Origin of the sequence: Pseudomonas sp., assembly GCF_035497915.1 — a bacterium.
Taxonomy (GTDB): domain Bacteria; phylum Pseudomonadota; class Gammaproteobacteria; order Pseudomonadales; family Pseudomonadaceae; genus Serpens.
The window spans coordinates 1-111095 of record NZ_DATJCS010000036.1 but is presented as its reverse complement, the minus strand read 5'-3'; the positions used below and the strand labels follow the sequence as shown (position 1 = coordinate 111095).

The 111095-nt window shown below is 67.4% G+C and carries 105 protein-coding genes and 1 pseudogene (1 of these 106 running past the window's edge); 56 read left to right on the top strand and 50 right to left on the bottom strand.

Features of this window, described 5'->3' with window-relative positions; genetic code table 11:
• Together VL129_RS10765 and VL129_RS10760 are read left to right on the top strand one after the other, a co-directional pair.
• A protein-coding gene (locus tag VL129_RS10765) for a putative bifunctional diguanylate cyclase/phosphodiesterase (protein ID WP_325412815.1) crosses the window boundary here: on the top strand, nt 1-2578 show its 3' portion. 308 nt of this gene lie to the left of the window's left edge; 2578 of the gene's 2886 nt are visible here — the last part of the coding sequence; its start codon lies beyond the left edge, outside the window; its stop codon occupies nt 2576-2578.
• An 82-nt stretch (nt 2579-2660) separates the two neighbouring features.
• Complete coding sequence (locus VL129_RS10760; RefSeq protein ID WP_325412814.1) at nt 2661-3308, top strand: hypothetical protein; 648 nt, start codon at nt 2661-2663, stop codon at nt 3306-3308.
• A 56-nt stretch (nt 3309-3364) separates the two neighbouring features.
• On the opposite strand, the gene VL129_RS10755 is transcribed toward VL129_RS10760, so the two are convergent.
• The 4 genes from VL129_RS10755 to VL129_RS10740 form a co-directional block, all read right to left on the bottom strand.
• Nucleotides 3365-6148, bottom strand: a complete 2784-nt coding sequence (locus VL129_RS10755) for a class I adenylate cyclase (RefSeq protein ID WP_325412813.1) — start codon at nt 6146-6148, stop codon at nt 3365-3367.
• A 62-nt stretch (nt 6149-6210) separates the two neighbouring features.
• Nucleotides 6211-6453 carry a TIGR02647 family protein gene (locus VL129_RS10750; protein ID WP_325412812.1) on the bottom strand — a complete coding sequence of 81 codons (243 nt, stop codon included), beginning with the start codon at nt 6451-6453 and terminating at the stop codon, nt 6211-6213.
• A 26-nt stretch (nt 6454-6479) separates the two neighbouring features.
• Nucleotides 6480-6761, bottom strand: coding sequence for a hypothetical protein (locus VL129_RS10745; RefSeq protein WP_325412811.1), 282 nt, complete (start codon nt 6759-6761; stop codon nt 6480-6482).
• A gap of 65 nt (nt 6762-6826) precedes the next feature.
• Nucleotides 6827-7390 carry a DUF6436 domain-containing protein gene (locus tag VL129_RS10740; protein ID WP_325412810.1) on the bottom strand — a complete coding sequence of 188 codons (564 nt, stop codon included), beginning with the start codon at nt 7388-7390 and terminating at the stop codon, nt 6827-6829.
• A gap of 86 nt (nt 7391-7476) precedes the next feature.
• Here VL129_RS10740 and bipL point away from each other — a divergent pair, with 86 nt between their 5' ends.
• Nucleotides 7477-8412, top strand: coding sequence for a phospholipase BipL (gene bipL / locus VL129_RS10735; protein WP_325412809.1), 936 nt, complete (start codon nt 7477-7479; stop codon nt 8410-8412).
• A gap of 6 nt (nt 8413-8418) precedes the next feature.
• Here the strand turns inward: bipL and VL129_RS10730 are convergent, their stop codons facing one another.
• On the bottom strand, nt 8419-9147 hold the full coding sequence (locus VL129_RS10730) for a hypothetical protein (RefSeq protein WP_325412808.1): 729 nt from the start codon (nt 9145-9147) through the stop codon (nt 8419-8421).
• A gap of 104 nt (nt 9148-9251) precedes the next feature.
• Between VL129_RS10730 and VL129_RS10725 the strand changes: the two genes are divergently transcribed.
• On the top strand, nt 9252-9872 hold the full coding sequence (locus VL129_RS10725; protein WP_325412907.1) for a 2OG-Fe(II) oxygenase: 621 nt from the start codon (nt 9252-9254) through the stop codon (nt 9870-9872).
• 4 nt (nt 9873-9876) lie between these two features.
• On the top strand, nt 9877-10368 hold the full coding sequence (locus VL129_RS10720) for a 2-thiouracil desulfurase family protein (protein WP_325412807.1): 492 nt from the start codon (nt 9877-9879) through the stop codon (nt 10366-10368).
• 235 nt (nt 10369-10603) lie between these two features.
• Here the strand turns inward: VL129_RS10720 and serA are convergent, their stop codons facing one another.
• Entirely contained in the window at nt 10604-11833 is a 1230-nt protein-coding gene (gene serA / locus VL129_RS10715) for a phosphoglycerate dehydrogenase (protein ID WP_325412806.1), read from the bottom strand.
• Between the two features lie 201 nt (nt 11834-12034).
• Between serA and VL129_RS10710 the strand changes: the two genes are divergently transcribed.
• From VL129_RS10710 to rarD, 5 genes are read left to right on the top strand one after another with little or no spacing between them, the layout of a single operon-like run.
• On the top strand, nt 12035-13426 hold the full coding sequence (locus tag VL129_RS10710) for an FAD-binding oxidoreductase (protein ID WP_325412805.1): 1392 nt from the start codon (nt 12035-12037) through the stop codon (nt 13424-13426).
• A 34-nt stretch (nt 13427-13460) separates the two neighbouring features.
• A complete protein-coding gene (locus VL129_RS10705; RefSeq protein WP_325412804.1) occupies nt 13461-14126 on the top strand; it encodes a fumarylacetoacetate hydrolase family protein in 666 nt (221 codons plus the stop codon).
• Between the two features lie 7 nt (nt 14127-14133).
• On the top strand, nt 14134-14340 hold the full coding sequence (locus VL129_RS10700; RefSeq protein WP_325412803.1) for a hypothetical protein: 207 nt from the start codon (nt 14134-14136) through the stop codon (nt 14338-14340).
• Between the two features lie 37 nt (nt 14341-14377).
• A complete protein-coding gene (locus VL129_RS10695) occupies nt 14378-14668 on the top strand; it encodes an I78 family peptidase inhibitor (protein WP_325412802.1) in 291 nt (96 codons plus the stop codon).
• Between the two features lie 41 nt (nt 14669-14709).
• Complete coding sequence (gene rarD / locus VL129_RS10690) at nt 14710-15594, top strand: EamA family transporter RarD (RefSeq protein ID WP_325412801.1); 885 nt, start codon at nt 14710-14712, stop codon at nt 15592-15594.
• A 16-nt stretch (nt 15595-15610) separates the two neighbouring features.
• On the opposite strand, the gene VL129_RS10685 is transcribed toward rarD, so the two are convergent.
• Entirely contained in the window at nt 15611-16144 is a 534-nt protein-coding gene (locus VL129_RS10685) for a glycine cleavage system transcriptional repressor (RefSeq protein WP_325412800.1), read from the bottom strand.
• Nucleotides 16145-16312: 168 nt separating this feature from the next.
• Between VL129_RS10685 and VL129_RS10680 the strand changes: the two genes are divergently transcribed.
• From VL129_RS10680 to VL129_RS10670, 3 genes are all read left to right on the top strand, one after another.
• Complete coding sequence (locus VL129_RS10680) at nt 16313-18490, top strand: malate synthase G (RefSeq protein WP_325412799.1); 2178 nt, start codon at nt 16313-16315, stop codon at nt 18488-18490.
• A gap of 187 nt (nt 18491-18677) precedes the next feature.
• A complete protein-coding gene (locus VL129_RS10675) occupies nt 18678-20609 on the top strand; it encodes a putative nucleotidyltransferase substrate binding domain-containing protein (RefSeq protein WP_325412798.1) in 1932 nt (643 codons plus the stop codon).
• Nucleotides 20606-21319, top strand: a complete 714-nt coding sequence (locus tag VL129_RS10670; RefSeq protein WP_325412797.1) for a 3'-5' exonuclease — start codon at nt 20606-20608, stop codon at nt 21317-21319. The genes VL129_RS10675 and VL129_RS10670 overlap by 4 nt, the downstream gene beginning before the upstream one ends.
• 109 nt (nt 21320-21428) lie before the next feature.
• Here VL129_RS10670 and rpoH read toward each other — a convergent pair whose 3' ends face one another.
• From rpoH to ftsY, 4 genes are all read right to left on the bottom strand, one after another.
• On the bottom strand, nt 21429-22283 hold the full coding sequence (rpoH, locus tag VL129_RS10665; RefSeq protein WP_325412796.1) for an RNA polymerase sigma factor RpoH: 855 nt from the start codon (nt 22281-22283) through the stop codon (nt 21429-21431).
• A gap of 116 nt (nt 22284-22399) precedes the next feature.
• Nucleotides 22400-23422 carry a permease-like cell division protein FtsX gene (gene ftsX, locus VL129_RS10660; RefSeq protein WP_325412795.1) on the bottom strand — a complete coding sequence of 341 codons (1023 nt, stop codon included), beginning with the start codon at nt 23420-23422 and terminating at the stop codon, nt 22400-22402.
• Nucleotides 23419-24087, bottom strand: a complete 669-nt coding sequence (gene ftsE / locus VL129_RS10655) for a cell division ATP-binding protein FtsE (protein ID WP_325412794.1) — start codon at nt 24085-24087, stop codon at nt 23419-23421. Before ftsE ends, ftsX begins: the two co-directional genes overlap by 4 nt.
• Nucleotides 24084-25292: a signal recognition particle-docking protein FtsY gene (gene ftsY, locus VL129_RS10650; protein ID WP_325412793.1), complete on the bottom strand. Its 1209-nt coding sequence runs from the start codon at nt 25290-25292 to the stop codon at nt 24084-24086. Before ftsY ends, ftsE begins: the two co-directional genes overlap by 4 nt.
• Nucleotides 25293-25426: 134 nt before the next feature.
• Between ftsY and VL129_RS10645 the strand changes: the two genes are divergently transcribed.
• The 7 genes from VL129_RS10645 (at nt 25427) to VL129_RS10615 (ending at nt 34875) form a co-directional block, all read left to right on the top strand.
• Nucleotides 25427-26779: a M16 family metallopeptidase gene (locus VL129_RS10645; RefSeq protein ID WP_325412792.1), complete on the top strand. Its 1353-nt coding sequence runs from the start codon at nt 25427-25429 to the stop codon at nt 26777-26779.
• Nucleotides 26776-28206 (top strand): M16 family metallopeptidase, encoded by a 1431-nt coding sequence (locus VL129_RS10640; protein ID WP_325412791.1) that lies wholly within the window; start codon nt 26776-26778, stop codon nt 28204-28206. The genes VL129_RS10645 and VL129_RS10640 overlap by 4 nt, the downstream gene beginning before the upstream one ends.
• The gene (gene rsmD / locus VL129_RS10635; protein ID WP_325412790.1) at nt 28206-28802 is read left to right on the top strand and encodes a 16S rRNA (guanine(966)-N(2))-methyltransferase RsmD; all 597 of its coding nucleotides are present in this window, start codon (nt 28206-28208) and stop codon (nt 28800-28802) included. The genes VL129_RS10640 and rsmD overlap by 1 nt, the downstream gene beginning before the upstream one ends.
• A gap of 243 nt (nt 28803-29045) precedes the next feature.
• A complete protein-coding gene (gene tssI / locus VL129_RS10630) occupies nt 29046-31100 on the top strand; it encodes a type VI secretion system tip protein TssI/VgrG (protein WP_325412789.1) in 2055 nt (684 codons plus the stop codon).
• Nucleotides 31097-31933 carry a DUF4123 domain-containing protein gene (locus VL129_RS10625; RefSeq protein ID WP_325412788.1) on the top strand — a complete coding sequence of 279 codons (837 nt, stop codon included), beginning with the start codon at nt 31097-31099 and terminating at the stop codon, nt 31931-31933. The genes tssI and VL129_RS10625 overlap by 4 nt, the downstream gene beginning before the upstream one ends.
• On the top strand, nt 31930-32676 hold the full coding sequence (locus VL129_RS10620) for a hypothetical protein (protein WP_325412787.1): 747 nt from the start codon (nt 31930-31932) through the stop codon (nt 32674-32676). The genes VL129_RS10625 and VL129_RS10620 overlap by 4 nt, the downstream gene beginning before the upstream one ends.
• Before the next feature lie 6 nt (nt 32677-32682).
• Nucleotides 32683-34875 (top strand): lipase family protein, encoded by a 2193-nt coding sequence (locus VL129_RS10615; RefSeq protein WP_325412786.1) that lies wholly within the window; start codon nt 32683-32685, stop codon nt 34873-34875.
• Between the two features lie 13 nt (nt 34876-34888).
• Here the strand turns inward: VL129_RS10615 and VL129_RS10610 are convergent, their stop codons facing one another.
• On the bottom strand, nt 34889-35293 hold the full coding sequence (locus VL129_RS10610; RefSeq protein WP_325412785.1) for a ribonucleotide reductase subunit alpha: 405 nt from the start codon (nt 35291-35293) through the stop codon (nt 34889-34891).
• 187 nt (nt 35294-35480) lie between these two features.
• Here VL129_RS10610 and VL129_RS10605 point away from each other — a divergent pair, with 187 nt between their 5' ends.
• Nucleotides 35481-36515: a hydrolase gene (locus VL129_RS10605; RefSeq protein ID WP_325412784.1), complete on the top strand. Its 1035-nt coding sequence runs from the start codon at nt 35481-35483 to the stop codon at nt 36513-36515.
• A gap of 7 nt (nt 36516-36522) precedes the next feature.
• On the opposite strand, the gene VL129_RS10600 is transcribed toward VL129_RS10605, so the two are convergent.
• The gene (locus VL129_RS10600; RefSeq protein WP_325412783.1) at nt 36523-37164 is read right to left on the bottom strand and encodes a TetR/AcrR family transcriptional regulator; all 642 of its coding nucleotides are present in this window, start codon (nt 37162-37164) and stop codon (nt 36523-36525) included.
• Nucleotides 37165-37373: 209 nt separating this feature from the next.
• Between VL129_RS10600 and VL129_RS10595 the strand changes: the two genes are divergently transcribed.
• The 6 genes from VL129_RS10595 (at nt 37374) to VL129_RS10570 (ending at nt 43239) form a co-directional block, all read left to right on the top strand.
• Nucleotides 37374-38804, top strand: coding sequence for a coniferyl aldehyde dehydrogenase (locus VL129_RS10595; protein WP_325412782.1), 1431 nt, complete (start codon nt 37374-37376; stop codon nt 38802-38804).
• Between the two features lie 13 nt (nt 38805-38817).
• Nucleotides 38818-39357 (top strand): twin-arginine translocation pathway signal protein, encoded by a 540-nt coding sequence (locus VL129_RS10590; RefSeq protein ID WP_325412781.1) that lies wholly within the window; start codon nt 38818-38820, stop codon nt 39355-39357.
• A 25-nt stretch (nt 39358-39382) separates the two neighbouring features.
• Nucleotides 39383-40975, top strand: coding sequence for a GMC family oxidoreductase (locus VL129_RS10585; protein ID WP_325412780.1), 1593 nt, complete (start codon nt 39383-39385; stop codon nt 40973-40975).
• Between the two features lie 230 nt (nt 40976-41205).
• Nucleotides 41206-41691 carry a pantetheine-phosphate adenylyltransferase gene (gene coaD / locus VL129_RS10580; protein WP_325412779.1) on the top strand — a complete coding sequence of 162 codons (486 nt, stop codon included), beginning with the start codon at nt 41206-41208 and terminating at the stop codon, nt 41689-41691.
• 71 nt (nt 41692-41762) lie between these two features.
• Nucleotides 41763-42014: a YfhL family 4Fe-4S dicluster ferredoxin gene (locus VL129_RS10575; RefSeq protein ID WP_003286306.1), complete on the top strand. Its 252-nt coding sequence runs from the start codon at nt 41763-41765 to the stop codon at nt 42012-42014.
• A 118-nt stretch (nt 42015-42132) separates the two neighbouring features.
• The gene (locus tag VL129_RS10570; RefSeq protein WP_325412778.1) at nt 42133-43239 is read left to right on the top strand and encodes an NAD(P)/FAD-dependent oxidoreductase; all 1107 of its coding nucleotides are present in this window, start codon (nt 42133-42135) and stop codon (nt 43237-43239) included.
• Between the two features lie 54 nt (nt 43240-43293).
• Here the strand turns inward: VL129_RS10570 and ilvD are convergent, their stop codons facing one another.
• On the bottom strand, nt 43294-45132 hold the full coding sequence (gene ilvD / locus VL129_RS10565) for a dihydroxy-acid dehydratase (RefSeq protein WP_325412777.1): 1839 nt from the start codon (nt 45130-45132) through the stop codon (nt 43294-43296).
• A gap of 275 nt (nt 45133-45407) precedes the next feature.
• A complete protein-coding gene (locus VL129_RS10560) occupies nt 45408-46604 on the bottom strand; it encodes a class I SAM-dependent rRNA methyltransferase (RefSeq protein WP_325412776.1) in 1197 nt (398 codons plus the stop codon).
• Nucleotides 46605-46760: 156 nt separating this feature from the next.
• Here VL129_RS10560 and VL129_RS10555 point away from each other — a divergent pair, with 156 nt between their 5' ends.
• From VL129_RS10555 to VL129_RS10525, 7 genes are all read left to right on the top strand, one after another.
• A complete protein-coding gene (locus tag VL129_RS10555; protein ID WP_325412775.1) occupies nt 46761-47639 on the top strand; it encodes an HDOD domain-containing protein in 879 nt (292 codons plus the stop codon).
• Nucleotides 47640-47686: 47 nt separating this feature from the next.
• Nucleotides 47687-48499: a bifunctional DNA-formamidopyrimidine glycosylase/DNA-(apurinic or apyrimidinic site) lyase gene (gene mutM, locus VL129_RS10550; RefSeq protein WP_325412774.1), complete on the top strand. Its 813-nt coding sequence runs from the start codon at nt 47687-47689 to the stop codon at nt 48497-48499.
• A gap of 47 nt (nt 48500-48546) precedes the next feature.
• Complete coding sequence (locus VL129_RS10545; RefSeq protein ID WP_325412773.1) at nt 48547-49125, top strand: lysophospholipid acyltransferase family protein; 579 nt, start codon at nt 48547-48549, stop codon at nt 49123-49125.
• A gap of 71 nt (nt 49126-49196) precedes the next feature.
• Nucleotides 49197-49520: a multidrug transporter gene (locus VL129_RS10540; RefSeq protein WP_325412772.1), complete on the top strand. Its 324-nt coding sequence runs from the start codon at nt 49197-49199 to the stop codon at nt 49518-49520.
• A 179-nt stretch (nt 49521-49699) separates the two neighbouring features.
• The gene (locus tag VL129_RS10535; RefSeq protein WP_325412906.1) at nt 49700-51508 is read left to right on the top strand and encodes a Na/Pi cotransporter family protein; all 1809 of its coding nucleotides are present in this window, start codon (nt 49700-49702) and stop codon (nt 51506-51508) included.
• Nucleotides 51509-51611: 103 nt separating this feature from the next.
• Entirely contained in the window at nt 51612-53015 is a 1404-nt protein-coding gene (locus VL129_RS10530; RefSeq protein WP_325412771.1) for a transaminase, read from the top strand.
• A gap of 101 nt (nt 53016-53116) precedes the next feature.
• Nucleotides 53117-53614: an acyl-CoA thioesterase gene (locus tag VL129_RS10525; protein WP_325412770.1), complete on the top strand. Its 498-nt coding sequence runs from the start codon at nt 53117-53119 to the stop codon at nt 53612-53614.
• Between the two features lie 3 nt (nt 53615-53617).
• Here VL129_RS10525 and VL129_RS10520 read toward each other — a convergent pair whose 3' ends face one another.
• The 4 genes from VL129_RS10520 to VL129_RS10505 all read right to left on the bottom strand — a co-directional run bounded on the left by VL129_RS10520 (nt 53618) and on the right by VL129_RS10505 (nt 57491).
• A complete protein-coding gene (locus tag VL129_RS10520; RefSeq protein ID WP_325412769.1) occupies nt 53618-55210 on the bottom strand; it encodes a GGDEF domain-containing protein in 1593 nt (530 codons plus the stop codon).
• A gap of 4 nt (nt 55211-55214) precedes the next feature.
• A complete protein-coding gene (locus VL129_RS10515; protein WP_325412768.1) occupies nt 55215-56069 on the bottom strand; it encodes an endonuclease/exonuclease/phosphatase family protein in 855 nt (284 codons plus the stop codon).
• A 27-nt stretch (nt 56070-56096) separates the two neighbouring features.
• Nucleotides 56097-56726 (bottom strand): thiol:disulfide interchange protein DsbA/DsbL, encoded by a 630-nt coding sequence (locus VL129_RS10510; protein WP_325412767.1) that lies wholly within the window; start codon nt 56724-56726, stop codon nt 56097-56099.
• A 132-nt stretch (nt 56727-56858) separates the two neighbouring features.
• Nucleotides 56859-57491 (bottom strand): c-type cytochrome, encoded by a 633-nt coding sequence (locus VL129_RS10505; RefSeq protein ID WP_325412766.1) that lies wholly within the window; start codon nt 57489-57491, stop codon nt 56859-56861.
• Nucleotides 57492-57695: 204 nt separating this feature from the next.
• Between VL129_RS10505 and yihA the strand changes: the two genes are divergently transcribed.
• Nucleotides 57696-58334, top strand: a complete 639-nt coding sequence (gene yihA / locus VL129_RS10500; RefSeq protein WP_325412765.1) for a ribosome biogenesis GTP-binding protein YihA/YsxC — start codon at nt 57696-57698, stop codon at nt 58332-58334.
• 252 nt (nt 58335-58586) lie between these two features.
• Here the strand turns inward: yihA and polA are convergent, their stop codons facing one another.
• Entirely contained in the window at nt 58587-61349 is a 2763-nt protein-coding gene (gene polA, locus VL129_RS10495) for a DNA polymerase I (protein ID WP_325412764.1), read from the bottom strand.
• A 78-nt stretch (nt 61350-61427) separates the two neighbouring features.
• Here polA and VL129_RS10490 point away from each other — a divergent pair, with 78 nt between their 5' ends.
• From VL129_RS10490 to VL129_RS10480, 3 genes are read left to right on the top strand one after another with little or no spacing between them, the layout of a single operon-like run.
• Nucleotides 61428-61706 (top strand): DUF2782 domain-containing protein, encoded by a 279-nt coding sequence (locus VL129_RS10490; RefSeq protein ID WP_325412763.1) that lies wholly within the window; start codon nt 61428-61430, stop codon nt 61704-61706.
• A gap of 6 nt (nt 61707-61712) precedes the next feature.
• On the top strand, nt 61713-62663 hold the full coding sequence (locus tag VL129_RS10485; protein WP_325412762.1) for a homoserine kinase: 951 nt from the start codon (nt 61713-61715) through the stop codon (nt 62661-62663).
• Between the two features lie 41 nt (nt 62664-62704).
• Entirely contained in the window at nt 62705-63646 is a 942-nt protein-coding gene (locus VL129_RS10480; protein ID WP_325412761.1) for a ZIP family metal transporter, read from the top strand.
• A gap of 155 nt (nt 63647-63801) precedes the next feature.
• Here the strand turns inward: VL129_RS10480 and VL129_RS10475 are convergent, their stop codons facing one another.
• The 3 genes from VL129_RS10475 to VL129_RS10465 form a co-directional block, all read right to left on the bottom strand.
• Complete coding sequence (locus VL129_RS10475) at nt 63802-64527, bottom strand: TSCPD domain-containing protein (RefSeq protein ID WP_325412760.1); 726 nt, start codon at nt 64525-64527, stop codon at nt 63802-63804.
• A gap of 58 nt (nt 64528-64585) precedes the next feature.
• Nucleotides 64586-66748: an adenosylcobalamin-dependent ribonucleoside-diphosphate reductase gene (locus VL129_RS10470; RefSeq protein ID WP_414705187.1), complete on the bottom strand. Its 2163-nt coding sequence runs from the start codon at nt 66746-66748 to the stop codon at nt 64586-64588.
• 387 nt (nt 66749-67135) lie between these two features.
• A complete protein-coding gene (locus VL129_RS10465) occupies nt 67136-68098 on the bottom strand; it encodes a zinc ABC transporter substrate-binding protein (protein WP_325412905.1) in 963 nt (320 codons plus the stop codon).
• Nucleotides 68099-68163: 65 nt separating this feature from the next.
• Here VL129_RS10465 and zur point away from each other — a divergent pair, with 65 nt between their 5' ends.
• The 4 genes from zur to VL129_RS10445 all read left to right on the top strand — a co-directional run bounded on the left by zur (nt 68164) and on the right by VL129_RS10445 (nt 70875).
• Nucleotides 68164-68661 carry a zinc uptake transcriptional repressor Zur gene (zur, locus tag VL129_RS10460; protein WP_325412758.1) on the top strand — a complete coding sequence of 166 codons (498 nt, stop codon included), beginning with the start codon at nt 68164-68166 and terminating at the stop codon, nt 68659-68661.
• The gene (gene znuC, locus VL129_RS10455) at nt 68658-69431 is read left to right on the top strand and encodes a zinc ABC transporter ATP-binding protein ZnuC (RefSeq protein WP_325412757.1); all 774 of its coding nucleotides are present in this window, start codon (nt 68658-68660) and stop codon (nt 69429-69431) included. The genes zur and znuC overlap by 4 nt, the downstream gene beginning before the upstream one ends.
• Nucleotides 69424-70206, top strand: coding sequence for a zinc ABC transporter permease subunit ZnuB (gene znuB, locus VL129_RS10450; RefSeq protein WP_325412756.1), 783 nt, complete (start codon nt 69424-69426; stop codon nt 70204-70206). The genes znuC and znuB overlap by 8 nt, the downstream gene beginning before the upstream one ends.
• Nucleotides 70207-70275: 69 nt before the next feature.
• Nucleotides 70276-70875, top strand: a complete 600-nt coding sequence (locus VL129_RS10445; protein ID WP_325412755.1) for a hypothetical protein — start codon at nt 70276-70278, stop codon at nt 70873-70875.
• A gap of 115 nt (nt 70876-70990) precedes the next feature.
• Here the strand turns inward: VL129_RS10445 and katE are convergent, their stop codons facing one another.
• A complete protein-coding gene (gene katE, locus VL129_RS10440) occupies nt 70991-73156 on the bottom strand; it encodes a catalase HPII (RefSeq protein ID WP_325412904.1) in 2166 nt (721 codons plus the stop codon).
• 144 nt (nt 73157-73300) lie between these two features.
• On the opposite strand from katE, the gene VL129_RS10435 reads away from it, so the two are divergent.
• Genes VL129_RS10435 through VL129_RS10425 form a run of 3 tightly spaced genes read left to right on the top strand, consistent with a single transcriptional unit; the run spans nt 73301 to nt 75805 of the window.
• Nucleotides 73301-74308, top strand: coding sequence for a methionine ABC transporter ATP-binding protein (locus VL129_RS10435; protein WP_325412754.1), 1008 nt, complete (start codon nt 73301-73303; stop codon nt 74306-74308).
• Nucleotides 74308-74976: a methionine ABC transporter permease gene (locus VL129_RS10430; protein WP_325412753.1), complete on the top strand. Its 669-nt coding sequence runs from the start codon at nt 74308-74310 to the stop codon at nt 74974-74976. Before VL129_RS10435 ends, VL129_RS10430 begins: the two co-directional genes overlap by 1 nt.
• Before the next feature lie 55 nt (nt 74977-75031).
• On the top strand, nt 75032-75805 hold the full coding sequence (locus tag VL129_RS10425) for a MetQ/NlpA family ABC transporter substrate-binding protein (protein WP_325412752.1): 774 nt from the start codon (nt 75032-75034) through the stop codon (nt 75803-75805).
• Between the two features lie 262 nt (nt 75806-76067).
• Here VL129_RS10425 and VL129_RS10420 read toward each other — a convergent pair whose 3' ends face one another.
• The 4 genes from VL129_RS10420 to coxB (VL129_RS10405) are packed head-to-tail and all read right to left on the bottom strand — an operon-like array spanning nt 76068 to nt 80648.
• Nucleotides 76068-76853 (bottom strand): cytochrome c oxidase assembly protein, encoded by a 786-nt coding sequence (locus VL129_RS10420; RefSeq protein ID WP_325412903.1) that lies wholly within the window; start codon nt 76851-76853, stop codon nt 76068-76070.
• An 11-nt stretch (nt 76854-76864) separates the two neighbouring features.
• The gene (locus tag VL129_RS10415) at nt 76865-77203 is read right to left on the bottom strand and encodes a hypothetical protein (protein ID WP_325412751.1); all 339 of its coding nucleotides are present in this window, start codon (nt 77201-77203) and stop codon (nt 76865-76867) included.
• On the bottom strand, nt 77200-79719 hold the full coding sequence (ctaD, locus tag VL129_RS10410; protein WP_325412750.1) for a cytochrome c oxidase subunit I: 2520 nt from the start codon (nt 79717-79719) through the stop codon (nt 77200-77202). The genes VL129_RS10415 and ctaD (VL129_RS10410) overlap by 4 nt, the downstream gene beginning before the upstream one ends.
• A complete protein-coding gene (gene coxB, locus VL129_RS10405) occupies nt 79716-80648 on the bottom strand; it encodes a cytochrome c oxidase subunit II (RefSeq protein WP_325412902.1) in 933 nt (310 codons plus the stop codon). The genes ctaD (VL129_RS10410) and coxB (VL129_RS10405) overlap by 4 nt, the downstream gene beginning before the upstream one ends.
• Before the next feature lie 60 nt (nt 80649-80708).
• Between coxB (VL129_RS10405) and VL129_RS10400 the strand changes: the two genes are divergently transcribed.
• On the top strand, nt 80709-81173 hold the full coding sequence (locus tag VL129_RS10400) for a DUF2231 domain-containing protein (RefSeq protein WP_325412749.1): 465 nt from the start codon (nt 80709-80711) through the stop codon (nt 81171-81173).
• Between the two features lie 2 nt (nt 81174-81175).
• On the opposite strand, the gene VL129_RS10395 is transcribed toward VL129_RS10400, so the two are convergent.
• The 6 genes from VL129_RS10395 to VL129_RS10370 all read right to left on the bottom strand — a co-directional run bounded on the left by VL129_RS10395 (nt 81176) and on the right by VL129_RS10370 (nt 85581).
• Nucleotides 81176-81601, bottom strand: a complete 426-nt coding sequence (locus VL129_RS10395) for a CopD family protein (protein ID WP_325412748.1) — start codon at nt 81599-81601, stop codon at nt 81176-81178.
• 132 nt (nt 81602-81733) lie between these two features.
• On the bottom strand, nt 81734-82369 hold the full coding sequence (locus tag VL129_RS10390; RefSeq protein WP_325412747.1) for an SCO family protein: 636 nt from the start codon (nt 82367-82369) through the stop codon (nt 81734-81736).
• Nucleotides 82366-83268 carry a heme o synthase gene (gene cyoE, locus VL129_RS10385; RefSeq protein ID WP_325412746.1) on the bottom strand — a complete coding sequence of 301 codons (903 nt, stop codon included), beginning with the start codon at nt 83266-83268 and terminating at the stop codon, nt 82366-82368. The genes VL129_RS10390 and cyoE overlap by 4 nt, the downstream gene beginning before the upstream one ends.
• Nucleotides 83265-84311 (bottom strand): COX15/CtaA family protein, encoded by a 1047-nt coding sequence (locus tag VL129_RS10380; protein ID WP_325412745.1) that lies wholly within the window; start codon nt 84309-84311, stop codon nt 83265-83267. The genes cyoE and VL129_RS10380 overlap by 4 nt, the downstream gene beginning before the upstream one ends.
• A gap of 18 nt (nt 84312-84329) precedes the next feature.
• Complete coding sequence (locus VL129_RS10375; RefSeq protein ID WP_325412744.1) at nt 84330-84905, bottom strand: hypothetical protein; 576 nt, start codon at nt 84903-84905, stop codon at nt 84330-84332.
• The gene (locus tag VL129_RS10370; protein ID WP_325412743.1) at nt 84883-85581 is read right to left on the bottom strand and encodes an SURF1 family protein; all 699 of its coding nucleotides are present in this window, start codon (nt 85579-85581) and stop codon (nt 84883-84885) included. The genes VL129_RS10375 and VL129_RS10370 overlap by 23 nt, the downstream gene beginning before the upstream one ends.
• A gap of 71 nt (nt 85582-85652) precedes the next feature.
• Here VL129_RS10370 and VL129_RS10365 point away from each other — a divergent pair, with 71 nt between their 5' ends.
• On the top strand, nt 85653-85847 hold the full coding sequence (locus tag VL129_RS10365) for a twin transmembrane helix small protein (protein ID WP_325412742.1): 195 nt from the start codon (nt 85653-85655) through the stop codon (nt 85845-85847).
• Here the strand turns inward: VL129_RS10365 and VL129_RS10360 are convergent.
• The 5 genes from VL129_RS10360 to VL129_RS10340 form a co-directional block, all read right to left on the bottom strand.
• A complete protein-coding gene (locus VL129_RS10360) occupies nt 85835-86728 on the bottom strand; it encodes a cytochrome c oxidase subunit 3 (RefSeq protein ID WP_325412741.1) in 894 nt (297 codons plus the stop codon). The two genes, VL129_RS10365 and VL129_RS10360, sit on opposite strands and share 13 nt — an antisense overlap.
• Complete coding sequence (locus tag VL129_RS10355; protein WP_325412740.1) at nt 86728-87255, bottom strand: cytochrome c oxidase assembly protein; 528 nt, start codon at nt 87253-87255, stop codon at nt 86728-86730. The genes VL129_RS10360 and VL129_RS10355 overlap by 1 nt, the downstream gene beginning before the upstream one ends.
• Nucleotides 87252-88844: a cytochrome c oxidase subunit I gene (gene ctaD, locus VL129_RS10350; protein ID WP_325412901.1), complete on the bottom strand. Its 1593-nt coding sequence runs from the start codon at nt 88842-88844 to the stop codon at nt 87252-87254. The genes VL129_RS10355 and ctaD (VL129_RS10350) overlap by 4 nt, the downstream gene beginning before the upstream one ends.
• A gap of 13 nt (nt 88845-88857) precedes the next feature.
• Nucleotides 88858-89982: a cytochrome c oxidase subunit II gene (coxB, locus tag VL129_RS10345; protein WP_325412739.1), complete on the bottom strand. Its 1125-nt coding sequence runs from the start codon at nt 89980-89982 to the stop codon at nt 88858-88860.
• A 201-nt stretch (nt 89983-90183) separates the two neighbouring features.
• Nucleotides 90184-90909, bottom strand: coding sequence for a carbonic anhydrase (locus tag VL129_RS10340; RefSeq protein WP_325412738.1), 726 nt, complete (start codon nt 90907-90909; stop codon nt 90184-90186).
• Nucleotides 90910-91092: 183 nt separating this feature from the next.
• Here VL129_RS10340 and VL129_RS10335 point away from each other — a divergent pair, with 183 nt between their 5' ends.
• The gene (locus VL129_RS10335; protein WP_325412737.1) at nt 91093-91728 is read left to right on the top strand and encodes a hypothetical protein; all 636 of its coding nucleotides are present in this window, start codon (nt 91093-91095) and stop codon (nt 91726-91728) included.
• On the opposite strand, the gene VL129_RS10330 is transcribed toward VL129_RS10335, so the two are convergent.
• Both VL129_RS10330 and VL129_RS10325 read right to left on the bottom strand, forming a co-directional pair.
• Complete coding sequence (locus tag VL129_RS10330) at nt 91729-92787, bottom strand: PA0069 family radical SAM protein (protein WP_325412736.1); 1059 nt, start codon at nt 92785-92787, stop codon at nt 91729-91731.
• Between the two features lie 139 nt (nt 92788-92926).
• Nucleotides 92927-93922, bottom strand: a complete 996-nt coding sequence (locus VL129_RS10325; protein WP_325412735.1) for a bile acid:sodium symporter family protein — start codon at nt 93920-93922, stop codon at nt 92927-92929.
• A gap of 82 nt (nt 93923-94004) precedes the next feature.
• On the opposite strand from VL129_RS10325, the gene VL129_RS10320 reads away from it, so the two are divergent.
• On the top strand, nt 94005-94796 hold the full coding sequence (locus tag VL129_RS10320) for an AraC family transcriptional regulator (protein WP_325412734.1): 792 nt from the start codon (nt 94005-94007) through the stop codon (nt 94794-94796).
• A gap of 13 nt (nt 94797-94809) precedes the next feature.
• Here the strand turns inward: VL129_RS10320 and VL129_RS10315 are convergent, their stop codons facing one another.
• A complete protein-coding gene (locus VL129_RS10315) occupies nt 94810-95076 on the bottom strand; it encodes a YheV family putative zinc ribbon protein (RefSeq protein WP_325412733.1) in 267 nt (88 codons plus the stop codon).
• Nucleotides 95073-97118: an oligopeptidase A gene (gene prlC / locus VL129_RS10310; protein WP_325412732.1), complete on the bottom strand. Its 2046-nt coding sequence runs from the start codon at nt 97116-97118 to the stop codon at nt 95073-95075. Before prlC ends, VL129_RS10315 begins: the two co-directional genes overlap by 4 nt.
• A 105-nt stretch (nt 97119-97223) precedes the next feature.
• Between prlC and VL129_RS10305 the strand changes: the two genes are divergently transcribed.
• Together VL129_RS10305 and VL129_RS10300 are read left to right on the top strand one after the other, a co-directional pair.
• Nucleotides 97224-97766, top strand: coding sequence for a gamma carbonic anhydrase family protein (locus tag VL129_RS10305; RefSeq protein ID WP_325412731.1), 543 nt, complete (start codon nt 97224-97226; stop codon nt 97764-97766).
• Nucleotides 97766-98425: an HAD family hydrolase gene (locus VL129_RS10300; RefSeq protein ID WP_325412730.1), complete on the top strand. Its 660-nt coding sequence runs from the start codon at nt 97766-97768 to the stop codon at nt 98423-98425. The genes VL129_RS10305 and VL129_RS10300 overlap by 1 nt, the downstream gene beginning before the upstream one ends.
• A gap of 81 nt (nt 98426-98506) precedes the next feature.
• On the opposite strand, the gene VL129_RS10295 is transcribed toward VL129_RS10300, so the two are convergent.
• A complete protein-coding gene (locus VL129_RS10295) occupies nt 98507-99520 on the bottom strand; it encodes an aminopeptidase (protein WP_325412729.1) in 1014 nt (337 codons plus the stop codon).
• A gap of 109 nt (nt 99521-99629) precedes the next feature.
• On the opposite strand from VL129_RS10295, the gene VL129_RS10290 reads away from it, so the two are divergent.
• The 3 genes from VL129_RS10290 to VL129_RS10280 are packed head-to-tail and all read left to right on the top strand — an operon-like array spanning nt 99630 to nt 101457.
• Nucleotides 99630-100040 carry a PA0061/PA0062 family lipoprotein gene (locus VL129_RS10290; protein WP_325412728.1) on the top strand — a complete coding sequence of 137 codons (411 nt, stop codon included), beginning with the start codon at nt 99630-99632 and terminating at the stop codon, nt 100038-100040.
• Entirely contained in the window at nt 100022-100444 is a 423-nt protein-coding gene (locus tag VL129_RS10285) for a PA0061/PA0062 family lipoprotein (protein WP_325412727.1), read from the top strand. Before VL129_RS10290 ends, VL129_RS10285 begins: the two co-directional genes overlap by 19 nt.
• 17 nt (nt 100445-100461) lie before the next feature.
• Nucleotides 100462-101457 carry an LLM class flavin-dependent oxidoreductase gene (locus VL129_RS10280; protein ID WP_325412726.1) on the top strand — a complete coding sequence of 332 codons (996 nt, stop codon included), beginning with the start codon at nt 100462-100464 and terminating at the stop codon, nt 101455-101457.
• A gap of 3 nt (nt 101458-101460) precedes the next feature.
• Here the strand turns inward: VL129_RS10280 and VL129_RS10275 are convergent, their stop codons facing one another.
• From VL129_RS10275 to VL129_RS10260, 4 genes and pseudogenes are all read right to left on the bottom strand, one after another.
• Complete coding sequence (locus tag VL129_RS10275) at nt 101461-103557, bottom strand: acyltransferase family protein (protein WP_325412725.1); 2097 nt, start codon at nt 103555-103557, stop codon at nt 101461-101463.
• Between the two features lie 126 nt (nt 103558-103683).
• Nucleotides 103684-103902, bottom strand: a pseudogene (locus VL129_RS10270) (DUF1161 domain-containing protein); the annotation flags it as partial.
• A 9-nt stretch (nt 103903-103911) separates the two neighbouring features.
• A complete protein-coding gene (locus VL129_RS10265) occupies nt 103912-104127 on the bottom strand; it encodes a dodecin (protein ID WP_027588671.1) in 216 nt (71 codons plus the stop codon).
• Between the two features lie 125 nt (nt 104128-104252).
• Nucleotides 104253-105137, bottom strand: a complete 885-nt coding sequence (locus VL129_RS10260; protein ID WP_325412724.1) for a LysR family transcriptional regulator — start codon at nt 105135-105137, stop codon at nt 104253-104255.
• Between the two features lie 108 nt (nt 105138-105245).
• On the opposite strand from VL129_RS10260, the gene trpB reads away from it, so the two are divergent.
• Nucleotides 105246-106457, top strand: a complete 1212-nt coding sequence (gene trpB, locus VL129_RS10255) for a tryptophan synthase subunit beta (protein ID WP_325412723.1) — start codon at nt 105246-105248, stop codon at nt 106455-106457.
• Nucleotides 106454-107260, top strand: a complete 807-nt coding sequence (trpA, locus tag VL129_RS10250) for a tryptophan synthase subunit alpha (protein WP_325412722.1) — start codon at nt 106454-106456, stop codon at nt 107258-107260. Before trpB ends, trpA begins: the two co-directional genes overlap by 4 nt.
• 100 nt (nt 107261-107360) lie before the next feature.
• Here trpA and VL129_RS10245 read toward each other — a convergent pair whose 3' ends face one another.
• Both VL129_RS10245 and VL129_RS10240 read right to left on the bottom strand, forming a co-directional pair.
• Nucleotides 107361-110237 carry an autotransporter family protein gene (locus tag VL129_RS10245; protein WP_325412721.1) on the bottom strand — a complete coding sequence of 959 codons (2877 nt, stop codon included), beginning with the start codon at nt 110235-110237 and terminating at the stop codon, nt 107361-107363.
• 298 nt (nt 110238-110535) lie between these two features.
• On the bottom strand, nt 110536-111095 hold a 560-nt coding region (locus tag VL129_RS10240; protein ID WP_325412720.1), incomplete at its 5' end, for an autotransporter outer membrane beta-barrel domain-containing protein.

Genomic DNA, 111095 nt, shown 5'->3' with positions numbered 1-111095 from the left:
CATGTTCATACTGGGCGCCGCAGCCTCTGGCGCCACCCTGAGCTTCGCCGCCATCGCCCTCGCCCCGCCGGACAGCTTCCTCGCCCAGGTGCCGTTGTACGGCCTGATCGCCATTTCGGCAGCCTGCGCCACGGTAGCCTACGCCATCAGCCTGCCGGCCCTGCTCAGCTTCATCCTGCCCTGCCTGCTGCCCACCTCGGGCTTCCTGCTGCTCAGCGATAACGAGCTGCTGCATGGCTGGGGTCAGCTCAGCCTGATGCTGTTGGCGGCGCTGCTGGTGATGGCCTGGCAGGTCAACCGCCTGGTGCAGCGCAGCCTGATGCAGCGTTTCTACAACCAGGCGCTGCTGGAGCGCCAGGAAGCCGCCCAGCGTCACAGCGAGGCGCTCAATCACAAACTGGCCCGCGAGGTCGAGCAGCGCCGCCAGGCGGAAAGCCGGCTGCGCGCCACCCACGGCGAGCTGGAGCGACGGGTGACCGAGCGCACCCAGGAGCTGGACGAAGCCACCTACGCGCTGGGCAAGAGCCAGGCGCGCCTGGCCATGGCCCTGGAAGCCAGCGAGCTGGGCCTGTGGGACTGGGACCTGCGCACCGACGAGGTGCACCACTCCAAGCTGCAGGAGCTGTTCGGCCTGCCCTCCACCGGCTCGCTCAACATGCGCCGCGACCTGCGCCCGCTGCTGCATCCGGACGATCGCCGCCTGCTGCTGCACGCGCTGAGCGCACACATGCGCGGTCGCACCGACGGCTACGCGGTGGAATACCGCGTGCGCCACGCCGACGGCTACTGGGTGTGGGTCGAGGACCGCGGGCGGATCATGGAACGCGACGAGCGCGGCCGCGTGGTGCGCATGCTCGGCACCCGGCGCAACATCACCGCGCGCAAGCGCCGCGAGGAAGAACAACGCCTGGCCGCCACGGTGTTCGAAACCGCCAGCGAAGGCATCCTAGTGCTGGACCGCCACTACCAGGTGCTGGCCGTCAACCGGGCCTTCTGCATGATGACCGGCTATCGCCGCGAGGAGGCGGTCGGGCGCAACGTCACCCAACTGGTCAGCTCGCCGGATACCCATCGCCTGTACCGGCAGATCCATGCCCAGTTGCTCGCCCACGGCCGCTGGCAGGGCGAGATGATGGAAACGCGCAAGAACGGCGAGCTGTACCCGCAGTGGCTGCAGATCAACGCGGTGCGCGACCGCAACGGGCGCATCACCCAGATGGTCGGCTTCTTCGCCGACCTCAGCGCCCGCCGCGAGGCCGAGGAGCGCCTGCGCTACCTCTCCAACTACGACGCGCTGACCGGCCTGGCCAACCGCATGCTGTTCAAGGAACGCCTGCACGAGGCCGGCCAGCGCTCCCGCCAGACCGGACGCAGCCTGGCGCTGCTGCATATCGACCTGGATCGCTTCAAGCTGCTCAACGACAGCCTGGGTCACGAGGTGGCCGACCAGGTGCTGCGCAACATGGGCCGGCGCCTCAGCGAGCAACTGGCCGAGGCCGACACCCTGGCGCGCCTGGCGGCCGACGAGTTCGTGGTGCTCTTCGACCAGTACAGCAATCTGTCCAGCCTGTCGCGGCTGGCCAGCCAGCTGCTGGCCAAGCTGCGCGCGCCCATGACGGTGGACGGGCATGAGCTGGTCATCAGCGCGTCGATCGGCATCAGCCTGTTGCCCGAGAATGCCCGCGAGGTATCGGCGCTGATCACCCAGGCCAACATGGCCATGCAGCACGCCAAGCACCTGGGCGGCGACAATTTCCAGTTCTTCACCGACAACCTGCAGGCATGCACCCTGGAACGCCTGCAACTGGAAAACCAGCTGCGCAAGGCCATCGACAGCGGCCAGTTGGAAGTCTTCTACCAGCCCAAGCTGGACCTGAGCCTGGACAGCCTGCAGGCCGCCGAGGCCCTGGTGCGCTGGCGCCATCCGCAACGCGGCCTGGTCTCGCCGGTCGACTTCATCCCGCTGGCCGAGGAGACCGGCCTGATTGGCGCCATCGGCGAGTTCGTGCTGCGCCGCGCCGCCAGCCAGGCCCGTGAATGGCAGCAGCAGGGCCTGGGCGACATCCGCGTCTCGGTGAATGTCTCCGTGCACCAGCTGCGCCAGGGCAACCTCACCACCCTGGTGCGTCGGGTGCTGGAGGAGACCGGCCTGCCCGCCCATCTGCTGGAGCTGGAGCTGACCGAAAGCCAGCTGCTGGACAACGTGGAAAGCGTGCTGCACACCCTGAACCAGTTGCGCGAACTGGGCGTCAAGCTGGCCATCGATGACTTCGGCACCGGCTATTCCTCGCTCAGCTATCTCAAGCGCCTCCCGGTCGATTACCTGAAGATCGACCGTACCTTCGTACGCGACCTGACCGAGGATGGCGAGGATGCCGCCATCACCCGGGCGATCATCGCCATGGCGCACAGCCTGGAGCTCAAGGTGGTGGCCGAGGGCGTCGAAGAGCAGCAGCAGCTGGATTTCCTCAAGTCGCAGGGCTGCGACGAGATCCAGGGCTTCCTGATCAGCCGGCCGATCGAGGCCATCCAGTTCGCCTCCTTGCTGCGCGAGCAGGAGATGATGGTCGCACCCTGACGCCTACCCATCGAAGGGTGGCTATGCGCCGCCTCGCCCGCCTGCTGTCCTCGCCGGCAACGGACATCGCGAGGAACGACGCATGGATACGCGTGAACAACCGGGTCGCGGTCTGCGACTGCTGCTGAGCCTGCAAGACGTGACCCCCCGGGCGCTGCAAGTTGCCGTGCTGCAACGCCTCAGCCCGCGCCAGATCGCCCTGATGGCCCCGCATACCGAACCCCAGCGGTTGCGCGTGCTGATCCAGGCGCTGCCCACCGAGCTGCTCGCGCAGACCGCCCGCCATCTGGACCCGCAGAGCATCCTCGACACCTGGCTGCACCTGCCGGACATCCTGCACCTGCAGATCGCCAAGGCCCTGTGCCGCAACCAGGACTTCGCCACGGCGGCGCGCTTCGCCGAATGCCTGGCGCCGCAGCAGCTGCGCAACCTGATCCTCGGCCTCAACGACCCACTGCCGGTGCTGCGCATCGGCGCACGCTTCGGCAACGTACCGCTGCTGGTGCAGAGTCTGCTGGGCATGTCGAGCAGCTACCTGCGCACCCTCACCGAGGTGTCCATCCCCAACGGCCATCTGCCGCTCTCCGTGGCGGTGCTCAGCGGCCTGCCGGCGCGCCGCCAGGCGGACATCTGCCGACAGCTGAGCCCGGCGGTACGCGCCGCCCTGGAACCGGAGCTGCGCCAGCGCAGCGATGAGCTGTGCCGCCTGCTGGCGGCCGATCAGGCGTAGCGCGGATAACGTCGTTCTTGCCCGCCGTGCCCGTGCGGCAACGGAAAAGGGACCCCTTATGGCGCCAGCGCTTCGGCCTGGCGCAGCGCTTGCTCGATGCTGCGCTTGTATTCCAGGTAGTGCAGCGTCTGCAGCTGGCCGGCCTCGAACGACCCGCTCAGTTCCAGTTCAGCCACCCTGAGCGGCCCGCTCACCCCATGCGCGCGCAACTGACGGACCACTGTCGCGTAAAGCCGGTCGCCCAGTGTGTGCGGATGGAAGTCCTCCCAACCGCAGTACAGGGTCAGCTGTTCGCCCTGCTGCGCATCACGGCTGATGCGCGCCAGCAGCGGCGTTGCTCCCGGGTCGGCCTGCGGCGGCAGGCGCCGCACCAGCTCGGTGGCGGTCAGCGGCGCACCGGGCAGCAACTGGTAGTAACGCACCGCGTCGCTGCCGAGCATCGCCGGGCGGTTGTACGGGCTGTCGGCCACCGCAGCGAGAAAATGCTGCAGTGCCGGCAGCACCACCTCGGCGCGCCCCGGCAGGGTTTGCCGCCACAGCGCGTTGCGCTCGTCGAGCAGGTAGACCTGGGTGTCCTCGCCGCTCTGGTAGAACACCTGCAGGCACCCCGCCTCCGCATGACGCAGCACCAGGCCGAGGGTGTGATCGATCAGCACCTGGCTGTCCAGGCGCAACGGCACGGGCTGCGCCGTCCCCAGATAGGCGAGCAGGGCGGGCAGATCCCCCAGCACCCGTTCGCCCAGCTGGCCGTCGCGCCGCCGCCAGATGCGGTAGTGGCCGGCAATACGCACCAGCAGACGCTGATCGGCCTCGCACAGCACCTCGAAGGACTGCGCGTACAGCCCCTCCAGACGCTGGGCCAGGGCCTGCGCACGGTTCTGGGCGAAACACTGGAACTGCACACGGTGCGCCGGCACCCCCTCATCAAGCAACTCGCGCAGGCACTCGAACACCGCCTGCGGACCTTCGTAGCACTGATGCAGCACTTCGTTCCAACTGGTCAGGGTGAGCCGATCGAGGCGGTGCACCAGATTGGCTTCGCTGCCGGCGTAATCCAGCACATCGTTGTGCCCACCGACCAACTGCGCGCGGGACAGGCCCCGCAGCGGATCGATGCCGACGTTGATTAGCACCAGCGCCCGTTCGGTGCGGCGCTTTTCCAGCATCAACGCATCCGCCACTTCGGCCTGCGGCCCGGGCAACGTCTGCAGGCCGGCGCGCAGCCCCTGCAGCTCGAAGTCGCGCAGGCTGCTCTGGCCGGGGTGCAGCGTCACCCGGCTGGCGCTGTCCAGCACCCCGTTGCGCTGCGCCCAGGCCAGCAGGGCGATCAGCTGCCGGCTGCGCTTGAGCGGCACCCGGTCCTGGCACTGGCTGGCGGTCAGGCTGCCGTCGTACAGCGCCCATTGCTCGGGTTCCAGGCGCCGCAGGGTCAGGTTGGGCTCGGCCAGGCTGGCGGCGATACCCGGGTTCACGCTTTCGATCTTTCCTGCGCTGCGTGCGAACAGCACACGCAGACGGCGACCCAGCACCAGCATGTCGCGCTCGCTGAGCGGATTGAGCAACTGCCGCTGTTCGGCGAAGCGCTTCAGGCTGAGGTAACTGCGCAGCAGCGCGGCGATCAGCAGGCGCAGTTCGCCTTCCACCTGACGCAGCTTCCAGCGCGGGCGACTATCCAGCAGGCTTAACCGCGCCTCGTCCCAGCCCCAGCCGGCGCACAGTTCGCGCAGCAGCTGGCGCTGCCAGGTACGCCCCAGCGCCGACGCGGGGCGGCTCAGCTGCCGGTCGATCTTCAGATACAGGCTGCGGCGCACCAGTTCCAGACGCGCCTCGTCATCCTCGGCGCGCAGGTAGGTTTCCAGACGCCGATAGAGGCGGATGTAGGGGTCCAGATCGTCGAGATCGGTCGCGCCGGCCAGCACGTCACGCTTGAATTGCAGCGCCAGGCATTCGCCGCCGGGATGCGCGCTGGCATAGGCCTCGTTGAGCAGCAGCTTGAGCATCGACTTGTACGGCGACTGCATGGCCTTGTAGAGCTGCCACATGCCGGCGCCGAGGTATTCCTGGCCGGGGATGCGTCCCAGGTAGCCGAAATCCAGTTCCTGCTCGGCGCTCAGCAGGCCACGGGCGCGCAGGGCGGCGACGTACTCCGGATAGCGATCCTCCTGCTCGGCCGGCACCAGCCACCAGGTGGGCGTGCGCCCGCCCAGCCACAGGGCGGTACGGAAGAACTCGTCGAGCAGCAGGTAATGCTGGCTGCTGCCGCAGTCCTCGCCACTCAGCTCCGCGTCGCGCCGGCCGCTGGCGAAGCGTTCCGGGTCGATCAGGAACACGTGCAGCTCGGCCCCCTGGCTGGCGGCCCAGTGTTCCACCGCGCGGGCCTTGCGGCGCAGCAGCTCGACCGCCGCCTCGTCCAGCGCCGGGTCGTGGCACAGCCACAGATCCATGTCGCTGCCTTCGGTCTGCGCCAGCGTGCCCAGGCTGCCCATCAGGAACAGGCCGTGCAGCGGGGCAATCTGATTCTGCGGCAGCGCCCAGTAGCGGAACGAACGGGCCAGCTGGCGCGCTTCGTTCAGCGCCGCCGGCGAGGGTTCGTAGTTGCAGAGGCCCGCCGGAGTGCTGGTCGCCACATAGCCGGGCAAGCCCGGGTGGTTGACGTGGAACAGCAGCGGCAACAGGTGCAGCACCCGTTGCTGGCGGGTGGACAGCAACTGATGGGCGCGCTCCAGACGGCCCGCGTTGAGGGCCAGAAAACGTTGGCGCAACAGCTCGATGCCCCGGCGGTCCGGCAGGGGACCCAGGTCCAGGGCGCCGGGCGGGGCGCTGCAATTGTTCAGGGACATGTGCGAATCAGGCGGCGGCCGCCGCCCCCGGGAGATCCGGTGGCGACGGCCCGGGCGGGCAATCAGCCTTCGGCGGGGGTCAGGATGGTCAGCAGGGCCTGGGCGTGCTCGGCGGCGTCGAGGCCGAGGCTGGTCAGGTAGCCCCCGTCGGCCTGGGTGAGCAGGCCTTGGGCATGCAGGCGGGCGGCGGCGGCCAGGATGTGCGGATCGGCATCACGGTGCAGCTTCAGGCCTTCCTGATGGTTGGCCAGGTTGAAGCGGGCCAGCAGATCCAGTTCGGCGATGCGCTCGGGCGTATAGGTCATGGGAATTCTTCCTTTGGGGACGGGATTCAATGCTCGGCAGCCTCGTCGGGCAGCTCGGGTAACGCACGCAACAGGCGCTCGTAACGCTCGCCATCGAAGGGACGGTTGTCGTCCAGCATCACACGTACCTCGTCCGCCAGAACGAGGGCCATCATCTGCAGGATTTCCTCGCGCTCGTAGCCGACCAGGCTCAGCTTGTTATAGACCGCCCGGGTGGCCGGCGGCTCGCCGCCTTCCAGCTGCGACTCGATGGCCTCGACCAGCGCCTGGCTGGCGAACAGTTCGTCTTCGTCGTCGGATGAATGCATGGCAATGGCCTCTGTGAGGTGGTTCGCATTCTGCCACGCGCAGGACCGCCTGTCCCGTTGCGCGATCAGTCCCGCCAGTCGCAGAAACAGCCGCTGGCCAGGGTCTGCGGCGCCAGCACCGGGCGGCCGGCGAGCAGCGCATCGAGAACCGGCTCGACGAAACTGTTGGCCGAGGTACACACCGCGCCTTCGCTGTAGGGGCCGAAGTAGGCCAGCCGGCCCAGGCTGTCCCAGACGGCCACCGCTGGACTGGCCGGCAGGTCCTCGGCGCCCTGCAGCCCACTCAGCGGTTGCAGCGCGGCCAGCGGGGCCGGCAACTGGCCGGGACTACCGGGACGCTGCACGGCGTAGAACTGCACCTGCCCGGCGTAACGTTCGAGCATCTCGGCCAGGTGCTGCTGGTTGCCGACGTTGCACGGACAGGCCGGGTCCCAGAAATGCACCAGGCGCACCGGACCGGGGCCGGCGAGGGTGGCGGGCAGCTGCAGGTGTTCGCCGCTGAACAGCGTCGGCGAGGTGTCGAAGGGGCGCAGGTAGCGGGCCTGGTACCACCAGAAGGCCCAGACCATGGCCAGCAGCCACAGGCCAGCGAGCAGGTAGGCGAACAGGGACTTGCGCGACAGGGACATGAGGATCGACGACCTTGGCTGAAGGGCTTGCCGGGTGCGGCGCTGCGCAGTATACCGGGTCGGCCCTTTCCCGCATTCGGTATGCCATGTCCGACTTTCAGCCCGAACAGCTGCTCGCAGCCGCCCTGCCACCGCTGGCGACAGCCGGCCAGGAGCCGGCGCACGGCCGTACCTATCGCAGCTTCTATGGACTGGATGCGCTGCGCAGCGGCGTGCGCAGCCGGTTGGGCAGCTTCCGCGCCGGCCCTTATCGCCTCGCCGCCCAGGTCTGGCTGCCGGAACGTCCGGTCGCCACGCTGCTCATGCTGCACGGTTACTACGACCACATGGGCCTGTACGGCAACCTGGTGGACTGGGCGCTGAGCCTGAACTTCGCGGTGCTGGCCTGCGATTTGCCCGGGCATGGGCTGTCCAGCGGCAAGCGCGCCAGCATCGACGACTTCGGTGAATACCAGGCGGTGCTGCACGGGCTGTTCGCCGAGGCCGAGGCCCTGCGCCTGCCGCGGCCCTGGCACCTGTGCGGACAGAGCACCGGCGGCGCCATCCTGCTCGACTACCTGCTGCATGGCCGGCCCCGCCCGGAGCTGGGCGAGACCATTCTGCTCGCCCCGCTGGTGCGGCCGCGCGCCTGGAAACGCTCGCAGCTCAGCTATCACCTGGTGCGGCCGTTCGTCGACGCGATTCCCCGGCGCTTCAGCGTGAACTCCAGCAACGCGGAGTTCATCGACTTCGTGCACCACCAGGACCCGCTGCAGCCACGCATCCTGCCCACCGCCTGGGTCGGTGCCCTGGCACGCTGGATTCCGCGCATCGAGGGCGCCCGGCGCAGTGCGCACAGTCCGCTGATCGTGCAGGGCGAGCAGGATGAAACCGTGGAATGGCAGCACAACCTCAACGTGCTGGACGACAAGTTCACCCAGCCGCGCCGGCTGCTGCTGCCCGAGGCCCGGCACCACCTGGTCAACGAGCGCGAGGCGCTGCGCCAGCAGTATTTCGAGTTCCTGGCCCGCCAGCTGAGCTGAAAGCCGTCAGTTGCCGACCCGCAGGCTGGCGCGCAGCGCGGCCAGCGCCGCCTGGTAGTAGCGCTGCCCCTCGGCGGATTCGGCGAAGCGGGCGAAACGCTCCAGCTCCTCCTCGCTCAGCGGCTGGTAGACCCGCGCCAGCCCATCCAGCAGACGCGGCTCGACCTGCTGGCGCAACCGCGCGCGCTGGCTGTCCAGCATTCCCTGGGCGGCCATGCCCATGGGCAGGCCGGGAATCATCTGGCTCAGGCTGTCGGCGGCGACGCCGGCCAGGGCCAGGCTGACCTCCACACTCGCCTCGCTGGCGGGCAGCGCATCGGCCAGGCGCCGCAGCGAGGCCCGCCGCGCCTCACTCAGCACCGGTGCCGGGCCCGGTCGGTTCAGACTGGCCGGATGACTGGACTGCACTTCGGCGGCCACCACCTTGCGCCCCAGCGGTGACTCGAAGAAGTCCAGCGCCGGCGCCGGATCGGCCAGGCGCGCGTGCAGCGTGGCCAGGGCCCGCTCATCCATGTCCCGCGCCTGGAAGCGCTGATTGCTGTTGGCCACCAGCGTCTGGTACACGCCCGCCGGCAGGCTGTCGCGATAGCGTTGCTGAGCCTGATGCAACGCGGCGTGGAAATGTTCGCGCTGCTGCGGCCAGCCGGCGGCCTGGAAGAGCCGCGCATGCACCTCGGTTTCGGCCAGGGCCGGCAGGCTGACGAGGGCGAAAAGCAGGCAGAGAACAGCGGGCATGGAGACTCCGTTGGGGGGCTGGGCGCCGGCATTGTCGGGAGCGGAATCACGGCTGTCGAGCGCATCGCGCGGCCCATATCCGAGCCTCCCCGACGCGCTGTAGAATCGCGCCCTCGCAACCCTTCGGGGAGTCTCCCGTGCTGGCGAACATCATCGACGACCTGGTCACGCGTGGCTGGTCACTGCAGCCCCACTTCCTTTCGCAGTCTCTGACCCTCCAACTGGCCACGGAGTGCCGTGCCCGCCATGCGGCCGGCGAACTGCTGCCCGCCGGCATCGGACGCGGCGACGGCAAGCTGGTCAACGAGTCCATCCGCAGCGACTCGATTCTCTGGCTGGAGCCCGGCCAGTCCCCCACCTGCGATCAGTACCTGGCGACCATCGATGAACTGCGCCTGACCTTGAACCGCGAGCTGTTCCTCGGCCTGGAGGATCTGGAAAGCCACTTCGCCGTCTATGCGCCGGGCGGCTTCTATCAGCGCCACCTGGACCGCTTCCGCGACGACGACCGGCGCACCGTGACAGTGGTGCTCTACCTGAACGACCCCGACTGGAGCGAAGCCGACGGCGGGCATTTGCGCATGTACCTGCCCGAGGGCGAGCGCGACATCCTGCCGGAGGGCGGCACGCTGGTCTGCTTCATGTCCGACCGCATTCCCCACGAGGTCCTGCCCGCCCGCCGCCAGCGCCTGGCGCTGACCGGCTGGATTCGTCGGCGGGTCTGAGCACGTGGAGCGCATCCTGGTCAGCGCCTGCCTGCTCGGTCAGCCGGTGCGCTACGACGGCGGCAGCCATGGCCCGTTCGACCAGCTGCAGGCCTGGCAGGCCGAGGGACGGCTGGTGCCGCTCTGCCCGGAAGTCGCCGGCGGCCTGCCCACCCCGCGCCCGCCGGCGGAAATTCCCGGCGGCAGCGGCCGACAGGCGCTGGCCGGCCGGGTGCCGGTGCTGAATGTGCATGGCCTGGATGTCAGCGAGGCCTTTCGGACCGGCGCCGAGACCGCGCTGCGGCTGGTCCGTGAACGGCACATCCGCCTGGCCGTGCTCAAGGCGCGCAGCCCGTCCTGCGGCAATCGGCAGAACTATGACGGCAGCTTCAGCGGCACGCTGATCGACGGCGAAGGCGTGACCGCCGCCGCGCTGCGTCAGGCCGGCGTGCAGGTGTTCAACGAGAACGAGCTGGACGCGGCCGCCGAGGCGCTGCGTGCGCTGGAGCAGGCGTAGGGCGCGGAGGGCGCTCTTCTGGTCGTCGGCTTGGCATTAACCGAGCCTCCGCGCGCCGGCGTAAAGCCGGCCCCACAGGTTACTCCCGGACGGCGCCGCTTTTTGTGGGGTCGGGTTTATCCCGGCCGACGGAGGTACGTCCGGCGCCAAGGTGAAAGGCCAGCCCGTCGGCAATCAGCCCAGCCCATAAAAAAGGGAGGCCGAAGCCTCCCTTTTTTCACATCCGAACCGGCGCTTAGAACAGCACGCGGGCGCGGATGGTGCCTTCAACCTCGTGCAGTTTTTGCAGGGCCAGGTCGGAGTAGGCGGCGTCGACGTCGATCACCACATAGCCCACCGACTCGTTGGTCTGCAGGAACTGGCCGGAGATATTGATGCCGTTTTCCGCGAACACGCGGTTGATGGCGCTCATCACACCCGGGATGTTCTTGTGGATGTGCAGCAGGCGGTGCTTGCCCGGGTGCGACGGCAGGGCCACTTCCGGGAAGTTCACCGAGGACACCGAGGTGCCGTTGTCGCTGTACTTGACCAGCTTCTCGGCCACTTCCAGGCCGATGTTGGCCTGCGCTTCGGCGGTGGAGCCGCCGATGTGCGGGGTCAGAATGACGCGATCCAGGCCGCGCAGCGGGCTCATGAACTCTTCATTGTTGGAACGCGGCTCGACCGGGAACACGTCGATGGCGGCGCCGATCAGGTGCTCGTCCTCGATGGCCTTGGCCAGCGGTTCGATCTCGACCACGGTGCCGCGCGAAGCGTTGAGCAGGATGCCGCCCTTCTTCATGGCGCGGATTTCCTTCTCGCCGATCATCCACTGGGTGGACGGCAGCTCCGGCACGTGCAGGGTGACGATGTCGGCCAGGCTCAGCAGCTCATGCAGACTGCCGACCTGCTGCGCGTTGCCCAGCGGCAGCTTGGTGACCACGTCGTAGAAGTACACCTGCATGCCCAGCGCCTCGGCCAGCACCGACAGCTGGGTGCCGATCGAACCGTAGCCGACGATGCCCAGCTTCTTGCCGCGGATTTCGAACGAGTTGGCCGCCGACTTGATCCAGCCGCCGCGATGGCACACGGCGTTCTTCTCGGGAATACCGCGCAGCAGCAGGATGGCTTCGGCAAGCACCAGCTCGGCGACGGAGCGGGTGTTGGAATAGGGCGCGTTGAACACCGCGATGCCGCGCTCGCGGGCGGCATTCAGGTCGACCTGGTTGGTGCCGATGCAGAAACAGCCGACCGCGACCAGTTTCTTCGCGCAGTCGAAGACTTCCTCGGTCAGGTGGGTGCGCGAGCGGATACCGATGAAGTGGGCATCGGCGATCTTTTCCTTGAGCTCCGCCTCCGGCAGCGAACCGGTGTGGTACTCGATGTTGGTGTACCCGGCGGCCTTCAGGGTGTCCACGGCGTTCTGGTGGACACCTTCCAGAAGAAGGAACTTGATCTTGCTCTTGTCGAGGCTGGTCTTGCTCATCTGCGTACCTGTGTTCCCGTATGAATTAGGCAGTGGGATGGTCAGCGGGAGTGGCTGGCCGGGCCGGTGCACGGCCGACCCCGAAATCGGCTGGAGCGCGCGATTAACGGGGGGCGTATGCTAGCATGATCTCCTTTTTCCATGCTCGGTCGCGTCCTGAAGTGTCCTCAGGGTGACCATGAACGTTTCGAGAGTTCCGCCATGCTGCACGCCGCCCTGATCGAAGAACTTAAGGCCCTGGTCGAACCGGGCAAGGTCCTCACCGACGCCGCTTCCCTGGAAGCCTACGGCAAGGACTGGACCAAGCATTTCGCCCCCGCGCCCAGCGCCATCGTGTTCCCCAAGAGCATCGAACAGGTGCAGGCCATCGTGCGCTGGGCCAACCAGCACAAGGTCGCCCTGGTGCCCTCCGGCGGACGTACCGGCCTGTCCGCCGCGGCGGTGGCCGCCAATGGCGAAGTGGTCGTGTCCTTCGACTACATGAACCAGATTCTCGAAATCAACGAATTCGACCGCACCGCCCGTTGCCAGGCCGGCGTGGTCACCAAGCAGCTGCAGCTGGCCGCCGAGGACAAGGGCCTGTACTACCCGGTGGACTTCGCCTCCTCCGGCTCCAGCCAGATCGGCGGCAACATCGGCACCAACGCCGGTGGCATCAAGGTGATCCGCTACGGCATGACCCGCAACTGGGTGGCCGGCCTGAAGGTGGTCACCGGCGCCGGCGACATCCTCGAGCTCAACCGCGACCTGATCAAGAACGCCACCGGCTACGACCTGCGCCAGCTGTTCATCGGCGCCGAGGGCACCCTGGGCTTCGTGGTGGAAGCCACCATGCGCCTGGAACGCGCGCCGAAGAACCTCACCGCGATGGTGCTGGGCACCCCGGACTTCGACGCCATCATGCCGGTGCTGCACGCCTTCCAGAGCAAGCTCGACCTGACCGCCTTCGAATTCTTCTCCGACAAGGCGCTGGCCAAGGTACTGGGCCGTGGCGACGTGCCGCCGGCCTTCGACACCCCGTGCCCGTTCTACGCGCTGCTGGAATTCGAGGCCAGCACCGAGGAAGTGGCCAACGACGCGCTGGCGATCTTCGAGCACTGCGTGGAGCAGGGCTGGGTGCTGGACGGCGTGATGAGCCAGTCCGAGCAGCAGTTGCAGAACCTGTGGAAGCTGCGCGAGTACATCTCCGAGACCATCTCGCACTGGACGCCCTACAAGAACGACATCTCGGTCACCGTCTCCAAGGTGCCGGCGTTCCTCAAGGACATCGACGCCATCGTCGAGGCCAACTATCCGGACTTCGAAGTGGTCTGGTTCGGCCACATCGGCGACGGCAACCTGCACCTGAACATCCTCAAGCCCGAGCACATGGGCAAGGATGAATTCTTCGCCAAGTGCGCCACGGTGAACACCTGGGTGTTCGAGACCGTCGCCAAGTACAACGGCTCGATTTCCGCCGAACACGGCGTGGGCATGACCAAGCGCGACTACCTGGGCTACAGCCGCTCCGACGCCGAAATCGCCTGCATGAAAGCGGTGAAGGCGGTGTTCGACCCGAACGGCATCATGAACCCCGGCAAGATCTTCGCCTGATCCCTAACAAGAGATACCCGCTCAGGAGATTCCCATGAGCTATCAGCACCAGTACGTCGACGGCACGCGCATCCACTACCCGCTGGGCAAGGTGGTGTGCGTGGGCCGCAACTATGCCGAGCACGCCGCCGAGCTGAACAACCCGGTACCCAGCGAACCGCTGCTGTTCATCAAGCCAGGCAGCTGCGCCGTGCCGCTGCAGGGCGGCTTCAAGATTCCGCAGGATCGCGGCGCCGTGCATTACGAAGCGGAAATTGCCGTGCTGATCGGCAAGCCGCTGTCGCGCAACCCGAGCGACGAGGAAGTGCTGGATGCCATTTCCGGCTTCGCCCCGGCGCTGGACCTGACCCTGCGTGACGTGCAGAGCAAGCTCAAGGAAAAGGGCCTGCCCTGGGAAATCGCCAAGTCCTTCGACGGCGCCTGCGTGCTGGCACCGTTCGTTTCCGGCGACCGGGTGGCCGACCTGGCCGACCTGCGCATTCGCCTGACCCTCAACGGTGAAGTCCGTCAGGACGGCAGCAGTGCCGAGATGCTCAATCCCATCCTGCCGCTGATCCGCCACATGGCCGGCCACTTCAGCCTGCTACCGGGCGACGTGATTCTCACCGGCACGCCGGTGGGCGTCGGTCCGCTGCAGCCGGGCGACGAGCTGGTGCTGGAACTGCCGGGACTGTCGCGTTTCGAAAGCCGCGTGGTGTAACGCCGCGATGGAATCCCGCGCCGCGTTCCACCAGGCGAATCAGACCACGGCCGAAGCCGAGGCCCAGCGCCTGCTCGCGCAACGCGACACGCTGGGCGCGCGCTGGCTGAGCTGGGTGGCGGGCGAGCTGTACCGGCTGAGCCCGCCGCCCTACGCCAACATGGTGCGCCGCGAACTGGCGCGCCTGACCGGCGGCAATGACGAACGCGTTTGACACGGGTCTGTGCACGGACATCCTCGGGAGACTCCCCATGCAATCACACCTCCTGCTGACCGGGGCGCTGCTGGCCCTGCTGGCCGGCTGCGCCAGCCAGCCAGCCGCCGAGCGCCCCGTCGCGCAACGCTGTGACTCCACCCGCCTGGCTCACCTGGTTGGCCAGGCGCCGGACACGGCCACCCTGGAGAAGGCCCGCACACAGGCCCGCGCCGAGCGCGTACGGGTGGTCGAGCCCGGCATGGCGGTGACCCTGGAGTACGACGCCCAGCGCCTGACGTTGTACACCGACGAGCAGGGCAGGATCAAACTGATCTCCTGCGGCTAATCTTCCGGTCGCTCCGAAACGAACGACCTTTCTGGACGTCCATGCCTTCCACCGATCTCCGGCGCGGCTACCTGCTGGGCCTCGCCGCCTATGTCATCTGGGGCCTGTTCCCGCTCTACTTCAAGCTGCTGCAGGACATTCCGGCCAGCGAGATCATCGTGCACCGGGTGCTCTGGTCGGCCTTGTTCGGCGCCGCGCTGCTGACGGTGTGGAAGCACCCCGGCTGGTGGGCGGCGCTGCGCGCGCATCCGCAACGCCTGGCGGTGCTGGCCCTGAGCGGCCTGCTGATCGCCGCCAACTGGCTGATCTACGTGTGGGCGGTGAACAACGAACGCATGCTGGAAGCGAGCCTGGGCTACTACATCAATCCGCTGGTCAATGTGCTGCTCGCCCTGCTGGTGCTGCGCGAACGACTGCGCCGCCTGCAGTGGCTGGCGGTGGGGCTGGCGGTGCTGGGCGTGCTGCAGCAGATCTGGCTGCTGGGCAGCCTGCCCTGGGTCTCGCTGGCCCTGGCGTTGACCTTCGGCGTCTATGGGCTGATCCGCAAGCAGGCCCCGGTGGCGGCGCTACCCGGTCTGGTGGTGGAAACCTGGATGCTGCTGCCGATCGCGCTGCTGTGGCTGGCCTGGCATCCGGCGGCCGTCAGCGCCCAGCCCGAGTTCTGGACCGGTGCCCAGCTGTGGCTGCTGGCCGCCGCCGGCCCGATCACCCTGATTCCCCTGGTGTGCTTCAACGCTGCCGCGCGCCATCTGCCCTACGCGACGCTGGGCTTCCTGCAATACCTGGCGCCGACCCTGGTGCTGCTGCAGGCCGTGCTGCTGTTCGGCGAGCCGCTGGACTCCGCCCGGCTACTGTCGTTCATCTGCATCTGGGTGGCGCTGCTGGTCTACAGCCTGGACGCCTGGCTGACCCTGCGGCGCCGGTAGTCGCCACCCACTCCGGCTACATCGGTGGCTCGGCCTGCTGCGCCTCGATGCGCAGCTCCACCATCAGGTCATCGGCCAGACGCTCCAGGCTGTGCTGCAGCGCCTCCGGGGCGACCGGCAGCGGCACCGCCAGCAGGGCCCGGGCGCGGAACAGCGTCTCGCTGCCCATCGGCGCTTCGCTGAGCTCGGTGTCCAGCACCTCGATGTTCACACCCTGCTCGCCCAAGACCCGGGCCACTTCGCGCAGCAGGCCCGGCCGGTCATCGCCAACCAGTTCCAGGCGCATCGGCCGCCAGTTGCACACCGGCTCCGGCCCGGCGGGAACGCCCCGCACATGGATGTCCTGCAGCGCCAGCGCCTCCAGCGCTTCCAGCAGCTCGTCCTGGGAGTCGGCCGGTACCGCCACCCGCAGGATGCCGGCGAACTGCCCGGCCATGCGCGCCATGCGGCTTTCCAGCCAGTTTCCGCCGTGCTCACCGACACAGCTGGCGAGACGCTCGACCAGCCCGGTCTGATCCCGCGCAATGACCGTCAGTACCAGATGTTCCATGCAGGGTTCCTCGCGACATCTCCGCAGCTAGGTATAGATCACCCGGGGACTCGACGAAGGCAGCGCTGCATTTCCACAACGCTTCATGTAGTATCCCGCGGCTCGGACTACAAGAAAGAAACTCCTCCCGCGTCCGGGTTAAACGCAGAGATCCAAGTGAGGCAAGTGATGACTGAGCGCGTTCAAATCGGTGGCTTGCAGGTCGCCAAAGTCCTGTTCGACTTCGTGAACAACGAAGCCATTCCCGGCACCGGCGTCAGCGCCGATGCCTTCTGGGCCGGCGCCGCGAGCGTCATCCACGACCTGGCGCCTAAGAACCGCGCCCTGCTGGCCAAGCGCGACGCGCTGCAGGCGCAGATCGACGCCTGGCATCAGGCGCGCAAGGGTCAGGCCCACGACGCGGTCGCCTACAAGGCGTTCCTGCAGGAAATCGGTTATCTCTTGCCCGAACCCGCCGACTTCAAGGTGACCACCGCCAACGTCGACGAAGAAATCGCCACCATGGCCGGCCCGCAGCTGGTGGTGCCGATCATGAACGCGCGCTTCGCCCTGAACGCTGCCAACGCCCGCTGGGGCTCGCTGTACGACGCGCTCTATGGCACCGACGCCATCAGCGAGGAAGGCGGCGCCGAGAAGGGCAAGGGCTACAACAAGGTCCGTGGCGACAAGGTCATCGCCTTCGCCCGCGCCTTCCTGGACGAGGCCGCCCCGCTGGCCAAGGGCTCGCACGTCGACGCCACCGGCTACAGCATCGTCGGCGGTCAGCTGCAGGTGTCCCTGAAGGATGGCAGCACCACCGGCCTGAAGGACGCCGCCAAGTTCGTCGGCTTCCAGGGCGAGGCCGCCGCGCCGAAGGCCGTGCTGCTGAAGAACAACGGCCTGCACTTCGAAATCCAGATCGACCGCAACAGCCCGATCGGCCAGACCGACGCGGCCGGCGTGAAGGACATCCTGATGGAAGCGGCGCTGACCACCATCATGGACTGCGAAGACTCCGTCGCCGCCGTGGATGCCGATGACAAGGTCATCGCCTACAAGAACTGGCTGGGCCTGATGAAGGGCGACCTGGCCGAGTCGGTCAGCAAGGACGGCAAGACCTTCACCCGCACCATGAACCCGGACCGCACCTACAGCGCGGCCCAGGGCGGCGAGCTGAGCCTGCATGGCCGCTCCATGCTGTTCATCCGCAACGTCGGTCACCTGATGACCAACGACGCGATCATCGACAAGGACGGCTTCGAGGTGCCGGAAGGCATCATGGACGGCCTGATCACCAGCCTGATCGCCGTTCACAACCTCAAGGGCAACACCAGCCGCAAGAACACCCGCACCGGCTCGGTGTACATCGTCAAGCCGAAGATGCACGGCCCGGAAGAAGTGGCCTTCGCCAACGAGCTGTTCAACCGCGTCGAAGACTTGCTGGGCCTGGCGCGCAACACCCTCAAGGTCGGCATCATGGACGAGGAGCGCCGCACCACCGTCAACCTCAAGGCCTGCATCCAGGCCGCCAGCGAGCGCGTGGTGTTCATCAACACCGGCTTCCTCGACCGCACCGGTGACGAAATCCACACCTCCATGGAAGCCGGCGCCATGGTGCGCAAGGCGGCCATGAAGACCCAGAAGTGGATCCTCGCCTACGAGAACTGGAACGTCGACCACGGCCTGAACTGCGGTCTGTCCGGTCGCGCGCAGATCGGCAAGGGCATGTGGGCCATGCCCGACCTGATGGCCGGCATGCTGGAACAGAAGATCGGCCACCCGATGGCCGGCGCCAACACCGCCTGGGTACCGTCGCCGACCGCCGCCTCGCTGCACGCGCTGCACTACCACAAGGTCGACGTGTTCGCCCGCCAGCAGGAACTGGCCAAGCGTCCGTTCGCCTCGGTGGACGACATCCTGACCATTCCGCTGGCCGAGAACACCAACTGGACCGCGGAAGAGAAGCAGAACGAGATCGACAACAACGTGCAGGGCATCCTCGGCTACGTGGTGCGCTGGATCGACCAGGGCGTCGGCTGCTCCAAGGTGCCGGACATCAACGACGTCGGCCTGATGGAAGACCGCGCCACCCTGCGTATCTCCAGCCAGCTGCTGGCCAACTGGCTGCGCCACGGCGTGATCAGCAAGGAGCAGGTCATCGAGAGCATGAAGCGCATGGCCGTGGTGGTGGACCGCCAGAACGCCGGCGACGCCGCCTACCGCCCGATGGCGCCGAACTTCGACGACAACGTCGCCTTCCAGGCGTCGCTGGAGCTGATCCTCGAAGGCACCAAGCAGCCCAACGGCTACACCGAGCCGGTGCTGCACCGTCGCCGTCGCGAGTACAAGGCCAAGAACGGCCTGTAACACGCGATTGCCGTGAAAAAACCGCCCTCCGGGGCGGTTTTTTCGTTTCTGGCGGGCGCTGCCAGCCCACGTAGACTTACGTCCTATGCGGTCTTTGCACACCGCCCCGCGCAGTACACTCCAGACACTCCTGGCGGCCAAGGCAGGCCGCCCATTCCAACCCCATAACAAGAAAGCCGGAGGCTCCATGAGCAAGGCAGATGCCTTTGCCGAAGCAGGCAAGACCGCGGTCCTGCAGAACATCCAGGGCACCATCGAGTTCCTGCAGAAGCACCCGCCGTTCGACCACATGCAACAAGGTCACCTGCTGCGTCTGGTGGAGAACTGCCAGCTGCGCTTCTATGCCCAGGGCGAGTCGATCCTGCATCCGGACGAAGGCCCGGTGCAGCACTTCCACATCGTCAAGCAGGGCCGCGTGCAGGGCAAACGCAGCCATCCGGGAGGACGTCAGGACACCACCTTCGAAATCAGCACCGGCGAGTGCTTCCCGATTGCCGCGCTGCTCGGCGAGCGTGCCACGCGCACCGCCCACGTGGCCGGCACCGACTGCTTCTGCCTGCTGCTGCCGCGGGAAATCTTCGTCGAGCTGTTCAGTCTGTCCGCGCCGTTTCGCGACTTCGCCCTGCGCGGCGTGAGCAGCCTGCTCGACAAGGTCAAGCAGCGCGTCCAGCTGCACGCGGTGGAGAGCCTGGGCGAGGACTACTCGCTGGACACCCGCCTGGACGAACTGGCCCACCGCGACCCGGTGGCCTGTCCGCCGGACATGCCGCTGCGCGACGCCGTGCGCCTGATGCACGAGCAGAACGTGGGCAGCATCATCGCCGTCGACGAGCGGCATAGCCCGGTGGGCATCTTCACCCTGCGCGACCTGCGTCGGGTAATCGCGGCGGCCAGCGCCAGCCTGGAGCATCCGCTGCGCGACATGATGACCCCCAATCCCTTCCACCTGCCGCCCTCGGCCACCGCCTTCGACGCGGCCATGGCGATGACCGAGCGGCACATCGCCCACGTCTGCGTGGTCGAGAACGACCGATTGGTGGGTGTACTCTCCGAGCGCGACCTGTTCTCCCTGCAGCGCATCGACCTGGTGCACCTGGCCCGCACCCTGCGCCACGCCGACAGCGTGCAGGCGCTGGCCGAGATGCGCGAGGAAGTCGGTCGCCTGGTGGAGCGCATGCTGGCCCATGGCGCCAGCTCGACACAGATCACCCAGCTGATCACCCTGCTCAACGACCACACCGTATGCCGGGTCATCGAGCTGACCCTGGAGGAGGTGGGCGACCCCGGCGTGCCGTTCAGCTGGCTGTGCTTCGGCAGCGAGGGCCGCCGCGAGCAGACCCTGCACACCGACCAGGACAACGGCATCCTCTTCGAGGCGCGCGACGCCGCCGAAGCGGCCCTGCTGCGCGGCCAGCTGCTGCCGGTTGCCCAGCGCATCAACCAGCACCTGGCCACCTGCGGTTTCACCCTGTGCAAGGGCAACATCATGGCCGGCAACCCCGAGCTGTGCCTGTCGCGCAGCGAATGGTCGCGGCGCTTCCACAGCTTCGTGCGCGACGCCACGCCGGAGAACCTGCTCAATTCGACCATCTACTTCGACCTGCGGGTGCTCTGGGGTCCGACGGAAGGCTGCCAGGCCCTGCAGAAGGAGCTGCTGGCGCTGATCGCCGACAACAGCACCTTCCAGCGCCTGATGGCCGAGAACGCCCTGCGCCATCGCCCGCCGGTCGGCCGCTTCCGCGACTTCCTGGTGGTGCGCAAGGGCGCCGACAAGGACACCCTGGACGTCAAGGTGCAGGGCCTCACGCCGTTCGTCGACGGCGCCCGTCTGCTGGCCCTGGCCAAGGGCATCGACGCGACCAGCACCCTGGAACGTCTGCACCTGTTGATGCTCAAAGGGGTGATCGACGAGAAGGACGGCGCGGCCTATGAGGAGGCCTACCATTTCATCCAGCAGGTGCGCCTGCAGTTGCACCAGAAGCAGAGCCGGGCCGGGCTGCCGTATTCCAACCGGCTTGACCCGGAAACCCTCAACCACCTGGATCGCCGGATCCTGCGTGAATCCTTCCGCCAGGCTCAGCGCCTGCAGAGCAGCCTGGCCCTTCGGTATCAGCTATGAACTCACTTGCCGCCTGGTTCGGCCGGCGTAGCACGGCCAGCCTGACCGATAGCCAGCGCCAGCGTCTCGACCGCCTGCGCGACCCCGCGCCGCTGGCCGACCAGCCGCTGCTGGAGCAGCGCTTCGTGGTGGTGGACGTGGAAACCACCGGACTCAATGTGAACCGCGACCAGGTCCTGTCCATCGGCGCGGTGGTCATCGACCAGGGCGGCATCCCGCTGGGCCAGCAGTTCGAGCGCACGCTGCTGCGCGAGTACCGCACCCCCGGGCCCAGCGTGCTGATCCACGGCATCGCGCCCAGCGAGATCGCCGCCGGCGACGACCCGGTGGAAGTGCTGCTGGATTTCATGGAGTTCGTCGGCGACAGCCCGCTGCTGGCCTTCCACGCCCGCTTCGACCAGCAGATGCTGACCCGCGCCATGAAGGAAAGCCTGGGCTACAAGTTCCGCCACCCCTTCCTGGATCTGGCCGAGATGGCCCCGATGCTCTGCCCGCAGCTCGGCAAGGCCCAGACCGGCCTGGACGAGTGGCTGGAGCTGTTCGGCCTGCAGGTGCAGCAGCGCCACAACGCCTGCGCCGACGCGCTGGTCAGCGCCGAACTGGCCCTGGTGCTGTTCAATCGGGCGGTGCGTCAGCAGATGGAATCTGTGGGGCGCCTGGCCGAACGCATGAGAAGCTGGCAGCGCCGGCAGAACGTTCACTCGTTCTGAGGGCGGACGGCGCAGCAATGTACTGACCGTCGCTTGCCCCGCAGGATTCCAACGGTCCAGACAACAAAAAACCGCGCCGAGGCGCGGTTTTTTTCATCACGACTAACACTTATGCCGCCAGGGAGCCCTTGAGCTTGTTCATGGCGTTCTTCTCCAGCTGGCGGATGCGCTCGGCGGAGACGTTGTACTTGGCGGCCAGCTCGTGCAGCGTGGCCTTCTCCTCGGCCAGCCAGCGCTGGTAGAGGATGTCGCGGCTGCGCTCATCGAGCCCTTCCAGCGCCTCGTGCAGGCTGGCGGTGGAGCTGTCGCTCCAGTCGGCGTCTTCCAGCTGGCGGGCCGGGTCGTAGCGGTGGTCTTCGAGGAAGTGCGCCGGTGACTGATAAGCGCTGTCATCGTCGGCGTCGTTGGCCGGGTCGAAGGCCATGTCGTGGCCGGTCAGGCGGCTTTCCATCTCGCGCACTTCGCGCGGGGCGACGCCCAGGCTGTCGGCCACCCGCTCGACTTCGTCGTTGCTCAGCCACGCCAGACGCTTCTTCTGGCTGCGCAGGTTGAAGAACAGCTTGCGCTGCGCCTTGGTGGTGGCGACCTTGACGATGCGCCAGTTGCGCAAGATGAATTCGTGAATCTCGGCCTTGATCCAGTGCACGGCGAAGGACACCAGGCGCACGCCCATTTCCGGGTTGAAGCGCTTGACCGCCTTCATCAGGCCGACGTTGCCTTCCTGGATCAGGTCGGCCTGGGCCAGGCCGTAGCCGGAGTAACTCTTGGCGATGTGCACCACGAAGCGCAGGTGGGCCAGCACCATCTGCCGGGCCGCTTCCAGATCCTGCTGGTAGAACAGGCGCCCCGCCAATTCACGCTCCTGCTCCTGCGACAGCAAGGGAATGCTGTTGACAGCATGCACGTAGGCCTCGAGGTTCGCGCCAGGAGCCAGGGCATAGACAGGTTGCAGAGAAGTTGACATGCAGGTCCTCCATAGACGATGCCTGGGCAGTGTAGCACCGAGCGCTAAGACAGTGAATTGAACGGAAAAGTTCCCCGGCCAGTCGCGCCCACCCCGTCTGGGACGCGCGTTGCGCGCTACCGGGGCGCCAGTTCCCGCAGGTGCCGGGCCACCGCCAGCCAGGCGCCGATATAGCCCAGCAGCACCGCGCCGAACACCAGCGACACGCCGTCGGCCAGCGGCACGCCAACCAGGCTGAAATCGCTGTCATACAGACCGGCCAGGCGCACTACCGCGGCGTTCAGCCAGGCCAGCCCGAAGGCCAGCACCGCCCAGGCCAGCAACCCGGCACCGAGCCCATAGAGGGCCCCCAGGTAGAGGAACGGACGCCGTACGTAGCCATCGGTTCCGCCCACCAGCTTGATGACCTCGATCTCCCGGCGGCGGTTCTCGATGTGCAAACGAATGGTGTTGCCGATCACCAGCAGCAGAGTCAGCACCAGCAGCACGGTCACGCCAAACAGGAAACGGTCGCCCAGCGCCAGGAGGGCGCCCAGGCGCTCGACCCACAGCAGGTCGAGTTGCGCCAGCTCCACACCCGGCAGTTCCGCGAGGCGCTGGCGCAAGGCTTCCAGCTCGGCCTGGTCCACCGTTTCCGGGGTGACCAGCACGCTGCCCGGCAGCGGGTTGTCCGGTAGCTCGCGCAGCGCCTCGGCCAGGCCGGAAACGACCTGGAAGTCCAGCAACGCCTGCTCGCGGCTGATCCAGTCGGCACGCGCCACCCGCGGCATGCCGGCGATGTCATCGCGCAGCGCCTGGCCTTCCGCGTCGCTGACGCTCATCTCCAGGAACACCGAGATGCGCGCGGCGTGCTGCCAGGTGCCGCTGAGCCGCTCGACATTGTCCAGCAGCAGCGCCAGGCCCATGGGCAGGCAGAGGGCGATGGCCATCACCAGACAGGTGAAGAAAGAGCCGAACGGTTGTTGCCACAGACGTCCAAGGCTGTCGCGCAGGCTGGCTCGATGACTGTCCAGCCAGCCCTGCAGCTGGCTGGACAGGCTGGGGCCTTGTCGCGCCGGCTTGCCGGGGGCGGACTCCACGCGCCGCGTGGCGCCACGGCCGGTCGGCGGGCGCAGATTGGGTGGGCGTCGGGCGTTCATTCGGCGGCTCCATCACCGATCAGGCGACCGCGCTGCAGCGTCAGCATGCGATGGCGCATGCGCGCGATCAGCGCCAGGTCGTGGCTGGCCACCACCACGGTAGTACCCAGCGCGTTGATGTCCTCGAAGACCCCCATGATCTCCGCCGCCAGGCGCGGGTCCAGGTTGCCGGTCGGCTCGTCGGCCAGCAGCAGGGCCGGCTCGTGCACCACCGCGCGGGCAATGCCGACGCGCTGTTGCTGCCCGGTGGACAGATCGTTGGGGAAATCCCTGGCCCGGTCACGCAGGCTCACCCGCGCCAGCGCGGCATCCACCCGCTGGGCGATTTCTTCTCGCGACAGGCCAAGAATGCGCAGGGGCAGGGCGACGTTGTCGAATACGCTGCGGTCGAACAGCAGTTGGTGATTCTGGAACACCACGCCGATCTGCCGGCGCAGAAAGGGAATTTCCGCCGAGGTGATGGTGGACAGGTCCTGCCCGGCCAGCAGCACCTTGCCAGTGGAGGGCCGCTCCATGGCCAGCAGCAGGCGCAGCAGGGTGCTTTTGCCCGCGCCGGAATGCCCGGTGATGAACAGGAATTCTCCCGCTTCGACCTGGAAGGACAGCTCGTGCAGGCCGACGTGGCCGTTGGCGTAGCGCTTGCCTACCTGATCGAAACGGATCATCCCGCTTCCTTCTCGGCGAACAGGGCGCGCACGAAATCGTCGGCGCGGAAGTCACGCAGATCGTCGATGCCTTCGCCAACCCCGATGTAGCGGATCGGCAGGCCGAACTGCTTGGCCAGGGCGAAGATCACCCCACCCTTGGCGGTGCCGTCCAGCTTGGTCAGCGCCAGACCGGTGAGGCTCACGGCCTGGTCGAACTGGCGAGTCTGGTTGATGGCGTTCTGGCCGGTGCCGGCATCCAGCACCAGCAGCACTTCGTGCGGCGCGGTGTCGTCCAGCTTGCCGATCACCCGGCGCACCTTCTTCAGCTCTTCCATGAGGTTGTCCTTGGTGTGCAGCCGTCCGGCGGTATCGGCGATCAGCACGTCGGCGCCGCGGGCCTTGGCGGCCTGCACGGCATCGTAGATCACCGAGGCGGAATCCGCGCCGGTGTGCTGGGCGACCACCGGAATGCGGTTGCGTTCGCCCCACACCTGCAGCTGCTCGACGGCGGCGGCGCGGAAGGTGTCGCCGGCGGCGAGCATGACCTTCTTGCCGTCCTGCTGCAGCTTGCGCGCCAGCTTGCCGATGGTGGTGGTCTTGCCCACGCCGTTCACGCCGACCACGAGGATCACGTAGGGCTGCTTGGCGGTATCGATGGCCAGCGGCTTCTCGACCGGCGTCAGCAGGGCGGCGAGCTCGGCCTGCAGCGCCTTGTACAGGGCTTCGCTGTCGGCCAGTTCCTTGCGCGCCACGCGCCGGGTGAGGTTCTGCACGATGGCGGTGGTGGCTTCGACGCCCACGTCTGCGGTGAGCAGGCGGGTCTCCAGCTCGTCGAGCAGGTCGTCATCGATGGCCTTCTTGCCGAGGAACAGGCTGGCCATGCCCTCGCCGAGGCTGGAACTGGTCTTGGACAGACCCTGCTTCAGGCGGGCGAAGAAGCCGACCTTGTCGACAGGCTTGGCCGGCTCGACGGGAGCCGGCTCGGGCTCGACTGTAGCGACCGGTTCAACCGCTTCGATCGCTGGCTCCGGCTGGGCCACTTCGGCTACCACCGGGGCAACGGGTTCAGCCGTCTCGGCTTGCGCAGCCGCCGTCTCTTCAGGGGCAGGCTGCTCAGCTTCCGGTTGTGCTGTCTCCTGCTGCTTCTTGCGCCACCAGCCGAACAGGCCTTTCTTTTCGCCAGCGTCGGGCTGGGGCTTCTTGTCGTCGTTGGAACCAAACATTGCCGGACTATCTCAAAGGTGCGCCACGCTCGGGCATGGCCGCCGGGAAACGGGATTGGGTATCCTAGCACCTCATCGCCCGGCGGCGTTAAGCCACCCGGGCCGCCGCACAGGTCCCCTTTCAAGGTCTCATCATGAAGCACGCGATCCTGCGCAGCGCCGCGCTTTTGCTCGGCTGCCTATACTGGCCCCTGATGGCCGTCGGGGCAGCGCCCCAGCCCACCCACGAATTCACCCTGGACAACGGCCTGAAGGTCATCGTCCGCGAAGACCATCGCGCGCCGGTGGTGGTGTCCCAGCTCTGGTACAAGGTCGGCTCCAGCTACGAGCAGGCCGGGCTGACCGGCCTGTCCCACGCCCTGGAACACATGATGTTCAAGGGCAGCGACAGGCTCGGCCCGGGCGAGTCCTCGCGCATCCTGCGCGAGCTGGGCGCCGAGGAAAACGCCTTCACCAGCGACGACTACACCGCCTATTACCAGGTGCTGGCCAAGGACCGCCTGGCCGTGGCCTTCGAGCTGGAGGCCGACCGTCTGGCCAGCCTGCGCCTGCCCGCCGACGAGTTCGCCAGCGAGATCAAGGTGATCCAGGAAGAACGTCGACTGCGCACCGATGACCGGCCGAGCTCGCTGGCCTACGAGCGCTTCAAGGCCATGGCCTATCCGGCCAGCGGCTATCGTCTGCCCACCATCGGCTGGATGGCCGACCTCAAGCGCATGACCGTCGAGGATCTGCGCACCTGGTACCAACGCTGGTACGTCCCCAACAACGCCACGCTGGTGGTGGTCGGCGACGTCACCCGTGATGAGGTGGAGCAACTGGCCCGCCGCTACTTCGGCCCGATTCCGGCCCGCGAGATCGTCCCGGCCAAGCGTCCGCTGGAATTGGCCGAGCCCGGCGAACGCCGCCTGACGCTGCACCTCAAGACCCAGCTGCCCAGCCTGCTGATGGGCTTCAACGTGCCCGGCCTGGCCACCGCCGAGAATCCGCGCGACGTGCATGCCCTGCGCCTGATCGCCGCGCTGCTCGACGGCGGCTACAGCGCCCGCCTGGCCAGCCGCCTGGAGCGCGGCGCCGAACTGGTGAGCGGCGCGTCCGCCTGGTACAACGCCCACGCCCGTGGCGACAGCCTGTTCGTGCTGTCCGCCAGCCCCAACGTGCAGCAGGGGCGCACCCTGGAGCAGGTGGAAGCCGCACTGTGGGAACAGCTCGAACTGCTCAAGCGCGAGGCACCCTCGGCCGAGGAGCTGCAGCGCGTGCGCGCCCAGCTGATCGCCGGGCTGGTCTATGAGCGCGACTCGATCACCGCCCAGGCCACTGCCATCGGCACCCTGGAAACGGTCGGCCTGTCCTGGCGGCTGATGGAGCGCGAACTGGAGGATCTCGAAGCGGTAACCGCCGAAGACATCCAGCGCGCCGCGCGCACCTATTTCACCCGCACGCGCCTCAGCGTCGCCCATGTGTTGCCCGAGGAGGCCGCCCAATGAAGTCGCTTGTGAGTCGTAGCCTGTGCGGCCTGCTGGCCCTGGCCCTGCTGGCCGGCTGCGCCAGCGGTACCGAGCCGCGCCTGGCGTCGCTGGCCGCCCTGAAGGACGAAGCCCCGGCGCGCCGCGATCTGGACATTCAGCAATGGCGCACCGCCGAAGGCGCCAAGGTGCTCTTCGTCGAAGCGCGCGAACTGCCGATGTTCGACCTGCGCCTGACCTTCGCCGCCGGCAGCAGCCAGGATCGCGGCGTGCAGGGCCTGGCGCTGCTAACCAACGCCATGCTCAACGAAGGGGTACGCGGCAAGGATGCCGATGCCATTGCCGCCGGCTTCGAGTCCCTCGGCGCCCAGTTCGGCAACGGTGCCTACCGCGACATGGCGGTGGCCAGCCTACGCAGCCTGAGCGATGCGCAGCGCCGCGAGCCGGCCCTGGACCTGTTCGCCGAAGTGGTCGGCAAGCCCAGCTTCCCCAACGATGCCCTGGCGCGCATCCGCAACCAGATCCTGTCGAGCATCGAGTTCAACAAGAAGAACCCCGGCAAGCTGGCCAGCCAGGCGCTGTTCGAGCAGCTGTACGGCGCACATCCCTATGCGCATCCCAGCGAAGGCACCGCCCGATCGCTGAACGCCATTCGCCAGGCACAGCTGCGCGACTTCCACCGCCGCGCCTACACCGCCAACAACGCGGTGATCGCGCTGGTCGGCGACCTGTCGCGCAGCGAGGCCGAAGCCATTGCCGCCCAGGTGTCCCGCGCGCTGCCCAAGGGTCCGGCCCTGGCCAGGACCGTCGACCCCGTGGCACCAAAGCCCGGCCACCGGCACGTCGAATTCCCCTCCAACCAGACCCACCTGCAGATCGCCCAGCTGGGCATCGCCCGTGGCAACCCGGACTACGCCGCGCTGTATCTGGGCAATCAGGTGCTCGGTGGCGGCGGCTTCGGTTCGCGGCTGATGGAAGAAGTACGCGAGAAGCGCGGCCTGACCTACGGCATCTATTCCGGCTTCAGCCCCATGCAGGCGCGCGGGCCTTTCATGATCAGTATGCAGACCCGCGCCGACTACAGCGAAGGCTCCCTGGCACTGATCAAGGAGCTGGTGCGCCAGTTCCTCGCCGAGGGCCCGAGCGAAACCGAGTTGCAGCAGGCCAAGCGCGAGCTGGCCGGCAGCTTTCCGCTGAGCACCGCCAGCAACGCAGCCATCGTCGGCCAGTTGGGCGCTATCGGCTTCTACGATCTGCCGCTGGACCACCTGGAACGTTTCGTGGAAGAGGTGCAGGGGTTGAGCGCAGAACAGGTCAAGGCGGCCATGAACCGCCACCTGGATCCGGACGCCTTCGTGGTGGTCACCGTCGGCCCGACGGTGGCGCAGAGCGAACTGCCGCCGCCCACCGGGTCGACCCAGCCGCAGCCCGCCGGAGTACCGCACTGATGCGCCGACCGAACACCCCCGCGCCCAAGGCGCACGGTGGCACGGGCCAGTTGCGCATCATCGCCGGCGACTGGCGCAGCCGCCGTTTCAGCTTCCCCGACGGCCCCGGCCTGCGTCCGACCCCGGACAGGGTGCGCGAAACCCTGTTCAACTGGATTGCCGCCTATGTGCCGGGCGCCAGGGTCCTCGACCCGTTCGCCGGCAGCGGCGCGCTGTTTCTCGAAGCCCTCTCGCGTGGCGCCAGTCAGGCCCTGGCGCTGGACCTGAACCCCGCCTCGGTGTCCTCCCTCCGCGGCCACCTGCAGACCCTGCAATGCAGCGACGGCCAGGTGCAGCAGGCCGATGCGCTGCGCTACCTGGCCGAGCAGCCGGCGCAGGCGTATGACCTGGTGTTCCTCGATCCGCCGTTCCACCAGAACCTGCTGGTGCCGGCCTGCCAGCTGCTGGAAGAGCGCGGCTGGCTGGCGGCCGACGCCTGGGTCTACACGGAAAGCGAAGCCGCCCCCTCGACGCTCGGCCTGCCGGCCAATTGGCGGCTGCACCGCGAGAAGCATGCCGGTCAGGTGTACTACAGCCTCTGGCAGCGCCAGGCTTAACCCGCCGGTTGCGCAGCGGCCGAGGCCGCTGCGCAAGATTTCCGCCGCCCTGCGCCATTCGTTGCGCAGCATTTGTTGCCGCAGGCCTCACCGGCCACCGGCCTGCATTGCCGGCGCAGGCCAACCCCTTGAACACAAAGGATTATTTCAAGCTGGCACGCGCCTTGATGCAGCCCCGGCTTTCTTGTTTGCCGACTCGCCCCAGTCCCCACGGAGTGGGGCGTTTTTCGACGAGGGACCGTCATGTCGAGTACCCGCCTCACGGTGCAACTGGCCGACCTGGATCTGCAGGTGCTGGCGTGCGAGGCCCAGGAGGCCATTGGCCGGCCGCACCGCATCGAGCTGCGCCTGGTGGCCGAGCGCGCGGATCTGCAGCTGGACAGCCTGCTGCGCCAGCCCGCCCGGCTCGATCTGGGCAATGATCGTTACCTTTATGGCCTGGTCTGGCGCGCCGAGCGCGGCGAGACCGGCAAACGCCTGACCCATTACCGCATCGAGCTGCGCCCGGCGCTGGCCTGGCTGGAACTGCGCCGCAACTGCCGGATCTTTCAGCGCCGCAGCGTGCCGCAGATCCTCACCGAACTGTTGGCCGAGCATGGCATCCAGGGCGACGCCTGCCGCTTCGCCCTGAGCGGCGATTACCCGCCCCGCGAGCATTGCGTGCAGTACGCCGAAACCGATCTGCACTTCCTGCTCCGCCTGTGCGAGGAAGAGGGCCTGCATTTCCACTTCCAGCACTCAGAGCCTGGTGATGTGCTGGTGTTCGGCGACGATCAGACCGCCTTCGCGCGTCTCGAACCCGCCCAGCGCTACAAACCCGACGCTGCGGAGCCGTCGATCAAGCGCTTCGGTGTACGCCTGGAAACCCGCAGCGATAGCGTGACCCTGCGCGACCACACCTTCGGCCAGCCGCGCCTGCTGCTGGAAGCCAGCGCTTCCAGCGAGGCCGAACAGCCCGCCGGGCTGGAACTGTACGACTATCCCGGCCGTTTCGACGACCGCGCCCGGGGTCGGCTGCGCGCCCGCCACCAGTTGGAAGCAGCCCGTCAGGGTCGCCGGCAGGCCGAAGGCCGCAGCGATCAGCCGCTGCTGGCCTGCGGGCAGTTCGTCGAGGTTCAGGAGCATCCCCGCAAGGACTGCAACCAGCTCTGGCTGCTGACCGCCGTCCAGCACCAGTGCTACCAGCCGCAGGTGCTGGAGGAGTATGCCGAGGCCGACCCGGCGCAGGCGGCTATGCCGCCCGGTTATCACAACCAGTTCCTCGCCACACCCTGGGACGCGCCCGTGCGTCTGCCGACACGCCATCCGCGGCCGCACCTGCCAGGGACGCAAAGCGCCGTCGTGGTCGGCCCGGAAAACGAAGACATCCACTGTGACGAGCAGGGCCGCGTGCAGGTGCGTTTCCACTGGGAGCGTGAGGAGCAGGACCTGAACAGTCGTGTCTGGCTGCGCGTGGCCAGCGGCTGGGCCGGCAACCGGTACGGTGCGCTGCTCCTTCCCCGGGTCGGCATGCAGGTGCTGGTCGGTTTCCTGAACGGCGATCCCGACCACCCTTTGATCGTCGGCTGTCTGCGCGACGCCGAACAGCTTCCGCCTTATCCGCTGCCCGAGCAGAAAACCCGCAGTGTGTTCAGCACCCGAAGCACCCCGGGCGGCCAGGGCGGCAACGAACTGCGCATCGATGACCGCCAGGGCGCCGAGCAGGTCTATCTGCATGCCCAGCGCAACTGGGAACAGCACATCAGCCACGATCAGACCCTGCGGATCGGCAATGCCAGTCGCTCCCTCGTCGAGGGCAACCGTTACAGCGAGGCGAGGGGCGAAACGCACCGCATCGTGCAGGGCGAGACCCTGAGCGAAGTACGCGGCAATGACCACCTGACCATCGATGGCAGCCAGCATCTTACGTTGGGCGACGGTCAGTTCGTGGACGCTGGCCAGGAGATCCACCTGCGCGCTGGCGACACGCTGGTGATTGAGGCAGGCTCGGAGCTGAGCATTCAGGCCGGCGGCAGCTTCATCACCCTGGATGCCGGCGGCGTGGCACTGGTCGGCGCGCAGGTGAAGCTCAATGCCGGCGGCAGCGCCGGCAAAGGCAGCCCGGCCCAGCCGCTGGCGCCGAGCATTCCACAAGCCGACTCGGCGCCAGCCTCTGTCAACCATAAACCCCCAGTTGCCGAGACACCCGCGCCAGCGCCATCCCCCAGCCAGCTCGCCGTCGCCCGCACCGCCCGGAAATTGGGCGCCAGCCGCTGCCCGGTATGCGAAGCCTGCGCCGAAGGAAGCTGCACGCCATGACCCAGACCGCACTCAACTGGCTGGCCGAGCAAGGCCGACAGAATCGCGCCTTGCTGCTGATCTTCGATCGTCTGGCCGAGCCCGATCTTCCCGCCCGGCTGCCGGCGGCAAGCGCGCTCCCGACCTGCATCAATCTGTACCAGGACAGCCCCGCGGCCCCACTGGCCGAACTGGGCCCCTGGCTGGTCGGCGTGCCGGACGCCCAGGCGCCCTGGCTGCAGGCCTGGCTGGAGCAGCCGGAGCACCACTGGGGCTGGCTCGCCAGCGTCGATCGGTTCGATCTGCCGCAACTGCTGCACCACTGGCACGCGCGGACCCTGATCGAAGAGCGAGGCCGCCGGATTCTCTATCGCTACCAGGACAACCGGGTGATCGCCCGCCATCTACACGCGCTCGAACCGGAACAGCGCCCCCTACTGCTAGGGCCGCTTGCCAGTTGCCTCGCCTGGGATGGCCAGGCCTGGCAGAGTTTCGACAATCCCGCGCCCGGCCTCTACCCGGTGCCCGCAGACGCACCCTGGCTGAATGTGCCGGAGCCCGCGCCCATCGCCCTGGCCATTCGGCGCCACAACCTCGAGCAATGGCTGTGGCAGAACCATTGCGCGGCGCTCTGCCGCCTGCTTGAGGAACAGGAATTCACCCCCTGGCTGGAACAGCAGCTGGCCCAGGCCAGCGCCTGGGGCTGGCCTGCCGATGACAGCGTGAAATTTCTGCTGGCTCATCAATTGCACCCCGAGCAGTCCAAGCATCCCGCCTGGTCGCCCCTCGCCGGCGAATCCCCCGAGGCGCATCTGGCGCGCTGCCGGCAAACCTTCCAGGAGAGCCCCGCATGATCCGACGCGCGCTTCGCCCTTTGTGCCTGGCCCTGCTGATCGCGCCGCTGAGCGCCTGCGGCACCCTGGGCTCCCTGTTCGCCGAGCGCTTCACCTTCGAGGGCGAGCTGCCAGCCGATTTCGCCCTGCGCGCCCAGGCTCATTACTACGTCACCGAGTCCAATTGCCCGGGGCTGGTATCGCGTAGTCAGCTGACGAAGAGTTTCGAGACGGAGTTTCAGCCCGAGCCACACAGCTATCGCTTCGCCATTCCGGCGAGTTATCGCATTGGTATCTGCCAGGCCAGGCTCGGCCGGGTCGCCCTTTACATCAAGGGCAAGCACGGCGAAAAGGAATGGCAGCAGACCTATGACAATGGCGAGCTGCGCGTGGTGGAGGAACTGCCGGAAGGTTTCACCAGCTTCCTGCCTGACGGCACTTTGCGTAGGCGGGCCGTCTGCACATGGTGGTTTCAGAAAAGCCATGCCATCTCACGAGTGGGTGAAATAGAAAAAATCCTCAATTGCACAGGTGCCGGCGCCTATTTGCTGAATCAGGAATTGGGCGGGAAAACCGTGCGCTTGGATTTTGTTTTGAATCCAGAAGAGGAGCCCTCACGTCATGACACTTGGATTCAATTCCCGGAAGGCTGGAAGCCCTGTTTGCCAAAGCCAGGATGGCAACGCTGCCAAAACCCTCCTCTGTTCCAAACATTCAAGATGAACGGTCAGGAGTGCACTGTTTATCCCAACTGCACGGAGTAAGCACGGATGCCTACACCAGCCAACCAGATCGAGGCCTTGGATTGCCCGCTATGCAATAACTGGGTCAGTTTCCGCTTGGTGAACGAACATGCCCAAGGGGCGCCATATGCAGGCCTTTCCTACCAATTACACGACCGAGAAGGGCAGATTTACACGGGCACGCTCGATAACGATGGCTTCGCCCGGGTGGACAATCTGTTCTGCGGTGTCTTGGTACTGGGCCTCGCGACTTCAAGCAGTGGAGCATCCGGGTCATGGTACGAAGATCTGGTTATCAGGCCAGATTTCAAAATACCCCTCACCGCCCTCCAAATCGCCGCCGAACAATCCCCCTTCGGCCCGCGCAACTCCGGTGGACAGACCTATCTGGCCGAGGAACGCGCCGCCGCCGAAGGCGCCAAGTTCCTGCGCGTGGAGGTGAGCGATTTTGTCGAAGCGCGCGCACATCTGCCGGACCCGGACTCCGAGTGGAGCCCCAAGCCAGCGAAGCTGAAACACAACGCGGGCTCAGCCCAACAACCACCGGGCATTGATCTTGGACCTAACCGGCACCACGTGCTGGAAGTGAAGGCCTTGCGCGCCTACAGTCCGCTGCTGTCCCGAGACACCAGCTTCTGCGCTCTGAACGCCTATCAACTGGCGGTACTGAGCGCCTGTGCCTATGCCCCTTTCAGCCAGGAGAAGCCATTCGGCGAGGACTACCAATCCCTGCCGCCACCCTATGACTTACACGGCAGCATCGGACATGTGCTGCGCGAACGCCTGGCGTGCGGCATCAAGCCGACCCAATTCGAGCCGCGCAAACCCGGGCAACCTGCCGAGCACCATCATCTGCTGTATGAGGAAGTGCCCTATTCCAAACGTCTGGAAGTCATGCCCTACGACCCCGCGCGCTACCGGGCCGAAGCCGCCCGTGGCTGGCGCAACCCCGAGGATGTGCACTTCCTGTTTCACGAGGAGACTCATACCCAGGGATTCATAACCCATAACGACAAGCTGGTGCTGATTTCCCTGCGCGGCACCGAGTTCAAGTTTCCGTTCAGCGATGTGTTCCAGGATTTTGATGCCCGACAGGTTCCATACAAGGGCTACAACGAGCAGGACACCCACGAAGCGCAAGCCCACCGCGGCTTCCACGATGCCTTCCTGGCCGCCAAAGAGTTTGTAGACCGCTACTTGAGGGCGTTTCATCGCCCCGAGATGAGCATCATCGTCTGTGGCCATAGCCTGGGTGGTGCCATCGCGCTGCTGCTGGGCGAATGGCTGCGGCACCACTGGTCGCCGACCACCCAGTTATATACCTTCGGCGCGCCTAGAGCCGGCGACCGGGCCTTTGTGCAAGGCGCCCGGGACCTGACTCACCACCGCCTGGTCAACCATAACGACCCCATTCCCTCCGTTCCCTCGGCCTGGATGGATGCGGAATGGAAACTGGCACTGCCCGCCACGATAGTGCTGCTCACCAGCGGGTCTATCGCCGCTATTCCATTGCTTGTCGCGGGGTTGGTGAATCTGCGGGACGACCCGTTCGAGCACCACGGCGAGCAATGGCACTTCCTGCCGCGCCAGGAAGGCGCATCGCTGCTCTGGCAGCCCGGCTGCGAGGCGCTCAGCGAACAAAGCTGCGCCCGGTACGTCAACGAAATTGCCCTCAAGGGCGACATGCCCAGGCGCGCGGCGTTCCTCTCACAACTTTTCAAGGCCAAGCAACACTTCATCAGCACCGCTTACAGCCGGGCGGCGCTGACCAACCTGCTGCGCTGGAATGCCAGCCTGGCCCGGCAAGGCAGTCTGTTCACCGAGGAAGAGGCCGCGAGATATGGCGAGGAAGTCGCGCAGCTGGAGCAGAAAATGGCTGGCTGGAGACCGGCCACCTACCAGCAGTTCCGTGCGGCCACTCGCGTTCGCTTCGAGCCGCGCTTCTACAACAAATCGCCCATCGAGCTGCGAGCGATGTACGAGCGAGGCGAAGCAGTGATCCGCACCGTCAGCATCGGGCAGCGCACGCGTCTGCTCGAACTGCGGCGCCAGCTGGCCCAGGCGCAGCGTCCGATCAGCGCGCATCAGGTCTTCGGTGAATTCGCCGACCGCGAGGACCTGGCCGCCCTGCTTGATGAATGGCGCATGAAGGCGGAGATTCAGAAAGCCGAGCGCATCGCCTATACGAGGACCGCTGCCCGGCCGCTGACTACCGCATGACCGGAGAGCACATTCAATAGAACGCCACCACCTGCCCATCCCGGTCAAAGCCCAGGAACTGGCCGATGCTGCCGCTCTCGATGGCCGCCACCATCTGCTTAAGCGGTTGTTCCGCCGCCTCGCTGGAGGGTGCGACGCCACCGCGCCCGGACAGGCCGGCGACGAAGACCAGGTCCCAGTTGATGCCGGTGCGCGCGGCCTCGTCGCGCAGCGCGGGGAAGTCGCTCAGCTCGCTGGGCAATTTGTCCACACACAGCACCGGACGCAGGTTGCCGCCTTCGCCAGACTCGAAACGGCGGCGTTCCTCGGCGGTGGCGTCGGCCGGCAGCTCGGCGCTGACGAACACCATCAGCAGACGCTGCGGCTGTGCCTGCTGCTCGGCGGCGCGCAGCAGGTCGGCAAATTCGACGATATTCATGATGGCAATTTTCCTCGGGAGCGGGCATCGGGACTCTAGCACCCCGCCCTGATCGCCCCCATCTCTCCAAAGACATAGGCACTCCCGCTGCGCGGGCCGCCCATTACAATGCGCGCCGACAACCGAGCTTCCCCGATTCCCGCTGCGCTTCTACGCTGAAACTCCGACACCGGACGATTCAAGACTGATGATGCCCCCGTTCCGCCCCGCCCGCTGGCTGCCCGGTCCGCACCTGCAGACCCTCTGGTCGCCATTCTTCCGCACGCCACCTCAACTGGTGCGCCAGCGCGAGCGGCTGTGGCTGGCCGATGGCGACTTTCTCGACCTCGACTGGCATGGTCCGCAGGACAGCGAAGCGCCGCTGGTGCTGGTGCTGCACGGGCTGACCGGCTCCTCGTCATCGCTGTATGTGCTCGGCCTGCAGCAGCGCCTCGCCGAGCGGGGCTGGGGCAGCGTGGCGTTGAACTGGCGCGGCTGCTCGGGCGAGCCGAACCGCTTGCCGCGCGCCTATCACTCCGGCGCCAGCGATGATCTGGCCGAGGTAATCGCCCACCTGCGTGCCCGGCGTCCGCTGGCGCCGCTGTATGCCGCCGGCTACTCGCTGGGCGGCAACGTGCTGCTCAAGTACCTGGGGGAAAGCGGTGCGGACTGCCCGCTGCAGGGCGCCGTGGCGGTGTCCGTGCCGTTCCGCCTGGACCAGTGCGCCGACCGCATCGCCCTGGGCTTCTCTCGGGTGTATCAGCGCCACTTCATGCAAGCCATGCGCGCCTATGTGCAGACCAAGCAGCAGCATTTCCGCGAGCAGGGGCTGGAGGACCACTTGCAGCGTCTGCAGGCGCTCGGGCCGCTGACTCAGCTACGCACCTTCTGGGATTTCGACGGGCGGGTGACCGCGCCGCTGCACGGTTTCGCCGACGCCGCCGACTACTACCGGCGCGCGTCCAGCCGCTACTACCTGGGCGGCATTCGCGTGCCGACCCTGCTGATCCAGGCCGAGGACGATCCCTTCGTGTTCCGCCACAGCCTGCCCGAGCCGGGCGAACTGGCGCTCGGCACTCGCCTCGAGCTGCATCGCGGAGGCGGCCATGTCGGCTTCATCGAAGGCTCGCCCCGGCGACCTGCCTATTATCTGGAGCGGCGCATTCCCGCCTGGCTGGGCGAGGTGCATGGCGGCCTGCGGATACCCGGGCGCGCGCCCGCCGTCAGCGAGCGGCCGGCCTGAGCCCGTCTCAGACGGCGGCCAGCTTCTCCATGTAGGCCTGCACGTCCTCGCGGAAACCGTCGCTCAGAAAGCCTTCCTCCAGCGCCAGCAACTGGTAGAGCCCCTTGTGCAGCCGGGCCTCGTCAAGACTGGCGGCCGGCGAGGTGGTGCACAGGTAACGCACCCACGAGGTGGCCAGGATCCAGGCGTTGAGGGTCAGCGCCTCCACCTGGCGGGGCGTCATGCACAGCACGCCGGCGTCCACGAAGCCCTGATAGATATGCCGGGCATGCTCCAGCGTCTGCGCGGCGAACACCCGATAGCGCTCGGCCAGTTGCACATCGTTGTCCAGCAGATGCTCCAGATCCCGATGCAGGAACCGATAGCGCCACACGGCGTCGAGCAGCGATTGCAGATAGGCGGCCTTGTCTTCCAGGGTCAACGCGCGTCCGGCGGGCAGGTGCAGGAAGGAACCGACCCACTGCTCGTAGGCGGTGAACAGCTCGGCGACGATCGCCTGCTTGTTGCGGAAGTGGTAGTAGAGGTTACCGGGTGAGATACCCAGGTGCGCCGCGATGTGGTTGGTGGTAACGCTGCGCTCGCCCTGGGTGTTGAACAGCTCCAGGCTGGCCTGGAGGATGCGCTCGCGGGTGCTGAGGGGCTGGGACATGGGGAACTCGGTGATCAATCAGGCGGGTTACGTTACACCCTCCGAACCGGCCGGGCTGCGAACAAGGGCCGAACGCCGACGGGCCAGCTTTTCGTTGGGCTGTGATCCGTCACAGGGCTTGGCATGCTGGATTGACAGCCTAGAGCATTTACTCTAAACCAGGCATACACACGCGCGCTTGCGGGCGCGCCATAACAAGGAGACGTGCCATGCTTGCCGATCTGGCCTTTGCCCAGGACGCCACCTCGATCCAAGCCTCCCTGGAAGCGCTGCTGGCACGCCAGCGCAGTGCCTTCTTCGCCGATCCCAATCCCCGCGCCGAACAGCGCCGCGCCTGGCTCAAGGCCCTGCGCCGCCTGCTGGTCGACGAGCAGGAGGCGATCATCGCCGCCATCAGCCAGGACTTCGGCAACCGCAGCGCCGACGAAACCCGCATGGCCGAGATCATGCCCAGCGTGCTGGGCATCCATTACGCCAGCAAGCACCTCAAGCACTGGATGAAGCCGTCAAAGCGCGCGGTCGGCCTGCCGTTCCAGCCGGCCGCCACCCGCGTGCTCTACCAGCCGCTGGGCGTGGTTGGCGTCATCGTGCCGTGGAACTATCCGCTTTTCCTCGCCATCGGCCCGCTGGTGGGCGCGCTGGCCGCCGGCAACCGGGTGATGATCAAGATGAGCGAGTCCACCCCGGTCTTCTCGCAGCTGCTCAAGGAGCTGCTGGCGCGCGTCTTCCCCGAGGATCTGGTCGCCGTGGTCACCGGCGAGGTGGACGTCGGCGTGGCCTTCTCTAAACTGCCGTTCGACCATCTGCTGTTCACCGGCGCCACCAGTGTTGGCAAGCACGTGATGCGCGCCGCCGCCGAGCACCTCACCCCGGTGACCCTGGAGCTGGGCGGCAAATCGCCGGCGCTCATCTCCGCCGAGGTGCCGATGCAGCACGCCGCCGAGCGCATCGCCTGGGGCAAGACCCTGAATGCCGGGCAGACCTGCATCGCGCCCGACTATGTACTGGTGCCCGAGGGTCGGCGCGACGAATTCGTCGAGCAGTACCGCATTGCCGTGCAGCGTTTCTTTCCCGCCCTCAGGGACAACCCCGACTACACCGCGATCATCAACGGCCGCCAGCAGCAGCGCCTGGAAGGCTACCTGCGCGACGCCGAAGCCCAGGGCGCGCGCGTGGTGCCGCTGTTTCCGGAAAGTCAGGGTCGCCGCCTGGCCCACAGCCTGCTGCTCGATACCCGCGACGACATGAAGGTGATGCAGGAGGAAATCTTCGGCCCGCTGCTGCCGGTGCTGACCTACCGCGAGCTGAGCGAGGCGTTGGACTACATCAACCAGCGCCCACGCCCGCTGGCCCTGTATTACTTCGGCTACGACCGCGCCGCGCAGGAAGAGGTACTGGAAAACACCCGCTCCGGCGGCGTGTGCCTGAACGACACCCTGCTGCACGTGGCGCAGGACGACGCGCCGTTCGGCGGCGTCGGCGCCTCCGGCATGGGTCACTACCATGGCCATGAGGGCTTCAAGACCTTCAGCACCGCGCGCACGGTGTTCAGCAAGCAGCGCTTCAACGCCGCCCGGCTGATCTACCCGCCCTACGGCAAGCTGCTGCAGAAGCTGGTCTACCGGCTGTTCATCCGCTGATTCGGGGCCCCTCATGACCACCCTGACCGCACCCGTTCTCGGCCGCCGCAGCCTGCTCAAGATCGGCCTGCTCGGTGGCGCCGTGCTGGCCACCGCCGGCGTCACCGTCGCGCTGGTCGACCGGTTCGCCAGTGCGCCGGCCGAAGGCCATCTGGCGCTGCGCCCGGCCGATCTGCCGATTCTCGCCGCGCTGGTGCCGGTGATGCTGGAGGGCGCCGTCGAGCCGACACGCCTGTCCGATGCCGCCCGAAACACCATTCAGGGACTGGATCACCAGCTCGCCCACCTGTCACCGGAAATGCTCAAGCTCACCCGGCAGATGCTCGATGTGCTGGCCCTGCCGGTCACCCGCGGGCCGCTGACCGGCATCTGGAGCGGCTGGGAAAGCGCCAGTCCCGAGGCCGTGCGCCATTTCCTCGCCCGCTGGGAAAACAGCGCGCTGGCCCTGCTGCGCATGGGCCATGCCTCGCTGCTGCAACTGGTGATGATGGCCTGGTACGCGCAGCCGGAATCCTGGGCGCACTGCGGCTACCCCGGTCCGCCGACCGTATAAGAAGAAAGATAGAGAGCGCCTTGCCATGCCCGTACCCGACCTGTTTGCCGAAGGCATCGCCCGCGGCTGGAAAACCCATGACGGCTCGCGTCTGGAAAACGACCTGATCCTGGAAACCGATGTCGTCATCGTCGGCAGCGGGGCCGGCGGCGGCACCAGCGCGGAAATCCTCAGCGCCGCCGGTTTGAAGGTGCTGATCGTCGAGGAAGGCCCGCTGAAGACCAGCACCGACTTCCGCATGCAGGAAAGCGAGGCCTATCCGGCGCTCTACCAGGAAGGCATCGGCCGCATGAGCAAGGACGGCGCGGTGACCATCCTGCAGGGCCGCGCGGTGGGCGGCACCACGCTGATCAACTGGACCTCCAGCTTCCGCACCCCCGAACCGACCCTGGAGCACTGGGCCCGCGAGCATGGCGTGCGCGGCCTGAGCGCGGCGGAAATGGCGCCCTGGTTCGAGCGCATGGAACAGCGCCTGGGCGTGCAGCCCTGGGCGATGCCGCCGAACGCCAACAACGATGTGCTGCGCGCTGGCTGCGAGAAGCTCGGCTACCACTGGGCGGTGATCCCGCGCAACGTGAAGGGCTGCTGGAACCTCGGCTACTGCGGCATGGGCTGCCCGGTAAACGCCAAGCAGTCGATGCTGGTCACCACCCTGCCGGCCACCCTGGAGCAGGGCGGCGAACTGCTCTATATGGCCCGTGCCCAGCGCCTGCTGATCGAGGGTGATCAGGTGGTCGGCCTGGAATGCCAGGGCATGGACGCACGCTGCGTCGAGCCCAGCGGCCGGCGCATCCTGATCAAGGCCCGTCATTACCTGCTGGCCGGCGGAGGCATCAACACGCCCGGGATCCTCATGCGCTCCGGCGCCCCGGACCCGCATGGCCGCACCGGCAAACGCACCTTCCTGCACCTGGTGAATTTCTCCGCCGCGCAGTTCGAGCAGGTCATCAACCCCTTCTACGGCGCGCCGCAATCGGTGTACTCGGACCACTTCCAGTGGGCGGATGGCGTCAGCGGCCGCATGTCCTACAAGCTGGAAGTACCGCCCCTGCACCCGGCGCTGGCCAGCACGCTGCTCGGTCGTTTCGGCGTGGATAATGCCCTGCGCATGGAACAGCTGCCGCACACCAACATGATGCTGGCGCTGATGCGCGACGGTTTCCACCCGGACAGTGCCGAAGGCACGGTGGAGCTGCGCGGTGACGACACCCCGGTGCTCGACTACCGCATCACCGATTACACCTGGGACGGCCTGCGCCGCGCCTTCCAGCACATGGCCGAGATTCAGTTCGCCGCTGGCGCCAAGGCGGTGTTGCCACTGCATGCCGATGCCGGCTACGTCACCACCCTGGCCGAGGCGCGCACGCTGATCGATGGGCTGCGCCTGGAGAAATACCGCACCCGCCTGGGTTGCGCCCACGTGATGGGCGGCTGCGCGATGGGCGAGGATCCGCGCCAGGCGGTGGTGGACAGCCTGGGCCAGCATCACCAGTTGGAGAACCTGTCGATTCACGACGGCTCGCTGTTCCCCACCAGCATCGGCGCCAACCCGCAGTTGTCCATCTACGCCCTGAGCGCCAAGCTCAGCGCCGCGCTGGTGGAGCGCCTGGGCGCCTGATAATGGAACACTGAGATACTGCAGCCCGGCCGGACCTGCCCGGCTGGGTTTATCCCGGCCAGCGGAGGCCGGCACACACCGAACCCTCCAGGCCAGAAGCCTCCTTTGGCTCACCACAAGCCTCGCCTTTTTCTCACCCGCCTTCGCGGCGGCGCGGCGCATTCGCCGCTTTGCGGGACAAATCCCCTGCGTTACCATCCGCGCTTTCTCAACCCCAGCAGGACGTCGCGATGAACCGTGTGCTTTACCCGGGCACTTTCGACCCCATTACCCGAGGCCATGGCGATCTGATCGAGCGCGCCTCGCGGCTGTTCGAACAGGTGATCGTCGCGGTCGCCGCCAGCCCGAAGAAGAACCCGCTGTTCTCCCTGGAGGAACGGGTGGCGCTGGCCAAGGAAGTCACCAAGCACCTGCCGAACGTGCAGGTGGTGGGCTTCTCCAGCCTGCTGGCGCACTTCGTCCGCGAACAGCAGGCCAACGTGCTGCTGCGCGGCCTGCGCGCGGTGTCCGACTTCGAATACGAGTTCCAGCTGGCCAACATGAACCGCCAACTGGTGCCCGACGTGGAAAGCATGTTCCTCACCCCGTCGGAGAAGTATTCCTATATTTCCTCGACCCTGGTGCGCGAGATCGCCTGCCTGGGCGGCGACATCAGCAATTTCGTCCACCCGGCGGTGGCCGAGGCGCTGGCTCGTCGCTTCAACACCGAGAAGTAAGCGCCGATACGGCATAATCCGCACCACCGATTCACCAAGGCCACGGCGACGGCTGTGGCGGGAGCAGTAGCATGTCCCTGAAGATCACCGACGACTGCATCAACTGCGACGTCTGCGAACCCGAATGCCCCAACGGCGCCATCTCCCAGGGCGAGGAGATCTACGTCATTGACTCCAACCTGTGCACCGAATGCGTCGGCCACTACGACGAACCCCAGTGCCAGCAGGTCTGCCCGGTCGACTGCATCCCCCTCGACGAGAACAACGTCGAGAGCAAGGACGAGCTGATGCAGAAGTACCTGATCATCACCGGCAAGGCCTGAGCCCGCCCGTGACACGAAAGCCCGCCAATTGGCGGGCTTTTTCATGCGGCAGGATTCGACGCTTGGTCCGCCGCCCCGGCTGAGGCAGGCTTGACGGCGACAAGCCGAGGATAACGACATGGAGCGCGTGGATTGCGTGGTGGTGGGCGCCGGCGTGGTCGGGCTGGCGGTAGCGCGTGCGCTGGCGCTGGAAGGGCGCGAGGTACTGATTCTGGAAGCCGAGGCGGCCATCGGCACGGCCACCAGCGCACGCAACAGCGAGGTCATCCATGCCGGCATCTACTATCCGCAGGGTTCGCTCAAGGGTCGGCTGTGCGTGGCCGGCCGTGCGGCGCTGTACGACTTCTGCGACAGCCACGGCGTAGCCTATCGACGCTGCGGCAAGCTGATCGTCGCCACCGACGGCACGCAGCTCGCCGCCCTGGAGCAGCTGCATCGGCACGCGCGGGCCAATGGCGTCGACGACCTGCAACGCCTCGACGGCCCCGCCGTGCGGGCGCTGGAGCCGCAGCTGCTCGCCGTGGCCGGGCTGCTTTCGCCAAGCACCGGCATCATCGACAGCCATGCGTTGATGCTGGCGCTGCTGGGTGATGCCGAGCGGCACGGCGCGGTGCTGGCGCTCAATGCGCCGGTGGAGGGCATCCGGGCGACGGGCGAGGGCCTGTGCGTGCGGGTCGGCGGCAGCGATCCGCTGCAGCTGCTGGCGCGAACCCTGGTCAACTGCGCCGGACATGGCGCACCGGCGCTGGCCGCCCGCACCCAAGGCCTCGGGCGCGCAGGACTGCCGCGGCAGTACTTCGCCAAGGGCAGCTATTTCAGCATCGCCGGACGCGCGCCGTTTCGCCATCTGATCTACCCGCTACCGGAACCGGGCGGGCTGGGCGTGCACCTGACCCTCGACCTGGCCGGCCAGGCGCGCTTCGGCCCGGACGTGCAATGGGTCGAGGGGCTGGATTATGCGCTCGAGCCGCAGCGCGCCGACGGCTTCTACTCGGCGATCCGCCGCTACTGGCCGGGCTTGCCGGAGGGCGCGCTGCAGCCGGCCTACGCCGGCATACGCCCCAAGATCAGCGGGCCGGGCGAGGCGGCGGCGGACTTCCGCATGGACGGCCCGGCGCAGCATGGTATCCACGGGCTGGTCAACCTGTTCGGCATCGAGTCGCCCGGGCTGACCGCGAGCCTGGCGATCGGCGCGCAGGTCGCCGCGCTGCTGCGCGGCGCCTGATCGGCACGCATGAAAAAGCCCGCCATTCGGCGGGCTTTTTCGTTCAGCGGCGGATCAGCCGTCCAGCAGTGCCTTGTTGCGCACCGCGCCCTTGTCCGCACTGGTCGCCAGCAGGGCATAGGCCTTCAGCGCCGTGCTCACCTTGCGGGCGCGCGGTTGGGCGGGCTTCCAGCCCTTCTTGTCCTGCTCGTGCCGGCGATGGGACAGCTCTTCGTCACTGACCAGCAGCTCGATGGTGCGGTTGTGGATGTCGATATGGATCTTGTCGCCCTCCCGCACCAGGCCAATGGCGCCGCCCGCGGCCGCTTCCGGCGAGGCGTGGCCGATGGACAGGCCCGAAGTGCCACCGGAGAAGCGGCCGTCGGTGAGCAGGGCACAGTCCTTGCCCAGGCCCTTGGACTTCAGATAGGAGGTCGGATAGAGCATTTCCTGCATGCCCGGGCCGCCCTTCGGGCCTTCGTAGCGGATGATCACCACGTCGCCGGCCTTCACTTCGTCATTGAGGATGCCCTTCACGGCGCTGTCCTGGCTCTCGAAGATCTTCGCGGTGCCCTCGAACACCAGGATGGATTCGTCCACGCCGGCGGTCTTCACCACGCAGCCGTCCAGGGCGATGTTGCCGTACAGCACGGCCAGACCACCTTCCTGGGAGTAGGCGTGTGCCACGGAGCGGATGCAGCCCTCGGCGCGGTCCAGATCCAGGCTCGGCCAGCGGGTGTTCTGGCTGAACGCGGTCTGGGTCGGGATGCCGGCCGGACCGGCCTTGAAGAACTCGTGCACGGCCGGATCATTGGTCTGGGTGATGTCCCATTGGGCGATGCCCTCGGCCATGGTCCTGCTGTGCACGGTCGGCACGTCGGTGTGCAGCAGGCCGCCGCGGGCCAGTTCGCCGAGGATGGAGAAGATGCCGCCGGCGCGGTGCACGTCTTCCATGTGGTACTTCTGGATGTTCGGCGCCACCTTGCACAGCTGCGGCACGCGGCGGGACAGGCGATCGATGTCGCGCAGGTCGAAATCCACCTCGGCTTCCTGGGCGGCGGCCAGCAGGTGCAGGATGGTGTTGGTGGAACCGCCCATGGCGATGTCCAGGGTCATGGCGTTCTCGAAGGCCTTGAAGTTGGCGATCGAGCGCGGCAGCACGGAATCGTCGCCTTCGCCGTAGAAGCGCTGGCACAGCTCGACGATCAGGCGCCCGGCGCGCAGGAACAGCTGCTCGCGGTCGGCGTGGGTGGCCAGGGTGGAGCCATTGCCCGGCAGGGCCAGGCCCAGGGCTTCGGCCAGGCAGTTCATCGAGTTGGCGGTGAACATGCCCGAGCAGCTGCCGCAGGTGGGGCAGGCGCTGCGCTCGTACTCGGCGACCTTCTCGTCGGAGCAGGAGCTGTCGGCGGCGACCACCATGGCATCGACCAGGTCCAGACCATGGGCGGACAGTTTGGTCTTGCCGGCTTCCATCGGGCCGCCGGAGACAAACACCACCGGGATGTTCAGGCGCAGGGCGGCCATCAGCATGCCGGGGGTGATCTTGTCGCAGTTGGAGATGCACACCAGCGCGTCGGCGCAGTGGGCGTTGACCATGTACTCCACGGAGTCGGCGATGATTTCGCGGCTGGGCAGCGAATACAGCATGCCGTCGTGGCCCATGGCGATGCCGTCGTCCACGGCGATGGTGTTGAATTCCTTGGCCACGCCGCCGGCCTTCTCGATCTCGCGGGCGACCAGCTGGCCGAGGTCCTTCAGGTGCACGTGACCGGGCACGAACTGGGTGAAGGAGTTGGCGATGGCGATGATCGGCTTCTTGAAGTCTTCGTCCTTCATCCCGGTGGCGCGCCACAGGGCGCGGGCGCCGGCCATGTTGCGGCCGTGGGTGGAGGTTTTCGAGCGGTAATCGGGCATGACGGGGTCCTGCTGAAGGCTAATCGGCGCGGCACGGACGTCCGCTGTTTCTGCGTAGGTGAGCGCGCGCCAGGCGCCCGAGGGCAATCAACGGTGACGAGTTGCCGAGGGGGCCGGGGCCGAGTGGTGGCGGGGTCTCCGCCGACCGGGCCGGTTGGGCTCACGGGGTGGACAGGATGCGGCGATTCTAAGCCCAGGAGCGGCGCGGGCGAAAGCCACGCGATGGCTGGCCGCGGGCCGGCGCTCCTGGCGGAACGCCGGTGGCCTGGACGGCGTCAGGCGTTGGGCAGGATGCGGCAGGTCAGACTCTTGATGTAGCGGGTTTCCGGGATGGCCGGGTGCACCGGATGGTCCGGGCCCTGCGCGCCACGCTCGAGCAACTGCAGGTTGCGGTCCAGGTGGCGGGCGCTCTGCAGCAGGATGTTCTGCAGGTCGTCCTCGGGCAGGTGCATGGAACAGCTGGCGCTGACCAGGATGCCGTCCTTGTTGAGCATGCGCATGGCCATCTCGTTGAGGCGGCGGTAGGCGGCCTCGCCGTTCTTCAGGTCCTTCTTGCGCTTGATGAACGCCGGCGGGTCGGCGACCACCACATCGAAGCGCTCCTCGGCGGCCTTGAGTTCCTTCAGGGCGGCGAACACGTCGCCTTCCACGCAGGTGACCTTCTCCGCCACGCCGTTCAGCGCGGCGTTGCGCTCCACGCCGTCCAGGGCAAAGGCCGAGGCGTCCACGCAGAACACCTCGCTGGCGCCGAAGGCAGCGGCCTGCACGCCCCAGCCGCCGATGTAGCTGAACAGGTCGAGCACGCGCTTGCCCTTCACATAGGGCGCCAGCCGTGCGCGGTTCATGCGGTGATCATAGAACCAGCCGGTCTTCTGCCCTTCGAGCACCGGGGCTTGGAACTTCACGCCGTTCTCTTCCAGATCGACCCACTCGGGCACCACGCCGAAGGCGGTATCCACGTAGCGCTCCAGGCCTTCGGCGTCACGCGCGGAGGAGTCGTTCTTGAACAGGATGCCGCGCGGCTTGAGCACCTGCACCAGCGCCTCGATCACCGCCTCCTTGTTGCGCTCCATGGTGGCGCTGGCCAGCTGCACCACCAGGTGGTCGCCGAAGCGGTCCACCACCAGGCCGGGCAGGAAGTCGGAGTCGCCGTACACCAGGCGGTAGCAGGGCTGTTCGAACAGGCGCTCGCGCAGGCTCAGGGCCACCTGGATGCGGTGCACCAGCAGGGACTTGTCCAGCGTGTGGCCGGTGTCGCGCGACAGCAGGCGGGCGCAGATCAGGTTGTTCGGGCTGACCCCGACGATGCCCAGCGGCTTGCCGTTGGCCATTTCCAGGATGGCCTGGTCGCCGGGCTGGAAGCCGTTGAGCGGCGTGGCCGCCACGTCCACCTCGTTGCTGTAGACCCACAGATGACCGGCGCGCAGACGGCGTTCGGCATTGGCTTTGAGGCGTAGGCTGGGCAGGGACATGGGCGCGGCTCCGGAAAGGGGGCCGGCATTATACAGGGGCCGTGTAGCGGCCGCGCTTCCACCCGCCGGCGGAAAAACCGCGACATAACATCAGCGCGCTATCACCCCCGGGCAGGATAAACTCGCGCCCAGAACAGCCTCTTCGGATTGCCGCCCATGTCGCCTGAAATCTCCGCGGATCAGCTCCGCAGCATCCTCCAGGGCATCAGCGTGCCGCCCCAGCCGCAGATCATGGTCGATCTGCAGATGGAGCAGATGCAGCCCTACCCGGACGTCAACAACATCGCGCGTCTGATCAGCCAGGACCCCGGCCTGTCCGGCGCCTTGCTCAAGCTGGTCAACTCGCCGATCTACGGGCTGTCCAACCGCATCAGCTCGATCCAGCACGCCATCAACCTGCTGGGCACCAACACGGTCATCAACCTGATCAACGCCCAGGCCATCAAGGGCGCCCTGGACGACGACGAGATCGTTGCCCTGAATGGCTTCTGGGACAGCGCGCAGGACATCGCCCAGACCTGCCTGATGCTGGCCAAGCGCATCGGTTTCCAATCTGCGGACGAGGCCTATGCCCTGGGGCTGTTCCACAACTGCGGCATCCCGCTGATGCTGCAGCGCTTCCCGAACTACTTCGAGGTGCAGGAAGAGGCCTATTACCGCGCCTCGGAAGACAACCGCGTGGTGGACACCGAGAACCGCCTGCTCAACACCAACCATTCGGTGGTCGGCTACTTCATCGCGCGCTCCTGGCGACTGCCCGAGCGGGTCTGCGAGGCGATCGCCAACCACCACAACGCCCGTTCGATCTTCACCGACGACTCCAGCCGGCACACCCAGCTGAAGAACCTGCTGGCGGTCCTCAAGATGGCCGAGCACATCTGCGGCTGCTACCACATCCTGGGTCGCCAGGAAGTGGACCATGAATGGAACAGCCTGAGCGCGCTGGTGCTCGACTACGTCGGCCTGAGCGAATACGACTTCGACAACCTGCGCGAGGCGGTGAAGGAGGCGGGCATCGGCGGCTCCTACTACTGAGCCGCGCGCATCGGTACACTGCCGACCCGTTTTCTCATTGCATCGCCATGCCCGAACTTCCTGAAGTCGAAACCACCCGTCGTGGCATCGAGGCGCACCTGGTCGGCCAGCGCGTCAGCCGCGTGGTGGTGCGCGAGCGCCGCCTGCGCTGGCCGATTCCCGAGGATCTCGACGTGCGCCTGTCCGGCCAGCGCATCCTGCGCGTCGGCCGGCGCGCCAAGTACCTGCTGATCGAGGCCGAAGCCGGCACGCTGATCGTGCACCTGGGCATGTCGGGCAGCCTGCGCCTGGTGGAGCAGGGGCTGCCCGCCGGCCGCCACGAGCATGTGGACATCGAACTGGAGTCCGGCCTGGCGCTGCGCTACACCGATCCGCGCCGCTTCGGCGCCCTGCTGTGGAGCGCTGAGCCGCTGCAGCATGTGCTGCTGCAGAAGCTCGGCCCGGAGCCGCTCACCGAGGCCTTCGACGGCACCCGGCTGTTCGAGCTGTCGCGCGGCAAGAGTGTGGCGGTGAAGCCGTTCATCATGGACAACGCGGTGGTGGTCGGCGTCGGCAACATCTACGCCAGCGAGGCGCTGTTCGCCGCCGGCATCGACCCGCGCAAGCCGGCCGGCACGATTTCCCGGCCCCGCTACGAGCGCCTGGCCGCAGAGATCAAGCGCATCCTGGCCATCGCCATCGACTGCGGCGGCACCACGCTGCGCGACTTTGTCGGCGGCGATGGCAAGCCCGGCTATTTCCAGCAGGAACTGTTCGTCTACGGGCGCGCCGGGGAGTTCTGCAAGGTCTGTGGCGGCACGTTGCGCGAGGTGCGTCTCGGCCAGCGCTCGAGCGTCTACTGCGGCCGTTGCCAGCGCTGAGCCGCGGATTATGATGGCCGCCTGACAAGAAGAACCGAGGTCGTTGGATGTCCGGTAATTTCCTGCCGCCCAATCCGTTCGCCGAAACACTGGGGCGCTGCGTGCTGAAGCTGATGGGCTGGCGCGTGGAGGGTGAACTCCCGCCACTGGACAAGTTTGTGATGATCGGCGCCCACCACACCTCGAACTGGGACTTCGTGGTGTTCATCGCCGCCAAGTTCGTGCTGCGCGTCAATGCGCGCTGGTTCGGCAAGCACAGCATCTTCCGCTGGCCGTTTCGCGGCATCCTGCAGCGCTGGGGCGGCATTCCGATCCGTCGCGACCAGACGGCCAACGTGGTCGAGCAGGCGGTGCAGAGTTTCCGCGAGCACGCCCAGTTCATCCTGATCCTGTCCCCGGAAGGCACCCGCAAGCGGGTCGAGCGCTGGAAGATGGGCTTCTACCACATCGCCCGCGGCGCCGGCGTGCCGGTGGTCCCCGGCGCACTGGACTATGTGAACAAGCGCATCGTGATCGGCGCGCCGTTCTGGCCGAGCGGCGACGAAAGGGCCGACCTGCGCAATCTGCTGGCCTTCTTCCGGCCCTATGTACCGAAAAAACCGGAATACGCATTCCACGGTGATTGAAGGGCGTCACGCTGGCGCGCGGGTGAGCGAGCTATAGTCGCGGCACCCCTCACTCGCCGAAGGAACGCCCCATGAACCCGTTTCGCGCACTGGCCGCCGCCCTGGCGCTGACCACCGGACTGCTGAGCCTGCCGGCCCAGGCCAATCCCGGCGGCGACCCCATCTACAATGCCGACGCGCCGCCGGCCTACGCCATGATCGGCGACCTGCTCATCGCCCGCCCGCTGCTGATTGCCGGCACCGCCATCGGCACCGGCGTGTTCATCGTCAGCCTGCCGTTCACCCTGCTGGGCGGCAATGTCGGTGAGGCCGGCCAGGCGCTGGTGGTGGAGCCTGCCAAGGCCGCCTTCGTGCGCTGCCTGGGCTGCACGGAAAGCGGTTACCAGCGCGACTGAGCCCCCGACAGCTTCCCGCCCCGCACGCACTTAGCCCAAAGCCTAGGCGCCCGATCTGGCGCGCCCCTTCCCGCCATGCAGCTTCCCGGCTAGGCTGTGCGTCGCCCGTGTATGGGCGTTTCCTTTGAGCGGATGGCGACGTGAAGCAGTACTCGAGAATTTCCCTGATCCTGCTGGGCATGGCAGCGCTTGGCTGGTCGTTCTGGTCCAGTTCTGGCTGGCTGCAGCTGTGTGCCGGCCTGGCCCTGTTCCTGTTCGGCATGCAGTGCCTGGAGGAAGGGCTGCAGGAACTGGCCGGCGGCAAGCTGGAACAGCTGCTTGGGCGCAGCACCTCCACGCCCTTCCGCGCCCTGCTGTTCGGCACCGGTGCCACTTTCCTGCTGCAGTCCAGCACCCTGGTGTCGCTGCTGACCATCGCCTTTCTGAGTACCGGGCTGATCCAGCTGGCCGGCGGCATCGCGGTGATCTTCGGCGCCAACCTGGGCGCCACCAGCGGCATCTGGCTGCTGGCCATGGCTGGCCAGAACCTCAGCCTGTCGCCGCTGGCCCTGCCGCTGCTGGTGTTCGGCGTGCTGGCCAGCTTCACCGGCCCGGCCGGCAGGGGCGGCGGGCGGATCCTGCTGGGCATCGCCTTCATCTTCCTGGCCATCGACCAGATCAAGGGCGGCTTCGCCAGCTTCGGCGACGCCATGGACCTGACCGCCTACAGCGGTGGCGGGCTGCTGGGCACGCTGCTGTTCACCGGCATCGGCATCGCCATCACGGTGGTGCTGCAGTCCAGCCACGCCACCCTGATGCTCACCCTGGCGGCCCTGGCGGGTGGCCAGGTCGGCCTGGAGCAGAGCCTGGCCATCGCCATCGGCTCCAACGTCGGCACCGCGGTGACCACCGGCGCCATGGGCATGCTGGGTGGCAACCGTAGCGGCCAGCGCCTGGCCCTGGCGCACGTCATCTTCAACATCAGCAGCGCCGTGGTCAGCCTCGCACTGTTCGTGCCGCTGACCTGGCTGGTGCTGTGGAGTACCGGTCTGTTCGGCCTCGGCAACAACAGCCTGATTCAGCTGGCGCTGTTCCACACGCTGTTCAACGTGCTGGGCGTACTGCTGTTCTGGCCCTGGCAGAAGCCGTTCGCCGCGCTGCTGGCGCGCCTGCTGCCCGAGCTGCCCGAACCGCGCGTGCTGATCACCGAGGTGTCGACCAGCACCGCGCAGGCGGAACCGGAACGCACCCGCGCCCGCTACCTGGTGGAGGGCGCGCTGAACTCGGCGGACGCCGCCGCCAGCGCCGTGGCCCAGGAACTGCAGCACCTCGAACGGCTGAGCCTGGAAGTGATCTGCCACGCCCTCTACCTGCCGGTCGACCAGCTGTATGGCCCGCAGGCTGACGAGGCGCTGATCGCCGCGCGCCCGGACCTGCACGGCCTGGATGCCGACGGCCTCTACCAGCGGCACATCAAGGGCGTGCACGCCGACCTGCTGAGCTTCATGGGCCGCCTGGAATTGAACCTGGACGAGCCCCACCAGGCCTTCTGGACCTCCGGCCAGGTCGCCGCCCTGCAACTGGTCGACGCGGTCAAGGACGCCAAGCACCTGCAGAAAAACCTGGGTCGCCACCTCAGCCAGGCCAGCGACACGGCGGTGCGCCGCGCCTATGTCGAGCTGCGCCGGCACCTGCTGCACGCGCTGCGCGAGGTGCAGGAGCTGAACCGCTCCAACCTGCCCGAGGAGCAGTGGAACGCACGTCTGCGCCTGCTCGACGACACCGCCGCCACGTTCGACTCGCGCTTCCGCCAGCGCCTGTTCGCCGGTATCCGCACCGGCGAGCTGGACGGCCTGCAGACCAGCTCGCTGATGAACGACCTGGGCTACACCAGCCGCATCATCCAGAGCCTGCGCAACGTGCTGATGATCAGCGAGGGACACGAACTGTCCCGCCAGCTGCGTGCCCTGTTCGGCCAGCAGCAGGAGCCGCTGATCCAGCTATCCTGATCGCCGGGCCGGGCGTCCGTTGGGACGTCCGGCCGCACGCGAGCGCTTGACAGCTCCTGGTGGCGCTCCCAGCATGTGCAGAAAAACGCACGAGGCGTTCAATATGACTGCCAGTGGGATTGCCGACTCCGCCATTGAACGCTTCGCCGCCTGCGAGCGGCAGCGTTTTCTCGATAGCCATCCCGCCAGCTTGCGCCTGGCCGAACGTGCCCGTCACAGCCTGTACGGCGGCGCACCGATGCCCTGGAGCGCCTGGCCCGCGCCGGCACCGCTGTTCGTCGCCGAGGCCTGCGACGCCCGCCTGCGGGACGTCGATGGCCATGAATACCTGGACTTCTGCCTGGGCGATGGTGCCAGCCTGTTCGGCCATTCGCCGGCACCGGTGGCCCGCGCACTGGCCGAGCAGGGCGCACGCGGCCTGTGCACCCTGCTGCCGGGCGAGGACGCGGTGCGCGCCGCCGAGCTGCTGGCGGAACGCTTCGGCCTGCCGACCTGGCAGATGGCCGGTTCGGCGAGCGATGCCAACCGTTTCGTGCTGCGCTGGGCGCGAGCCATCACCGGCCGCAAGGTGATCCTGGTGTTCGATGGCTGCCACCACGGCAGCGTCGACGAAACCCTGGTGCGCGGCCGCGAAGGCCGCACGCTGCACCGACCAGGGCTGATCGGCCAGGCGCGCAACCTGACCCAGCACACCCGCGTGGTGCCGTTCAACGACCTGGCGGCGCTGGAGGCCGCCCTGGCCCAGGGCGACATCGCCGCGCTGCTCTGCGAGCCGGCGCTGACCCACGGCGGCCTGGTGCTGCCCGAAGCGGGCTTTCTGCAGCAGGCCCGCGAGCTGACGCGCCGCCACGGCAGCCTGCTGATCCTCGATGAAACCCACAGCCTGTCTGCCGGTCCGGGCGGCTGCACCCGCGCCTGGCAGCTGGAGCCGGATTTCCTCACCGTCGGCAAGGCCATCGCCGGCGGCGTGTCCTGCGCCGTGTACGGCTTCACCCGCGCCATGGCCCAGGCCATGCAGCTGGCCGAGCAGCATGCCGGCGAAGCGCTGGCCGCCCTGGAACTCCACGGCCATGGGCACAGCGGCATGGGCACCAGCCTGGCGGCCAATGCCCTGGCCATGCGCTGCCTGCGCGCCAATCTGGAGGAGGTCATGAGCGCGGCGGCCTACGACCGCATGCTCAGCGGGGCCGCCCAGCTGGCCGACGGACTGCGCGAGCTGTTCGCCGCTCACGGCCTGAACTGGACGGTCAGCACACTGGGCGCACGCTGCGCTTTCCAGTTCAGCGCCCGCCCGCCGCGTACCGGCGGCGAGGCCGAAGCGGCCTGCCAGGACAACCTGCGGCAGGCGCTGCAGCTGTACCTGGGCAATCGCGGCGTGCTGATCTCAGCGCGCCACAACCAGTTGCTCTGCTGTCCGGACAGCGCAGCCCCGGAGGTGCGGCAGCTGCTGAGCACGCTCGATCAGGGCCTGGGCGAGCTGCTGGCGCTGCCCGGCGCGCGGTGCTGAGCGCGGCGACCTATGAGACTGATAGGCGATTGACAGGCGACAGAGTGCCGCACCTCGGGTATTGTTCCGCCCGTTTTCCGCAATAGAGCTGGTGTACCACGATGGACTATCCCGCCGGAGTCTCCGAACTCTCGATGTCGGTGCTGATGACTCCCGACAAGGCCAATTTCTCGGGCAATGTGCACGGCGGCGTGCTGCTCAAGTACCTGGACGAAGTCGCCTACGCCTGCGCCAGCCGCTACGCCGGCTGCTACGTGGTCACCCTGTCGGTGGACCAGGTGATGTTCCGCCAGCCCGTGCATGTCGGCGAGCTGGTGACCTTCATGGCCTCGGTGAACTACACCGGCCGCACCTCGATGGAGATCGGCATCAAGGTCATCACCGAGGACATTCGCGAGCGCTCGGTGCGCCACACCAACAGCTGCTTCTTCACCATGGTGGCGCTCGACGCCAGTGGCAAGCCCACCGCCGTGCCGCCGCTGGAACTCAAGACCCGCGAACAACGCCGGCGCTTCGCCCAGGCCGAACAGCGCCGGCGCATCCGCGCCGAGCTGGAACAGCGCTACAAGGCACTGCGCGAAGACCAGCCGGGGCTCTGAGCCTCAGCTTTCCGCCAGGCCGTCCACCACCAGGCGGTTGCGCCCGAGCTGCTTGGCCCGATACAGGGCCAGGTCGGCGCGCTGGAATACCTCGTCGGCCGCTTCCTCGTCCGGGCCGAAGCAGGCCAGGCCGGCGGACAGCGTGACCGGCAGCCGCTCGCCCTTGAAGTGGAAGGGGCAGGACTGGATGCTCGACAGCAGTTCCTCGATCAGCGGGCGGGCGCCCGGCAGATCGTAGCCGGGCAGCAGCAGCACGAACTCCTCGCCACCGTACCGGGCCAGGAAGCTGCCAGCCGGCATACGCCGCCGGATGATGTCCGCGATCAGCTTGAGCACCTTGTCGCCGGCCAGATGGCCGAAGCGGTCGTTGACCTGCTTGAAGTGATCCACGTCCAGCACCGCCAGCGCCAGCTCGCCCGGCTGCTGGCGGCGCCGTTCCAGCGCCTGCTGCACCTCGCTGTTCCAGGCCGTGCGGTTGGCCAACCCGGTGAGCGGATCGCGCAACGCCTCGCGCCGCTGCTCGTTGAGCTGGTCGCGACAGACCTCCGCTTCCCGCTCCAGCTCCATGATGCGCGTCGACAGCTGCTGCAGGGAGGCGCCCAACGCCTGGTCGCGCACCTCGCGCTGCGAGCGCTGCTCCTCCAGCCCGTCCAGCAGCGCTTCCAGGCGACAGGAAATGCTCTGCTTGAGGCTTTCCAGATCCACCGCGCCGCTCACCGCCGCCTGCATGTCGCCCACCTGGCGGCGCAGCGACTGGTCGAGGTCCTCGGCCAGCGCGGAGCCTTCGGCCCGCTGGGCGCCCAAACTCTCCAGGCCGGTCTGCACGTGACTCAGGCGTTCGTTGAGCCGGGCCAGGAAATCCAGCAGTTGCAGCTGATCCTCGCCCGCCTCGAGCACCAGCTCGCCCAACCCGTCGACCAGGCCGACCAGCGCGTCCGTCTCGACCTCGCCATGCAGGCGGCCGAGCAGGCGACGCAGCTGGATCTGGTACTTCATGGGCAGCGCCGACTGGCTGAGCAGCGCGCGCAGCACCTGGGAGAAACCATCGATCAGCGTCTTGGCGCCGTCGGCAACGACCGGCGCGGCCTCCTGGCCGCCCAGCAGCCGCTTGAGCAGACCCGCCGTGGGATTGCGCTGCGCGATGACATGGTCGAGTGCCTGCCACTGCAGGTCGGCGAAGGCCTTGTGCAACGCCACCAGCTCGACCTGCTGGGGCAGCACCCCGGCCAGGTTGCGGGCGAACTCGCCGATGGCCTCGCGCAATGATGGCGGCAGCGTCTGTCCTTCGAGGCGCGCCACCTGGGCGGACAGCGCCACCAGTTCCCGGCTCATGCGACTGGCGCGCAGGTATTCGCTTTCCGCCAGCACGTTTTCCAGGCGCGGCAGCAGGGCGCGCAGGCCGGACAGCGTTTCCTTGCCGCGCAGCGCCTGACGCAGGTCGCGCAGGCACAGCTCGATGGCTGGCGCGGGGTCGCGAATGGCCAGGCTGCAGCGCACCAGAGTGCGGCGCAGTAGATCGACTTCGGTGAGCAGCGCCTGTTCGCGCAGGCGCTGCTGCTGTTCGTGGGAGGGCGGGGCGTCGTTCGGGCGCGTCATGGGATCACCCGCGCAATTGGGGCAGGCGGTCGGCCGAACCCTGCGGCAGTCGGATCTCCACGGCCACGGGCAGGTGATCGGAAATCGGCGCGTCCAGCACCTCGACCCGTTCCAGGCCCAGCTCCGGGCTGAGCAGGATATGGTCCAGGCAGCGCTGCGGGCGCCAGCTGGGGAATGTGGCGCAGACCTGCGGAGCGATCAGCCCGAGATCACGCAGTGGCGAGTGTTCAAGCAGATCCACCGCCTGGGTGTTCATATCCCCCATCAGCACCATGTGGCGGAAGTCGCCGAGCAGCTCGCGGATGTAGGACAACTGGCGCGTGCGCGTGCGCGCGCCCAGCGCCAGGTGCATCATCACCACCGCTAGCGCGTCCGGACCCTCGCCGAAGCGCAGCAGCATGGCGCCGCGCCCGGCGGGGCCGGGCAGCGGATGGTCCTCCAGCTGATGGGGACGCAAGCGGCTGAGCACGCCGTTGCTGTGCTGGGCGAAGCGCCCGAGGTTGCGATTGAGCTGCTGGTACCAGTAGGGGAAGTCGCCGAGCTGGGCCAGATGCTCCACCTGATTGACGAAGCCCGAGCGCAGGCTGCCGCCGTCCACTTCCTGCAGGGCCACCAGGTCATAGTCGGCGAGCAGCTCGCCGATGCGCTGCAGGTTCACGCCGCGCCCGGCATGCGGCAGCAGGTGCTGCCAGCTGCGGGTCAGGTAATGATGGTAGCGCTGGGTGATGATGCCGACCTGGATGTTGAAGCTGAGCAGGCGCAGCCGTCCATCCGCCGGCAAACCCGCAGGCTTTCCGCTACGGGGATTGATGCGCGTCTCACGCTGCGTGGGAGTCTTCACGATACGCCGTCTGAGCATGATCGGGACCGCGCCCCTCAGTACGCCTTATTGAGCTGCCCGCTCGCGGGCGATCAGATGATCGGCCAGGGCAACCGCCTGCTGCATGCCTCCAGCCGAGCCCAGGTCCAGTCGGTATTTGCCGTTGATCACCAGCACCGGCACCCCGGTGACCTGGTAGGCGATGGCCAGCTTCTTGGCCTTTTCCATCTGGCTCTTCACGCCGAAGGAGCCGTAGGTCTTGAGGAACGCGTCCGGATCGACACCCTGGCCGGCCAGGAACTCGGCCATTTCCTTGGGCGTGGCCAGCTTGCGGCCTTCGCGATGCAGCGCGGCAAAGACCGCGTCATGCACCGACTGCTCGACCTTCATCGCCTCCAGGGCGATGAACAGCTGGCCGTGGGTGTTCCACACGCCGCCGAACAGGGCCGGCACGCGAACGAAATTCACGTCAGCGGGCAGGGTTTCCACCCAGGCGTTGAGCACCGGTTCGAACTGATAGCAGTGCGGGCAGCCATACCAGAACAGCTCGACCACCTCGATCTTGCCGGGCTGGGATACCGGCACCGGGCTGTTCAGCTCCACATAGTGCTTGCCGGCCTGGTAATCGGCGGCATGGGCGGGCAGGGACAGCAGACTGGCGACCGCCAGCAGGGCACTGAAAAGCAGGGTGCGCATGCAAGAACTCCTCGACTGGATGACGGCTCTGGCCGTTTGGGGCCGCTGGGCGGCCGGTGCGTCGCCGGATTTTAACCACAGGCGCAAAAAAAAAGGGCAGCTCGCGCCACCCTTTTTCCACCATCACGACAATCAGTGCAGGCCCTGGATGTAGCTGGAGAGTGCCTGGATGTCCTTGTTGCTCAACTTGGCGGCGATGGCGCGCATGATCATGGTGTCGCCGTCGTTGGTGCGCGCGCCTTCGCGGAAATCGGTCAGCTGCTTGGCAATGTAGGCAGCGTGCTGGCCGTTCAGTTTCGGATAGGCGGCGGCGGCGTTGCCGATGCCGTTCGGTGCGTGGCAGCCGGTGCAGGCAGGCATGCCCTCGGCCAGCTTGCCGCCGCGCCACAGCGCCTCGCCACGCTCGACCAGCGCCGGATCAGCGGCGCCGATGCTGCCCTTCTGGCTGGCGAAGTAAGCGGCGATGTCCTGCAGATCCTGGTCGCTGAAGGCGTCCAGCATGGCGGTCATTTCCAGCACCTTGCGGCCCACGCCTTCGGCGGCGCCCGGGGTGGAACCGGCCTTGATGTCCTGCATCTGCTTGAGCAGGTAACGCTCACCCTGGCCGGCCAGCTTCGGGAAGTTCGGCGCGGCGCTGTTGCCGTCCGCGCTGTGGCAGGCGGAGCAGAGCATGACCTTGTTCTTACCGGCTGCAGCGTCGCCTGCGGCCTGTGCGGCGCCGGTGATGCCCAGGGTCAACAGCAGACTCACGAGTACTTTGTTCATCAGCTAATCCAATAACGGCTAAGGGTGAGAGGGAGCTCGGTCCGAAGGCCCGCGTCTATGCGCGTTCTGGCGTCATGGTCCCGTTCGGCTTCGCTCCGACAGCGGAGCAAAGCGCACACAAAATCGGCGGCATTATATACTTGCGCCGCTGAAACGGAAACGAAACCGCCCCCTGCGACCCCGGGTCGCACCTTGGAAACCCTCATGTCCATCAAGAATCCGATCCTCGGGTTGTGCCAGCAGGCCACCTTTCTCATCAGTGCCGCCAAGGTGGACCAATGCCCCGCCGACCTCGGCCGCGAGGTCGCCTTCGCCGGTCGTTCCAACGCCGGCAAGTCCAGTGCCCTGAACACCCTGACGCATGCCAATCTGGCGCGCACCTCGAAGACACCTGGCCGCACCCAGCTGCTCAACTTCTTCCGCCTGGACGACGAACGCCGCCTGGTCGATCTGCCCGGCTACGGCTACGCCAAGGTGCCGATCCCGCTCAAGCAGCACTGGCAGATGCACCTGGAGGCCTACCTGGGTAGCCGCGCCAGCCTGGCCGGCGTGGTGCTGATGATGGATATCCGTCACCCGCTGACCGAGTTCGACCGCATGATGCTCGACTGGGCGCGGACCAGCGGCATGCCACTGCACATCCTGCTCACCAAGGCCGACAAGCTGGCCTTCGGCGCGGCGAAGACCGCCCTGCTCAAGGTGCAGAAGGACGTGCGTCAGGGCTGGGGCGATAGCATCAGCGTGCAGCTGTTCTCCGCGCCCAAGCGCCAGGGCATCGAGGAAGCCCAGGCCGTGCTGGCCCGCTGGCTGGGACTGGGTGAAGAGGCCAGCGAGGAAGCCTGACGCCAGGCCACCGGTGCCGGACCGCCGGGCCGCCGGGCCGTCAAATCGCAGGCAAAAAAAAACCTCGAACTTCGTATGGGGAGGGGGAAGTTCGAGGTTCAACTCCGACTCGCCAAGCGGCGATCAGATATCTGCCAACACTAAACACAACAAGGAGCATTGAACGGCTTCACCCATTCAGTGGCTCTGACCCGTCCCTTCCAAAATAAGTTCAGCGGGCCGCGAAAAAATTTTCGCAGCCGGCCGCGTTCTTCAATGCGCCTCGTCCCAGTTCGCGCCGTCGCCGGCCTCGACCAGCAGCGGCACGGACAGCTCGGCGGCCTGGCTCATCAGGCCGACCAACGGTTCGCGCACCTGCGCCAGCAGGTCCTCGCGCACTTCCAGCACCAGTTCGTCGTGCACCTGGAGAATGACCCGCGCATCCAGGCCGCTCGCGCTCAGCCAGCCATCCACTGCCACCATGGCGCGCTTCATGATGTCGGCAGCGGTGCCCTGCATGGGCGCGTTGATCGCGGTGCGTTCGGCGGCCTTGCGCATGGCGCCGTTGCGCGACTGGATCTCCGGCAGGTACAGGCGGCGGCCGAACAGGGTTTCCACGTAGCCCTGCTCGCGCGCCTGCTCGCGGGTGCGCTCCATGTAGGCCAGCACGCCGGGGTAGCGGGCGAAGTAAAGGTCGATGTAGGCCTGCGCCTCCTTGCGATCCACACCGATCTGCTTGGCCAACCCGAAGGCGCTCATGCCGTAGATCAGCCCGAAGTTGATCGCCTTGGCGCGGCGGCGCTGCTCGCCGCTAACCTGCTCCAGCGGTACGCCGAACACTTCGGCGGCGGTGGCGCGGTGCACGTCCAGACCCTGGCGGAAGGCGCTCAGCAGGCCGGCGTCCTGCGCCAGGTGCGCCATGATGCGCAGCTCGATCTGCGAATAGTCGGCGGCCAGCAACCGGTAGCCGGGCGGCGCCACGAAGGCCTGACGGATGCGTCGGCCCTCGGCGGTGCGGATCGGGATGTTCTGCAGGTTCGGGTCGCTGGAGGACAAGCGGCCCGTGGCGGTCACCGCCTGGTGATAGCTGGTGTGGATACGTCCGGTGTGCGGGTTGATCTGCTCCGGCAGGCGGTCCGTGTAGGTACTCTTCAGCTTGCTGACCTGGCGGTAGTACATGATCACCTGCGGCAGCGGGTAGCCTTCCTCGGCCAGTTCCGCGAGCACGCTTTCGGCGGTGGACGGCTGGCCGGTGGCGGTCTTGGCCAGCACCGGCAGGCCCAGCTTGTCGTAGAGGATGGCGCCCAATTGCTTGGGCGAGCCCAGGTTGAACTCCTCGCCGGCGATGGCGTAAGCCTCGCGCTCCAGCTCCACCATGCGCTCGCCCAGCTCCAGGCTCTGTTTGCCGAGCAGCTGGGCATCCACGTAGGCGCCGTTGCACTCGATGCGCGCCAGCACCGGCATCAGCGGCATCTCGATGTCGACCAGCACGCGGGCCAGGCTGGGGATCGCCTGCAGGCGCTCCCACAGCACCCGGTGCAGCGCCAGCGCCACGTCCGCGCCCTCGGCGGCGTATGGCCCGGCCTGCTCCAGGGCCACCTGGTCGAAGCTGAGCTGCTTGGCGCCCTTGCCGGCAATGTCTTCCAGACGGGTGGTGCTGCGCCCCAGGTACTTCAGCGCCAGGCTGTCCAGGTCGTGGCGGGTCGCGGTGGAATCCAGCACGTAGGATTCGAGCATGGTGTCGAAGGCCACACCGCGCAGGGCGATGCCATAGCGCACCAGCACCTCGATGTCGGCCTTGCCGTGCTGGACGATCTTCGGCCGCGCCGGGTCCTCCAGCAGCGGCTTGAGCGCGGCCAGCGCCTCGTTGCGGTCGATCTGCGCCGGCACACCCATGTAGCTGTGCGCCAGCGGCAGGTAGGCCGCCTCGCCGGGTGCGACGGCGAAGGCCAGGCCGACCAGGTCCGCCTGCTGCGGGTCGCTGCCGTTGAGCTTGGTGTTGAAGGAGAGGTACTCGGCCTGCTCCAGCCGCTTCAACCAGGCCTGGAAGTCGGCCGGATCGGTCAGGGTCACGTACTGCGCGGGCGCGGCTTCATCAGCGCCCGCCGACTCGGCAAACAGGTCATCCGTGGCGCCTGCGGCGACCGGTGCGGCCGGCGCCTCGCGCAACAGCGCATCCAGCCAGGCGCGGAATTCCAGCTGGCGATACAGCTCGATCAGCGCCTCGCGCTGCGGTTCGCCCGGATGCAGCTGATCGACGTCCACTTCCAGCGCCACATCGGTCTTGATGGTCGCCAGCTGGTAGGACAGATAGGCCGCCTCGCGGTGTTCGGCGAGCTTGGCGCCCAGGGTCTTGGCGCCGCGGATCGGCAGGCCGGCGACCTGGTCGAGGTTGGCGTACAGGCCATCCAATCCGCCGGCGATGCCGTTGAGCAGGCCCTGCGCGGTCTTTTCGCCGACGCCCGGCACGCCGGGAATGTTGTCGACCTTGTCGCCCATCAGCGCCAGGTAGTCGATGATCAGCTCGGGACCGACGCCGAACTTGGTCTTCACGCCTTCCATGTCGTAGACGCTGCCGGTCATGGTGTTGACCAGGCACACGTGCGGACAGACCAGCTGGGCCATGTCCTTGTCACCGGTGGAGATCACCACGTCGCGGCCGGCGCCGGCGCAACGCCGCGCCAGGGTGCCGATCACGTCGTCGGCCTCGACGCCGTCCACGCACAGCAGCGGCAAGCCGAGGGCCCGGACGGTGGCGTGCAGCGGCTCGACCTGCACGCGCAGGTCGTCGGGCATCGGTGGGCGGTGCGACTTGTAATGCTCGAACAGCTCATCACGGAAGGTCGGCCCCTTGGCATCGAAGACCACCGCGAAGGGGCTGTCCGGGTACTGCTTGCGCAGGCTGAGCAGCATGTTCAGCACACCCTTCACCGCGCCGGTCGGCAGGCCGGTCGAAGTGGTCAGCGGCGGCAGGGCGTGGAAGGCGCGGTACAGGTAGGACGAACCGTCCACCAGGACGAGGGGCGCTTGACTCATGTGCAGGTCGACCTTTTGCGCGGGCACGGCGCTAGAATGTCCGTACCTGTTAATGGATAGATCGGGGCAAAGGGTACCATGCGCGCTTTGAATCACCTGCTGTTGGCCGGCCTGCTGGCCCTGCCGTTGTGTGCTGCGGCTCAGGATCCGGTGGATGCCGAGCCGGAGGTCACCATTCGCCAGGAGGGCGACAAACGCATTGAGGAGTACCGGGTCAACGGCTTCCTCTATGCGATCAAGGTGACGCCCAAGAAGGGCCCGCCCTATTTCCTGGTGCGTGCCGACGGCAGCGACAATTTCGTGCGCGCCGACAAACCCGACATGCTGATTCCCGCCTGGGAAATCTTCCGCTGGTAGACCGCCATGTCCGTGTTCACGCCCCTCGAGCACCATGAACTGGAAGACTTCCTGGCCCCCTACGGGCTCGGTCGCCTGGTGGACTTCCAGGGCATCGCCGAGGGGACCGAGAACAGCAACTTCTTCGTCAGCCTGGAGCAGGGCGAGTTCGTCCTGACCCTGGTGGAGCGGGGCGCGCAGGACGAGTTGCCGTTCTTCATCCAACTGCTCGACGTGCTGCACGACGCCGGACTGGCGGTGCCCTTTGCCCTGCGCACCCGTGACGGCGAAGCCCTGCGGCGGCTGGCCGACAAGCCCGCGCTGCTGCAGCCGCGTCTGCCCGGTCGGCATGTGCAGGCGCCGAATGTCCATCAGTGCGCCGAACTGGGCGACTGGCTGGCCCGTCTGCACCTGGCCACCCTCGACGCGCCCCTGGAACGGCCCAGCGATCGCGGCCTGGACTGGATGCTGGAGCAGGGCCCCAGCGTGGCCCTGAGCCTGCCGGAGGAACAGTTGCCCCTGCTGCGCGGCGCGCTGGCCGAGCTGCACCATCTGGCCGATCGCCTGCGTGCGCTGCCCCGTTCCAACCTGCACGCCGACCTGTTCCGCGACAACGCGCTGTTCGAAGGCAGCCATCTGACCGGCGTGATCGACTTCTACAACGCCTGTTCGGGCCCGATGCTCTACGACCTGGCGATCTGCGCGAATGACTGGTGCTCGGACGCCGAGGGTCAGCTGGATCCGGTACGAACCGAGGCGCTGCTGGGCGCCTACTCGGCGCGCCGGCGCTTTCATCCGGCCGAGGCCGAACTCTGGCCGGCGATGCTGCGCGTGGCCTGCCTGCGTTTCTGGCTGTCGCGGCTGATCGCCGCCGAGGAGAACCGCGGTCGCGATGTGCTGATCAAGGATCCGGAGGAGTTCCGTCGCCTGCTGACCCAGCGGCAACGGGTCGCCTCGGCGTTGCCTTTCGCGCTCTGAGCGGCGCAAGCTTGACGCGTCGTCCAGTCCGGAGCTCATCCATGGACCAAACCCAGCCAGTGCCACCCAGCCTGTACGCCGAACTGCGCAGCGGCTGGGCCGCCCGCGCCAGGGCCAACCCGCTGATCACCTATGGCCTGGCGGCGGCCGCCGCCGTGGTGATCGCCCTGCTGGTCGCCAGCATCGTCTATGCCCTGCGCAACGGCCACAGCGTGCACCTCAACTACGTCCTGCTCGGCGGCGGCGCCGGCTTCGCCACTACCGCGCTGGGCGCGCTGCTCGCCATGGGGCTGCGCTCCGTGCATGTGCGCACCCAGGACAGCATGCTGGGTTTCACCGCCGGCATGATGCTGGCGGCCAGCGCCTTCTCGCTGATCCTGCCGGGCCTGGACGCCGCCGAAGGCATTTTCGGCAATGCCCCGGCGGCGGCGTTCACCGTGGTGGTCGGCCTGGCGCTCGGCGTGCTGCTGATGCTCGGCCTCGACTACTTCACCCCCCACGAACACGAGAGCACCGGCCCCTGCGGCCCGGATTGCGAGCGCCTGAACCGGGTGTGGCTGTTCGTGCTGGCGATCATCCTGCACAACATCCCGGAAGGCATGGCCATCGGCGTCAGCTTCTCGGCGGGCGACCTCAGCGTCGGTCTGCCGCTCACTTCGGCCATCGCCATCCAGGACATTCCCGAAGGCATGGCGGTTGTGCTGGCGCTGCGGGTGGTGGGGATGTCGATGTTCGGCGCGGTACTGGTAGCCATCGCCTCGGGGCTGATGGAGCCGCTGGGCGCGCTGGTCGGCCTGGGCATCTCCAGCGGTTTCGCCATCGCCTACCCGGTGAGCCTGGGCCTGGCCGCCGGGGCGATGATCTTCGTGGTGTCCCACGAGGTGATCCCGGAAACCCACCGCAACGGCCACCAGACCCCGGCGACCATCGGCCTGATGGCGGGCTTCGGGGTGATGATGTTTCTGGATACCGCGCTGGGCTGAAGCGGCACGAAGAACGCTTTTGTAGGAGCGGCTTCAGCCGCGAGCTTTTACGGACGGACAGCAAAGAGCATCGCGGCTGAAGCCGCTCCTACATTCGCGTCGGCACCAAGAAAAAGCCCCGGCATTGCCGGGGCTGTGGGTTTCTCAGGCGCAGCCTAGCCGCACTTGGAGTGCCCGCAGTTCAGGCAGGTGGCGCAACCGTCCATCTGCACCACGGCCTTGGTGCTGCACTTGCCGCACAGCTGGGCGCCGGCGGGGAAGCCTTCGCCGGGTTCGGCGGTCGTCGCGCCCTGGGTGGCCTCGTAGGCGGCGCGCTTTTCCGCCAGGTACTGGCGCTGCGCCTCGTCCAGACCCTGGCCTTCCATCATGCCGATGCTGATCAGGTGGCGTTCCACCACGCCGCCGATCTCGGCGACGATCGACGGCATGTAGATGCCGCCCTTCTTCAGGTAGCCGCCGCGCGGGTCGAACACCGCCTTCATCTCTTCCACCAGGAAGGTGCAGTCGCCGCCCTTGCGGAACACGGCGGACATGATGCGGGTGAGCGCCACGATCCACTGGAAGTGGTCCATGTTCTTCGAGTTGATGAAGATCTCGAAGGGCCGGCGCTGCTCGAACGGCGTGCCGGCGTTGAGCACCACGTCGTTGATGGTGACGTACAGCGCGTGCTCGAACAGCGGCGACTTGATCTTGTAGGTCATGCCGATCAGGGTTTCCGGACGCTGCAGCGTCTCGTCCATCTGTACCGGCGCGGCGGCGGCGAGCGCCGCGACCGGCTGGGGCGCGGCAGCCGTTTCGCTTTCCTTGGCGGCGGCGGGGCGCTCCAGGGTCTGGTCGACCACCTTGAAGCCCTTGATGCGTTTTTCGATCTTCACGGTCATAGCAATCTACTCCCGGCCGGACGCCCCCGGCGCCCGACCCTGCAAAAATGAAACGGCCTCAGTACTTGCCGTAATAGCCTTCCTTGAGGGCGTCGAACAGGTTGGCGGCGGTGTTCACCTCGCCGTCGTACTCGACCATGGCGTTGCCCTTGAACTCGACCACGCTGCCGTCTTCCAGCTCGAAGCGGTACAGGGTGTTCTCCAGGTCCGCTTCCTTGACCAGCACGCCCTGGAAGGCCTTGGGGTTGAAGCGGAACGTGGTGCAGCCTTTCAGGCCCTGGCGCCAGGCGTAGCGGTAGATGTCCTTGAACGCCTCGAACGGATAGTCGGTCGGCACGTTGGCGGTCTTGGAAATCGACGAGTCCACCCACTTCTGGGCGGCGGCCTGGATGTCCACGTGCTGGGTCGGGCCGATGTCGTCGGCGGCCACGAAGTAGTCCGGCAGCTTGCAGGCCGGATCCTCGCTGCCCGGCTCGGCCTTGGCGTTGACCAGCGTGCGGTAGGCCAGCAGCTCGAAGCTGAACACGTCGACCTTTTCCTTGGCCTTGCGGCCAGTGCGGATCACGTTGCGCGAGTACTTGTGGGCGAAGCTCGGCTCGATGCCGTTGGAGGCGTTGTTGGCCAGGCTCAGGCTGATGGTGCCGGTCGGCGCGATGGAGCTGTGGTGGGTGAAGCGCGCGCCCTGTTCGGCCAGCGCCTCGATCAGCTGCGGCGCGTATTCGGCCAGGCGCTGCATGTAGCGCGAGTACTTGGCGTGCAGCACGCGGCCGGGCACCTGGTCGCCGACCTTGTAGCCGTCCTTGGCCATTTCCGGACGCTTGCGCAGCATCTCGGCGGTCACCGGGAATTCCTCGGCCAGCAGCGGGGCCGGGCCCTTTTCGCGGGACAGTTCCAGCGCCTCTTCCCAGCCGACCACGGCCATCTCGCGCGCCACTTCCTCGGTGAACACGCAGGCTTCCGGGCTGCCGTAACGCATCTTCAGCAGGGTCAGGGTCGAGCCCAGGCCCAGGAAGCCCATGCCGTGGCGGCGCTTGTGCAGGATCTCGTGGCGCTGCTGCTCGAGCGGCAGGCCGTTGATCTCCACCACGTTGTCCAGCATGCGGGTGAAGATGCGCACCACCTTGCGGTACTTGTCCCAGTCGAAACGCGCCTCGGCGCCGAACGGGTCGATCACGAAGCGGGTCAGGTTCACCGAGCCCAGCAGGCAGGAGCCGTAGGGCGGCAGCGGCTGCTCGCCGCACGGGTTGGTGGCGCGGATCGCCTCGCACCACCAGTTGTTGTTCAGCTGGTTGACGCGGTCGATGAGGATGAAGCCCGGTTCGGCGAAGTCATAGGTGGAGACCATGATCATGTCCCACAGGTGACGCGCCTTGACGCGACCGTACACGCGGCAGGCCACCAGGCCGTCATCGCGCACGATGTAGTCGTCGTGGATCGGCCACTCGCGCCACAGCACCTGGCTGGCGTCGTCCAGGTCGACCTCGTGGCGTTCCTTGGGGTGCACCGGGAAGATCAGCGGCCACTCGCCGTCGTTTTCCACCGACTGCATGAACTCGTCGGTAATCAGCAGGCTCAGGTTGAACTGGCGCAGGCGGCCATCTTCACGCTTGGCGCGGATGAATTCGCGCACGTCCGGGTGGCAGACGTCGAAGGTGCCCATCTGCGCGCCGCGGCGGCCGCCGGCGGAGCTCACGGTGAAGCACATCTTGTCGAAGATATCCATGAACGACAGCGGGCCACTGGTGTGCGCGCCGGCCCCGGAAACAAACGAGCCGCGCGGCCGCAGGGTGCTGAATTCGTAGCCGATGCCGCAGCCGGCCTTGAGGGTCAGGCCGGCCTCGTGGACCTTGCCGAGAATCTCGTCCATCGAGTCGCGAATGGTCGCCGACACGGTGCAGTTGATGGTCGAGGTTGCCGGCTTGTAATCCAACGCGCCAGCGTTGGAGATGATGCGTCCGGCGGGAATCGCGCCATTGCGCAGCGCCCAGAGGAACTGCTCGTGCCAGTACTCGCGCCGTTCGGGTGCTTCCACCTCGGCCAGCGAACGGGCGACACGCTTCCAGGTATCGTCCACATCGCCATCGATGGGGGTGCCGTCCTTGTCCGTCAGGCGGTACTTCTGCGCCCAGATGTCTTCGGAAGCCGCCTGCAGGGCGATTTCAAAAGTCTGTTTGCCCGCCGTCATCGGCCCATCGGTCTTCGCCATGCGCGTCTGCCTCATTCGCAAGGGGTTGAAAAAAAGGCTGCGGATTGTACTCCAATACAGCCCGAGCGAAAGTCCCTGGCATTTTCCCGAACACTTTATCTAGTGGGTGCCGGAACAAGCAGACACAATACCTGCCCTGCGTTACGGTTCAACGGCCGAGATGCCGCAGTCGCTGAAAATGTCGACTTCGTCGCTAAGCGTCAGACGCCAGGCGGGTTGTGCGGGTGCCGGCAGCTGGTCTGAAAAGTGGAAAACGGCGGGGCGGCGAGCCATTCGTCGGCCGAATCTGCGGGGCCGAGCTAGACGCCGCTGGCCGGCGTAAAGCCGGCCCTGCAAAAGCAGGCATTTCGGCGACGGCCGGCCGGTTGATTCCGGCCGGTGGCGGTGGGCGCGGCCCGGGCTCTAGCGCGCGGCTGGAGTCAGGCAGCCGGCGAGTTGCTCGCCGAGGGTTTCCAGCAGGTGCTCATAGGCGCGGGCGTCCACGGGCAGCTCGTAACCCAGCGCATCCAGCGGCGCCAGGCGCACCGGCAGGCCCTCGATCAGCGTCTGGGCCAGGCGCGGTGCCTGCGGCGGCTCGTAGAACACGCAGGTGGGCCCGGCTTCGCGCAGGCGTTCGCGCAGTTCGGCCACCTGCCGCGCGCCGGGCTGCACTTCGCCCAGGCTGAACACCCCGGCATGGCGCAGGCCATAGGCCGCCTCGAAATAGTCGTAGGCCTCGTGGAACACGAAGTAGGGTTGGTTCGCCAGCGGCGCCAGTCGTGTCCGCAGGCGCTGGTCCAGCGCGTCCAGACGCTGCTCGAAGGCCGCCAGGTTGGTCCGGTAGCGCGCGGCATTGGCCGGATCGCGCGCGGCCAGGTCGTCGGCCATGCGCGCGGCGATCACCCGGGCATTGGCCGGCAGCAGCCAGAGGTGGGCATCCAGGCTGCCGGGGCGATGGTCGTCGTCGTGATCGTCATGCGCCACCTCGGCCTCGTGATCGTCGTGGCTGCCATGCTTATCGTCGTGCTCGTCGTGGTCATGGCCGGCATGTTCCTCGCCGAAGTGCCGCAGTTGCAGGCCCGGCAGCGCCTGCACGGCCAGGCTGGGCGCGTCGCGGCCCTCCAGCAGGCGGGGCAGAAAGCTCTCCAGATCCGGCCCGACCCAGTAGAACAGCGAGGCCTGGCGCAGGCGGCGCACCTCCGAGGGCTTGAGCATGTAGTGGTGCGCGGACGCGCCCGGCGGCAGCAGCACGTCGGGCGTGCCGACACCATCCTGCACGGCGGCGGCGATCAGTTGCAGGGGCTTGATGCTGGTGAGCAGGGCGACTTCGGCACGGGCGGTCAGCGAAGCCAGACACAGCAGCAGAACAGCGGACAGACGTAGCAGCACGACAGCGACACTCGGAGGGAAAGGGTTATAGAATAACGTCTCTTTCACTCGACGTCGCCGCCATGTATCGACCCCTTCCCGACACTCCGCTGGCCTGCCTGCCGCACGACCACTCCCAGTGCGTCGATAGCGCGCTGGCCGATGCCGACGCGCTCTGCGCCCGTCAGGGCGTGCGTCTGACCGCCCTGCGCCGACGCGTGCTGGAGCTGGTCTGGCAGAGCCACAAGCCGCTCGGCGCCTACGACATCCTCGGCACCCTGAGCGAGGAGGACGGCCGCCGCGCCGCGCCACCCACCGTGTATCGGGCACTGGATTTCCTCATGGAGAACGGCCTGATCCACCGCATCGCCTCGCTGAACGCCTTCATCGGCTGCGTCCGCCCGGAGCACAGCCACCAGGGCCAGTTTCTGATCTGTCGCGAATGCCGGACCGCCATCGAGCTGGAGCAGGCGGCCATCAGCGAAGCGATCGTCGCCGGCGCGCGGAGTGTCGGCTTCCAGGTCGAGCAGCAGACCGTCGAAGTGGTCGGCCTGTGCGCGCGCTGCCAGGAGGCCGCATGAGCGACGATCTGCTGCGCCTGACGGGCGTCAGCGTGCGCTTCAACGGCCAGGACACCCTGGACGCGGTGAACCTGCGCGTGCGTCCGGGCGAAATCGTCACGCTGATCGGCCCCAACGGCGCCGGCAAGACCACCCTGGTGCGTGTCGTGCTGGGCTTGCTGAAGGCAGACAGCGGCGAGGTGTGGCGCCGCCCGAAACTGCGCATCGGCTACATGCCGCAGAAACTGCAGGTGGACGCCACCCTGCCGCTCAGCGTGCAGCGCTTCCTGCGCCTGGTGCCCGGCGTCAGCGCCGCCATGGCGCGGGCCGCGCTGGAGGAGGTCGGTGCGGCGCATGTTCTCGACCATCCGCTGCAGAAGATTTCCGGTGGCGAGCTGCAGCGCGTGCTGCTGGCCCGCGCCCTGCTGCGCAAGCCCGAACTGCTGGTGCTCGACGAGCCGGTGCAGGGCGTGGATGTCGCCGGCCAGGCGGCGCTGTACCGGCTGATCGGCACGTTGCGCGAACGCTACGGCTGCGGCGTGCTGATGGTCTCTCACGACCTGCACCTGGTGATGAGCGCCACCGACCAGGTGGTGTGCCTGAACCGCCACGTGTGCTGCTCCGGGCATCCCGAACAGGTCAGCGGCGATCCGGCGTTCGTCGAGCTGTTCGGCCGCGACGCGCGCAGCCTGGCGATCTACCAGCACCGCCACGACCACGCCCACGACCTGCACGGCGGCGTGGTCCTGAAGAAACCCCATACCCACGGCCCGAACTGCAACCATGGCTGATTTCCTGCTTCACGCGCTGCTCGCCGGCCTTGCCCTGGCGCTGGTGGCCGGCCCGCTCGGCTCCTTCGTGGTCTGGCGGCGCATGGCCTATTTCGGCGAAACCCTGTCCCATGCCGCGCTGCTCGGCCTGGCCCTGGGCCTGTGGCTGGCGATCAGCCCGACGCTGGCGATCATCGCCCTGTGCCTGCTGCTGGCGCTGGCGCTGCTCGGCCTGCAGGGCCGCCAGGCGCTGGCCTCCGACACCCTGCTGGGCATGCTGGCGCCCACCATGCTGGCCCTGGGCCTGGTGACCATGAGCCTCATGGAGGTGCGCGTCGATCTGCTGGGCTATCTGTTCGGCGACCTGCTGGCCATCAGCCGCGAGGATCTGTACTGGGTGCTGGGTGGCAGCGCGCTGGTGTCGCTGCTGCTGGTGCCGCTGTGGCGCCCGCTGCTGGCCATCACCGTGCACGAGGAGCTGGCGCGCGTCGAAGGCCTGCCGGTGGCCGGCCTGCGCCTGGCGCTGATGCTGCTGATCGCCCTGGTGATCGCCCTGGCCATGAAGATCGTCGGCGTGCTGCTGATCACCTCGCTGCTGATCATTCCCGCCGCCGCCGCGCAGCGCCATGCGCGCACTCCGGAGCAGATGGCCATCGGCGCCAGCCTGATCGGCCTGCTGGCGGTGTCGGCGGGACTGAGCCTGTCCTGGTTCCAGGACACCCCGGCCGGGCCTTCCATCGTGGTCAGCGCCGCCGCCCTGTTTCTGCTTAGCTTTGCCCTGCCGCGCCGGCGCTGATCCACGCCTTCTGTGCGCCCGTTCCGGGCAGGGTTAGAATCCCGGCGAGCGCCCCTTCGAGGTCTTCCCATGTCCATGCTCCGTTGCCTGACCCTTTTCTGCCTGGCCCTGACTATCGCCGGTTGCCAGAGCACGCCCGTGCAGGACAGCCAGCGACGGCTGTTCCTCGAGCATCTGGCCCAGGGCCAGTTGGCCCAGGCGGACCAGTTGCTGGCCGACGCCGGCAAGCGCGGCGTCGATCCCGAGCATCTGGCGCCCTATCAGCGTCAGCTGGCCGACGCCTACCTGCGCCAGGGTCAGGAAGCGCTGCAGGCGGGCGATCTGAACACCGCCACCACGGCACTGAGCCGCGCCCGCAGCCTGCTGCCCACCGCGCCGGCATTGACCGCCGGCCTGGGCGACCGGCTGGATCCGCAGGTGCGCAGCATCATGCTGCCGCTGCTGGACAAGGGCGATTACACCGCCCTGGCCGAGCAGTTCGACGCCCTGGCCGAGGAGCTACGCGCCTGCGATTGCCGCATCGTGCTGGAAGCGCGCGGCAGCTGGCAGTCCAACCGCGCCGCCGAGCTGCTGCGCGTCCGCCTGGGCGACGCCTCGGAAGTGGAAGTCAGCCATACCGCCTCGCGCGTGCCGCGCCTGCTGCTGATCAGCCCCAGCGCCGAGCAATAGGGGCTCCAGGCTGCAATTGGCAGTGTAGGGCCGGGTTTATCCCGGCCGACATTGCCGCGACCCGACACGCCGCTGGCCGGCGTAAAGCCGGCCCCACCAAAGCCCCGCCGGCCTTCTACGCCGGCACACTCATGGCCTTGGCCATGCGCGCCCACACACGGTGCCTGGCGATGGCCCTGATGAACGGCGCCAGCACCGCCGCCAGATCGGCGCCCGCCAGCAGTCCTTCGTCCTCATCCAGGCGCAACTGCCCCGGTAACGTCCTGGCCTCGCCCAGCAGGGCGATAGCCTTGAGGTGCTTGTAGGCTTCCAGCAGGTAATGCAGGGCGGTGCCATCCGCCGCCATGGCCTGCACGGCGGCTTCGCCGCCCGGCACCAGCACCGCATCGAACATGATTGACGGCAGCCCGGCCATCGAACCATCCGGCACCAAGCGACTGCCATCGCCACCCTGCACCGGCGCGGCACTCGGCGCCACCAGCTTGCACACCGCGCCCTCGGCCTTCAGCGCGGCCTGGGCGGCGCTGACGGCGGCGGCATCCACGCCATCGGCGATGAGGATGGCGATCTTGCGCGAGCGGATGTTGCCGGACAGCAGGTTCAGCTGGCTGAGGGCCGGCGACTGCTCCTGGCGGACCTTGGGCAGTTCCACCGTGCCAGCTTTCGGCGGTGGGACGCCGATGTTCGCGGCCACCCGCCGGGCCAACTCCAGATCGATGTTGGCCAGGATCTCGTTGACCTCGCGCTCGCGGATGGCCATGCGCTCCACCTTGCCCAGCTCGAAGCTGTAGGCGTCGACGATGTGCGCCTGCTCCACCTCGCTCATGCTTTTCCAGAACAGCCGCGCCTGGGAGAAATGATCGCCGAACGATTCGCTGCGGTTGCGGATCTTGTGCCCCTCGATGCGCTCGGGATAACTCTCGAAGCCGCCGCCGGCGGGGCCTGCCGGGGTTTCCTTCGGCCAGCCGGAATCGATGGAGTTGGGCTCGTAGGAGGCGCGACCCTTGTGCACCTGGTGCTGGTGGTAGGCGTCGCGCTGGTTGTTGTGGAACGGGCAGACCGGCCGGTTGATCGGGATCTGGTGGAAGTTCGGCCCGCCCAGGCGCAGCAACTGGGTGTCGGTGTAGGAAAACAGCCGCCCCTGCAACAGCGGATCGTTGCTGAAGTCGATGCCCGGCACGATGTGTCCCGGGTGGAAGGCCGCCTGTTCGGTCTCGGCGAAGAAGTTGTCCGGGTTGCGGTTGAGGGTTAGCTTGCCGATCGGCCGCACCGGCACCTGCTCCTCGGGAATGATCTTGGTCGGGTCCAGCAGGTCGAAGTCGAAGCTGTGCTCGTCGGCCTCCTCGACCACCTGCACGCCCAGCTCCCATTCCGGGTAGTCGCCGCTCTCGATGTCCTCCCAGAGCGTGCGGCGATGGAAATCCGCGTCCTTGCCGGCCAGTTTCTGCGCCTCGTCCCAGAGCAGCGAGTACACACCGGACAGCGGCCGCCAGTGGAACTTCACGAAGCGGCTGGTGCCTTGCGCATCGATCATGCGGAAGGTGTGCACACCGAAACCCTGCATGGCCCGCAGGCTGGAGGGAATGGCCCGGTCGGACATCGCCCAGATGACCATGTGCGCGCTTTCCGGCACCAGCGAGACGAAGTCCCAGAAGGTGTCATGGGCCGAGCCGCCGGTGGGAATCTCGTTGTGCGGCTCGGGCTTCACCGCGTGCACGAAGTCGGGAAACTTGATGGCGTCCTGGATGAAGAACACCGGCATGTTGTTGCCCACCAGATCGAAGTTGCCTTCCTCGGTGTAGAACTTCACCGCGAAGCCGCGTACGTCGCGCACCGTGTCCGCCGAGCCGCGCGGGCCCTGCACGGTGGAAAAGCGCACGAACACCGGGGTGACCCTGGCCGGATCCTGCAGGAAACCCGCCTTGGTCAGCTGCGCCTGGGATTCGTAGACCTGGAAGACGCCGTGGGCCGCCGTGCCGCGCGCATGCACGATGCGCTCGGGAATGCGCTCGTGGTCGAAGTGCGTGATCTTCTCACGCATGATGAAGTCTTCGAGCAGGGACGGGCCGCGATCCTTGGCCTTCAGGGTGTTCTGGTTGTCGGCGATCTTCACCCCCTGGTTGGTGGTGAGCGCCTGGCCGGTGGCGTCCGAGCGGTACGGCTCGAGGGCGTCCAGCTTGTCGCTGTGGTTCTGCCGGTCCGTGGTGTCGGTGCCGGCCAGTTCGCTGGGGCCGTTGGGTTGCTGGGCCATGGATTTCTCCTCCTCTGAGCCGCACGCAATCGATTCAGGAAGGACCGGCACCGCAATCGGATGTTCCTCGCCGCTTACCAACCGCCTGCGTGGCCCGGACGCCACAATCGGCTAAAATGCGCCACTTTTGCCCGCACGCCATGGGCACGTCATGCACCCACAAGGTCCGCACACGTGATCGAGTTCCAGCAAGTCCACAAGACCTACCGCGTCGCCGGCCGCGACGTACCGGCCCTGCAGCCCACGGATCTCGTGGTTGAAACGGGCGAAGTGTTCGGCCTGATCGGCCACTCCGGCGCCGGCAAGAGCACCCTGCTGCGCCTGATCAACCGCCTGGAAAACCCCAGCGGCGGGCGCATCGTCGTCGACGGTGAGGACGTCACCGCCCTGGATGCCGACGGCTTGCGCGCCTTTCGTCGCCAGGTCGGCATGATCTTCCAGCACTTCAACCTGCTCAGCTCCAAGACCGTGGCCGACAACGTGGCCCTGCCGCTGCGCCTGAGCGGCGCGCTGTCGGCGGCCGACATCGACCGCCGGGTGAATGAACTGCTCGGCCGCGTCGGCCTGCAGGACCACGCGCGCAAGTACCCGGCGCAACTGTCCGGCGGCCAGAAGCAGCGCGTCGGCATCGCCCGCGCGCTGGCCACCGACCCGAAGATTCTCCTGTGCGACGAGGCCACCAGCGCCCTCGACCCGCAGACCACCGCCCAGGTGCTGCAGCTGCTGGCCGAGATCAACCGCGAGCTGGGCCTGACCATCGTGCTGATCACCCACGAGATGGACGTGATCCGCCGCGTCTGCGACCGCGTGGCGGTGATGGATGCCGGGTGCATCGTCGAGCAGGGCGCCGTCGCCGAGGTGTTCCTGCATCCGCAACACCCAACCACGCGGCGTTTCGTGCTGGAGGACGAATCGGTCGACGAGCACGAGCAGCACGAGGACTTCGCCCATGTGCCGGGGCGCATCCTGCGCCTGACCTTCCAGGGCGAGGCCACCTACAAGCCGCTGCTGGGCAGCGTGGCCCGCGAGACCGGGGTGGACTACAGCATCCTGGCCGGGCGCATCGACCGCATCAAGAACACCCCTTACGGCCAGCTGACCCTGGCCCTGACCGGCGGCGACCTGGACGCCGCCCTGAGCCGCCTGCAAGCCGCCGAAGTCCATGTGGAGGTACTGCGCTGATGTTGGAGAAATTCTTGCCCAACGTGTTCTGGCCGGAAATCTGGCAGGCCAGCCTGGACACCCTGGCGATGCTCGGTGGCTCGCTGCTGTTCTCCGTGCTGTTCGGCCTACCGCTGGGCGTGTTGCTGTTCCTCACCGGGCCGCGCCAGCTGCTCGACAACCCCCGGCTGTACCGCTTGCTGTCGCTGGTGGTCAACGTGCTGCGCTCGGTGCCCTTCGTCATCCTGCTAATCCTGATGATGCCGCTGACCGAGCTGGTCGTCGGCACCTCGCTGGGCACCATCGGCGCCATCCCGCCGCTAGTGGTCGGCGCCACACCGCTGTTCGCCCGCCTGGCCGAGACCGCCCTGCGCGAAGTCGACCGCGGCATCATCGAGGCGACCCAGGCGATGGGGGCCACCACCCGGCAGATCATCTTCCAGGCACTGTTGCCCGAAGCACGACCCGGCCTGCTCGCCGCAGCCACCGTCACCGCCATCACCCTGGTGTCCTACACCGCTATGTCCGGCCTGATCGGCGGCGGCGGCCTCGGCGACCTGGCGGTGCGCTACGGTTACCAGCGCTACCAGCCCGACGTCATGGCGGTCACCGTGGTCCTGCTGCTGGTGATCGTGCAGGTGCTGCAGAGCGTCGGCGACCGTCTGGTGATCCGCTTCTCGCACAAGTAATCCGACGAGTCGGCCAGCCGCCGTCCCGCCGTTCCATCCCACAAGGAGTTCAACCATGAAGAAACTGCTGGCCGCCGCGACCCTGTTCGCCGCTTTCTCCGCCCAGGCGGCGGAAACCCTCAGCGTGGCGGCCACCGCCGTGCCGCATGCCGAGCTGCTGGAGTTCGTGAAGCCGATGTTGGCCACGGAAGGGGTGGAACTGAAGGTGCGCGTGTTCACCGACTATGTGCAGCCCAATCTGCAGGTCGCCGAAAAGCGCCTGGACGCCAATTTCTTCCAGCACCAGCCCTACCTGGACGAGTTCAACAAGAGCCGTGGCACCCAGCTGGTCAGCGTGGCCGGCGTGCACGTCGAGCCGTTCGGCGCCTACTCGCACAAGATCAACGACATCGAGGACCTGCCCGAGGGCGCCAACGTGGTGATCCCCAACGACGCCACCAACGGCGGCCGCGCCCTCCTGCTGCTGGCCAAGGCGGGCATCATCACGCTGAAGCCGGAAGCCGGCATCACCGCCACCCCGCGCGACATCGCCAACAACCCCAAGCGCATCCGCGTGCGCGAACTGGAAGCCGCCACCCTGCCGCGCGTGCTCAACCAGGTCGATCTGGCGCTGATCAACACCAACTACGCCCTGGAAGCCGGCCTCAACCCGGCCGAAGACGCGCTGGTCATCGAGGGCAGCGAATCGCCCTACGTGAACATCCTGGTCAGCCGCGAGGACAACAAGAACGCGCCGGCCATGCAGAAACTGGCCAAGGCCCTGCACAGCGACGCGGTCCGCGACTTCATCGCCGAGAAGTACCAGGGTGCCGTGGTGCCGGCGTTCTGATCCGGCTGCCTCGCGCGCTCACGAAGCCCGCCTTGTGCGGGCTTCGTTGTTTCAGGTTCGGATCGGCGGAGAACAACCTGTAGGGCCGGCTTTATGCCGGCCAGCGGAGTCAAATTCCCCACCTTCGCTACATCCATCCCGTCGGCCGGGATAAACCCGGCCCCACAAGATGGGGCGCGCGTAGGGTGGTCAACGCTTGCGTTGGCCACCAACCCGCCGGAACGGCGGGCTTTCGGCGCCTGACGTCTGGGTGAAACGCCTTCTAGTCCACCAAACCCCGCGCCTCCAAATTCTGCCGCCGCCCCAACCAGCGCCAGGCCACCCACCCGGCGCCCAGCAGGTACAGCACCCCGCCCGGCACCCACATCAGCAGACCGGCCAGTTGCTGGTCGGCCAGGCTGCGCGCGTCGCCATAGAAGGACAGCGGCGCGAAGGTCAGCAGGGCGCCGAGCAGGCCGGTGTGCATCAGCGTCAGCAACACCGCCAGCAACGCCTGGGGCGCCTGGCGCGGCGGGGCGCGCAGCACCGCCCACCAGAACAGCCAGGCGCTGAGCAGGAAGCAGGCGTGTTCGATGGCGTGCCACCAGAGGTTGTCCAGCGCCAGCTGGTACAGCCGGGGCACGTGCCAGATCCAGATCACCGCGCCGTGCAGCAGCGCCAGCGCCCCGGGATGCCGGGCGCTGCGCAACAGCGGATTCCACAACGGCTGCAACGTACGGCCCAGCACGCTGCGCCATTGCGGCAACGGCCGCGCCAGCGCAGCCAGCGGAGCGATCACCAGCATGAACAGCATGTGCTGACTCATGTGCCAGCTGGCGCTGGTTTCCGCCCAGTCGTCCAGCGGCCCGAAAATGGCCAGCACGGCGAGCAGCAGGGCCAGGTGAAAACAGGCTATCTTCGGTTTGCGTGGCGGCACTCGCCGGCTGCCGAGCAGATACAGCGCCCAAGCCGTGAGCATCAGCGCCCCGGTCAGCCACAGGGGCAGGCGTTCGCTGAAGGCCTGCTCGAACAACCCGTGGGCCAGTGCCGGCAGCGGCAGGCACACCATCAACCCGAGGATCAGGCGCACGGCGGCAAGCCCAGCAGGGTCAGGCCGATAAAGGCCGTGGCGGCGGCACCGACCAGATGCACGCCGGCCGCCAGACGCAACAGAAAGCGCTGCGACGAATTGGTCGCGGCGGAGCGCCAGCTGAACAGCGCCAGCCCGAGCAGCAGCAACAGGGTCAGCCCGGTGAAGCCGCCAAGCAGCGCATTCAGCCAGGTGGCGGCCCCGTCTTCCGGCGCTGGCGGCGCCAAGGCGCAGCCCAGCCCCTGGGCGCCATACAGCGCCACGAACCACAGGCTCCAGATCACCAGGCCGAGAATGCTGTGCAGCGGATGGACGCGCAGGCGACTCATGAGCCGCTCCCCCAGCCCAGCGGGAACAGCACCAGGGCCGCATAGCTGAGCCACAGCACCCCGAGGTTGTAGAACCACAGTTGCGCCACCACCAGCGGTTCGTAGGGCTGCTGGTCGCTGACGTAGCCCAGCCGGGCACGCCAGGCCTGCAAGGCGGTCAGGATCGCCGCCAGGGCGCAATGGATCAGGCTGTAAAGCAGCATCACCAGCGCCACTGTATCCAGCGAGCGCACCCGGGGCTGCAGCTCGGCACCCTGCAGCGTGACGATCAGCACCGCCACCTGCAGCAGCGCCAGCAGGGCAAGCAGCGCCAGATGACTATCCAGCCGCGCCGCGCCGCCCCGGCGCACCCGGCGCAGCAGCAGGCCGAGGTACAGCGTGCCAGCCGTCAGCAGCAGAACGCTGCCCAGCAGCCAGCCCGCATCGATCGCCACCGGGACCGGCGCCGCGCCGGGCGTGACGATGCCCAGATAGAACCAGCCAAACAGCAACGACAGGTACAGCGCACCATTGGCCACCAGGGTCACCGCCATGCCCCACGCGCCCGGGCCGTCATGGGTCTGCCAGTGCAGCGGCGGCTGATCCGCCTGCACCCGCGGGCTCGCCTCGGGGTTGAGCAGCGGCCCGTTGCGCCACGACCAGCGCAGCAGCACCGCCAGAATCACCGCGCACAGCCCCAGCGCCAGACCGTACTGCTTCACCAGCAGGCTCAGGCACAGGCCGGCCAGCAGCAGGGCGGCGAGCAACGGAAGCCCGGTGTTGCCGGGCAGCTGGGTGATGTCGCGCACCCGCCCGGTCAGCGCCTCCACGCCCCAGGTATCGCGGCGTCCGTGCTCGATTTCCGCCAGTGCATGCTCGCCATTGGCGATGCTGCCCGCCAGCCCAGGTTCCCGCCACAGTGGATGGCGATTCTTCACATCCGGCAGGCTGAGAAAATTGAACGAGTCCGGCGGCAGCGCGGTGGCCCATTCCAGGGTGTCGGCCTGCCAGGGGTTGTTGCCGGCCGGGCGGCCAAAGCGGAAATGCAGCAGCAGGTCCAGCAGGCAGGTCGCCACCCCGGCGGCCATCACGAAACTGCCGATCGAGGACACCAGGTTCGGCAGGTCCCAGCCCAGGCCGCTGTCGTAGGTGTAGACGCGCCGGGGCATGCCCAGCAGGCCGGTCCAGTGCATGACCAGGAAGGTCAGGTTGAAGCCGATGAACACCAGCCAGAAGCCCCAGCGGCCGAGGCGCTCGGAGGGCATGCGCCCGGAGAAGTGCGGCAGCCAGTAGTACAGGCCGGCCATCAGCGGAAAGAACATGCCGCCGACCAGCACGTAGTGCATGTGCGCCACCACGAAATGGGTGTCGTGCACCTGCCAGTCGAAGGGCACCAGCGCCAGCATCACCCCGGTCAGCCCGCCGGCAACGAAAACGATCAGGAAACCCACCAGCCAGAGCATCGGCACCTGATAGCGCGGCTGGCCCAGCCACAGGGTGCTCAGCCAGGCGAACACTTGCACACCGGTGGGAATCGCCACCAGCATGCTGGCCGCCGAGAAGAAGGCCAGCGCCAGTTGCGGAATGCCCACGGTGAACATGTGGTGTACCCACAGCCCGAAACTGATGAACCCGGTGGCCAGCACGCTGAGCACCACCCAGCGGTAGCCGACCAGCGGCCGTCCGCAGAACACCGGCAGCAGCGTGGAGACGATGCCCGCCCCCGGCAGGAAAATGATGTACACCTCGGGGTGGCCGAACAGCCAGAACAGGTGCTGCCAGAGCAACGGATCGCCGCCACGGCTGGGGTCGAAGAACGGCAGGCCGGCGGCGCGCTCCAGCTCCAGCAGAACGCTGCCGAGGATCAGCGGCGGAAAGCCGACCACGATCATCCCGGCCATCACCAGGATGTACCAGGCGTAGATCGGCATCTGATGCAGAGCCATGCCGCGTGCCCTGAGCCGCAGGATCGACACCACCAGTTCGACGCCGGCGCTGACGGCGGAAATCTCCACGAAGGTGATGCCCAGCAGCCAGAAATCCGAGTTCAGGCCCGGCGTATGCACCGCGCTGGACAACGGCGTGTACATGAACCAGCCGGCCTTGGGGGCGATTTCCAGCACCAGGCTGGCGGTGAGAATGATGCCGCCGAACAGGTAGCACCAGTAGCCCAGCGCCGACAGACGCGGGAAGGCCAGGTCGCGGGCACCGAGCATCTTGGGAATCAGGTAGACCGCCAGCCCCTCCATCATCGGCACGGCGAACAGGAACATCATCACCGTGCCGTGCATGGTGAACACCTGGTTGTAGAGGTCCGGCTCCAGCAGCACGTAGCCGGGAACGGCCAGCTGGGCGCGGATCAGCATGGCCAGCAGCCCGCCGACCAGGAAGAACACCGCGCCGGTGACCAGGAAGCGCCGGCCGATGGCGGTGTGGTTGACCACGGTCAGCTCGCGCCAGCCGGGCGCGGTGCCCCACACGGCCTCGAACTGGGCATGCAGGCGGGCCGGATCGGGATGCGGCGTGCGGCGCTTCATGGCGCGAGGCCCTCCAGCCAGGCCGCCAGGGCGTCCAGCGTCGTCTCGTCCACGTCGTCATGGTTGGGCATGCCATTGCCGGGTTTGAGGCGCTGGTGCTCGCGCAGCCAGCGGCGCAGGCCGGCGGCATCGTTGGCGATCACACCGGCGCCCAGGGTCGGCCGCGAGGCGAGATCGCTGAGATCCGGGGCGCGCCGGCCTTCGCTGATGCCGGCGACCCGGTGGCACAGCCCGCAGCGCTCGGCGAACAGCTCGCCGGCGGCACCCTCCGCCGGCGCGATGGTCGCGCGCTGTTCACGCCTCGCCAGCCAGTCCGCGAAGCGCTCCGCCGGCAGGGCTTCGACATGCAGGATCATGTGCGCATGCTGGGCGCCGCAGAATTCCGAACACTGGCCGCGAAACACGCCCTCACGCTCCGCCTGCAGCCGCACCACCCCGCGCCGGCCGGGCGTCATGTCCAGCTTGCCGCCCAGGCTCGGCACCCAGAAGGCGTGGATGACATCGGCGCTGCTCACCTCGATATCCACCGGCCGGCCCACCGGCAGCACCAGCTGATTGGCGGTGAGCACGCCGCTCTGTGGGTAGCGCACCTCCCACCACCACTGGTGGCCGGTGATCGACACGCGCAGCGCCGCATCCTCCTGGGGCAGCATGCCCCGGGCGCCATTCACACCGTACAGCAGCAGCGCACTGACGCTCAGGGTGGGCAGCAGCAGACCGCCGCCGATCAGCAGGCGACGCTGAATCCGCCGCGCCTGCGGCTGGGAATACTGGCGGGGCGCCCGCAACAGGGCATACAGCCAGAGCACGCTGACCAGCAGCAGCACCGCTCCGGCCACGCCACTCATCACCCACCAGAGGCGGGCCAGCTCACCGGCCGTGGCGCTGGCCGGATCGAGCGCCGACTGCGGGCCCCGGCAGCCAGCCAGGCCGGGAACTGCCAGGCCCCACGCGGTCCATTGCAGAACACGCGCCACGGACCCCTGCCCATGCCCCGCAATGCCGAGGAAATCCCCAGCAACGCCGCCATCGCCGGCCACCCGCTGCATCCGATGATGATTCACTTCCCGGTGGCCGCCCTGCTCGGGCTGGTGGCCAGCGACCTGGCGTTTCTCTGGACCCTGGACCCGTTCTGGTGGCGCGCCGGCCTGTGGCTGTCTGGCATCGGCGCGTTCGGCGGCTGGATCGCCAGCAGCGCCGGGCTGGTGGACCTGCTCACGGTGCTGCAGATTCGCCGCAAGATCACCGCCTGGTGCCATGCCCTGCTGGCGGTGATGATGCTGTCGCTGGCCTCGCTGAACTGGCTGCTGCGCTTCGGTGCCGAGGCGGACGACCGGCACATGCTCTGGGGACTGTTCCTGTCGCTGCTCACCGCCGGGCTGATTGCCCTGACGGCGTTCCTCGGCGGGCGCCTGGTCTACGAGCACGCGGTGGCCGTGGTGGCGCCGGAATAGCCTCATGCCGGCCCCCACTGCGGCTTGGCCAGCACCAGCCAGAGGGTGACGCCAACCAACGTCGCCGCCAGCGTCCCCAGGGCAGTGCATTCCAGCGCCAGCGCGCGTTCCGGCTGGCGCTCCAGACGCAGCACCAGCACGCCGCACAGCGCGTGACACAGCGCCATCCCCGCCACCGCCGCCAGTTTCAGGACCAGCCAGCCAGCCCATTGCCCGGCGAGCAGGAACAACAGCGTGCCCGAGCCGATGGCCAGCAGCGCGGCGGGCGTGGCGAAGTGGGTGAAGACCACGCGCACCGGATAGTCGGTTTCCGGATGCAGACGCGGATGGCTACCCTGGGGGCCGGCGGCGATCAGCGCCGGCAGATAGAGCAGGCTGCCGCACCAGCACAGCAGGGCGGCGAAATGCAGCAGTTTCAGCCACGGCATCCGGGTCCCTCCAGAACAGTGCCCGGTCGAGGCCGGGTGGCGGGTTCTGGATGTGTGACCCGGGACGGGCCGAACTGTTCAGCTCAGTTCAGGGTGGCCCGCATAGGGCGCCCAGCATAGGGCGGCCTGCGCTCAGGGCTGGCTGGCCAGCAGCGCGGGCAGCGCCTCGGCCAGCTTCTGCACCTTGAGCGGGGCGCGGATGAAACCGTGCTGGCGACCGTCCGGCCCGAGCAGGGCCAGGTTGCCGCTGTGGTCGACGGTGTAGTTGGGCAGGCTCTCGTCGCCAGGAATGAAGGGAATACCCACCCGGCCGGACAGCGCCTGGATGTCGCCCAGCGGGCCGGTCAGGCCGCGATAGCCGGCATCGAAGAAGCCCAGGTACTGTTTGAGCTGCTGCGGCGTGTCGCGGTTCGGGTCGACGCTGACCATCACCACCTGCACGCGCTGGCGGTCTTCCTCGCCCAGCAGGCCGTTCAGCTGGCGCAACTCGGCCAGGGTGGTCGGGCAGATGTCCGGACAGAAGGTGTAGCCGAAGAACATCAGTGTCCAGCGCCCGGTCAGGGCGGTGACCGCCTGCGGTTGACCCTCCACGTCGATCAGGGTCAGCTCCGGCAGCGGACGGCTCTGCGGCAGCAGGACGATGCCGGCATCCAGCAGCTCGGCGGGATTCAGCTGGCCGGAGCGATTGAGGGTCTTGAACACGGTCAGCCCCATCACCAGGGCCACCAGGGCAACGAGGACAACAACGGTTGTTTGCGTACGGGTCATGGAATCCACGGCAGGTAATGGTCCACCAGCAGAGCGATGAACAGCAGGAAAAGGTAGGCGATAGAGTACTTGAAGGTACCGATTGCCGCCTGAGGCCGGGTGTCACGGTACAGCACCCAGGCCCAGTAGAGGAAACGCGCGCCCAGCAGCAGGGCGCAGATCAGGTAGGGCACCCCGCTCATGCGGATCACGAAGGGCAGCAGGCTCACCGCCAGCAGGATCAGCGTGTAGAGCAGGATGTGCACCTTGGTGTACTGCTCGCCGTGGGTCACCGGCAGCATGGGGATGTCGGCCCGGGCGTATTCGGCCTTGCGGTGGATGGCCAGCGCCCAGAAATGCGGCGGCGTCCAGGCGAAGATGATCAGCACCAGCAGCAGCGGCTCGGCGCTCAGGTGGCCGCTGACCGCCACCCAGCCGAGCAGCGGCGGCGCGGCGCCGGCCAGTCCGCCGATGACGATGTTTTGCGGCGTGGCGCGCTTGAGAAAGCCGGTATAGATCGCCGCGTAGCCGACCAGCGAGGCCAGCGTCAGCCAGGCGGTGAGCGGGTTGGTGAAGGCCAGCAGCAGCGCCTGGCCGGCCAGCGCCAGCAGCAGGGCGAAGACCAGCGCCGCCGCCGGCGAGACGCGCCCGCTGGTCACCGGGCGCCGCCGGGTACGCGCCATCAGCCCGTCGATGTGGCGGTCCACCACGTGGTTGACCGTGGCGGCCGCACCGGCGCACAGGGCGATGCCCAGATTGCCGAACAGCAGCACCGTCCAGGGCACGCCGGCGCGGGTGGCGAGGAACATGCCGACCAGCGAGGTGATCAGCATCAGCAGCACCACCCGGGGCTTGGTCAGCTCCAGGTAATCGCGCCAGGTAGGCTGCCGGGTACGCTCGCCACGCTGCAAGGTGGTCATGGCAAGGCTCCTTCCCGGACGGATTCGAAACGCGCCGGCAGCGGCCGCACCAGCAGCACGCCGGCCGGGCGACGCAGGCGGTAGTGGACCAGCACGACCACCAGCAGCAGCAGCGCACCGCCGGCGTTGTGGGCCAGCGCCAGATGCAGCGGCAGGTGCAGCAGCACATTGCCAATGCCCAGGGCCAATTGGCCGACCAGCGCCACCAGCAGCAGCCACGCCAGCCGGCCGAGACCGGCAGCCCACAGGCGCCAGGCCAGCAGCAGCACGCACAGCGACACCAGCAGCGCGCCCAGCCGATGGCTGACATGGATGGCGGTGCGCGCCGCGCCATCCAGCTGGCCGCCCAGGTAGTTCGGCCCCTTCTGTTGGGCGACGCGAAAGCCATTGTGGAAATCCATGGCCGGCCACCACTGGCCCTGGCAGGTGGGCAGGTCGACGCAGGCCATCGCCGCGTAGTTGGCGCTGACCCAGCCGCCCAGGCTGATCTGGCCGATCACCAGCAGCAGGGTCAGCCAGGCGAGCAGGCGCAGCGAAACGGGAATGGCCGGCAAGGCCGGCAGCCGTCCGGACAGCCGCAGGCTGAGCAGGAACAGCAGCGCCAGGGTGGCGAAGCCGCCGAGCAGATGGGCGGTGACCACCTGCGGCCAGAGCTTGAGCGTCACCGTCCACATGCCGAACGCAGCCTGCAGGATCACCAGCCCCAGCAGCAGGATCGGCAGGCGCAGCGGCTGGCCCGGGCGCGCACGCCACTGGATGGAACGCAGCGCCAGCACCAGGATCGTCAGGCCCAGCAGGCCGGCCACGTAGCGGTGGACCATCTCGTTCCAGCCCTTGTCGACTTCCAGCGGCGCATCGGGAAAGCGCAGCGCCGCCACCTCCTGGGCCCGTTCGCTCATGGGCACCGCAAGAAAGCCATAGCAGCCCGGCCAGTCCGGGCAGCCCAGTCCTGCATGGGTCAGGCGCGTGTAGGCACCGAGTGTCACCACCAGCGCCGCCAGCAGGGTGGCGAAGATGGCCAGGGCGAAGCCGGGTCGACTCATGGTTCCCTCCTTGAATCGCTAGCCCAGGGGCGACAGCTTGAGCAGATGCCGCAGGTCCTCCAGCACGGCCTTGCCGGACACCCCGGCGGGATAACTGAGCACCAGATTGCCCAGCGGATCGACGATCCACAGGCGCGCGTCCTGCTGACCGAAACCGACATAGCGCGCGGCCTCCAGCGGCAGCCGCTGGAGCTGCGGGTATTCACGTTCCAGCTGTGCGGCATAGTCCGCGTCCAGGCTGTCGCTCAAGGCCAGGGCATGGCTGGCGCGCCCCGCCTCGCGGCCCAGGCCGATATGGATCTGCCGGGCCAGATAGACCAGCTCGCGGCAGTCCGCCGCACACCCATGCGCATCGGTGACCAGCAACTGCCAGCCGGCCGGTTCCTGCACCGTCACGCCCAGGTCGGCGAGGGTCTGTCCGCCGCCGTGCAGCTGGCCGTGGAAGGTGCGACTCTCCGGCACCCAGAAGCGCCACTGGTACATGGCGGTCGCCAGCAGCATGGGGCCGATCACCACCAGCAGGATGAGCAGCAGTTGCAGCCGACCACGACCCGCCGGCCGAGTCGGGTGTTCAAGGTGCAGCGACTGATGCATGACGAGCCTCCCGTGCCCGATGAATGCCCAGGTGAATGAACAGCGCCAGCAGCGCTACGGCCAGGCCGAACCATTGCACGGCGTAGCCCTGGTGTTTCTGCGGCGCCATGGACACGCTGGGCCAGTTGGGCGTCAGCGCGGCCGGTCCCGGTTCGAGGCGCAGTTCCAGCAGCACGCCGGGGCGGCGCAGTTCCTGCCAGATCGCCAGTGGTTCCAGGCGGTTGACCAGCCGCGGCCAGCCCGTGGCATTGCCCACCGCCAGCAGACTGCGACCCGGCGGAACATAGGCCCAGGCGGTGAGTTGCAGCTCGCCGCTCGGCGTGTCGAAGCGCGGCGGCACGCGCCGGTCCGGCCAGGGCAGCCAGCCCCGGTTGACCAGCAGCCAGCGCCCGCTGGGGTGGTCCATAAAGGGTTGCACCAGTTCCACGCCCACCTGGCCCTGGTGCACGCGGTTGTCCAGCAGCAGGCTGTGGGTGGCGTCGAAACGGCCGCGCAGCTGTACGCGCAGGAACGCCGGTTCGGGCTCGGCCAGCAGCTGCAGCACCGGAACCGGCGGCGCCTCGCGCCGCTGCGCCTCGGCCGCCAGGATCTGGCGTTTTTCCTCGGCGCGCGACAGCTGCCAGAAACCCAGGGCGATCAGCGCCGGCAGCAGCAGCGCCACCACCAGGCTCGGCAACCCGCCCGGCCGGAAGCGAGGCCCGGGCTGTCTATACTGCTTCCCCACTTCACCTCCCCCCGGAGCGGCGCGTGCTCAAGGCAGCGATTCTCCTGTTGTTGCTGGCCATCCTGGCGAGCCTCTTTTCGGCCCTGTATTTCATGCTCAGGGACACTGGCCGCTCGAACCGCATGGTCTATGCCCTGTATGCCCGGGTCCTGCTGTCCGCCCTGGCCCTGGCGCTGATCGCCTGGGGCTTTTTCAGCGGCCAGCTTCAAAGCACGTAAACGAACACGAACAGGCAGATCCACACCACATCCACGAAGTGCCAGTACCAGGCCGCCGCCTCGAAGCCGAAATGGTCGTCCGGGGTGAAATGGCCACGCAGCACCCGGAAGAACATCACGCTGAGCATGATGGCGCCGATGGTCACGTGGGCACCGTGGAAGCCGGTGAGCATGAAGAAGGTGGCGCCGTAGATGCCCGAACCCAGGGTCAGCCCCAGCTCGGTGTAGGCGTGGATGTATTCCTCGGCCTGCAGCACCAGGAAGGCGAAGCCCAGCAGCAGGGTCAGCCCCAGCCACAGCTTGAGCGGCCCGCGCTGATTGCGGCGCAGGGCATGGTGGGCGAAGGTCAGGGTGAAGCTGGAAGTGACCAGCAGGAGGGTGTTGATCAGCGGCAACCCCCACGGGCCGATCACCTCGCTGGGACCGGGGAACACCTTGGGGTCGGGGTTCTGCAACAGCGGCCAGCGGTATTCGAAGCCGGGCCAGAGCATGTTGCTGAGGCCCTTGTCACCTTCGCCACCGAGCCAGGGGCCGACCCAGTAGCGGATGTAGAACAGCGCACCGAAGAAGGCGGCGAAGAACATCACCTCCGAGAAGATGAACCAGCTCATGCCCCAGCGGAACGAGCGATCCATCTGCGCGCTGTACAGGCCGGCGCGGTTCTCGCGCACCACCGAGCCGAACCAGCCGAAGAACATCCAGATCAGCAGCAGCACGCCGACGAAGAAGATCAGCGGTCCGCTGGCGCTGTCACGCTCGGCGGACAGGTCGTTGAACCAGTGGCCCAGCCCGGTGACGGTGACCAGCAGGCCGAGGCAGGCAATGATCGGCCACTGGCTCTGGGCGGGGACGTAGTACGGCTCATGGGATTGTGTGGCCATCAAAGTCTCCTCTCCGGGCGGTCCGTGATGTCGAACAGCGTGTAGCCGAGGGTCAGGTGGTGGACATCGCGCGGCAGGTCGCGGTCGACGATGAAGCGCACCGGCATCTCGATCCGCTCGCCCGGCTGCAGCACCTGCTGGGTGAAGCAGAAGCATTCGGTCTTGTGAAACCAGGCGGCGGCCCGCGCGGGCGCCACACTGGGCACCGCCTGGGCGGTCATCGGCCGGTCGGTGGGATTGACCGCGACGAAGCGCACCTCATGGCTGGCGCCGGGATGCACGCGCACCTCCGCCTGCAACGGTTCGAACGTCCAGACCATGCCCCCGGCGTTGGTGGCCAGGAACTGCACCCGCACCGCGCGGCTGTCATCGATCTGCTGGACGCCCTGGTACTGCCCGGCGGTCTTGCCGTTGATGCCGAAGGCCTGGCACAGCACGTCGTAGAGCGGCACCAGGGCAAAGCCGAAGCCGAACATCACCGCCACCAGCAACAGCAGGCGGGTCACCAGTCGCGCGGTGCTGATCATTTCACCTCCGGCGGCACCTGGAAGGTGTGGTAGGGCGCCGGCGACGGCACGCTCCATTCCAGCCCTTCGGCGCCGTCCCACGGCTTGGCGGCAGCCGGACGGCCCCCGCGAATGCACTTGATGACGATGAACAGGAACAGCAGCTGGGTGGCGCCGAACAGGAACGCGCCAATGCTCGACACCATGTTGAAGTTGGCGAACATCAGGTTGTAGTCGGGGATGCGCCGCGGCATGCCGGCCAGGCCGAGGAAGTGCATGGGGAAGAAGGCCAGGTTCATGCCCACGAACGACAGCCAGAAGTGCAGCTTGGCCAGGGTTTCGTCGTACATGTGCCCGGTCCACTTGGGCAGCCAGTAGTAGGCCGAGGCGAAGATGCCGAAGATCGCGCCCGGCACCAGTACATAGTGGAAGTGGGCAACCACGAAGTAGGTGTCGTGGTACTGGAAGTCCGCCGGGGCGATGGCCAGCATCAGGCCGGAGAAGCCGCCGATGGTGAACAGGATGACGAAGGCCACGGCGAACAGCATCGGCGCCTCGAAGGTCATCGAGCCCTGCCACATGGTGCTCACCCAGTTGAACACCTTCACCCCGGTGGGCACGGCGATCAGCATGGTGGCGTACATGAAGAACAGCTGGCCGGTCAGCGGGACCCCCACGGTGAACATGTGGTGGGCCCAGACCAGGAACGACAGGAAGGCGATGGCGCCGGTGGCGTAGACCATCGAGGTGTAGCCGAACAGCGGCTTGCGGCTGAACGCCGGGATGATCGCGCTGATCGCGCCGAACGCCGGCAGGATCATGATGTACACCTCGGGGTGGCCGAAGAACCAGAACACGTGCTGGAACAGCACCGGGTCGCCACCGCCGGCGGCGCTGAAGAAGCTGGTGCCGAAGTGGATGTCCATCAGCATCATGGTCACCACGCCGGCCAGCACCGGCATCACGGCGATCAGCAGGAAGGCGGTGATCAGCCAGGTCCACACGAACAGCGGCATCTTCATCAGCGTCATGCCCGGTGCGCGCAGGTTGAGCACGGTGGCGATGACGTTGATGGCGCCCATGATCGAGCTGATGCCCATCAGGTGGATGGCGAAGATGAAGAAGGTCACCGACTCCGGCGCGTAGGTGGTGGACAGCGGCGCATAGAAGGTCCAGCCGAAGTTGGGCCCGCCGCCCTCCATGAACAGGGTGCTGACCAGCAGGCCGAACGCCGCCGGCAGCAGCCAGAAGCTGAAGTTGTTCATGCGCGGCAGGGCCATGTCCGGCGCGCCGATCATCAGCGGGATCATCCAGTTGGCCAGGCCGACGAACGCCGGCATCACCGCGCCGAACACCATGATCAGGCCGTGCATGGTGGTCATCTGGTTGAAGAATTCCGGCTGCACGATCTGCAGCCCCGGCTGGAACAGCTCGGCGCGGATCACCATGGCCATGCTGCCGCCGAGCAGGAAGGCGCAGAAGCTGAACCACAGGTAGAGCGTGCCGATGTCCTTGTGGTTGGTGGTCAGCACCCAGCGCATCAGGCCCCTGGCGGGGCCGTGGTGGGGGTCATGCACGGCATGACCGTGGTCGATCACTGCATCGCTCATGTCCGTCATGTCCTCATTCCTGGGCCTGTTTGAAGGCCAGCACGTCCTGCGGGGTCAGCATGTCGCCGACGCTGTTGCCGAGCGCGTTGCGCTCGTAGGTCACCACGGCGGCGATGTCCACTTCCGACAGCTGGCGACCGAAGGCCGCCATGGCAGTGCCCGGCTTGCCGTTGAAGACGATGTTCAGGTGTCCGTCCAGCGGACCGTTGGTGAGCGGCGAGCCCTTGAGCGCCGGGAACATCGGCGGCAGGCCCTCGCCATTGGCCTGGTGACAGGCCGAGCAGTAGGTCTGGTAGACCTGCTGGCCACGCTCGACCAGCTCCTCGCGGGTCCACTCCTTGCCGGTCAGCTCCTTGAGCTGGGCGGCCTCGGTCTTGCGCTCGGCCAGCCAGGCGGCGTAGTCCGCCTGGCTCTTGGCTTCCACCACCACGGGCATGAAACCGTGGTCCTTGCCGCACAGCTCGGTGCACTGGCCGCGGTAGAGGCCGGGTTCCTCGATGCGCGTCCAGGATTCGTTGATGAAGCCGGGAATGGCGTCCTTCTTCACGGCCAGCGCCGGCACCCACCAGGAGTGGATGACATCGGCCGCGGTGATCAGGAAGCGCACCTTGGCACCGACCGGCACCACCAGCGGGTTGTCCACCTCCAGCAGGTAGTGCTCTCCCTTGGGCGCCAGGTTGTTCATCTGCTCGCGGGGCGTGGTCAGGTTGCTGAAGAACTCGACGTCCTCGCCCAGGTACTTGTAGTGCCACTTCCACTGGTAGCCGGTGACCTGGATGTCCACGTCGGACTCGGAGGTGTCGTAGATGTCGATCAGCGTACGGGTGGCCGGCACCGCCATGCCGATGAGGATCAGTAGCGGAATGACCGTCCACAACACCTCGACGCGGGTGTTTTCATGGAAGTGCGCCGGCTGCTGGCCGGTGGAGCGGCGGTGGATGATCATCGACCAGATCATCACGCCGAACACCAGCACGCCGATGATCACGCAGATCCAGAAGATGGTCATGTGCAGGTCGAACACCGAGCGACCGACCTCGGTGGCGCCCCGATGCATGTTGACGTCCCAGGCCGCCTGGGCCGACGCGTGAAGCACCCCAACCAGCAGACCCATCCAGAGTCGTGGATGTCGCATCATTGCGCTCCCCTATCGTTCTTGTTATCTGCCGACAGGAGCGGAGAGCCGGGGCGAGACTGCTGACTTCACCGCTCTGGCCTCAGGCCGGTCGGGAGTACGTCGTTCGCCTCGGAGTATAGACAGCGCGCCGGGAGCGCCAGGGGAGTCGACCGCCGGCGACCGGCGGTCATGGCGGCCTGGCAGGCCGCCGCGGGGGCAGGATCAGCCGCGCAAGAAGCGCGCGCGGGGGGTGGCCATCGGCACCACGTCGCCATCGAGCGGCAGGAAGCTGCCGCGCTCGGCGTCGTAGGCCAGGATGGCGCTGCTCTCGATGTCGTACACCCAGCCATGGATGAACAGCTGGCCGCTGGCCAGGCGCGCCGCCACCGAGGGGTGGGTGCGCAGGTGGTCGAGCTGGGCGACCACGTTTTCCTGGGTGAGGATCTGCAGGGTGTCGTGGTGACCGCAGCCACAGTTTTCCTCAACCACGCGCAACGCGACCTCGGAGTGGCGCAACCAGGTCTTTACCGTGGGCATGCGTTCCAGGCTCTGCGGGTCGAGCACCGCCTTCATGGCGCCGCAGTCGGAATGGCCGCAGACGATGATGTGCTGCACGCCCAGGGCCAGCACCGCGTATTCGATGGCAGTGGAGACACCACCCATCATCTGCCCGTAGGGCGGCACCACGTTGCCGACGTTGCGGGTAACGAACAGGTCGCCCGGGGAACTCTGGGTGATCAGTTCCGGCACGATGCGCGAATCGGCGCAGGTGATGAACATCGCCCGCGGATTCTGCGCCGTGGCCAGCGCCTTGAAGAGCTCCTCCTGTTGCGGAAACACTTCCTGACGGAAACGCCGGAAGCCACTGACGATGCTGTTCAGGGCCTCTTCGGCACTCTCGCTGCCGGTACGAACCTGGATCGGGATGGCCTTGTGCTTGTACGGCATTTCTTGAAACCTCGGTTCTAGAACGGATCTTGCACTGCAAGACGAATAACCGGCCCGGCAGAGTCACAGGCTGTCGTCGGCCCGTGAACTATACCCTCGGATCGTCGATAACGAGGGTGATGGTCAACCGCAGTCTCGATGCGCCAACTAAGGTTTTGCATGAAGCGTATTCCAGGAGCCGCCATGAACCTGTCTTCCATGCGCGCAATCATCCACCAGGCTCAACTGGAGGAGCAGCGCAGCGGGCGTCTGGCGCGCCTGCTCGGCAATCGCCTGCCGCAGCTGCATCCGTCCATTCGCCTGCCGCTGGAAAACGGCTCGCAGAGCCTGCTGCAGTTCGTCAGCGCCTACATCGAGCAGGTGCCCGACCTGCTGGAGGCCGCCGCCCGGGTGGCCGCCGAAACCGGGCTGCAGGCGCACATCGACCCGCTGCTAAGGGTCGCCGAGGAGTTCTTCCAGGCGCCCCGGCATGCCGAGGCGGGCCTGGCGGCGCTGCTGGACGACGCCTACCTGGCCCAGCGGCTGATCGAGGAGGTCAACGACCGCTACCTGGTGCAACTCGGCCGTCCGCTGATTCCCCTCGACAACACCACCGCCAACCTGATCGCCCACCAGCTGATCGGCGAGCCCTACGCCAACTCGCTGGACCAGGCGATCTTCGAGACCGTGGACGGGCTGCTCGACCCGGCGCGCATGACCGGCGCCGAACGGCAGAGCTGCCGCGCCTGTCTGGAGGACGAGCAGACCCGCCAGGCCTGGCAGCAGTGGCCGTGCCTGAGCCGCCAGTTGGGCATGGAATTGCGCCTGGGCAATCTCTGATCACCAGAGCGCCAGTTGTGCCCCCGGCGGCGCGAAGCGCTGGCAGTCCAGCCCGCGCAGTTCGCGGCGATTCAGCCCCAGGCGCTTGCAGGCGACCTGGAAGCGCCGCGCCAGCAGGTCCGCGAACGGCCCTTCGCCACGCATGCGTGCGCCAAAGCGGCTGTCGTAGTTCGCCCCGCCCCGGCACTGGCGCACCAGGCTCATGACATGCTCGGCGCGCTGCGGGAAGTGCGTGCGCAACCAGTCCTCGAACAGCTCGGCGATCTCCAGCGGCAGGCGCAGCAGCACGTAGCCGGCGCTGTGCGCGCCGGCATCCCGGGCGGCCTCCAGCAGCTGCTCCAGCTCGGCGTCGTTGATCATCGGGATCATCGGCGCGCACAGCACGGACACCGGCACGCCGACCGCGTGCAGCTCGCGCAGGCAGCGCAGCCGCGCGGCGGGCGAGGCGGCGCGCGGTTCCATGATGCGTTTCAGCTCGTTGTCCAGGGTGGTCAGGCTGACCGCCACGCTGACCAGGTTCTGCGCCGCCAGCGCCTCCAGCAGGTCGAGGTCGCGCAGGATCAGCGCGCTCTTGGTGATCAGGTGCACGGGGTGGCGATAGCGCAGCAGGATTTCCAGCGCCTGGCGGGTCAGCCGCTGCTCGCGCTCGATGGGCTGGTAGGCATCGGTGTTCACCCCCAGGGCGATCGGCGCCGGCACGTAGCCGGGCCTGCTGAGCTGCTCTTCCAGGCATTCGGCCAGGTTGCTCTTGGCGATCAGCCGGGTCTCGAAATCCAGCCCCGGCGACAGGTCCCAGTAGGCATGGCTGGGCCGGGCGAAGCAGTAGATGCAGCCGTGCTCGCAGCCGCGATAGGGGTTGAGGGAACGGTCGAAGCCGACATCCGGCGAGCGGTTGCGGGTGATGACACTTTTTGCCAGCTCCTGACGCACTTCGGTGGCCCGAGTGTGCGGCACATCCTGTTGCCAGCCGTCATCGAAGGCTTCGCAACGGGTCGGCGCATAGCGATTGGCCGGGTTGTCGGCGGTGCCGCGACCGCGCGGCGGCAGGGAAACCGTCATGGAAACTCCATATACTGTTTTTATATACAGTATATGGAGTTTTCCCCATTGCACACGCCGTTCGGCGGACGCCTTGCGGGTGGCTGCGCCCCTTGTAGGGCCGGCTTTACGCCAGCCAACGGGGCGTCGGCCCCAGCACTCACGTCTCGGCGCCGACCCCCGCCGCATCACCCTCCGGCCGCTGCGCATAGCGCTGGGCCAGCACCGCGCAGACCATCAGCTGGATCTGGTGGAAGATCATCAGCGGCAGGATCAGCGTGCCGACGGCGCCACCGGCGAACAGCACCTGGGCCATCGGGATGCCGGTGGCCATGCTCTTCTTCGAGCCGCCGAACAGCAGGGTGATGCGGTCCTCCTGGTTCAGCCCCACACGCCGGCCGATGAACTCGACCAGCACCAGCACCAGCGCCAGGAACAGCGTGCAGACCAGCGTCAGGACCAGCAGGCGGGCCAGCGGGATCTGCTCCCAGAGCCCGCCGATCACCGCCGCGCTGAAGGCGGTATAGACGACCAGCAGGATCGAGCCCTGATCCACCCGGCGCAACCAGTTGCCGTTACGCGCCACCCAGCCGCCGATCAGCGGGCGGGCCAGCTGGCCGGCGACGAAGGGCACCAGCAGCTGCAGCACGATCGCGCCGATGGCGTCCAGGGTCGAGCCGCTTTCGCCTTCCACGCCCATCAGCAGCATGACCAGCAGCGGGGTGAGGAAGATGCCCAGCAGGCTGGAGGCCGCCGCGCTGCAGATGGCCGCCGGAATGTTGCCGCGCGCCAGCGAGGTGCAGGCGATGGCCGACTGCACGGTGGCCGGCAGCGCGCACAGGTAGAGCATGCCCAGGTACAGCTCGTTGCCCAGCAGCGGAAACAGCAGCGGCTTGAGCGCCAGGCCGAGCAGCGGGAACAGCACGAAGGTGCAGGAGAAGATCAGCAGGTGCAGGCGCCAGTGGGTGGCGCCGGCGATGATCGCCTCGCGCGACAGCTTGGCGCCGTGCATGAAGAACAGCAGGCCGATGGCCAGGCTGGTGAGCCACTCGAAGGCCTGCGCGCCCTGGCCGCTGGCCGGCAGCACGGTGGCGAGCAGCACCACGCCAATCAGGATCTGGGTGTAGGCATCGGGCAGGAAACGGGTCAGTGCCATTGGGAATTCTCGTAGTTGTCGGCAGGTGGGGGCGGACACTACCCTGTTCGCCGACGACCGACTAACGCCAATGAGCCCGCCAATGTCGCCAAACGGACAGGAACAGTCCCTGAACCCCAGCATGGCCGCGCTTTCCAGCCTGCCACGCCCGCTCTATGGGCGCGTCGAATCGCTGGCCAACCTGGCGCTCACCTACCGCCACAGCCATCCGTGGGCGCAGCTCTCCTACGCCAGCCAGGGCGTGCTGGAAGTGCAGACGGCGGCCGGCCGTTTCATCGCTCCGCCCCAGCGCGCGGTGTGGGTGCCCGCGGGCATGCCGCACCGGGTATACCGCTCGCCGCATACGGAAATGCGCAGCCTGTACCTGGACGGCTCCATCACGGCCTGGGCGCCGCCCGGCTGCCGGGTGCTGGAGGTCAGCCCGCTGCTGCGCGAGCTGATCCGCAGCTTCAGCCTGCTGCCGGAAGCCTACGACGAAGACGGCGCGGACGGCCGGCTGGCGCAGGTGCTGCTCGACCAGCTGGCCGCCGCTCGCGAGGTGGACCTGATGCTGCCGTTGCCCCACGACAGCCGCCTGCGCCCGCTGTGCCGCAGCCTGCAGGCCCATCCGGAACGGCAGACCACGCTCGGCGACTGGAGCCAGCGCCTGGGCCTGTCGGAAAAGACCCTGAGCCGGCTGTTCCAGCGCGAGACCGGCCTGAGCTTCCGCGCCTGGCGCCAGCGGCTGCGCCTGCTCGGCGCGCTGGCGCCGCTGGAGCGCGGCGAGCGGGTCACCGACGTGGCGCTGGCCTGCGGCTACGACTCCACCTCGGCGTTCATCGCCGCCTTTCGCCAGCAGTTCGGCTGCACGCCGGGGGAGTTCTTTCGCGAATAGAACGCCCGGGGCCTTATTCCGACTTCTTCAGCTTCGGGTTGGGGAAAAACTGCATGGCCTGGCCGCTCTGCGGTTTGGCCGCCGCTGGCTTGGCCTGATTGACCCGCGTGCCCAGCTCCTTCGGTACCGAAATGCCCTGCTCGTTGAGGGTGTCGGCGTAGTCGCAGGCTACGCATTCGCGATGCGGCACGCCGTCGACGTCCCACATCTTGATGGTGTCCTGACCCTCGCAGGCCGGGCACACGGCGCCGGCGATGAAACGCTTCTTCACTTCACTCATGCCGCATTCTCCGTCAGGCCGCTGTGGCGCAGCAGCGCGTCAATGGCCGGCTCGCGGCCACGAAAATCCACGAACAACTGCATCGGCGCCTGGGAGCCGCCGCGCGCCAGGATGGCGTCGCGGAAGGCGCGACCGGTTTCCGGGTTGAGCACGCCTTCTTCCTCGAAGCGCGAGAAGGCGTCGGCGGACAGCACCTCGGCCCACTTGTAGCTGTAGTAACCGGCCGCGTAGCCGCCGGCGAAGATGTGCGCGAAGCCGTTGGCGAAGCGGTTCCAGTGCGGCGGCCGCAGCACCGCCACCTGGTCGCGCACCGCGTCGAGCACCTGCAGCACGCTGCGACCGTCGCCGTGGGTGGCGTGCAGCTCGAAGTCGAAGATCGAGAACTCTAGCTGGCGCAGCATCATCAGCCCGGACTGGAAGTTCTTCGCCGCCAGCATCTTGTCCAGCAGCGCCAGGGGCAGCGGCTCGCCGCTCTGGTAGTGGGCGGAGATCAGCGCCAGGCCTTCCGGTTCCCAGCACCAGTTCTCCATGAACTGGCTGGGCAGCTCGACGGCGTCCCAGGCCACGCCGTTGATGCCCGAAGCGCCGGCATGTTCGACGCGGGTCAGCAAGTGGTGCAGGCCATGGCCGAACTCGTGGAACAGGGTGGTGACTTCATCGTGGGTGAGCAGCGCCGGCTTGCCGGTAGTCGCTGGGGTGAAGTTGCACACCAGGTAGGCGACCGGCGAGACCAGCCGGCCATCGGCGGTGCGGCGCTTGTCGCGGGCACCGTCCATCCACGCGCCACCGCGCTTGTTGGCTCGGGCATACAGGTCGAAGTAGAAGCGACCGATCTGCTCGCCGTGTTCGCGAATCTCGAACAGGCGCACCTCCGGATGCCAGCGCTCGAAATCGTGCAGCTCGTTGATTTCGATGCCGTAGAGCTTCTGCACGATGGTGAACAGGCCGGACAGCACCTTGTCGATGGGGAACCACTCGCGCACGGTTTCCTGGGACAGGTCGTAGCGGGCCTGGCGCAGCTTCTCGGCGAAGTAGCCGGTGTCCCAGCTCTGCAGATCGTCCACGCCCCGCTCGGCGGCGAAGGCGCGCAGCTCGTCCAGGTCGCGCTGGGCGAACGGCTTGCTGCGCACCGCCAGGTCGCGCAGGAAGCTCAGCACCTGCTCGGTGGAGTCGGCCATCTTGGTGGCCAGCGACAGCTCGGCGAAATGCGCGAAGCCCAGCAGGTGGGCCAGCTCCTGACGCAGGTCGAGGATTTCCACCATCAGCGGGCCGTTGTCGTGCTGGCCGGCGTTCGGCCCCTGGTCCGAGGCGCGCGTGCCGTAGGCGGTGTAGACCTCCTGGCGCAGGGCGCGGTTGTCGGCGTAGGTCATCACCGCGTAGTAGCTGGGGAATTCCAGGGTGATCAGCCAGCCGTCGAGCTCCTTGGCCTCGGCGGCCTGCTTCATCTGCGCGCGGGCCGATTCCGGCAGGCCGGCCAGCTCGTTCTCGTCGGTGAGCAGCTTGGTCCAGGCCTGGGTGGCGTCCAGCAACTGGTTGGAGAAGCGGCTGGTCAGATCGGACAGGCGCTGCTGGATCTCGCCATAGCGCTTCTGCTGCTCGGCCGGCAGGTCGATGCCCGACAGGCGGAAGTCGCGCAGGCTATGTTCGAGGATGGTCCGCTGCGCCACATCGAAGCCGGCGGCCGCCGGGCTTTGCGCCAGCGCACTGTAGGCCTCGAACAGGGCGCGGTTCTGCCCCAGCTCGGTGTAGTACTCGGACAGTTTCGGCAGGCAGGCCTGGTAGGCGTCGCGCAGCGCGGGGCTGTTGCACACCGCGTTGAGGTGGCTGACCGGGCTCCAGGCCTGGCCGAGGCGCGCGCCCAGCTCGTCGAGGGCCTGCACCAGGCCGCTCCAGCTGGGGTTCTGGCGCTGGCTGTCCAGCAGGCGCTCGATCGCCGCGCGGTTATCGGCAAGGATCCGGTCGATCGCCGGTTCGACATGCTCGGGTCGAATGGCGGAGAAGGGCGGCAGGTCGAAATCCTGCAGGAGGGGATTACTGGTCACTGCGTCTTACCTGTGGAGGAATTGATGTGGGACAGGGTAGGCAACGTCCACTTGCCCGCCATCTTAATTACAATCGCCCTCTCTCGCAGCCCAGGAGCGCCTATCGTGGCCATTCGTTCCTACCGCAACCATACGCCCCGCCTCGGTGAACGGGCCTTCGTCGACGCCAGCGCAGTGCTGATCGGCGACATCGAGCTCGGCGCGGACAGCTCGGTGTGGCCGCTGACGGTGATCCGCGGCGACATGCACCGCATCCGCATCGGCGCGCGCACCAGCATCCAGGACGGCTCCGTCCTGCACATCACCCACGCCGGGCCGTACAACCCGGACGGCTATCCGCTGACCATCGGCGACGAAGTGACCGTCGGCCACAAGGTGACCCTGCACGGCTGCACGCTGGGCAATCGCATCCTGGTGGGCATGGGCGCCATCGTCATGGACGGCGTGGTGGTGGAGGACGAGGTGGTGATTGGCGCCGGCAGTCTGGTGCCGCCGGGCAAGCGCCTGGAAAGCGGCTATCTGTATGTGGGCAGCCCGGTGAAGCAGGCGCGCCCGCTGACCGACGCGGAAAAGGCCTACTTCAGCTACACCGCCGGCAACTACGTGAAGCTGAAGGACCAGCATCTGGCAGAAGGGTACGACCGCTGATGCACCACGACACCATCCTCTTCGACCTCGACGGCACCCTGACCGACCCCCGCGAGGGCATTACCCGCTCGGTGCAGCACGCCCTGGCCCAGCTGGGCATCCACGAGCCGGACCTGACCGCCCTGGAGCATTTCATCGGCCCGCCGCTGCTGCAGTGCTTCATGAGCAGCTACGGGATGGACGAGGAGCGTGCCTGGCAGGCGGTGAATCACTACCGCGAGCGCTTCCGCGTCACCGGCCTGTACGAGAACCGCCCGTTCGACGGCATCGGCACCCTGCTCGAGCAGCTGCGCGCGCAGGGCCGCCGCCTGTTCATCGCCACCAGCAAGCCCACGGTGTTCGCCGTGGAAATCGCCCGGCACTTCGGCTTCAACCAGCACTTCGAGCGCATCTACGGCAGCGAACTGGACGGCACACGTACCGACAAGCGCGAGCTGATCGGCTATCTGCTGGAAAGCGAAGCGCTGGACCCGGCGCGCACGCTGATGATCGGCGACCGCAAGCACGACCTGATCGGCGCCCGCCACAACGGCCTGGCCTGCGCCGCGGTCGGCTACGGCTTCGGCAGCCGCGAGGAGCTGCTGACCGAGGCACCGGACTGGCATTTCGACAGCCTGGGTGAGCTGCAGCAGGCGTTCTTGGGCGTGGACGCCGCGTAACCCTTACGGCGCGACGGCCCCACCCCAGGCACCGATCGCGGCACCGTCGGCCGGGAGAAACCCAGCCGGGCAAGTCCGGCCCTACAAGCCCGCTTCCAACAGAGCCGCCAGCCGGCGGCGGCGCTCCTCGGTGGGCAGGTCGCCGAGTTGCCGCACCGTGTCGTGGAAGGCCGACCAATCCTCGCCCACCTCGGCAAACAGCCGCGCAAAGGCCGGCACCCACTGGTCGTACAGCGCGAAGGGCAGCAGGCTGGCGTTGTTCAGCGGCCGCGCCATGAAGCCGTCGTAGTTGGCCACCTGCCCGGCGTCGCGCAGCCGGCGATAGTCGACCTGCAGCTGCGCGAAGACCTCGGCCTTGGCCTGGCGCTGGGCCTCCACCGAGCGCGGCGAGGCGTACAGCGCGCGCAGGTGCTCGCGAGTCTCCAGCAGCAGCGCGACGAAGGCCGTCTGCCGCCGTTCCGCCGCGTCGTCCGCCGCCGGCAGGCCGCGCCGCGCGCGCCATTCACGCAAGCCCTGGCGCTCGACGAAGCTGGCATAGGACTCGTTGAACGCGGTGTCGCCCGGCAGATAGAAGCGCTGGTGCGCCAGCTCGTGGAAGATCAGCCCGGCCAGTTGTTCGTCGTCGCGGCGCAGCATGCTGCTGACCAGCGGATCGGCGAACCAGCCCAGGCTCGAGTAGGCGTCCACGCCACCCAGCCAGACATCCAGGCCGCGGGCGCGCAGGCGCTCGGCCGCGGCCTCGGCCAGTTCCCGGCGGAAGTAGCCCCGGTAGGCCACGCAACCGGCCAGCGGGAAACACTGCGGGCTGGCCTCCACGGAAAATTCCGGCGTGGCCATCAGGCTCCAGAGCACGTGTGGCCGGTCCAGTTCGACGTAGCTCAGGTAGCTGCGGTTGTCGGGCAGCCGCAGCACCTGGCTGGCGAAGCGCCTGGCCTGCAGCGCCCGGTCCAGACGCTCGCGCAGCTGGGGGTCGCGCCGCTCGTCGGAGAGCACCCGGGACACCGGCTCGCGCTGGCGCAGGAGTTGCAGTTGACCACTTGCCAACTGCTGGTAGTAGCCAAGATTGACGCAGCCGCTGAGCCACAGGCACAGCAACCAGGGAACCGCGCGGCCCGGCCCGCGGTCGAGAACCCTGAATCGCCGCGCCTTTCCGCTGGCCGCTGTAGGTTTTCCTGGCCCCCTACGCCGTCGACCGGAGTCCATCATGCGCGTCACCCTGCCGAGTCTCTGTCTGCTGCTTCTACCGGGCTGCGCCCTGCTCTCCGGCCCGGACGCCGAGCGTGCCTGGGTCGATCTGCAGAGCGGCGCCGACAATCGCCTGCTGGCCGTGGAACTGGACGGCTCGCCCTGGAGCCGGAGCTACTTTCGCCTCGCCCCCGGCGCTCACCAGCTTGCGGTTCGCTACCACTTCGACGTCAATCCCCGCGATATCGGCCGAGACACGCCGCACCGCCGTGATTGCCGCCTGACCCTGGACTATCACGACTTCACCCCCGGCCAGCGTTACCGCCTGCAGGCCGGACAGCATGGCTTCCGACCCTGGGTGCGCCTCTACGATCCCTATGATCGGCTGGTCGCGCGCGGCACGGAACAGGGATGTCGCAGCGGCGGCTGAGCATGGCGCCGCTGGCGCTGCTGCTGGGCGCCTGCGCCACGCCACCTGCCCCGGTCGATCCCCTGCTCGCCGGGATCAGCCTGCACGCGCCGCCGGCGGATGTCATCAGCGCCCAGCGGCTGGACGGCCAGCGTCTCGACAAAAGCAACGATCTGCAGGTCACCCCGGGCGAGCATGAACTGCTGGTGCGCTACCAGTACGACAGCCGCCAGGGCAGTGGCCTGTTCGGCGAGCCGCGCCGGGTGGTCTGCGAGTTGCGCCTGCGCTACGCGCATTTCCAGGCCGGTCGGCACTATCGCCTGGAAGCCCGACCGCTGGCCCTCAAGGCCCAGGGCTGGCTGTATGGGGCGGAGCGCGATGAACCGCTGGCGCGCGCCGAAGTGCTACGCTGCCGGCCGTTCTGATTTCCCGGAGTCACCCCATGAGTCGCCTCGCCGATACCCGCTTCTCCATTCTCGATCTGGCGCCGATCCGCGACAACGGCACGCCGGCCGACGCCCTGCACGATGCGCTTGAGCTGGCCCGGCACGCCGAGTCGCTGGGCTTCGAGCGCTTCTGGGTGGCCGAACACCACAACATGGACGGCATCGCCAGCTCGGCCACCGCCGTGCTGATCGGCTACCTGGCCGGCGGCACCTCGCGCATCCGCATCGGCGCCGGCGGCGTGATGCTGCCCAACCATTCACCGCTGGTGGTCGCCGAACAGTTCGGCACGCTGGAAGCGCTCTATCCGGGGCGTATCGATCTCGGCCTGGGTCGCGCGCCCGGCGCCGATCCGTTCACCGCGCGCGCGTTGCGTCGCGATCGCCTGGGCAGCCCGGACGACTTTCCCCAGGATGTCGAGGAGCTGCAGATGCTGCTCGGCCCGCGCCAGCCCGGCCAGGCGGTGATCGCCATGCCGGGCATCAACAGTCGCGTGCCGATCTGGCTGCTGGGCTCCAGCCTGTTCAGTGCGCGCCTGGCCGCCGCCAGGGGGCTGCCCTACGCGTTCGCCTCGCACTTCGCGCCACAGTACCTGCAGCAGGCCATCGCCCTGTACCGCGAGGAGTTCCAGCCCTCCGACGTGCTCGACCGCCCGCAGGTGATGCTCGGCGTGCCGCTGGTGGCGGCGGACAGCAACGAGGAGGCCGAATTCCTCGCCACCACCCTCTACCAGCGCGTGCTGGCGCTGATCCGCGGCCACAGCCTGCGCATGCAGCCGCCGGTGCCCGACATGCGCGACCTGTGGCAGCCGCAGGAGAAGGAGGCGGTGAACAGTTTCCTCGGCGTGGCGGTGATCGGCGGGCCGGAGCGGGTCCGCGAGCGTCTGGAGCTGCTGCTGGCGCGCACCGGGGCGGACGAGCTGATGTTCACCTGCGATCTCTATGACAACGCCGCGCGCCTGCGCAGCCTGGACATCCTCGCCGGCCTGCGCTGACGGCTAAGGCGCGCGCCTCGGCAGCACGGGCGCCTGCGCCTCCAGCGCCGCCTGCACCGCCGAGGCCATGTAGTGGACGAAGGAACGGGTCAGATGATTGCGGTCGCGCCACATCAGATGACCCTCAAAGTAGGCGGGACAGCGACCGTCCACGCACAGCAGATGGGTCAGGTCCAGGGCGTGGAAGCCCGGCAGTTGCGTCTCCAGCGCGCGGGCCGGATTCCCCGCCAGCAGCACCTCGCGCTGCGCGCGGGCGCAGCGCGTGGCGCGCGCCGGGTTCTGCCACACGCAGGCGTTGGGATCGCGGACGAACCAGGGGTTGTCGCGAATGCCGATCACCGGAATGCCCAGCGCCAGGATGTCCCGCAGGCTGCTTACCAGCCCGTCGGGTACGAACTCGATGGCAGGTGCCGCGCCCGGCGGATCGGCGCGGGTGGCGGTGGTGATCAGCGCATCCGGGCGCAGCGCGGCCAGCACCGGCAGCAGGCCGGCGTTCCAGCGCTGGCAGTCGGCGCTGCGCAAGGCCACCGGCTGGTAGCCCAGCGAGCAGGCCGACATGCTGATGGTCACCAGCCGGAAGCCGTAGCGCCGGCCGATTTCCGAAAAGGCCGGCTCCCACTGCGACACATGTGAACCGCCGACCAGCACCACCAGCGGGCCGGCTTCCAGGTCGCCGAAGGTGCACAGGATGATCTCGGCGCTGAGCATGCCGCGATCGCAGGTCTCGCGGGCGGCCGGGCTGATGTCGCGCTTGACGCCCATGAAGCGCGCCAGCGGCACGTCCCGGGCGTTGTCCTGCAGGCTGATGCCGGCGCCCGCAAAGAAGCCCGCCGCGACCCGCTCCCGTTCCGCCGCCCGCAGCGTGTCGAGGATCAGGTGCTTGCCCACCACCCACAGCGCGAACACCGGCAGCAGGCACAGCACTCCCAGCATGAAGGCGCGCCACGGCTGGCTGCGCGGAATACGCCGCGCCGGGCCTTCCACCAGCAGGTTGGTGAAGATCGCCAGCAGCAGCGCCAGGCCGATCACCAGCAGGCCCTGCGGCAGGTTGACCTGGTCGACACCGTGCAGATGGCGCATGAACACCAGCAGCGGCCAGTGCCAGAGGTAGAGGGTGAAGGACACGCCACCCAGGTAGACCAGTTGGCGGGTGGATAGCAGTCGCTGGACCAGCGAGCCATCGCGCCGGGTGCCCCCGTACAGCAGTAGCGCGGCGGCCAGCACCGGCAGCAGCGCAACCACACCGGGGAAGGCGCTCTCACGCGGCAGCAGCAGGCCGGTGCCCAGCAGCAACGCGAGACCCAACAGCGACAGCGCCCGGCACAGCCCGGGCGCAGGCGGACGCAGCAGCGGAAGGGTCAGCGCCAGCAGGACGCCGGCGAGAAACTCCCAGAGCCGGGCTACGGTATCGAAGTAGGCGCGCGCCGGGTTTTCCTGGGTGGTCCACAGGCCATAGGCGAAGGAGAGCAGGGCCAGGGCGCCGATGACCAGGAACAGCGGCAGCCGCGAGCTCCACCACCGGGCCAGCCACAGGGCAGGAGCCAGCAGCGTCGGCAGCAGCAGGTAGAACTGAATCTGCATGGACAGCGCCCAGAACTGCTGGAACGGGCCGGGCGGCGACTGGCTGTCCAGGTAGTTCACGCCGCTGCGCATCAGGTGGAGGTTTTCCACCTGCAGGGCGCTGAACAGCAGGTCGTCGATAACGGTGCGCCAGAACGGCGCCGGAATGTACAGGTAGCTGAACAGCACCGTGCACAACAACACCAGGTAGGCCGCCGGCGCCACCCGCCGGACCACGCTGGCCCAGAACTCCAGCGGCCGCAGCCGTCCCCGGCTGGCGGCCTGGCGCAGCAGCACCCCGCCCATCAGGTATCCGGAGACCACGAAGAACACGTCCACCCCGCCGGATACCTTGTGCACCCACAGGTGGAAGATCAGGATCAGCAGCGCGCCGAGGGCGCGCATGCCCTGCACGTCATCGCGGAAGCGGCTGTCCCGATAGGGGTGCAGCAGCTCCTGGTGGTCGCCTGCGGAGAGCTCCTGGAAACCGCGCCGGATCATGCCTTCCGTTGCGCTGTCGGCCACTCCTCCCTGAGCCATGGCGGATCAGGGCAACGGCCGGATCGGCTCGGGCGGCGACGACGGCCCGCCCTCAGGCGCGTCGTCGAGCAACGGCGCCGTCTCGGGGTGTTCGTCGCCCGGCAGGGTCTCGGGCAGCTCGGCGCGGCCGCGCCGATAGAGGATTTCCTTGGTGCCACCCTCGCAGGTGCCAACCACCGTCCAGCCCACGGCTCCCCCGGGGTTGGTGATTTCCAGCTGATACTCATGCACACCGCGCGCTTCCAGCTTGGCGGCGATTTCCGCCTTGAGCTCCTCGCAGGGCTTGGAGGCGGCCTGGAGCTCGGTGCCGAGCAGCAGCAGAACGAGGATCGGCAGCAGTTTCATGGCGCCCCCTCAGCTGTTGGCGATGCGGAAGCCGACCTTGAGGGTCACCTGGAAATGCCCCACCGCGCCGTTGACGATGTGCCCGCGCGTGCTGACCACTTCGAACCACTCCAGCAGGCGCAGGCTTTTGCCCGCCTCGGTCAGTGCGCTCTGGATGGCGTCTTCGATGCTGGTGGGGGAGGTGCCGACCAGCTCGACCAGCTTGTAGGTGTGATGATCCGACATGTCGCCGCTCTCCTGATGAAGGGCCTCAGGCCCGTACGGACATGGACAGCGGACCGCTGGATGAGTGCGCCCGGGCAGGCTCGCAACAGCATAGAAAAGCCCCGCCGTTACGCCAGTCGCGCGCGTCAGGCCAGCGCGGCGCGCAACCAGTCGGCCAGCCGCTCGGCGCGCCGATCCAGGCGCCGGCGCGGCACCCACAGGGCCAGCCGCGCCGGGGTTTCCGCAAAGCCCCAGGGCGCCAGCAGGCGGCCAGAGGCCAGGTCGTCGGCCACCAGTTGCTGCGGGGCGATGGCCACGCCCAGGCCGGCCAAGGCGGCTTCCAGCAGGTAGTAGAGATGCTCGAACCCCTGGCCAAGGCGCAGCTGCCCGGGCTCAAGTCCCTGGCTGCGCAACCAGGTCGGCCACGCCTGGGGCCGCGATACGGTGTGCAGCAGCGCCTCGCCCAGCAGCGCGACCGGCGCCGCCGTGCTCAGTTGCGCCGCCCGGGGATGGTGCGGGCTGAGCACCGGGCCGATACGCTCGGCGGCCAGCTCGAACACGGCGACATCGGCCGGCCAGGGCGGCTCGGCGAACCACAGGGTGGCGTCCAGGTCGGCGCGGCGCGGGTCCAGCTCGCCCTCACTGGCCGAGAGCTGCAGGCGCAGCTCCGGCAATTCGCGCTGCAGACGGTCCAGGCGCGGAATGAGCCAGCGCGCCAGCAGACTGCCCGGGCAACCGAGCACGAAGGGCGCCTCGGCGGCCTGATGCTGCAGTTCGGCGCACAGCGCGGCCACACGCTCGAAGGCCTCGCTGGCCACCGCGCCGAGACGGACGCCGGCATCGGTGAGTTTTACGCCACGACCTTCCTTTTCCAGCAGCGCCACCCCGAGCGTCTGCTCCAGATTCGCGAGCTGCCGACTGATGGCACCGTGGGTCACATGCAGCTCGTCGGCCGCGCGTTTCAGGCTGCCAAGACGTGCCACGGCCTCGAAGGCGCGCAGGGCATTGAGCGGTGGTAGCGAGGCGACCATAGGTGAGTTTTCCTGACGGGTTGCGGCGATCTTATCGCTTTTTTAAGCGCCGGGGATTGGTTAAGGTCTGGCCATCGCCGCAACGCCCCTCGATCCAGGAGCCTACCCATGACCTCATTACGCAACGGACCCGACGCCAAGGGCCTGTTCGGCAGCTTCGGCGGCCAGTACGTCGCCGAAACCCTGATGCCGCTGATCCACGAACTGGCCGCCGAATACGAGAAGGCCAAGCAGGATCCGGAGTTCCTCAAGGAGCTGGCCTACTTCCAGCGTGATTACATCGGCCGCCCCAGCCCGCTGTACTTCGCCGAACGCCTCACCGAGTTCTGCGGCGGCGCGAAGATCTACCTCAAGCGCGAGGAGCTGAACCACACCGGCGCGCACAAGATCAACAACTGCATCGGCCAGATCCTGCTGGCCAGGCGCATGGGCAAGCAGCGCATCATCGCCGAGACCGGCGCCGGCATGCACGGCGTGGCCACCGCCACCGTGGCCGCGCGCTTCGGCCTGAAGTGCGTGGTGTACATGGGCACCACCGACATCGATCGCCAGCAGGCCAACGTGTTCCGCATGAAGCTGCTCGGCGCCGAGGTGATTCCGGTCACCGCCGGCACCGGCACCCTCAAGGACGCCATGAACGAGGCGCTGCGCGACTGGGTGACCAACGTGCACGACACCTTCTACCTGATCGGCACCGCCGCCGGCCCGCACCCGTATCCGGCCATGGTGCGCGACTTCCAGGCGGTGATCGGCAAGGAAACCCGCGCCCAGCTGCAGGAGCAGGAGGGCCGTCTGCCCGACAGCCTGATCGCCTGCATCGGCGGCGGCTCCAACGCCATCGGCCTGTTCCACCCGTTCCTCGATGACGCCTCCGTGCAGATCGTCGGCGTGGAAGCCGCCGGCCACGGCATCGACACCGGCAAGCACGCCAGCAGCATGAACGGCGGCACCCCCGGCGTGCTGCACGGCAACCGCACCTTCCTGCTGCAGGACGACGACGGGCAGATCATCGACGCCCACTCGATTTCCGCCGGCCTCGACTACCCCGGCGTCGGCCCCGAGCACGCCTGGCTGCACGATATCGGCCGCGTCGAGTACGTACCGATCACCGATGACGAGGCGCTGAGCGCCTTCCACCAGTGCTGCCGCCTGGAAGGCATCATCCCGGCGCTGGAGTCGTCCCACGCCCTGGCGGAGATGTTCAAGCGCGCGCCCAAGCTGCCCAAGGACCACCTCATGGTGATCAACCTGTCCGGCCGCGGCGACAAGGACATGCAGACCGTAATGCACCACCTGAAGCTTGAGGAGACCCGCGCATGAGCCGCCTGCAGACCCGCTTCGCCGAACTGAAGCAACAGAACCGCGCCGCGCTGGTGACCTTCCTGACCGCCGGCGACCCGGACTACGCCACCGGCCTGCACATCCTCAAGGGCCTGCCGGAAGCCGGCGCCGACGTGATCGAGCTGGGCATGCCGTTCACCGATCCGATGGCCGACGGCCCGGCGATCCAGCTGGCCAACATCCGCGCGCTGGGCAACGGCCAGAACCTGGCGAAAACCCTGCAGATGGTCCGCGAGTTCCGCGAAGACAACCAGAGCACGCCGATCGTGCTGATGGGCTATTTCAACCCGATCCACCACTACGGCGTGCCGCGCTTCATCGAGGATGCCAAGGCCGCCGGCGTGGACGGTCTGATCGTGGTCGACCTGCCGCCGGAGCACAACGCCGACCTGTGCGACCCGGCCCAGGCCGCCGGCCTCGACTTCATCCGCCTGACCACGCCGACCACCGACGATGCACGCCTGCCGGTGGTGCTCAACGGCAGCTCCGGCTTCGTCTACTACGTGTCGGTGGCCGGGGTGACCGGTGCCGGCTCGGCGAGCATGCAACAGGTCGACGAAGCCGTCGCCCGCCTGCGCCGCCACACCGACCTACCGCTGTGCATCGGCTTCGGCATCCGCACCGCCGAACACGCCGCCGACGTCGCCCGCCGCGCCGATGGCGTGGTGGTCGGCTCGGCGCTGGTCGACCGCATCGCCAAGGCCGACACGCCGAAGCAGGCCATCCATGACGTGCTGGCGTTGTGCAGTGAGCTGGCGGCGGGGGTGCGCGGGGCGCGCTGAAGCCTTCTCCAGCCCCCGAAAAAAAGCCGCTGCATCCGAGAGGAGGCAGCGGCTTTTTCGTGCCTGCCCTGCGCCGGAGCACAGGGCAGGTAAGGGCGCATCAGAAGTCGTAACGCACCTTGGCGAGCAGGGTATCCGCAGTGAAGTCGGACTTGCTGGCGCGGTCGTAACTGCCGCCCAGCGTGAAGTTACCCATCCGGTAGTCCACACCCAGGCTGATTTCCAGGGTGCTGGTTTCCGGCTCGATACCTTCGTAGGTCACCATCGGCGTGCTACCCAGCACATAGCCCGATGTGGTGCTTACCGTGTCACCGATCAGGTCGCTGAAGTACATGACCTTGGCGCTCGGCTGCAGGCTGCCATAGGGCAAGCCGATGGTCGCGGCCACGCGGGCACCGAAGCCCAGTTCCCCTACCTGGAAGGTTTGCTTTTCGTAGGCACGCCGTGCGGACGACGTGCCCGCTTCCTCATAGGCATCGATATCCACACGGCTGTAACGCGCGGCGACTTGCGGCTGTACTGTCAGTCCATTGAGCACCGGCAGCCCCTGCAACAGCTGAAGGTTGTAGCCGACACTCAGGTGGCCGCCCACCAGCAAGCCGGAGTATTCGCTCTTGGCCGTGGTGGTAGCGATGGTGCGCGTACCTTCGTTCTCACTCAGCGCGTAGTTGAACGCACCGTCGGCAAACCAGGCGCCGCTGCTCCAGCCGCCATAGATGGCAAAGCCATAGGAATCCACGGTCGCCTTGTTGTCCACGCCAGTGACATCCGTTTCCAGCAGGCTGTAGGCCACACCCATGGTCAGATTGTCGCGGGTGCCGTCCACACCGAAGGCGATACCGCTGCTGGCAGTGTCGTAGCCATTCACACCCGCGCTCGGGTCCTGGGTGGCATCACTGTCCAGACGCTGGATCCACACACCAACCTGCTGCGGCTGGTCGCCGGAGGACAGGCCGCGCAGCGCACTGGTGCGCCCCGCAGTGACCGAATTGACCAGACTCTGGCCGCTGATCGCCGCGCGCTGAGTCCCCCCATTGAGCTCCGGAGCCAGCTGGGTGAGCAGGCGGCGACGTTGCGTTGAGTCGGCGCTTTCATCCATAGCGGCAATGAAGGCGTTACGCACCGCATCGTCTTCGGCAATGGCACCGCCACTGAAGAGCAGGTTGGTGAATTCACCGGCCGCCGCTGCGGCGGCACCCGAAGCACCACTGCCTTCAAGCAGTTGCGCAACGTCGCTGCCCCCCTTGCCGGTCACGGTCACGCGAATCTGGTCGTTGTCCAGATCCACCTCGGGCTCGCCTACCAGCTTGAGCAGCAGCGAATTGCTGGCCACGGCCAGGCCGTTGTCCACCAGTTCAGTCGCCTCAAGCAGGACATAGGTGGTGTCGTCAGCGGTGAAGGCCGCGTTGTCGGCCTTGAAGGTCACCCGCGAACCTTCAGCGAAGGTAGCAGTGCCGTTCACGCCCAGAATGGCCTGGTTGGCATCGGTTTTCCGCTCGGCATCATCGAACAGATTCAGATTGAGCGCAGCGCCTTGCCCCAGCGCCAGATCGCCCTTGAGCGCGGTATGCGTACCCAGCAGTTCCAGGCTGGCGTCCCGCGCCAACTTCACACGGCCATTCGCAGCCATCTCGATGTGCGCTGAATTTCGGTTGGCGTTATTCACCGCGCCGTAGCGTACTTGGCCATCGATATCGATCATGCTCAGGCCGATCAAGTCGCCAGCGATGCTGCCACCGTCCCACTCCAGCCGCACCGGGCCACCCTGGACGCTGCCGTCGTCGTCCCAGGCAGCATCGATCGCCGCCCGGCCGCCCTTGAGGGTGCCGCTGTTGACAATCACCACCTCCGTATCCGAGGGAGTGCCATAGTCGTTGGTGCTGAAGCTGAATGCGCCGACCGCGATGGCGGTGTCCTCGCCCTCGATCCGGCCGCTGTTGCGAATCTGCCGACCGTCGTGGCCAAACGCTTCGCTGCTGGCGCCATTGCCGTAATTGACCCGGTAGAAGCGGGCGCCGTCCACCAGTACGCCATACGCATTGGCGCCGCTGGCAACGATGGTGCCGCTGTTGTTCAGCCCTGCCACGGAGGAGACATAGTCGAAATCCACGCCGACGGAACGGTCACCTTCAACCCGAATTTCACCCCGGTTGATGACCCCAGCCATGTGGACATCCCACAGGTGAATGCCAACGACATCTTCCCCGGCTGCCTTGATGGTGCCCTGATTGGTGAGGCCTTGGCGGATAGAGTTGTAAACGCTGTATTCCGAGTAACCCAAATGATTCGAACGGAAATCGGAGACTTCGATCCCTTGCGCCCCGGCGCCCTGCACCTCAATCGTGCCGTCGTTGCGTAGACCCTCGCCCTCAATCCGGCTGGACTCCACCTTCAGGCCGATGGCCTGGTGACCCTTGACCGTGATCCGCCCCTCGTTATTCACGCTTTCGGTAGCCACCTCGCTCAGATACAGGCCGACTACCTCAGCGTTTCCGGTGCCTTCCACCTCGAGGGTGCCGGTGTGACGCAGGCTGCCGCGGATCTCACCGAGGAACTGGTTGTTCTCCAGTTCGCCAGTAATCACCACGCCGTGTACACCCCAAGTATCCAGCTCACCATCATTGAACTCGGTGAAGTCGCCGCCTGTCACCTTGGTCGTGCCGGCCAGAAGCACATCGCCATTGATCGTTGGGTCCCACAGTTCAATGGCCGCAATGCCGTCACCCTGGGCATCAATGTCGGTCTTGAAGGTCAGGTGGCCACCAAACGAAGACTCGCCCCCTTCGATCACGGCATATCGGGCTGCATCTGAATCAACGGCAAACGCCCCGTTGAAACTGCCAGTGACTTCCACCGGCGCAACGGCATCCTGTAGCAATAAGCCATCCTGACCCAAAGTCTGGGCAAGCACGGGCATGGTCGCCCCGGTCACGGCGAGCGCAAGTAGTGTTTTGCGAAATACAGCTGGAGTATTCATTGATGGAAAATCCCTAATTACGAACAAACGATTCCCTGGGCGCTACTACCATCGCGGGGGCGAATAATGCCAATTGGCCATATATGTGCGTGGGTAGGCTAATCAAAAAGAAAGGCGCGGGGAATCCTTTAATGACTAAGTCGTCATCCCAACTGAACGGCGGAATTCCGGCGATGGCGCCAAGGCGCCAGTAGGAAGTCTGCGCCATCGCACTGGACGGAAGATGGGGCTCGGCGCAAAGCCGATGTCAGATAAGGCCCCGCCCCGCATTGCACGGGACGGGGCTTGCCGACTTCGGTTAGAAGTCGTAACGCACCGTGGCCGAGAAGGTGTCCGAGCTGTAGTCGGACTTACCGAAGTAGTCGTAGCTCACACCCAGGGTCAGTGCGCCCAGACGGTAGTCGGCACCCAGGCCGGCTTCGTAGCTGTTGCGCTCGGGCTTGGCGCCAGAGGTAACGAACGGCGTGCCACCCAGCACGAAGGCCGAGGTGGAGGCAGCCTGGTCGGCGATCAGGTCGTGGTAGGCCATCAGCTTGATGCGCGGCGAGATGCTGCCCTGCTCCAGATCGATGCGACCCACCAGTTGCACACCGGCACCCAGCTCACCCACTTCATAACGCTGGGCCTCGGTGTTCAGCGCAGCGGAGGAGCCAGTTTCCTCGATCTCGTCGATCTCCACGTTGCTGTAGCGTGCAGTGACCTGCGGCTCGACCACCACGGTGCCCTGCAGCGGGTAGGTGTAGCCCGCGGTCAGGTTCACGCCGAGCAGCGAGCTGTCGTAGTCGGCCTTGGCCAGGGTGGTGGCGATGAGACGCTCGCCTTCGTTGGCGTTCTGGCCATAGGTCAGGCTGCCATCCA

What these genes read in the sequence shown, in the direction of transcription:
- VL129_RS10760 (WP_325412814.1), top strand. Translation starts at nt 2,661, where the DNA reads ATGGATACGCGTGAACAACCGGGTCGCGGTCTGCGACTGCTGCTGAGC.
- VL129_RS10755 (WP_325412813.1), bottom strand. Translation starts at nt 6,148, where the DNA reads ATGTCCCTGAACAATTGCAGCGCCCCGCCCGGCGCCCTGGACCTGGGT.
- VL129_RS10750 (WP_325412812.1), bottom strand. Translation starts at nt 6,453, where the DNA reads ATGACCTATACGCCCGAGCGCATCGCCGAACTGGATCTGCTGGCCCGC.
- VL129_RS10745 (WP_325412811.1), bottom strand. Translation starts at nt 6,761, where the DNA reads ATGCATTCATCCGACGACGAAGACGAACTGTTCGCCAGCCAGGCGCTG.
- VL129_RS10740 (WP_325412810.1), bottom strand. Translation starts at nt 7,390, where the DNA reads ATGTCCCTGTCGCGCAAGTCCCTGTTCGCCTACCTGCTCGCTGGCCTG.
- bipL (WP_325412809.1), top strand. Translation starts at nt 7,477, where the DNA reads ATGTCCGACTTTCAGCCCGAACAGCTGCTCGCAGCCGCCCTGCCACCG.
- VL129_RS10730 (WP_325412808.1), bottom strand. Translation starts at nt 9,147, where the DNA reads ATGCCCGCTGTTCTCTGCCTGCTTTTCGCCCTCGTCAGCCTGCCGGCC.
- serA (WP_325412806.1), bottom strand. Translation starts at nt 11,833, where the DNA reads ATGAGCAAGACCAGCCTCGACAAGAGCAAGATCAAGTTCCTTCTTCTG.
- VL129_RS10710 (WP_325412805.1), top strand. Translation starts at nt 12,035, where the DNA reads ATGCTGCACGCCGCCCTGATCGAAGAACTTAAGGCCCTGGTCGAACCG.
- VL129_RS10705 (WP_325412804.1), top strand. Translation starts at nt 13,461, where the DNA reads ATGAGCTATCAGCACCAGTACGTCGACGGCACGCGCATCCACTACCCG.
- VL129_RS10700 (WP_325412803.1), top strand. Translation starts at nt 14,134, where the DNA reads ATGGAATCCCGCGCCGCGTTCCACCAGGCGAATCAGACCACGGCCGAA.
- VL129_RS10695 (WP_325412802.1), top strand. Translation starts at nt 14,378, where the DNA reads ATGCAATCACACCTCCTGCTGACCGGGGCGCTGCTGGCCCTGCTGGCC.
- rarD (WP_325412801.1), top strand. Translation starts at nt 14,710, where the DNA reads ATGCCTTCCACCGATCTCCGGCGCGGCTACCTGCTGGGCCTCGCCGCC.
- VL129_RS10685 (WP_325412800.1), bottom strand. Translation starts at nt 16,144, where the DNA reads ATGGAACATCTGGTACTGACGGTCATTGCGCGGGATCAGACCGGGCTG.
- VL129_RS10680 (WP_325412799.1), top strand. Translation starts at nt 16,313, where the DNA reads ATGACTGAGCGCGTTCAAATCGGTGGCTTGCAGGTCGCCAAAGTCCTG.
- VL129_RS10675 (WP_325412798.1), top strand. Translation starts at nt 18,678, where the DNA reads ATGAGCAAGGCAGATGCCTTTGCCGAAGCAGGCAAGACCGCGGTCCTG.
- VL129_RS10670 (WP_325412797.1), top strand. Translation starts at nt 20,606, where the DNA reads ATGAACTCACTTGCCGCCTGGTTCGGCCGGCGTAGCACGGCCAGCCTG.
- rpoH (WP_325412796.1), bottom strand. Translation starts at nt 22,283, where the DNA reads ATGTCAACTTCTCTGCAACCTGTCTATGCCCTGGCTCCTGGCGCGAAC.
- ftsX (WP_325412795.1), bottom strand. Translation starts at nt 23,422, where the DNA reads ATGAACGCCCGACGCCCACCCAATCTGCGCCCGCCGACCGGCCGTGGC.
- ftsE (WP_325412794.1), bottom strand. Translation starts at nt 24,087, where the DNA reads ATGATCCGTTTCGATCAGGTAGGCAAGCGCTACGCCAACGGCCACGTC.
- ftsY (WP_325412793.1), bottom strand. Translation starts at nt 25,292, where the DNA reads ATGTTTGGTTCCAACGACGACAAGAAGCCCCAGCCCGACGCTGGCGAA.
- VL129_RS10645 (WP_325412792.1), top strand. Translation starts at nt 25,427, where the DNA reads ATGAAGCACGCGATCCTGCGCAGCGCCGCGCTTTTGCTCGGCTGCCTA.
- VL129_RS10640 (WP_325412791.1), top strand. Translation starts at nt 26,776, where the DNA reads ATGAAGTCGCTTGTGAGTCGTAGCCTGTGCGGCCTGCTGGCCCTGGCC.
- rsmD (WP_325412790.1), top strand. Translation starts at nt 28,206, where the DNA reads ATGCGCCGACCGAACACCCCCGCGCCCAAGGCGCACGGTGGCACGGGC.
- tssI (WP_325412789.1), top strand. Translation starts at nt 29,046, where the DNA reads ATGTCGAGTACCCGCCTCACGGTGCAACTGGCCGACCTGGATCTGCAG.
- VL129_RS10625 (WP_325412788.1), top strand. Translation starts at nt 31,097, where the DNA reads ATGACCCAGACCGCACTCAACTGGCTGGCCGAGCAAGGCCGACAGAAT.
- VL129_RS10620 (WP_325412787.1), top strand. Translation starts at nt 31,930, where the DNA reads ATGATCCGACGCGCGCTTCGCCCTTTGTGCCTGGCCCTGCTGATCGCG.
- VL129_RS10615 (WP_325412786.1), top strand. Translation starts at nt 32,683, where the DNA reads ATGCCTACACCAGCCAACCAGATCGAGGCCTTGGATTGCCCGCTATGC.
- VL129_RS10610 (WP_325412785.1), bottom strand. Translation starts at nt 35,293, where the DNA reads ATGAATATCGTCGAATTTGCCGACCTGCTGCGCGCCGCCGAGCAGCAG.
- VL129_RS10605 (WP_325412784.1), top strand. Translation starts at nt 35,481, where the DNA reads ATGATGCCCCCGTTCCGCCCCGCCCGCTGGCTGCCCGGTCCGCACCTG.
- VL129_RS10600 (WP_325412783.1), bottom strand. Translation starts at nt 37,164, where the DNA reads ATGTCCCAGCCCCTCAGCACCCGCGAGCGCATCCTCCAGGCCAGCCTG.
- VL129_RS10595 (WP_325412782.1), top strand. Translation starts at nt 37,374, where the DNA reads ATGCTTGCCGATCTGGCCTTTGCCCAGGACGCCACCTCGATCCAAGCC.
- VL129_RS10590 (WP_325412781.1), top strand. Translation starts at nt 38,818, where the DNA reads ATGACCACCCTGACCGCACCCGTTCTCGGCCGCCGCAGCCTGCTCAAG.
- VL129_RS10585 (WP_325412780.1), top strand. Translation starts at nt 39,383, where the DNA reads ATGCCCGTACCCGACCTGTTTGCCGAAGGCATCGCCCGCGGCTGGAAA.
- coaD (WP_325412779.1), top strand. Translation starts at nt 41,206, where the DNA reads ATGAACCGTGTGCTTTACCCGGGCACTTTCGACCCCATTACCCGAGGC.
- VL129_RS10575 (WP_003286306.1), top strand. Translation starts at nt 41,763, where the DNA reads ATGTCCCTGAAGATCACCGACGACTGCATCAACTGCGACGTCTGCGAA.
- VL129_RS10570 (WP_325412778.1), top strand. Translation starts at nt 42,133, where the DNA reads ATGGAGCGCGTGGATTGCGTGGTGGTGGGCGCCGGCGTGGTCGGGCTG.
- ilvD (WP_325412777.1), bottom strand. Translation starts at nt 45,132, where the DNA reads ATGCCCGATTACCGCTCGAAAACCTCCACCCACGGCCGCAACATGGCC.
- VL129_RS10560 (WP_325412776.1), bottom strand. Translation starts at nt 46,604, where the DNA reads ATGTCCCTGCCCAGCCTACGCCTCAAAGCCAATGCCGAACGCCGTCTG.
- VL129_RS10555 (WP_325412775.1), top strand. Translation starts at nt 46,761, where the DNA reads ATGTCGCCTGAAATCTCCGCGGATCAGCTCCGCAGCATCCTCCAGGGC.
- mutM (WP_325412774.1), top strand. Translation starts at nt 47,687, where the DNA reads ATGCCCGAACTTCCTGAAGTCGAAACCACCCGTCGTGGCATCGAGGCG.
- VL129_RS10545 (WP_325412773.1), top strand. Translation starts at nt 48,547, where the DNA reads ATGTCCGGTAATTTCCTGCCGCCCAATCCGTTCGCCGAAACACTGGGG.
- VL129_RS10540 (WP_325412772.1), top strand. Translation starts at nt 49,197, where the DNA reads ATGAACCCGTTTCGCGCACTGGCCGCCGCCCTGGCGCTGACCACCGGA.
- VL129_RS10535 (WP_325412906.1), top strand. Translation starts at nt 49,700, where the DNA reads ATGGCAGCGCTTGGCTGGTCGTTCTGGTCCAGTTCTGGCTGGCTGCAG.
- VL129_RS10530 (WP_325412771.1), top strand. Translation starts at nt 51,612, where the DNA reads ATGACTGCCAGTGGGATTGCCGACTCCGCCATTGAACGCTTCGCCGCC.
- VL129_RS10525 (WP_325412770.1), top strand. Translation starts at nt 53,117, where the DNA reads ATGGACTATCCCGCCGGAGTCTCCGAACTCTCGATGTCGGTGCTGATG.
- VL129_RS10520 (WP_325412769.1), bottom strand. Translation starts at nt 55,210, where the DNA reads ATGACGCGCCCGAACGACGCCCCGCCCTCCCACGAACAGCAGCAGCGC.
- VL129_RS10515 (WP_325412768.1), bottom strand. Translation starts at nt 56,069, where the DNA reads ATGCTCAGACGGCGTATCGTGAAGACTCCCACGCAGCGTGAGACGCGC.
- VL129_RS10510 (WP_325412767.1), bottom strand. Translation starts at nt 56,726, where the DNA reads ATGCGCACCCTGCTTTTCAGTGCCCTGCTGGCGGTCGCCAGTCTGCTG.
- VL129_RS10505 (WP_325412766.1), bottom strand. Translation starts at nt 57,491, where the DNA reads ATGAACAAAGTACTCGTGAGTCTGCTGTTGACCCTGGGCATCACCGGC.
- yihA (WP_325412765.1), top strand. Translation starts at nt 57,696, where the DNA reads ATGTCCATCAAGAATCCGATCCTCGGGTTGTGCCAGCAGGCCACCTTT.
- polA (WP_325412764.1), bottom strand. Translation starts at nt 61,349, where the DNA reads ATGAGTCAAGCGCCCCTCGTCCTGGTGGACGGTTCGTCCTACCTGTAC.
- VL129_RS10490 (WP_325412763.1), top strand. Translation starts at nt 61,428, where the DNA reads ATGCGCGCTTTGAATCACCTGCTGTTGGCCGGCCTGCTGGCCCTGCCG.
- VL129_RS10485 (WP_325412762.1), top strand. Translation starts at nt 61,713, where the DNA reads ATGTCCGTGTTCACGCCCCTCGAGCACCATGAACTGGAAGACTTCCTG.
- VL129_RS10480 (WP_325412761.1), top strand. Translation starts at nt 62,705, where the DNA reads ATGGACCAAACCCAGCCAGTGCCACCCAGCCTGTACGCCGAACTGCGC.
- VL129_RS10475 (WP_325412760.1), bottom strand. Translation starts at nt 64,527, where the DNA reads ATGACCGTGAAGATCGAAAAACGCATCAAGGGCTTCAAGGTGGTCGAC.
- VL129_RS10470 (WP_414705187.1), bottom strand. Translation starts at nt 66,748, where the DNA reads ATGAGGCAGACGCGCATGGCGAAGACCGATGGGCCGATGACGGCGGGC.
- zur (WP_325412758.1), top strand. Translation starts at nt 68,164, where the DNA reads ATGTATCGACCCCTTCCCGACACTCCGCTGGCCTGCCTGCCGCACGAC.
- znuC (WP_325412757.1), top strand. Translation starts at nt 68,658, where the DNA reads ATGAGCGACGATCTGCTGCGCCTGACGGGCGTCAGCGTGCGCTTCAAC.
- znuB (WP_325412756.1), top strand. Translation starts at nt 69,424, where the DNA reads ATGGCTGATTTCCTGCTTCACGCGCTGCTCGCCGGCCTTGCCCTGGCG.
- VL129_RS10445 (WP_325412755.1), top strand. Translation starts at nt 70,276, where the DNA reads ATGTCCATGCTCCGTTGCCTGACCCTTTTCTGCCTGGCCCTGACTATC.
- VL129_RS10430 (WP_325412753.1), top strand. Translation starts at nt 74,308, where the DNA reads ATGTTGGAGAAATTCTTGCCCAACGTGTTCTGGCCGGAAATCTGGCAG.
- VL129_RS10425 (WP_325412752.1), top strand. Translation starts at nt 75,032, where the DNA reads ATGAAGAAACTGCTGGCCGCCGCGACCCTGTTCGCCGCTTTCTCCGCC.
- VL129_RS10420 (WP_325412903.1), bottom strand. Translation starts at nt 76,853, where the DNA reads ATGGTGTGCCTGCCGCTGCCGGCACTGGCCCACGGGTTGTTCGAGCAG.
- VL129_RS10415 (WP_325412751.1), bottom strand. Translation starts at nt 77,203, where the DNA reads ATGAGTCGCCTGCGCGTCCATCCGCTGCACAGCATTCTCGGCCTGGTG.
- ctaD (WP_325412750.1), bottom strand. Translation starts at nt 79,719, where the DNA reads ATGAAGCGCCGCACGCCGCATCCCGATCCGGCCCGCCTGCATGCCCAG.
- VL129_RS10400 (WP_325412749.1), top strand. Translation starts at nt 80,709, where the DNA reads ATGCCCCGCAATGCCGAGGAAATCCCCAGCAACGCCGCCATCGCCGGC.
- VL129_RS10395 (WP_325412748.1), bottom strand. Translation starts at nt 81,601, where the DNA reads ATGCCGTGGCTGAAACTGCTGCATTTCGCCGCCCTGCTGTGCTGGTGC.
- VL129_RS10390 (WP_325412747.1), bottom strand. Translation starts at nt 82,369, where the DNA reads ATGACCCGTACGCAAACAACCGTTGTTGTCCTCGTTGCCCTGGTGGCC.
- cyoE (WP_325412746.1), bottom strand. Translation starts at nt 83,268, where the DNA reads ATGACCACCTTGCAGCGTGGCGAGCGTACCCGGCAGCCTACCTGGCGC.
- VL129_RS10380 (WP_325412745.1), bottom strand. Translation starts at nt 84,311, where the DNA reads ATGAGTCGACCCGGCTTCGCCCTGGCCATCTTCGCCACCCTGCTGGCG.
- VL129_RS10375 (WP_325412744.1), bottom strand. Translation starts at nt 84,905, where the DNA reads ATGCATCAGTCGCTGCACCTTGAACACCCGACTCGGCCGGCGGGTCGT.
- VL129_RS10360 (WP_325412741.1), bottom strand. Translation starts at nt 86,728, where the DNA reads ATGGCCACACAATCCCATGAGCCGTACTACGTCCCCGCCCAGAGCCAG.
- VL129_RS10355 (WP_325412740.1), bottom strand. Translation starts at nt 87,255, where the DNA reads ATGATCAGCACCGCGCGACTGGTGACCCGCCTGCTGTTGCTGGTGGCG.
- ctaD (WP_325412901.1), bottom strand. Translation starts at nt 88,844, where the DNA reads ATGAGCGATGCAGTGATCGACCACGGTCATGCCGTGCATGACCCCCAC.
- coxB (WP_325412739.1), bottom strand. Translation starts at nt 89,982, where the DNA reads ATGATGCGACATCCACGACTCTGGATGGGTCTGCTGGTTGGGGTGCTT.
- VL129_RS10340 (WP_325412738.1), bottom strand. Translation starts at nt 90,909, where the DNA reads ATGCCGTACAAGCACAAGGCCATCCCGATCCAGGTTCGTACCGGCAGC.
- VL129_RS10335 (WP_325412737.1), top strand. Translation starts at nt 91,093, where the DNA reads ATGAACCTGTCTTCCATGCGCGCAATCATCCACCAGGCTCAACTGGAG.
- VL129_RS10330 (WP_325412736.1), bottom strand. Translation starts at nt 92,787, where the DNA reads ATGACGGTTTCCCTGCCGCCGCGCGGTCGCGGCACCGCCGACAACCCG.
- VL129_RS10325 (WP_325412735.1), bottom strand. Translation starts at nt 93,922, where the DNA reads ATGGCACTGACCCGTTTCCTGCCCGATGCCTACACCCAGATCCTGATT.
- VL129_RS10320 (WP_325412734.1), top strand. Translation starts at nt 94,005, where the DNA reads ATGTCGCCAAACGGACAGGAACAGTCCCTGAACCCCAGCATGGCCGCG.
- VL129_RS10315 (WP_325412733.1), bottom strand. Translation starts at nt 95,076, where the DNA reads ATGAGTGAAGTGAAGAAGCGTTTCATCGCCGGCGCCGTGTGCCCGGCC.
- VL129_RS10300 (WP_325412730.1), top strand. Translation starts at nt 97,766, where the DNA reads ATGCACCACGACACCATCCTCTTCGACCTCGACGGCACCCTGACCGAC.
- VL129_RS10290 (WP_325412728.1), top strand. Translation starts at nt 99,630, where the DNA reads ATGCGCGTCACCCTGCCGAGTCTCTGTCTGCTGCTTCTACCGGGCTGC.
- VL129_RS10285 (WP_325412727.1), top strand. Translation starts at nt 100,022, where the DNA reads ATGTCGCAGCGGCGGCTGAGCATGGCGCCGCTGGCGCTGCTGCTGGGC.
- VL129_RS10280 (WP_325412726.1), top strand. Translation starts at nt 100,462, where the DNA reads ATGAGTCGCCTCGCCGATACCCGCTTCTCCATTCTCGATCTGGCGCCG.
- VL129_RS10275 (WP_325412725.1), bottom strand. Translation starts at nt 103,557, where the DNA reads ATGGCTCAGGGAGGAGTGGCCGACAGCGCAACGGAAGGCATGATCCGG.
- VL129_RS10265 (WP_027588671.1), bottom strand. Translation starts at nt 104,127, where the DNA reads ATGTCGGATCATCACACCTACAAGCTGGTCGAGCTGGTCGGCACCTCC.
- VL129_RS10260 (WP_325412724.1), bottom strand. Translation starts at nt 105,137, where the DNA reads ATGGTCGCCTCGCTACCACCGCTCAATGCCCTGCGCGCCTTCGAGGCC.
- trpB (WP_325412723.1), top strand. Translation starts at nt 105,246, where the DNA reads ATGACCTCATTACGCAACGGACCCGACGCCAAGGGCCTGTTCGGCAGC.
- trpA (WP_325412722.1), top strand. Translation starts at nt 106,454, where the DNA reads ATGAGCCGCCTGCAGACCCGCTTCGCCGAACTGAAGCAACAGAACCGC.
- VL129_RS10245 (WP_325412721.1), bottom strand. Translation starts at nt 110,237, where the DNA reads ATGAATACTCCAGCTGTATTTCGCAAAACACTACTTGCGCTCGCCGTG.